This is a genomic window from Pedobacter sp. Leaf250 (genome assembly GCF_920984735.1).
GTDB lineage: Bacteria > Bacteroidota > Bacteroidia > Sphingobacteriales > Sphingobacteriaceae > Pedobacter.
The window spans coordinates 1-92374 of sequence record NZ_CAKLBU010000020.1 but is presented as its reverse complement, the minus strand read 5'-3'; the positions used below and the strand labels follow the sequence as shown (position 1 = coordinate 92374).

Below are 92374 nucleotides of genomic sequence, written 5' to 3'. Positions count from 1 at the left end.
TTACTAAAAGAGAATAGCGTACAGACACAAATTGCATAAGTACGCTATACAGGCTAGTTCTGGACTGCCTTAGAATAACAAAAGTATGAAAATTAATATTTCATTTGCAAATCAACACAGAATCTTATATGGTCTTTTTTTTGTACAAGCATTTAAATAAAAATTAAAACGATCGTTATTATTCAAATAAGAAGTTGGCAACAATCTTATAAATTTAAAAGTCGCTCCAAATGATGATAACCAATTCCGAAATACACTTTACTGGCTTTAATCTTATCCAAAACTATTTTTTGCTCCTCACTCATCGGACTTCCGACTAAAGACTTCGGACTTTTCTTAATTCCAACTACCAGCACATTTTTAGGCGTATGCGCATCTGAAATGAATTCAAAAACCTTTGTTTTATATCCAAAATATTCCAAAATTAAAGCACGGATCCCATCAGTAACCATTTCTGCCTGGCGCTCTAAAAAGATGCCGTACTTCGTTAAAAATGAAACATCATTCTTCACCTTATTTTGCTCAATTTCTCTGCGGATTTGTTTATGGCAGCAAGGCGCAACTACTATTAACTCGGCTCCTGCTTTTATTCCTTTGAAAATTGCATCATCTGTTGCGGTATCGCAAGCGTGAAGTGCAATAAGCAGATTTACATTGTCAGCATTATAATCTTCTATCGTTCCCTGAATAAAATTTAAGTTATCAAAAGCAGATTTATCGGCAACTGCATTACACAATTCAACCATATCCTGGCGATACTCCACCCCAACAACTTCAGAGTTTAACTTTAAAACAGAATGCAAATAATCATACATAGCAAAAGTTAAATAACCTTTCCCCGAGCCCATATCTGCAACTTTTTTAATCGTTCCTTCTGGCAATTCTTTAATTAAAGAACTTAAAATTTCAATGTAATGGTTAATCTGACGGAACTTATCCTGTGCATTTTTGAAAACTTTTCCTTCAGCATCGGTAATCTTCAATTCTGTTAAATACGATTTCGAGTCAGGTTTGATCAACCTCGATTTTTCCTTATCATGGCTACCTGCCGGAACTTCTTTTGAAGATGCTTTCGCCTCTCTCAAAACAACTTTACCATTATTCAACTCTTCAAAAATTAAATCTTTTTCTGTAGTAAATAATGTTCCAATTTTAAAACCAGTATTTAGATATTCTGAAATTAAGTTAATGCCCTCTCTTAAATCGAAGTTTTTAATTACATCACGCGTTTTGTACCGAAAAGTAAAAGCCAATTTATCATCACGCTTAATCACTACTTTGCGAACAAGAATTTGCTTTAAGGCTTCCTCCATTCCTTTGTAATTTCCCATAGAAATTTTAACAAAATTTTGAGTGTTTAAGCTTACTTCTATAGCTGTAATAAATTGTTCTATCTGTTCTGAAAATACCATCGATAAGTTTTAAATCACAAAGATAAACCAATTTATTTGGACAATACGACAGGATTAATAATGTAACAATTGAGCGACTTTTTCAGTTAATTTTTATTTCGCTACATTCCTTAAAAATGGATAAATCTAGGTCTATCATGGGCTAATAAAACATTGAGGTAATACGATTTAGAAATATCAGAAACATAATTTTAATCATAATCATTCCAAAATAATCTATTGCTTTTTTTTCAAAAAAATTAACTTTAGATTAGAGTATCATTTAGAACTTCTAACCAATACAAATGAGTGAATTTCAGATAAAAAAATCGCCTACAGTTTACGACGCAATTATTGTCGGTTCTGGAGCTGGTGGTGGTATGGCTGCATATGTTTTAGCTAATGCCGGACAAAAAGTTTTAATGCTTGAAGCGGGTCAATATTTCGATCCAAGAATTGATGCACACCAATTAAAATGGCCATGGGAATCTCCTCGAAGAGGCGCTAGTACGGTTCGTCCATTTGGGGATTTCGATGCATCTTATGGTGGTTGGGAATTAGAAGGCGAACCTTATACCACCAAAGATAAAACAGAATTTGAATGGTTTAGATCGCGTATGCTTGGTGGAAGAACCAATCACTGGGGAAGAATTTCTTTAAGAATGGGACCATTGGATTTCCAAGCTAAAGATGGATTAACCGATGACTGGCCAATAACTTATGATGATGTGAAACCTTTTTATGATAAGGTTGACCGAATGATCGGTATTTATGGAAGCAAAGAGGGTTTGCCAAACGAACCTGACGGAATCTTTATGAAACCGCCAAAACCGCGTTTAACAGAACTATTTATTAAAAAAGGTGCTGATAAAGCTGGTGTAAAGGTAATTGCTGGTCGTGGCTCTGTGCTAACTGAACCATTACCCAATAACAGCGATCGGGCACCATGTTTCTATTGTGGGCAATGCGGCAGAAGTTGCAAAGTTTATGGCGATTTTTCATCATCATCCTGCCTGGTTATTCCTGCAGTAAAGACCGGTAACTTAACAGTAATTACTGATGCCATGGTTCGTGAAGTGATTACCGACAAAGATGGATTGGCAAAAGGCGTTTCTTATGTAAACCGCAAAGATTTGCAAGAATATCAGGTTAACGGTAAAATGGTTATTCTTGGTGCAAGTGCTTGCGAATCTGCACGTATCTTATTAAATTCTAAGTCATCATCTCATCCAAACGGATTAGCCAATAGCAGCGGGATTGTAGGCAAATATCTTCATGATTCTACCGGTGTTAGCGTTTCAGGTTTTCTACCTCAATTAATGGATAGAAAACGCTATAATGAGGATGGTTTAGGAAGTGTACACATCTATTCACCCTGGTGGCTGGATAATAAAAAACTGAATTTTCCACGCGGTTATCACATTGAGTACTGGGGCGGAATGGGAATGCCTGCCTACGGTTTCGGCGGTGGCGTAACACAAATGAATGGTATGGTTCCGGGCAGAGATGGAAAAATGAAAGATGCAGGAGGTTACGGTAAATCATTAAAAGATGATTATCGCCGTTTTTATGGCACAACTGTAGGAATGGCGGGTCGCGGAACAGCAATTGCCAGAGAAGACAACTATTGTGAAATTGATCCTAATGCAGTTGATAAATTCGGGATTCCGGTGTTGAGGTTCCATTACAAATGGGCGAAAGAAGAAATTTTGCAAGCGAAACATATGCAGGATACATTCCTTCACATGATGAAAGAAATGGGTGGCGTTGTAACATCAGAAATTCAAGGCCCGGAGACCAATTATGGTTTACTTCCTCCAGGAAAAATCATCCATGAGGTGGGCACCATTCGTATGGGCGATGATCCAAAAAAATCTGCTCTGAACAAATATTGTCAGGCACACGATTGCAAAAATTTATTCGTCGTAGATGCTGGACCATTTGTTCAACAAGGCGATAAAAACGCAACATGGACCATCCTTGCACTTTCTATGCGAACTGCAGAATATATTTTAGCTCAAAAGAAAAAACAGAACATTTAAAGAATTACAACATGAATAGACGTGATTCCCTCAAAGCAATTGGCTTAACAGCAGTAAGTTCAGCGGTATTATTAGAAGCCTGCAAACAGCCAGAAAACAAAACGGAAGTTACCACAACTCCCGAGGAGACGGGTAAAGAAGCTGGAAGAGAACAGTGGGAAATAGACCGTGACAAAAAACTAAAATCGGAGACCTATTTCACTAAACATGAAATGGCCACTATTACTGTTTTGGCAGATATTATCATTCCAAAAGATGATGTTTCAGGAAGTGCATCAGATGCGAAGGTTCCAGATTTTATCGAATTCATTGTAAAGGATATTCCAGAACACAAAATCCCAATGCGTGGCGGATTAAAATGGCTAGACGTTTATTGCTTTAATAAATTCAACAAATCATTTATAGAGGCATCTGAAGATCAACAGCTTTCTATTGTTGATGAAATTGCTTATCCAAAAAAAGCAAAGCCAGAAGTTAGAGCCGGCGTTACCTTTTTTAACCGAATGCGAAGTTTAACAGCATCGGGATTTTACACCACAGAAATTGGAGTAAAAGATATCGGCTATGCAGGTAATGCACCAAACCAATGGACTGGTGTTCCAGATGATGTATTGAAACAATATGGAATGCAAAATGTGAAAGTGTAATATTACTCTTTGTAGAAGCCAAATTTCCAAGTTTGGCTTCTTAATTTAATACGCTAAATAACCGCAATCAAAAAATGAAAAAATTAACCCTATTATCGTTCCTTGTGTGCATAACCTACACCGTTTTTGCGCAGTATAACCCTAGCCAACACGCCAACTATTTTAATGGTTTTCAACGCACAAAATATACAAATCCTGATTCTGCGATCTACTTTCTCACAAATCTGGCAATGCTTGAATCAAATGCTACTGATGATTTGCTGCATAACACCTTTGCTCAAAGTTTTATGCTCGGCGCAAGAGAAGAGTTATTGACAGATCCTGAATTTCTTGCTCACCTTAAAAAATCCAATGTTACTGTTGATTCTGCCCGACGTAAATTTAATGAAGAGCAATCTAATGCCTATATCATTCTCGACAAAACGAAAAACAGTGTAAATAAGCAGATCAAAGAGAATATTTATCCAATATGGAAATGGGTCGAATCCATAAAGAACAAAGACAATACCATTGAATTACAAAAAATTGGCAACGAATATCTATCCTACCTAAATGAAGATTCTGACTTTTACATTCAAAGGAAAGCAAGATATGGATTGATGATTTCGGGTCTTATGAATAAGAATGATAAGCTTAAACCAACTGCCTATAAATTACAAGAGGTAATTTACAATAACCTTAACCAATATATTACAAATCACGATACGCAAAGTGAAATGTCGAGAGATGAGAAAATGGACCGGGCATGGTATAGATATATGTTCGCTGCCTTAAATTTTATTTCCGCAGGCAACACGACAAATAAAGCCGATCAAATTAAGTTTTTGAAATTGGCTTCTGAATATAGTCCTGATGCTATAGACAATACGGTAAAATCAGCCTATTTTTATGATATGTTTTTTCTTTTTAACAAAGAGAAATATTCTTTCGAAGATGATTATTTAGCTACGCTAGCAAGCGATGAAGACAAGCTTAAAATGGTCATGGCCATGTCTATGAAGGATCCGAAATATAAAGCGAGTGCTAAGGCTTTATACAAAGAACCTGGCAAATTCAGCGAATATTGGTTAACTGAATTTAATAAGAATGGAAAAGTCGCTCCATTGTTTTCTTTGAAAAAATTAGATGGAAGTTTATATCAGATGGTAAATAACAGTAATCAATGGACATTAGTAGATTTTTGGGGTACGTGGTGTTCTCCATGTAGGAAAGAGCATCCTGATTTGCAAAGCACTTACCAAAAAACTCAAGATGCCAAACTGCCCAAGCTAAATATTATTACTATTGCAAGTAATGACAAAGAATCGGCTGTAAGGGCTTATATGAAAGAGTTTAATTATACTTTTCCTGTTGCTATGTCAGATAATCAAATAGAAAGCGCTTACAAAGTCTCTTCGTGGCCATCGAAATTTTTAGTTAGTCCTCAAGGAAAATATGTGGTAATTCCTTTCGGTGTAGATTGGCAAAAATATATCACTGATTATATGAACTAATAAATTATCGTCTAATTTTCAATGGAGAAATAGACGATAATTTTTATCTTACCGCCTTGATTTCTTGTATTCAGCTACCATTTGGTAATAAACTTTAAATCTTTTCTGCAGATCTTTTCTGCCGTCTTTTTTATCTATCGGCAACATTAACAAGTTGAAATCAAAAGCCAATTCCTCACCCGCCTTAATTGTAACCGATCCAGTAGAAAACTCCATTAGCATTGAACTGCCTTTTACATTAATTTGAATCCTGCCATTATCATCATTACACCATCCATTTTTGATATGCAAATTTTCCGGATTTTTATGCTGATCAAGACTGAGATATAGTGCAATATTATCGTTCCCAATTAAAACCTCTGGATTAGACACATTAGCGGTTTTCCAAGCCCACCTTACTGTGTCTGGTCTTAAGTATCCTTTATTCTCCAAACCCACTAAGTATTTAGCGCTATTCTTTTCAAAAGGGATATGAAAATTAATATTTGAAAAGGAAATATCTTTTAATGCTTTAAGTTTAATGTCGTAACTAATAAGCCCATTTCCATCTATTTTTGCCTTAATATGTTGTGAAATACTAGATGAATAACTCGTAGCTTCCCAAGCAATCGAATCCTTACTTTCGGATAATAGGTTGAATGTATTAACAACTAACTTCTCCTGTGTTTTTGGAGTAATATAAAGATGAAAATGCATAGGTTCATAGAGCAAATTAGTAGGGTTAAAACCAAATTTATTAAATTCCCAATCATAAAAAGATTGAATTTGTTTTGGAAAACCATCAGCATTGATTTCTAATTTCTTTCCGGAAATAGAAATAATTTTGTCTGCAATTGAAAGGCCTTTCTCTTGTGCTGAACTTGAAAAGCAGAAAAAAAGCATAATTATAAAGAATGATTTGATCATTTCGGATAGTGAATAAAAATCCAATATAACAAAAAAAGTCCTGCTCTTTCGAACAGGACTTTTTAATCTTAAGGGAAATTAAATTATTCTCCTTTTGGTGCTTCAGTAGCAGGAGCTTCTTCAGTAGTAGCTTCTGGTGCAACTTCTTCAGTTGTTTCAGCTTTCGCTTCATTTTCTTTAGGAGCAGCAGCAGTTTTACTTCTACCACGACGAGTAGTTTTCTTCTCTTCTTTAGCTTCTACGTCTTTACCGTAAACTTCATTATAATCTACCAATTCAATTAAAGCCATTTCAGCGTTATCACCTAAACGGTTGTTTAATTTAATGATACGAGTGTAACCACCTGGACGGTTTGCAACTTTTTCAGCAATTTCGCGGAATAAAATTGTTACTACTTCTTTATCTTGTAAGTAAGCAAATACTGTACGGCGAGAGTGAGTTGTATCATTTTTTGATTTAGTGATAATTGGCTCAACATACGTACGTAAAGCTTTTGCTTTAGCTAAAGTTGTTGTAATTCTTTTGTGCAAAATAAGTGATGATGCCATATTAGCTAACATCGCTTTTCTGTGGCTTGCAGTTCTACCTAAGTGGTTTACTTTTTTACCGTGTCTCATTGTTTTTTAATAAAGTGTATACCGTCTCTGTCTCAGAGGGAATTATACACAGTGAATAATTAATATATTAAGTAACAAGTTGTAAGTTTTACGTACTACGTATCACTTATAATTTAAACTCTTATTCTTCGTCTAACTTAAATTTAGACAGGTTCATTCCGAAAGATAAACCTTTTGATTTTACTAATTCTTGAATCTCTGTTAAAGATTTTTTACCAAAGTTTCTGAATTTTAACATATCAGCAACATCGTAAGAAACCAGATCAGCTAAAGTACGGATATCAGCAGCTTTTAAGCAGTTTAATGCTCTAACTGAAAGATCCATATCTACCAATTCAGTTTTAAGGATTTTACGCATGTGTAAAATTTCCTCATCAACTTCTTTAGTTTCTTCTTTTGCCTGAGATTCTAATACCAAGTTCTCATCAGAGAACAACATAAAGTGTTGGATAAGTATCTTAGCCGCCTCTTTTAATGCTTCTTCAGGATGAATAGAACCATCAGTTGAAATATCTAATACCAATTTCTCATAATCCGTTTTTTGTTCAACACGGAAGTTTTCAATTGTGTATTTTACGTTTTTCATTGGAGTGTAGATCGAATCGATAGCGATAACACCTACAACAGCATCAGCAACTTTATTTTCTTCAGCAGGTACATAACCACGTCCTTTATTGATGGTTAATTCTACTTCTAAAGTTACAGATTTGTCCATATTGCAAATTACATGCTCAGGGTTTAAAACTGTAAAGTTGTTAGAGAATTTAGTGATATCACCAGCCTTGAATTGATCTTGACCGTTAACAATGATGAATACTTTTTCAGCATCACCAGAATCACCAGTTTTCTTAAAACGAACTTGTTTTAAGTTTAAGATGATATCAGTTAAATCTTCTACAACACCTTTCATGGTAGAAAACTCATGCGAAACGCCTGAAAAACGAATAGTAGTAATAGCATAACCTTCTAACGAAGAAAGTAATATTCTTCTTAAGGCATTACCAATTGTTACACCGAAACCGGGCTCTAAAGGACGAAATTCAAATGTGCCATCGAAATCTGTTGATTTCTGCATGATCACTTTATCAGGTTTCTGAAATGCTAAAATTGCCATTTATATTTTTTTAAATTCGTTATTGAATATATAGTAACATGAAAAAAGTTAATTACCCTTTGGAGGCAATTAACTATCTTATTTATTACTTTGAGTATAACTCGATGATTAAGTTTTCCTTAATGTTTTCAGGAATCTCATCACGTTGTGGGTAGGTTAAGAATTTACCAGTTAATTCACCAGCATTCCACTCCAACCATGAGAACTTATTAATTGTTCTACCAGCAACAGAGTTACTAATTGATTCTAATGATTTTGATTTCTCGCGAACCGCCACAACATCACCAGCTTTTAACTGATATGAAGGGATATTTACAACTTCACCATTCACGGTTACGTGTTTATGGCTAACTAACTGGCGTGCACCAGAACGGGTTGTTGCAATACCTAAACGGTAAACTGTATTATCTAAACGTGCCTCTAGTAATTGAAGTAAGTTATCACCAGTGATACCTGCACGTGAAGATGCTTTTTTAAACAAGTTACTGAACTGTTTTTCTAATACACCATAAGTATATTTTACTTTTTGTTTCTCCATTAACTGGATAGCATATTCAGATTGTTTTCCTCTTCTTTTTGAAACGCCATGTTGGCCAGGAGGATAATTTTTTCTGTCTAACACCTTATCAGGACCGAAGATTGGTTCTCTGAATTTACGGGCGATTTTTGATTTTGGGCCTGTATATCTTGCCATTTTTTTTCTGTTTTTAAAGTATCATTCAGTCTTAAACTGAAGATTCTTAGCTTTAAAATTAATTAAACTCTTCTCTTTTTAGGAGGACGACATCCGTTGTGAGGAAGTGGAGTAATATCTTTGATAGATGTTACTTCGATACCTGCTACTTGTAAAGTTCTGATTGCAGATTCACGACCTGAACCCGGACCTTTTACAAACACTTCAACTTTACGTAAACCTAAATCAAATGCAACTTTACCGCAATCTGATGCTGCTTGACCAGCTGCATACGGAGTGTTCTTTTTAGAACCTTTGAAGCCCATTTTACCAGCAGAAGACCATGAAATAGTCTGTCCGTTGTTGTTGGTTAACGTAACGATGATGTTGTTGAAAGTAGCATTGATATGTGCCTGACCAACAGACTCAATTACAACGATACGTTTTTTTGTTACTTTTTTACTCTTAGCCATTTTATCTTTTAGATTTTAGATATGAGACTTGAGATATGAGACTTTCTCTACCCCGATACTCAGTATCCTACTTTTTCTCTTTTATTCCAGATTTAGAGGGGATTTTAAAGATATGGTTCTCACATCTTAAATCTCACATCTCACATCTATCTATTACTTAGTAGCTTTTTTCTTGTTAGCAACTGTTTTTCTCTTACCCTTACGAGTACGTGAGTTGTTTTTAGTACGCTGACCACGAGAAGGTAAACCTTTTCTGTGACGTAAACCACGGTAACAACCAATATCCATTAAACGTTTAATGTTTAACTGAACTTCTGATCTTAAAGCACCTTCTACTTTAATTTCATCATTGATCATTGTACGGATTGCTGATAACTCATCATCAGACCAATCTTGTACTTTTTTGTTAAGATCGATACCTGCAGTAGTTAAAATACGTTGTGCAGTTGTTCTACCTATACCATAGATATAAGTTAAACCAATCTCTCCTCTTTTGTTTCTTGGTAAATCAATACCTGAAATCCTTGCCATATTTATTTATCTTTTGAAGTAATTCCGAACGGCGGGCCACCGTTGTGCGGTACATTACAATATTTTTTAATTACCCTTGACGTTGCTTGTATTTAGGATTTTTCTTGTTAATAACGTAAAGTTTTCCTTTACGGCGAATAATCTTGCAATCAGCGCTACGTTTTTTAATTGATGATCTAACTTTCATTTTATTTGTATCTATAGGTTATGCGCCCTTTTGTTAAATCATAAGGCGACATTTCCAGTTTTACTTTATCACCAGGAAGAATTTTGATGTAGTGCATCCTCATCTTTCCTGAAATATGAGCAATAATCTCATGTCCGTTCTCAAGTTCTACTCGGAACATCGCATTAGATAATGCTTCTCTTATTACTCCGTCTTGTTCAATTGAGGCTTGTTTAGCCATATTTTGTTGATTGTTACTTAATTAGCTGCTTCTAAACAGGGTTGCAAAATTAAATAAAAAATTTTAATTATTTATTTTTTTTGTTGTAAAACTTCTTCTATTAATGAAAACGTTGATAGAACGTCTGCTTTGCCCTTTTTAATTGCTACTGTATGTTCAAAATGTGCTGATGGTTTATTGTCTTTACTAGTAACCGTCCATCCATCATTATGAAATTTAACACCGGCAACTCCTACATTAATCATGGGCTCGATTGCGAGAACCATTCCTTCTTCAAGTTTTGGCCCACTCCCACGTTTCCCATAATTGGGAACTTCTGGTTTCTCGTGAAGCTTTACGCCAACACCATGACCAACCAGTTCCCTCACCACACCAAAACCGTTATCTTCGGCATACTGCTGAACAGCAAAACCGATATCGCCGGTTCGCATCCCAACTATAGCTTTTTCTATTCCAAGTTCCAGGCAACGCTTTGTAACATTAACCAACTTCTGTTTTTCTGCATCAATTTCTCCGATGGAAAATGTAAACGCCGAATCACCGAAATAGCTATTTTTTATTACGCCACAATCAACTGAAATTAAATCACCTTCTTGTATAATGTAATCGCTTGGAAAACCATGAACAACCTGCTCATTTGGTGAGATACATAATGAATATGGAAAACCATTGTAATTTAAAAATGCTGGAATCGCTCCATTGTCATTGATAAACTCGTAAGCCAATTTATCGAGGGAAGAAGTCGTTATGCCTGCCTTGATCACTTTGGCCACCTCGGCTAAAGTTTTCGATACTAGCAATGAACTTTCTCTTATTAACTCAATCTCTTCGAGAGACTTGTAATAAATTTTAGACATCCATTTTAGTTTTGAATGATTTGAATTTGAAATGAGTGAATAACATCAAGAAATTCACTCATTTTATCATTCAAAATTCTATAACTTATTATAAAGCGGCATTGCTACTTGCAGCAGGAACACCTGTTCTGCCTGTAACTCTACCTGTTTTCATTAACCCGTCATAATGACGCATTAACAAGTAACTTTCAATTTGTTGTAATGTATCTAAAACAACACCTACTAAGATTAGTAAAGATGTACCTCCAAAGAAGTGTGCAAATTCTTGTTTTATACCAAATTTAACAGCAATTGATGGCAAAATAGCAATGATCGCTAAAAATACCGCACCTGGAAAAGTGATTTTTGAAATTACATCATCAATAAATGTAGATGTTGCAAAACCTGGTTTAACACCTGGAATAAAACCACCATTTTTCTTCATATCATCACTCATTTGAGTTGGATTTACTGTTATTGCAGTATAGAAGAAAGTAAATGCGATAATTAAAAATGCGAACGTTAAGCTATAAGCCAATGATGTTGTATTGCTAAACTGAATTAACCACGAACCTTGTAATGATGGAACAAACTGGGTTAAAGCACCTGGAATAAACATTAATGCTTGAGCGAAAATGATTGGCATAACACCAGCAGCATTTACCTTTAAAGGAATGTACTGACGAACACCACCAAATTGGCGGTTACCAACAATTTTCTTTGCGTATTGCACAGGTACCTTACGTACACCTTGAACAATTAAAATGGTAAACATTACTACAGCAAATAAAGCAACAATCTCTAAAACTAATGCAACCGGGCCTCCACCTTCACTGGCAGAACCAACACGTGCACTAAACTCTTGAGAAATTGCAATAGGTAAACGGGCAATGATACCAACCATAATGATTAGTGATGTACCGTTACCAATACCTTTATCAGTAATTTTTTCACCTAACCACATTACAAATAATGTACCTGCTGTTAATACAAACGTAGATAGCACTAAAAATAATGTATTTGGCAATAAAATAGCTTCAGCCGGAACTTGCGTTTTAACGTAACCTACAGATTGAACGATTGTTATCGCTACCGTTAGGTAACGAGTAATCTGGTTCATTTTCTTTCTACCACTTTCGCCCTCTTTCTGCATTTTTTGGAAAGAAGGAACAGCAATACCCAATAGTTGCACCACAATCGATGCAGAGATATAAGGCATTACCCCTAATGCTAAAATAGACACACGCGAGAAAGAACCTCCGGCAAACATATCGAGTATGCCTAAAAGTCCTGATTTTTCGTTAGTGCCTAAAGCAGTTGGATCTACACCTGGTAAAACCACGTGAGATACGAAACGGTATACCAAAAGAATTAAGAGCGTAAACAATATACGCTCTTTTAATTCTTGAATTTTCCAGATATTACTTAAAGTAGTAAATAGCTTCTTCATTTAATAATTACAATTTTACAATTGAACCGCCAGCAGCTTCGATAGCTTTTTGAGCAGTTGCAGAGAATGCATGTGCAGTAATTTCTAATTTTGCTTTCACTTCACCACGACCTAAAATTTTAACTAAGTCGTTTTTTGAAGCTAAACCATGCGCTTGTAAAGCAGCGAAATCGATTGTAGTTAAGCTGTGTTTTTCAGCCAATGCCTGCAACACGTCTAAGTTTACACCAACATATTCTGTACGGTTAATTGGTTTGAAACCAACTTTAGGCACACGACGTTGTAAAGGCATTTGACCACCTTCGAAACCAATTTTGGTTTTATGACCTGAACGAGAACCCGCACCTTTGTGACCACGAGTTGAAGTACCGCCACGACCAGAACCTGTACCACGACCAATTCTTTTGTTGTTTTTTGTAGAACCTACTGCAGGTTTTAAATTACTTAAATTCATTTTTTTGAATTTGTGTTGCCCTTCGCTTTCACTAAACAGGTACAACGATAAATAAATAATGATTGAATTTTGAATGATTGAATGTATAGCATAATGCTTATTCATTCACTCAAAATTCATTCATTTGATAATTCTATTAAATTGCTTCGATAGCTATTAAGTGATTCACTTTACGAATCATACCGATAATTTGCGGTGTAGCTTCTACCTCAACACTTTGGTTCATTTTAGATAAACCTAAAGCCTGAACGGTTCTTTTTTGGCGCTCGCTTCTGTCGATAACGCTTTTTACTTGTGTTATTTTGATCTTAGCCATGATATTATCCGTTAAATACTTTATTTAAATCGATACCACGAGTTTGAGCTACTGTATAAGCATCACGCATTTTAGTTAATGCATCAACAGTTGCTTTTACCACGTTGTGTGGGTTTGATGATCCTTTAGATTTTGCCAATACGTTATGAACGCCAGCACTTTCTAATACAGCACGCATCGCACCACCAGCAATTACTCCGGTACCTACTGCAGCTGGTTTAATTAAAACAAAACCACCTGAAAATTTACCGATTTGCTCGTGAGGAACAGTACCGTGTAAAATTGGAACTTTTACCAAGTTCTTTTTTGCATCATCCACACCCTTAGCGATTGCTTCAGTTACCTCTTTCGCTTTACCTAAACCGAAACCAACAACACCGTTTTCATCTCCAACAACAACAATTGCTGAGAAGCTGAAAGTACGACCGCCTTTGGTTACTTTGGCAACACGTTGTATACTAACCAAACGATCCTTTAATTCGATATCGGTGGTTTTAACTCTTTTTATATTGATAGTTGACATCTTACTTTTTCTTCAGATTAAAATACTAAACCAGCTTCGCGGGCACCCTCTGCCAACGATTTGATACGTCCGTGATATAAATAACCGTTTCTGTCGAAAACAACTTCTTTAACTCCTGCTGCAATTGCTTTTTCGGCAACTAATTTACCTACTGCTATTGACTGCTCACTTTTATTTCCTTTTCCAGCGAAATCTTTTGATAAAGATGAAGCTGAAGCTACTGTTGTACCTGTAACATCGTTAATTACTTGCGCATAAATCCCTTTATTGCTTCTAAATACCGATAATCTTGGGCGTTCTTCCGAACCAGTAAGTCTTTTTCTGATCCCTTTTTTAATACGATCTCTTCTTGATAATTTTTTACCTGCCATGACTACTATTTTTTAGATGCTGATTTACCTGCTTTTCTTCTTAACACTTCACCTACAAACTTGATACCTTTACCTTTATATGGCTCTGGTGCACGTAACGAACGGATTTTCGCTGCTACCTGACCGATCAATTGTTTGTCAATACTTTCTAAAATAATTTTAGGAGTCTGACCTTTTTCTGAAGATGTAGTTACTTTAATCTCTTCTGGTAACTGGAATACATAATGGTGAGAATAACCTAAAACTAGATCTAGTGTATTACCTTGGTTTGTAGCACGGTAACCAACACCTACTAATTCTTGAGTTAATTTGTAACCATCTGTAACACCAACAACCATGTTGTTAAGCAAAGAGCGATATAAACCGTGTAATGCTTTGTGTTTCTTTTGTTCTGATGGACGAGAAACTGTTAAGATTCCGTCTTCTTGACTTACAGTGATATCTGAATCTACTGCTTGTGTTAATTCACCTTTAGGACCTTTTACACTTACAACGTTATCATTTGATACGTTAATTGTAACACCTGCGGGGATTGTAATTGGGGCTTTTCCTATTCTTGACATTGTGCTGTTCTCCTAATATTAATAAACGTGACACAATACCTCACCACCAATGTTTAATTTGGCTGCTTCTTTATCAGTCATTACACCTTTAGAAGTAGATAAGATTGCGATACCTAAACCGTTTAATACTCTTGGCATATTTTCAACACCAGCATAGTTTCTCAAACCTGGTTTACTTACTCGCACTAATGTACGAATAGCAGGAACTTTAGTAATTGGATTGTATTTCAAAGCAATTTTAATGGTGCCTTGAACTGTAGTATCTTCAAACTTGTAGTTCGCGATGTAACCTTTATCGAAAAGAACTTTAGTAATTTCTTTTTTAAGGTTTGATGCAGGAATTTCTACAACACGGTGGTTGGCCTTAATGGCATTCCTTACTCTTGTTAAATAATCTGCTATTGGATCTGTATTCATTATTTATTGTTTTTGATAGTGGTTTCCTTCTGCTACCCAGCTGTGGGACCTGCTATCGGTTAAAATTCTTTATTAGAGTATATAGACATAAGTATCAAGTATCAAGAAACCTATTGGTCTCGATACTTGATACTTAGTACTAGCTACTTTATATTACCAAGATGCTTTTTTAACACCTGGTATTTTACCGTCTAGTGCCATCTGGCGGAACGTTACCCTTGAAATACCAAAGGTACGCATATATCCACGTGGGCGACCAGTTAATTTACAACGGTTGTGCAAACGTACCGGAGATGAGTTTTTAGGTAATTTATCTAAACCTTCGAAATCTCCTGCAGCTTTTAATGCTGCACGTTTTTCAGCGTATCTAGCTACCAATTTTTGGCGCTTAACTTCGCGTGCTTTTACACCTTCTTTTGCCATTATTCTGCTGTTTTTTGATTTTTAAATGGTAATCCGAATTGTTTCAATAACTCAAGAGCCTCAACGTCAGATTTTGCCGAAGTTACGAAAGTTATATCCATCCCTAAAATTTTATTGATTTTATCTATATTAATCTCTGGGAAGATGATTTGCTCAGTTACACCTAAAGTGTAATTTCCCTTACCATCAAAACCTTTATCGTTAATACCTTTGAAATCACGAATACGTGGCAAAGCTACAGAAATCAAACGATCTAAGAACTCATACATATTGTTATCACGTAATGTTACGCGTACACCTACTGGCATACCTTTACGTAATTTAAAGTTAGAGATATCTTTCTTAGAGTTAGCCGGAACCGCTTGCTGACCAGTAATGGTAGTCAACTCAACGATTGTGGTATCCATAATCTTTTTATCAGTAACAGAAAAACGACCCACACCCTGATTGATACAGATTTTTTCCAATTTTGGAACCTGCATTACAGTTTTGTACTGAAATTTCTCTTTTAATGCATTTACAACTTCTTCTTTGTATTTGCTTTTTAATCTAGGTGTAGCCATTATTTAATTTCCTCCCCTGAAATTTTAGCAACTCTAACGATTTTACCATCAGCGTTTAGTTTACGACCAACGCGAGTGGTTTTACCAGATTTTGGATCAACCAACATCAAGTTAGAAATGTGAAGAGCAGCTTCTTTTTTAATAATACCACCGTTTGGATTTGCAGCATTTGGTTTAGTGTGTTTAGACACTAAGTTAACGCCTTCTACAATGGCTCTGTTTTTATCTATTTGTACTGAAAGTACTTTTCCTTGTTGACCTTTTGAATCGCCAGCAATTACTTTAACTAAATCTCCTGTGCGGATTTTAAGTTTTGATGGTGTATTTACTTTGTTTCCCATTTTATAATACCTCCGGTGCTAATGATACAATTTTCATGAATTGTTTTTCACGTAGTTCTCTCGCAACCGGGCCAAAGATACGTGTACCTCTTGGCTCATCCTGTGCGTTCAATAATACAGCTGCATTATCGTCAAAACGGATATAAGAACCATCTTTACGACGGATTTCTTTTTTAGTTCTTACAACAACTGCTTTAGAAACTGTACCTTTTTTAATATTACCTGACGGTAATGCGCTTTTTACGGTAACAACTACTTTATCACCAATTGAAGCATAACGTTTGCCGGTTCCACCTAGCACGCGAATTACCAATACTTCTTTTGCGCCGCTGTTATCAGCAACGTTTAATCTCGATTCCTGTTGTACCATCTTATTTAGCTCTTTCTAAAATTTGTACCAATCTCCAGTTCTTGTTTTTACTCAAAGGACGAGTTTCCATAATTAATACTGTATCACCGATACCGCATTCGTTTTTCTCGTCGTGAGCCATAAATTTGGTAGTTTTCTTAACGAACTTACCATAAATCGGGTGCTTTACTTTACGTTCCACGCTCACTACAACAGATTTATCCATCTTGTTGCTTACCACTAACCCCGTTCTTGTTTTTCTTAATTGTCTTTCCATGTCGACTCTCGAATTATTTAGTTTCAGTAGCTGACTCAGTGTTTTTCGCTTGAGTCAACGCAGTGTTTAAACGGGCTATGTCTTTCCTTACTTTCGCAATACGCGAAGGATTTTCGATAGCTGAAATAGTGTGTGCGAACTTTAATTTTGATAAGTTCTCTTTTTCTTCCGCAATCTTAGCTACTAATTCTTCTTTTGAAAGCCCTGTGATTTCTGAATTTTTCATTTTATTTTTCTTTTACGTTGAGTGTAGCGGTTATAATAAACAAGTATTTACAACATTCACCTCAACACTTTACTATGCTTCTACGTAATCTCTACGTACTACGAATTTGGTTTGGATAGGTAATTTTTGTGCTGCTAAACGCAATGCTTCTTTAGCTACTTCTAAAGGCACACCTTCAGCTTCGAAAATTACGCGTCCAGGTCTTACAACTGCTACCCAGTATTCAGGAGCACCTTTACCTTTACCCATACGTACCTCAGCAGGTTTTTTAGTTACTGGTTTGTCCGGGAAAATTCTGATCCATACTTGGCCTTCACGTTTCATGAAACGTGTTACCGCGATACGGGCAGCCTCTATCTGGCGACTTGTAATCCAAGTTGCTTCTAAAGATTTGATACCGAAAGATCCGAATGCTAATTCAGCTCCACGAGAAGCTAAACCCTTCATTCTGCCTTTTTGCATCTTCCTGAACTTCGTTCTTTTTGGCTGTAACATTTTATTTTGTTCTAATCGTTAAACGATGTTAATAAATCAATTATTTACGAGGACCTCTGTTAGCGCCTGCGCCACCACCTCTATTTGCACCTGGGCCACCTTGACCTGGGCCGCGACCACCACCTTGGTTTCCACCACGTCTGTCGTTACCACCACGTCTATCGTTTCCGCCACGGTTATCTCTTCCACCAAATGCTGGTTTATCTGATGCGCCTTTTGGACCGTTGTTTGTTGAACCAATGTTTGGAGACAAATCACGTTTTCCATAAACTTCACCTTTACAGATCCATACTTTAACGCCGATTTTTCCATAAGTGGTTAAAGCTTCAGCTAAAGCATAGTCGATATCAGCACGGAATGTATGCAAAGGCACTCTTCCTTCTTTGTACTGCTCAGTACGTGCCATCTCAGCACCACCCAAACGACCAGAAGTCATGATTTTGATACCCTCAGCACCCATACGCATAGTTGATGCGATAGAAGATTTCATTGCTCTACGGAATGAGATCCTTGCTTCTAATTGTTTTGCAACACCTTCTGCAACTAATTGTGCATCAAGTTCTGGGCGTTTAATTTCGAAGATGTTAATTTGAATTTCCTTTTTAGTCAATTTCTTTAACTCTTCTTTAATTTTATCAACCTCAGCACCTGCTTTACCGATTACGATACCTGGGCGAGCTGTGTGGATGGTTACCGTGATACGTTTTAACGTACGCTCGATAACTACTTTTGCAACACCACCTTTAGCAATACGAGCAGAAAGGTATTTTCTTATTTTCTCATCTTCAACTAATTTATCGGAGTAGTTGTTGCCACCGAACCAGTTAGAATCCCATCCTTTGATGATACCTAACCTGTTACCTATTGGATTTGCTTTTTGTCCCATTTCCTAAAATTAGTTTTGAGTTGTTTCTGTACTTTTACTATCTACAATCAGTGTAACGTGGTTTGAACGCTTGCGAATTCTATATCCACGACCTTGAGGTGCCGGACGTAAACGTTTAAGCTGACGGCCACCATCTACCATAATTGTTTTAACAAATAACTCGCTTCCATCAGAAGTTTTGCCATTTTTAGCTTCCCAGTTATTAATAGCAGATAATAATAATTTCTCAACTCTTATTGCTGCTTCTTTGTTGGTAAACTTTAAAACACTTAATGCTTTTTCTACACGTTCACCTCTGATAAGATCTACAACCAAACGCATCTTACGCGGTGAGGTTGGACAATTGTTTAATTTTGCTATTGCTTCCATTGTCTAATTATTTTTTCTTTTCAGCGTGTCCTCTGAATGTTCTGGTTGGAGCAAATTCTCCCAACTTGTGACCAACCATGTTTTCTGTAACGTACACAGGGATAAATTTATTTCCGTTGTGTACAGCAAATGTATGATTCACGAAATCTGGTGAAATCATTGATCTGCGAGACCAAGTTTTGATTACAGACTTTTTGCCTGAATCATTCATAGAGTTTACTTTTTTCTCTACGTTATGGTCAATATAAGGTCCTTTTTTTATCGAACGAGCCATTATTTCTTCCTTCTCTCTATGATGTAACGATTAGAATATTTTTTAAGTTCTCTGGTTTTGAAGCCTTTAGCTAAAACACCATTTCTTGAACGAGGGTGACCACCTGATGATCTACCTTCACCACCACCCATTGGGTGATCGACAGGGTTCATCGCTACCGGTCTAGTTCTCGGACGACGGCCCAACCAACGTTTACGACCAGCTTTACCTAAAACTTCGTTTGCATGATCTGAGTTAGATACAGCACCGATAGTAGCAAGACAAGTAGTCAAGATTAAACGGGTTTCGCCTGAAGGCATTTTCAAAGTAGCATATTTACCATCGCGGGCAGCTAATTGTGCGTAAGCACCTGCACTACGAGCTAATTGTGCTCCTTTTCCAGGGTGAATCTCCACGTTGTGGATGATAGAACCTAATGGAATGTTCGATAATTTTAAAGTGTTACCTACTTCTGGAGCTGCAGTATCGCCCGATAATAATACCGAACCTACTTGCAAACCTTCCGGAGCAATGATATAACGCTTCTCGCCATCTGCATAATGTAATAATGCAATGCGGGCAGTACGGTTTGGATCGTATTCAACAGTAGCTACTGTTGCAGGAATATCGAATTTATCGCGTTTGAAGTCGATTAAACGATATGATTTTTTATGACCACCACCCATGTAGCGCATAGTCATTTTACCTGTATTGTTACGTCCACCAGACTTTTTTGATGATACAACCAATGATTTTTCGGGCTTGGTTGCTGTAATCTCCGTAAAACTAGCACCTACTCTAAAGCGGGTACCTGGAGTAACTGGTTTAAATTTTCTTAAGCCCATAGTTATAATTAATTATTAAATTAAAGAGTTGCGTAATAATCTATTGTTTCGCCGTCTTTTAACGTTACGATTGCTTTTTTGAATTTCGGGCTACGGCCAGAAACAAAACCTGCTTTAGTGTAACGAGACTTCGCTTTTCCATCAACAACCATTGTGTTAACTGCAACGATGGTTACACCGTACAATTTTTCAATAGCAGCTTTGATTTGGATTTTGTTAGCCTTATGGTTAACAGCGAATGTGAAACGGTTAGATTTCTCAGTTAAAGCTGAAGCTTTTTCGGTTAATATTGGTTTTTTTAAAATGTCCATATTATTTGGCAAATGCCTCCTCCAAAGTTTTAACAGAATCTGCAGTTAACACAAGTACACCAGCGTTTAATACATCATAAGTATTTAAATCTGCTGCCGAGATTACTTTAGTTTTCTGAACGTTTCTGCTCGATAAATAGATATTATTATTTTGTGCAGGTAAAACCAATAAAGTTTTTTGAGTACCTACGTTTAACGCAGTTAATAAACTTGTATAGTTTTTTGTTTTAGCTGTATCGAAGTTGAAATCTTCTAAAACTACCACGCTGTTATCTTTTGCTTTATAAGCTAAAGCAGATTTACGTGCTAATGATTTTAATTTCTTGTTCAATTTAAAGCTATAGTCACGAGGTTGAGGACCGAAAACACGACCACCACCGTTAAATAACGGAGATTTAATGCTACCAGCTCTTGCACCACCTGTACCTTTTTGCTTGTATAGTTTACGAGTTGAACCAGCAATCTCATTACGTTGTTTAGATTTGTGAGTACCTTGGCGTTGGTTAGCCAAATACTGTTTTACATCTAAATAAATCGCGTGGTCGTTAGGCTCGATACCAAATACCGATTCAGGAAGTTGCACCTTGGCACCTGTTTCTTTACCTGAAATGTTTAATACTTTAACTTCCATCTGATTACTTGTCTAAGATTACGTAAGAACCTTTAGCTCCTGGAATGGAACCACTAACTACTAATAAGTTTTGCTCAGCATAAACTTTCAAAACCTGTAAGTTTTGAACTTTTACTCTGTCTCCACCTGTTCTTCCTGCCATGCGCATTCCTTTGAATACACGTGATGGGAATGATGATGCACCCAATGAACCTGGGGCACGTAAACGGTTATGCTGACCGTGAGTCTGCATACCAACACCGGCAAATCCGTGGCGTTTTACAACACCCTGAAAACCTTTACCTTTTGAGGTACCTACAACATCAACAAAATCGCCTTCTGCGAATGCATCAACGGTTACTACATCACCTAAGTTAAGTGAAGTTGTAAACGAATCGAATTCAACAAGTTTGCGTTTCGGAGTTGTGTTTGCTTTCGCGAAATGGCCTTTCAATGGTTGAGTTGTGTTTTTCTCTTTTTTCTCATCGTAACCCAACTGGATTGATGAATAACCATCTACTTCTTCGGTTTTTACCTGTGTAACTACACAAGGTCCAGCCTCGATTACCGTACAAGGAATGTTTTTTCCTTCGGCATCAAAGATACTGGTCATTCCTACTTTTTTTCCAATAATTCCTGACATTTTATCTTTTCTTTTTAACACCCATCGAAGCAGTAGGGCTTCGTTCAAGGTGGTTGTTCGTTCCCTTTTAAGGGAGGGCAAAAATAGGAAAGAATTCTTAATATTCAAATAGTTAGCGAAATATTTTTCAACTTATTTTGATTTTTTTTCAAAGGTGCTGAAGCGATCGCGATTTTATTACAGTAAATGTACGTTTATGGTAAAATCGTGATGGTTTTTAAATTATTTGCTAATATGATCAGATTTAGCATCAAGCAGACTAGTGTGCTAAACCACCATTTAAACTGATGGTGATGATGGCCAAAATGATGAAACCGATAAGAACATATAGATAATCCTTCTCTATAAAAAAACTAAAAATAGCAAAAACGATTCTGGCGATGGGTGTAAATATAAGCATGAGGATACCGAACTGAACAATTGCATCTCCATGAAAAGTAGTAACCCCCTTAAAAATGGCAGCGATTGATGAAAATTTAGAAAGTTCGGGTTTAAAAACTTTGTAATCGGTAATTACACCTTTATTATGTATCAAAAAAATAATACCACCAACAAGCACAATACTCATCGAGATGATTACACCAGCACGTAAAAGCGTACCCAAAATGACTTGAATATCCTTATCGTTGATATTTTCTCTTTTAACAGCACTCATATTATAAACCGCTTATCCCCTTATAAATCATTTGTAACGCCAAGAAGGTAACCACAACAGCAAATACAATTTTAAGTTTATCAGTTTTTGTTCTTAATAAAACTTTTGATCCGATTGATGCTCCAGTTAAAACCCCTATGCACACAGGCATCGCAATGCCTGGATCAATCTGTCCGCGATGTAAATAAACAATTGCACTTGCGGCAGCAGTAACCCCCATCATAAAATTGCTGGTTGTTGTAGAAACCTTGAAAGGCAAGCGCATGATGTTATCCATCGCAATTACTTTAAGTGCGCCACTTCCTATACCAAGCAAACCAGAAAGTGTACCAGCAAAAAGCATCATTGCAAAACCACCCGGAACATTTTTTACCGCATACGGATGATCGACTCCTTTATCGGGATAGGTACTATTAAGTTTAAAAAATTTCGCCCATTTATCAGTATCATCCAAAGTAGTGTGATCGACCTTTTTCTTTAACGTCATAATGGCCGAAAAGATTAAAATGCAGCCGAAAATGATGGCGATGTAGTTTGCATTTAAATAAACTGCTACAATGGCTCCACAAATGGCGCCAACTGTTGTGGCAATTTCCAAGAACATGCCTATCCGAATATTGGTGATACCTTCTTTAACATAGGCTGCAGCAGAACCAGATGAAGTGGCAATAACGGAAACAATGGATGCTCCTATTGCATAATGAATATCGACACCAAGTGCCAGAGTTAGCAGTGGAATGATAATCACACCACCTCCCAAACCGGTTAATGAGCCTAGTAAACCTGCTAAAAAAGCACCCAATAAAACAATAATGGTAAACAGCAATACCGACATGCGGGCAAATATAAGACAGACATTTTCGCTAAACGAAGGATTTTAGGAATAAAATAAAGTCTATATATTATATGGATGATGTAAGAAGGGACATGGAAAATGGACGATGAGCAATGTTCAATATCATTTCCCCTAATTTAAATTGCGATCATTTTACTTTATAATATAACTTACTTTCTTTAGAGATATCGATTTCATTAAAAGATGCCAATAATTCAAATGCAATTTGCCTGATTGTTGCAGCTATAGGATTTATCTTAGCTCCTTTCCCATCTTTGATGTTCCAACCAGAAGTGTCCAATTGATCCAATTCACCATCATCATTGGAAATTGATTTTATAATCTTCGCTCTTGAATACGAAACACCAAGCGAATCGATAATGACCTTTTTATTTTGCCACCAGTTCTCAGAAGATACTGACTTTAAATCTTCTGAATTTAGCTTTGGGTAATAATTCCATCCCAGTTCAGCTTTGCGTTTTAACCTTAAAAGGCCGAGATAATTGATTAAACTTTTTGGATTATAAAATTCAGCACTGCAGTAAATTGGTATGTGGCCAAGCTTAAGCTGATGTAGCAAGGATTTAGATGTTTCTGTATTTTGGAATATGAGACTAATAACTTTAGCCATATCCGCAACTGCCTCCTCATTTCCAGAATCAAATACAGCACAAAGCTGATCCAATTTTGATAATTTTTCCTTCAATAAAATTATAAGTTGCGGCTTTTGCAATTTAATCTTCATCTATTTCCCCAACCTTCTAATCATCTCCGCACTCAGATCTCTCCCATCGTTTAATCTATTGGCGAAGAAAGATTTTGCAGCTTCAAAATGTTCTTTATAACCTTTCAAATCTCCGTAGCCAATTATTGAGGCCCATTCGTGAACAGCAGTGTGGAATTCTAAATCATCACCGCGAATTGATTTGTCGTACAAAGCAGTATGTATCGATTCTTCCAACATCTCCTCATTTTTAAAAAGATATTCGGCAATGCCTAATCTCAATTTAAAGGGTGGTGTTTGGCAGATTAAATTATCGTAAGGATTAACACCCATTTTATACCAGGCGTAAACCATGCTTAATAAACTTAAATGAGAATTCGGCTTCTGTTTGTGTGCTGAATCAGAAAGGCTAAATTCTTTCATAATGTTATCATCTAGAAGCAAAAGCGTTCTACTTTCATGAAAAACAAAATCGCGGGCTGCATAGATCTTTTCTCTAAATTCAGTTTCATTCTCACAAATCATCAATTTATACAATTCTGATTCTGCTTGTGCATAATATTTTACCTGCTTTTGGGCATAAGGATTTAGAATGGCCAAACCCGCATAAATATGCGATTTGTAACTAAAAATCCTTAAGGTAGTTAAGATCTTTACATTATCAATTCCTCCTGCATAAGCCGGATTATCCCAAGGGAAAAAACCAGCATTTTTCCATGCCGAACCCATGCTTTCAAAACCCATGTGTGTTACGGCTTGTGTATCTGCTACAATTCTATCATGCTCACGATAATCATCCATTTCGATGATATTTGATTTAAGCGACTTATAAACTTGTAAAGCTTTTGCGTAAACTTCATCGGTAGCCCGGTGGCGAACAACCACCAATGTTTGCCCTTCTGGACTAAATGCTGGTCCGTGCAGGGAATGGCAGGTTACGATTTGGGTATCCTCTGGCAGGTGTTGCTCAAATGCTGCAATTTCTGGGTGTTTTACAGATGTTTGTCCCGATACAATTGCACCAAATTTTGTAGAACGGGCAAAAGTAGAAACCACTTCATCAATTTTTTCGGCCTCGACACAATAGATTATAAAGTCTGATTTACGGGCTACCTCATGACCATCAATTAATACCTCAATACCCTTTGGTTCAAGCTCATTTTTTAAATCTGAAAAACGCAAAGGCATATCTGCCCCGCATACTTTATAACCTGCGTTTAAAAACGATAGTGCGTATAATTTGCCCATATCGCCTAAACCGATAATTCCTATTTGCATGAAACAAATGTAATCTATAGGTGATTAAATTATAATAAAACTTAGATAAAATTGTTATTTAACATGTTATGAAGCTATACTTTTATCTAAATTGATTAATTACTTAGTTAAATTTTTTCACAAAGAAATAGATAAAAATGTAGTTTTACATTCAAACACCTATATTTAAACTATGCAGAAAATTAAACAAACCCTATTGTTTTTAGTCGCCATGCTATTTTTAAACACTGCGTTTGCGCAGGTTTTGCCCGACACCTCGAAAAATACTGATCCATCCTTAAATGGCCAGTACCAGTTTATGTTAAAAAAATCGAAAAGTTTGTACGGCGCCAGGCTGATTAATCCATCTCGATTAACAAGCTTATGGAAAAGTGTGAATGATACTTTAAGAAAAGAGCGCAAACAACTGCAAGAAGCCAAACAGGAAATTAAAGCACAATCGACCAATATTGCCAGTTTAAAAGGTGAAGTAACTGGAAAAGAAACTTCATTAGCAGATGCTACTGCTTCAGTAAATGAAATAAAATTTTTAGGAATATCGTTTAATAAAGGCACCTACAATAGCATAGTTTGGGCTATAATTATTATACTCGGCGCTGGTTTGGCTGTTGTAATTTTTCAATCGGGAAAATATAGGAAAGAAGCTACCTACCGAACACAACTTTACCAGGAAGTGGCTGATGAATTTCAGGCACACAAGGTAAAAGCAAAAGATAAAGAAATGAAGTTAGCAAGAGAATTGCAGGATGAAAGAAATAAATGGGATGATGCCCGGGGGAGATAACCCAACTAAAACGGCCATTTCTAGCGAATAGGAATGGCCGTTTTTTATTGATTTTTGAAACTATATTTTAATCCGATTTCGAATTCTCCATTACTATAATTTTTCATTTGCGAAGTGTTAGTGGTATACTGAAATAACAAAGAAAACTGATTTTTGTAATTCGCACCAAAGCCACCTGTGAAACTATTGGTACTATGATATATTCCGTTAAACATCAGTTTATTATCCAAAAACTGAAAGTTTACACCAGCATCCAAAATTCCCTCATAATTTTGAACACCCCGGTAAACCAATTTTGGCTCAATACTATTAACAATTTTATCTGTATTGAATTTATACCCGGCGGCAATAAAATAAATCGATCGATCGACTACATTTCTTAAAATATCACGCTTAAAAAAACGCTTTAAGTTTGGCAAAGTACCTTGAAGTGTTAAACGATTGGTGCGGTAAGCGATTCCGAAATCACCATCCAGATACAGTTGGCGCTCGTTAAAACTATTAAGTACCTCGTCGGTTAAATCACCTTTTACTTTACCAATATTAACATATTCGTTCATTATCCCAGCAGAAAGGCCAAAATCTAAATAATTACTTTCATTGTTAAGTGGTAAATGATAAGCATAACTAAAAGTAGCCCTCATTCTATTTATGGCTCCAGCGGTTTCACTGTAAAGTAAGGCACCAATACCAACTTTATTATTTTGCAAGCCATAATCGCCTGTTAAATATTGAATTTTTGGCGCACCCTCTACACCAACCCACTGCGTTTTGAAAGCACCATTTAAAGTCAGGCCGTTCTCAGTACCAGCCATAGCAGGATTGGCCAGAAATTGGTTTTGAAAGTAAATACTCCCCATGGGATTAAGCTGACCGAAAGCTGCCGTGAGCGAAAATAATAACAAGCCGCTCAAATAAAATTTCATCTTTCTCACGTTATTATTTTTTATAAATAATTGATATAAAACCCTTAGCAGTTCCAGCGGCACCCAAATCAAGTATATAATAATAGGTATCTTCCATTAGCGGGCGTCCGTTGAGATATCCATCCCAGTCATTTTGATAATTTATTACGGAGTAGATAGTTCTTCCTCCTCTATCAAAAATGGTGAGCTTATTTAATGGATATTTTTCTAATCCTTTGATAAAGAAAAAATCATTTTTACCATCCCCATTAGGAGTTAAGATATTATTAACAATGGTGATATCGACTGCATTTTGCGACACCAGAAACGGCTGTAAAAAACCTTGGGTTAAAGTAATAGTACTTGCCTGATAAGTTTGAACTAATACCATTTCACCAATAATAAAATCAAATAGTTGGTTATTAATTTTACCATACCCACTTGCAGAATTTACTATAGATGGCAAATTTTGAGCTTGAAGATTTTTCTGAAAAACTATCAAACAGAAAAGAAATAACATTGAGCATATTTTTTTCATATTCTTAGTTTAAAGAAATCCATGCCGAGCCATCACTTTGTATGGTAAAGGTTTTTGCGCCAGTCATTGTATTGGTTGTAGAATCATCATTCAGCGTTATGGCACTGTTAAACGTTACATTTCCTGTTGATGCTGCTTTAATCAATACATAGATTCTGCCCTTACAGGTTGAAGCATTGGGCAGGTTAACTGTAACTGCTGCACCAACGTTTTTTATTCTAATGGTGTAGTGACTTGCATCCAAATTAATTGCGCTGGCCGTGGTGTGTGTTAAAATACTAGCAGCCACTGAACCATTAATATTTAAAGTACTCGCACTATTTGGAGCATAGTTCGTAGATGTTGCCGCAGTGGTGTTATTAACCGTTAGTGAACCCCCATCGTTTGACAAAACACCTGATAGAAGTGGGTAAAGAGTAGCCGAGTTTGCAACAATAAAACTGTTACTGGCATTTGTTAAGGTACTGCCTGCACTGTTGCCTAAAAAGATATTTCCACTCCCATTATTTTTGTTCCCAGCCGAAAAACCAATTGCTGTATTGGTATTCCCATTATTTCCTTCCAATGCTAAACTACCAATAGCAGTATTGCCCACCCCAGTGCTGTTGGCTATTAATGTATGTGTGCCGATAGCCGTATTATTTGATCCAACTGTATTTGCTGATAATGCTTGCGAGCCAAAACTACTGTTATGAATACCACTAAAATTACGTTGAAGTGCCAAATGACCAAATGCACTATTTTCATACCCTGAAATATTAACAGAAAGTGCCTCTTTCCCAAAAGCATTGTTAAAAAAACCGGTTATATTTGTTGTTAATGTTCTATAGCCATAAGAAATGTTGGTTTCGGTAGACGTACCCAGTCGACCAGATTTCTGCCCATTAATTAAAAAATTAATTGCAACATCGTCAAGATTACCAAGAAAGTTATTTGTTTGATCGGTATTGCCTGTATTGCCTTTTAATGCCCAAGCATTTCCATTAGTAAGTGTTGTAAAGCTAATTAATTCTGGCTTACCTGTAACCGCATTTGTTGCGTATACTTTGTTTGCGTCAGCCACTCCAGCTGTAGTTAGCTTGCTTATTGTTACCGAGGCATCAGCTAATTTTGGTGTGGTTACCGATCCATCTACCAATTGTAATGTATTTATTGCTGCATCATCAATATTTATGTTTTTAACTTCTTTGTTGCCAATTTTGATAGAAGTTACAGCAGCGTTTCCAATCTTCGGTGTAGTTACAGAACCATCTGCCAATTTAGCGGTGGTTACAGCCCCGGCATTTATATCAATTACAACATCTTTTAACACAGCAGCTACGCCATTCGCACTTATGCTTAAATCGGTAGAGATGATTGCTTTTGCCCCAGCCAATTGATTCACATCTAGTGTAACGGGCTTCCATGCGGCTCCATCAAATAAAAGCACTTGATTATTTTGTGGTGCTGATGCAGATAGCAACTTTCCTTGCAAATTGGCAATAGTTGGGTTGGGATAATTGCCTGCTAAATCTCCGCTTGCAGCCCCAGTTGATGGGCCAGCTGGGCCTACATCGCCTTTATCGCCCTTATCACCTTTTACACCAGGAATACCCTGGCCACCTGCGGCTCCAGCCGGGCCAGCAGGACCTTGAGCACCTGCAGGTCCTGCTGGCCCGCTCGCCGCATATAGTGCGTATGGAACACTCAATAATTGTGCTGTTCCAGCCAGGCTAAAGTTCGATCCATTTTCAGGATCAACCTCTACTTTTACGAATTTCAACCCTGAGCTCCAGGTAACAGCAGAGATGGATCCAGTTGTTGAAATTGCACCTACACCCCCAATGCTCAACGCATATAATCCATTAGAATTTGTCGTTACACTTCTAACTTCGCTATACTGTATTGTTCCATTGCCAGATGCATCGAGAATGCTGATTCTTAAGGAAATATTTTTATTTGCAAGCGGGCTACCATTAGAATTTCTGGCAGCACCCTGATAATTGAATTGCTGTGGAGCCTGCGCTTTTACAGCAAAAGCTAAGCCTAAGCCTAGCAAAGCAGTTAATAAAATTTTTCTCATAAATAGGGACAAGATCTATTAATTAAGGTATACAGAAATTTTCTGGATGCCCCAACTCTCAAATCTAATAATTAGTATAACCCAACTTATTCGAATTACACAAACGCCCATCTAATACTACGGAATATTATTAATTAATCTGATTATCAATAAATTATAATTAACTTAAAATTTATTTTTTTACACCAACAAGCAAGTTCTAATCCAAATTTAATAAATACATGAGATCTATATTACCATCCACTGGATTTTTATAATATGATTCCTAGGTTTCAGAAGGAAAAGAAATACCCTTAATATTCCGATATAAATCCACGGCATATAAGTCAGTCATACCTGATACGAAATCCAATACACTTTGCGTTCTCGAATAAATATCGGTTAAATCGGTATGGTATTGTTTTGGAATGAGCTTAACCAGTTTCTTATAGTAATGGGTATTATTATGGATTAACGCAGGGACAAATTCTTCCAATAGGCCAGCCATGATTTTATATCCGGCAACTTCTTTCTGAATAACAGACGAGAAATTATATATCCGTTCTATTGATACCTTTTCTATTTGTTTCCAGGCGGCAGCATAAGGTTCTGGAATTAAATCGGTAAGGCTTTTGTTTAAGCTTCCTGCTAACAAGCTTTCCTGTTCACGATAAAAAATATCAGCACATAGATTGGTTAATGTATTAATTGCCTTTGCTCTTAACAGACCAATTTTCGCATCATCATCTTCGTAATCATTTTTTAGTCTATCTTCTATTGTTTTAGAGTTCGCAAATGGAAGTAAATAGTTTTTAACCTCCTCGTAAGAAAGAATTTTCAATCGATGTGCATCTTCAAGATCGATAATGCTGTAGCAAATGTCATCAGCAGCTTCTACCAAATAAACCAGGGGATGACGTTTATAAATCAAGTATTCTCCATCCTCTTTCTCGAGATGAAGTTCGCTTGCGATTTTTTTAAATGTTTCTTCTTCTGATTGAAAAAACCCATACTTTTTTCGGTGAAGTATTCCTTTTTGCTTGCCAGCAATAGAGGCACAAGGATATTTAGCGATAGATGCCAATGTAGAATACGTAAGTGCGTAGGCATCATTTCCTTTTCCCTTAAGCGGATGGGTAAGAATACGGATGGCATTGGCATTACCTTCAAAGTTTATCAAATCGTGCCATTGCGATTCATTCATTTCATTTTGATAAACCTTACCATCCCCATCAGTAAAATATCTTGAAATTGCAGCCTCGCCCGAATGACCAAAGGCAGGGTTTCCTAAATCGTGAGCCAATGAAGCAGCTGCAACAATATTTCCAACTTCATTTATTAAAGGAACATCTTTAATCAATTGAGGGCTTTTTTCCTCTAATTTATTTAAAAAAATATTTGCCATGGAGCGGGCAACACTTGCCACCTCTAAACTATGCGTTAAGCGATTATGAACAAAAACACTTCCAGGCAATGGAAATACCTGGGTTTTATTTTGTAACCGCCTAAAAGGTGATGAAAATATTAAACGATCATAATCTCTTTGAAAATCAGACCTTGCCTTATCCCGATCTCCTGTCCAACTTTCCTGACCAAAACGTTTATTTGAAAGTAAATATTTCCACTCCATTTAAAAATGATTAAAATTTGGCGCAAGTTAATCAAAAGCAGAAAATCAGCTCTATAATAATTCGGATAAATTAGGTTAAAACCATTTTAGTTTAATGCTGTTTTATAAAAAAATAAAATTATGAAAACTAGTATTTATAATAAGGAAGAGCTCACTGAAGGTTATGTGGGTACAGGTAAAGATAATGAGAAATCAAAAGTGCAGAAAGAATACGAAAAGGGTAATGAAGGTAATGAGGTAACGAGTTATGGTCAGGGAAGCGATGCCATAAAAGGAAACACAGCTGCTAAAGATGGTTACGATAATACTGGTACACAGGGAAAAGATTCTTTAAGTGATGATGCGTATAGCAGCAATGATGAAAACCCAACAATTGAAAGTGCCGATAGTGGAACAGGAAGTTCATCTGCCGATTTTGATTCAGCAAATCAAAAAGATATTAATAAAAGGGATGAAGATGATGTGTTAAATACTGGAATTTAAGTTATTTAAACAAGGGGACTTTAAAATATGCTTTGCTAGGTGCAGCAGTGGTTTGTCAAACCAGGGCGTATAAAAACGTAGTTAAAATGGACTACAGGAAAACTACAAAACTATATTGACACAAATAACTATATTATACTACAAATCTTGACTTTTATCAATCTCTTTGTGCTAAAATCATTTGTTATAAGTTTAATAAATAAGCAAATTTGCAACATATTAGCATTCGCGGCCAAATCTTAAATCATCCTAAGGCTAAACTAATTTATGGGGCTATAACCTGGCTACTTTAAAAAATACTTTGCTGTTGAATACTATATAAGTTTTCACCTACCGGAAACTCATAACAATATAATTAGGGATTAATAAGAAATCCCTAATTATAAATCTTTACCTCCAAGACCCTTTTCACCAGTCTTATTACGGTTCCCAATATCTTCACCCTGACTCAAATTTTCATTCTTCAAATCATCAATTGTATTGGCATCATTTTCAGTTTTGTTAATGTGATTTTTGTTAGGTGAATTTTTTCGCTTAAAATCAGATTCGCTTATGCTATGGCCATAAGTTGCCTCACCATTATCCCATTCTATATTAGGATCAGTTGTTTTTGCTTTCTGACTATTATCAATTTCGTTGCTCATCATTTCTAATTATTAAATAATATTATATGAATAACACTCAGTTCCTTAAGAAGGTTTAAACATTTTAACAAATTGCTTCAGTGATGGATCATTAAAGAAAAAATTATGCGGCATCATTATTGACAAGTAAGCAGTAAACAATACCTATTCTGTTAAATGCAGAATAAACAACTCCTACCCACCCCTTCGATGATTAGGCATCGCTCAAAATTCTAAAGTAAATTCATAAAAAGGGTATAAATACGCCTATTTCGAGTATTAACACATATTTTGTAGCATAATTTTATTTCGATATTTGATTTTGACGCCATAGTTTAATAATTGAAAATTTGAAAATCCCTATAAAGGTATTAATAGCTGATAACCATTCAATTGTACGAAATGGTGTTAAATCATTAATCGAAAAGCAAAATAATATTGAAGTTGTTGCAGAGGCAGCAAATGGTTTAGAAGTGCTTAGGCTTTTACAAAGTGGGATTGCGCCAAATATTGTTCTTACAGATATTGCTATGCCTGAAATGGATGGTATTGAGCTAACTAAGCTGATTAGATTAAATTATCCAGAAATTAAAGTTTTAATTCTTACTTCAGCAGATCAGGAAGGGTTAGTTATTTCTTGTTTCGAAGCCGGAGCACATGGATACTTATTAAAAGATGTATCAATAACCGAAGTGGTTTTTGCAATTGAAAAACTCTTTGCAGGCTTTAAGCACCTTAGCACAGCAATTGGATTGAAATTATTAGATCAGGTTCAGGGAAAATATGAACTTAAAACAAATGATGTCAAAACAAATATTCAGCTATCAAAAAGAGAACTTGAAATTCTTAGAATGATTGCTGAAGGTTCAACAAATGGAGAAATTGCAGAAAAGTTATTTACAAGTAAGCGAACAATCGAAGGAAACCGACAAAACTTACTTAATAAAACTGGTCAGAAAAATACAGCTGCATTAATTAATTTTGTAGTGAGAAACGGAATAATCGACTAGCTTTTACTTCACACCTTTACTTTGATCTGATTTTGTATCAGCATCGGTATCTTCTATACCAGATCCATTTTCATCTCTATGCTCTGGTGGATTATCCATTCTGCTTTCTTCCAGTTCAGAAAAATCTCCACCCTTTTGATTGGCAACTTCACCATGCGAAGAGGCTTTTTGCTTTAATTCTTCTTTGGGATTTGCGAAATCCTGGCCTTCAACAGGTAGATTATCATCCTTCTTAGTTGGTTTATTCATACCTATTAAACCAATAATGATGGATTTTGTTTATATGAATTTGCTACAAACCCATTTGATGGTAAACGCAACATTATTTAACCATAGCGCTTTAACTTTGCTAAAAGCAAATGTGTTTAAAGCTATTGTAGGTATTAATAAGGTTTTAATTAGCGATTATTGGAAGCTGCCGATTTAGGATTGAATCAGATTAAGAAAACCTGTAATTATTCTTGATTGTAAATCTCAAAAGCAATCATCTCAGTTTTAAGCTTTCCTCTACTATATAATCCCAATTCATGAATCACTTCAACAGCAAAAAAATTGGACAAAAAAATCCTGATTTGCATCAGGATTTTTAATCTTTTTAAAATCAATTAAACTTTGATTTCAACTTCAACACCACTAGGTAATTCAAGTTTCATTAAAGCATCAACTGTTTTAGAGTTAGAGCTATAAATATCTAATAAGCGTTTGTAAGCGCATAATTGAAATTGCTCTCTAGCTTTTTTGTTAACGTGTGGAGAACGTAAAACAGTAAAGATTTTTTTCTCTGTAGGAAGTGGAATTGGACCACTAACAACTGCACCCGTAGGTTTAACAGTTTTTACGATTTTCTCAGCAGATTTATCTACTAAATTGTAATCGTAAGATTTTAATTTAATTCTGATTCTTTGGCTCATCTTGTTTTTAATTATGATTCCCTGTTAGAGCTATTAACAACAGGAATCGGATTTATCTTCTTGATTAAGGGTGAGAGAACAAGGATTAAAGATTATAATGCCTAAACATTACGTCTTTTATCCTTGCTCCTTATTCCTTGATCTTACTTAGTCTTCAGATTTAATTCTACCTTTTGATTTAGCAATTACTTCATCCTGTACGTTTTTAGGCGCAGCTTCGTAGTGGTCAAATTCCATTGTAGAAGTTGCACGTCCTGAAGTAATTGTACGTAACTGAGTTACATATCCAAACATTTCAGAAAGAGGCACAGTTGCTTTAATTACCTGAGATCCGTTACGAGTATCCATACCTAATAACTGACCACGACGACGGTTCATATCACCGATCACATCACCCATGTTTTCTTCAGGAGTTAAGATTTCGATTTTCATGATTGGCTCCATCAACGTTGGTTTACATTTAGGTAAAGCTTCACGATATGCCATTTTAGCTGCAAGCTCAAATGATAAAGCATCTGAATCGACTGCGTGGAATGAACCATCCGTTAAACGAACTTTCATATCAGGAAGTGGATAACCAGCTAAAACACCATTAGCCATTGAAGCAGCAAAACCTTTTTCTACTGAAGGAATAAATTCACGTGGAATTGAACCACCTGTAATTTCGTTTACGAATTGTAAACCACCTTTTTCGAAATCAGCATCAATTGGAGAGATAACAACCGAAATATCGGCAAATTTACCACGACCACCTGATTGTTTTTTATATGTTTCACGGTGTGTTGTTGTACCAAAGATAGCTTCTTTGTAAGCTACTTGTGGTGCACCTTGGTTAACCTCTACTTTAAATTCGCGTTTTAAACGGTCAATTAAAATATCTAAGTGAAGCTCACCCATACCAGAGATTACAGTTTGACCAGTTTCCTGATCAGTTTGAACTCTGAAAGTAGGATCTTCTTCAGCTAATTTACCTAAACCAATACCTAATTTATCAACATCAGCCTGAGTTTTAGGCTCAATAGCTAAACCAATAACCGGCTCTGGGAAATCCATCGATTCAAGAACGATTGGGCTTTTCTCATCACATAATGTATCACCAGTTTTGATGTCTTTAAATCCAACTACTGCAGCAATATCACCAGCAGCCACATTAGGCACAGGGTTTTGCTTGTTAGCATGCATTTGGAAGATACGAGAAATACGCTCTTTATTCTCTGAACGAGAATTATAAACATAAGAACCCGCTTCTAAGTTACCCGAATAAACACGGATAAAACATAAACGACCTACGAATGGATCAGTAGCAATTTTAAATGCTAAAGCTGCAAATGGCTCATTAATGCTTGGTTTTAATAAAACTTCTTCATTAGTTTCTGGATTAGTACCCATAACACCTTCGCTATCCATAGGTGAAGGCAATAATTCCATCACATAATCAAGCATAGTTTGTACACCTTTGTTTTTGAAAGATGAACCACAAACCATAGGAACGATTTTAGCATCTAATACAGCAGCACGTAAAGCATCTAAAATTTCACGCTCAGTAATTGAGTTTGGATCTTCGAAGAATTTCTCCATCAAAGTCTCATCATAATCAGCTACTGATTCAAGTAATTTCTCTCTCCATTCTGCAACATCATCCAACATATCTTCTGGGATAGGCACTTCGGTAAAGGTCATACCTTTATCATGCTCATTCCAAACAATACCACGGTTGTTAATTAAATCAACCACACCTTTAAATGCATCTTCAGAACCGATAGGCAATTGCAATGGAACTGCATTACTACCTAACATTTCTTTAACTTGTTTAACAACTTTTAAGAAATCTGCTCCAGAACGGTCCATTTTATTAACGAAACCAATACGAGGAACTGCATAGTTGTTTGCTAAACGCCAGTTAGTTTCCGATTGAGGCTCAACACCATCAACAGCCGAAAACAAGAATACTAATCCATCTAATACACGTAATGAACGGTTTACCTCAACGGTAAAATCCACGTGACCTGGAGTATCAATAACGTTAACATGATATTTTTGCCCTCTGTAATTCCAATCAACCGTAGTTGCAGCAGAAGTAATCGTGATACCACGCTCTTGCTCTTGTGCCATCCAGTCCATTGTTGCAGCACCTTCGTGCACTTCACCAATTTTATGACTAACACCAGCATAATAAAGGATACGCTCAGTTGTTGTAGTTTTACCTGCATCAATGTGAGCTGCGATTCCGATATTTCTTGTAAATTTTAAATCTCTTGCCATTATATTTTTTTGTTGATTTATCTGATTTTAAATAATTACACCGATTATGTTAAGCAACAAATCGGTGTAATTTATCTAATCAGTATAATCTTCTAATTAAATCTGTGTAATCTTACTAATTTGTAAATAAACTACTAGAAACGGAAGTGAGAGAACGCTTTGTTAGCTTCAGCCATTTTATGCGTATCTTCTTTCTTCTTAACAGCAGCACCTTCACCTTTAGCAGCAGCAACGATTTCGCCAGCTAATTTCTCTTTCATGGTTTTTTCACCACGTTTACGAGCATATGAAATTAACCATTTCATACCTAGAGCTGTTTTACGTTCTGGTCTAACCTCAGTTGGAACCTGGAAGTTAGCACCACCAACACGGCGAGATTTAACCTCTACAGCTGGCATAATGTTAGTTAAAGCACGTTTGAATATCTCTAAACCGTTTTCACCTGCTTTTTTCTCAGCAATTTCAACAGCGTCGTAAAAAATAGCATAAGCGATAGATTTTTTTCCATCGTACATCATGTTATTTACAAAACGAGTTACTTGAACATCGTTAAATTTTGGATCAGGAAGAATAATTCTCTTCTTTGGTTTTGACTTTCTCATTTCTTATTTCCTCCCGATTATTTTTTCTTTCCTTTTGCAGGTGCAGCAGCAACTTGACCTGGTTTAGGACGTTTAGTACCATATTTCGAACGACGTTGGTTACGACCAGCAACACCTGATGTATCTAATGCACCACGGATAATGTGGTAACGTACACCTGGTAAATCTTTAACACGACCACCACGAATCAATACGATTGAGTGCTCCTGTAAGTTGTGACCTTCCCCAGGAATATATGCATTCACCTCTTTACCGTTCGTTAAACGAACACGGGCTACTTTACGCATTGCTGAGTTTGGTTTTTTAGGGGTAGTGGTGTACACACGTGTACATACACCTCTTCGCTGTGGACAGCTGTCCAACGCTGGAGACTTACTCTTGAACTCCAGTGCTACTCTACCTTTTCTAACTAATTGTTGAATGGTTGGCATTGTGCTTTTTTAATTTTTTATTTAATTATTTACCGCTCCCCCGGCATCCTTACAGATAGCCCATAAAACGGACTGCAAAAGTAGAACAATTCTTTTTATAAATCAAGGGGTTAGAAGAAAAAGTTTTATGTAGTAAGTAATAAGTTTTAAGTTGAGCATGAAGCAGTTGCGATTTTAAAGTAATAGACTCGTCATGCTGAATTTATTTCAGCATCTTAATTGATGTTTTGATCAATAAAAGGATGATTTTTTTTTTAAAAGCAAATGCAGTAATCCTTTTGTGGGGTTCTGCCCCGCTAATGCTTCAAGCGCCGAAGAAAAATCGGCGGCTTTACGCGTATATCGGGTTTAGGTTATACAAAATCTGCAATAAACATCAGTTGCATATACCAATACAAGATAATACTAAAACAAAGAGGCTAACCATAAATAATGATCAGCCTCCTCGAAATATTATCAGTAATTATAAATTTAAATTATTACTGGGTTGGGTTTTGGGTTAATTGTCCTGGGTATGAATTAATGGCACTTTGAGGAATATAATATATCACTCTAAAATCAGTTGGTGCAATACTTACATTTTGATTTTGAGGCCCTGGATACTGACGACTAAGCGCCTTTCCGTTACGGAAAACATCAAAGCTACGCTCAGCCTGATAAGCCAATTCTAATTGTCTTTCTTTATCTATTAAGTCTCCTGCATTTGCAGCATTTAGAATAGCATAGCCACCATTAACAATAGAACGTGTTCTTACTGTATTTAAATCGCTAAGTGCTTCGGTAAATTTCTGTAATTTAGCATATGCCTCGGCTCTATTCAAGTACACCTCGCCCAACCTGCTAATTACTGGAGAATGTAATTGCGAATCTTCACCCTCACGCGAATCTTTAACAATGTAAAATTGAGGATAAACACGATTTAGCGTTATAAAGTAGTCAATAAAACCAGTATAGGTTTTTCCATTTTTATAGTTAATGGTGTAAATTTCCTGCGCAGCGTTTACTGGTGTTAAAGTATACACATCAGTACCTTCAGTGCAAGTAATTGTACCACCATTTCGGGTTATAGTTGCTTGTACATAGTTTAACACATTACCAGCGTCATCTTTAATAAATCTAAATACTTCTGTGTAAGCTCCTGCAGCGTTTTTCGAATAAGTTGGTTCTATAAATGCAGCTCTGGCATCAACAATTTTATATTTATCCGGGCGCCAATCATTTCTACCTGTTTCGTTTAACAAGCCAATATATTTTGCACTCGCATACATTTCTCCCCAACCTTGGCCACCAATATTAGAGTACATACCACCAATGCCATAATAATGATCAGAACCAGAAAATTCTGATGTCACACGCTTAATTGCAAAAATGGTTTCTCTGTTGTTTTCAGGCGTGAAAGTATTGTATTTCATAAACTGATCCCTTGTTAACAGGCTATAAGTAGATGAACTGGCAATTACTTTATTTGCATAATCTACTGCAAGTTGAGCATTAGCCTGATTTGGGTTTTCATAAGTCCCACTCATATAAAGATAAATTCTGGAAAGCATGGCCTGAGCAGCACCCTTAGATGCAAAAATAGGTCCCTTGTTTACAGAGATTAATTCTTCTGCTTTTTTCAGGTCAGAAATTGCTTGTTCGTAGGTTGCCTTAACCGTAGATCTATCTGGTAAATTTAAATTAATAACATCTTTAGGTGTACCATTCACAATAGGCACGCCTAAATTGGTTTCTGGACTTTGGTAGTATGGGCGGCCAAAAGCACGAACCAAATAAAAATACATCATTCCCCTAACATAGTAGCACTCTCCTATCTTACTATCAAGTGTTGCATTTTTACCCTGCGGAATTAGGTTAATTACATTTGAAGCTTGTGCAACCGCTTTATAACCGCTATCCCAAAAGGTTGTTAACCTTGAATTATTTGGAGTTCTGGCAAAAGAGATAAATTCGTAAAATGGATCAGTTGAAGATCCTCTGATCATCATATTATCTCCTGCATATTCACCTAAGCGATGCATAGGATCTGACCAAGCTTTAAGTTGTGCGTAAACACCATTAAGCAACCCATCTATTGATTCTTCTGGATTTTGATTTATCTTTTCAGATTGCAATGACCCGAATGGCTCTCTATCAACTTTACAAGATGATATTGCAATTGTAGCGAAGATGATAACTAATATCTTTTTCATTTTTATTTATTTAGAATGAAGCATTAAGACCGAACATAAATTTTCTTGACATAGGATAAACTGATGGTCCTGTAGAAAATAAAACAGCTCCATCGTTAGCAGGTAATTCTGGATCTACACCCGAATATTTGGTGATAACAAACAAGTTCTCTCCTGATAAATACACTCTTAAATTTCTTACCTTATATTTTTTCAAATCGAAACTATACCCTAATGCCAATGAACGCATTCTGAAAAAGTCGCTGCTTTCCAAATAACGCGAAGACATGGAATTACCTTTATCTTGATTATTATATCGAGCTACAGGATGGGTTGCAATGTCGCCAGGTTTCTGCCATCTGTTCCAACCTTCCATTAAATTCATTTGGTTTCTATCTGTGTAAGCTCCGTCTGAATCGTATTCCTGACGCGAATAGTTGTAAATTTTGCCACCTATTGAATAACCAAAAACTGCATTTAAGTCAAATTTTTTCCAGGTTAGAGCAGTAGTAATTCCACCAAAGAAATCTGGTGATGCTTTTGATAATTTTTCTTGAGTAGCTTGTGCATAGGTAGATGTTGTTGTTCTGCTTGTTTCGTTTCCATTTGCATCTCTGGTAACTTTATACCATAGGGGCAAACCATTATCTGGATTAACTCCCGCCCATTCTGGCATATAATATGTATCAACAGGTAAGCCAACTTGTAAAATTCGGGTGGCAGAGCCTGCTATACCCAAACCATCATCAACAATGATTGGTTTGGCTGTGTAAGAGCCATCCAAGTTTCTAGTTTTATAAATATCGGTAAGCTTATTAACGTTGTGTCCTAAATTCATATCCAGGCTCCATGTTAAGTCTTTGGTACGAATTATATCTCCACCAAGTGCTATCTCTATTCCTTGGTTTCTCATTTCACCAACATTCTGATATAATCTGGTTACACCTGTTAAACCCGAAATAGGCACATTGTAAAGAATATTGTTCGTATTTTTAATATAAAAATCTAAGTTTAATCTAAGTCTGTTATCAAATGCAGCTGCATCCAAACCTAAACCGCTGGTATAAGTTTCTTCCCAGGTAAGGTTTTCGTTTCCGAGTTGACTAATCAAAAGACCCGGAACTCCATTATAACTTGCAGCTGGGTTTACAGCATATAAATCAAATTGTGGATATAGCGAACTTGGACGGTTACCTACGGTACCAACAGCAGCACGAAGCTTTAAATTATTTATGTATTTTGTATTAAACCAATTTTCGCGGTGTATATTCCAACCTGCCCCAACTGAAAAGAAGTTTCCGTATTTTTTACCAAAATTCGATGCACCGTCTCTACGAAATGATACTTGAGCCAGATATTTATCATCATAAGAGTAACTACTTTTAAAAAGTAAAGATTGTACTGCCCATTCGCTTATACCTCCTTTAGTCCTTTCGGGCTTAGAAACAACATCCAATACTTCAAATCCTGGAATTAATCCGGTTCCATAAACATCTAATGATTTACTTCTGTAATCATTAAATTCATAACCTGCAACAGAATTTAAGCTGTGCTTTCCCCAAGAATTATTGTAAGTTAAAAGTTGGTTGGTATAACGACGTGTATATTCATCTCTGTATTCAGTAATACGTCCATTTACACTTAAGCCTCCGTTCGAACGAGGATCGGTATAACTACTTGCAGAATAGGTATTAAACCTGTAATTATTAACAGAAGAGAAAGTTAACTTATTAGTTATCTTGATATCAAAATCAAAATTACCCATTAATTCATAGTTCGTATTAGAACCTTTATTCCACTGTAAATCATACAAATAGTTGGTAGATACGCTATTTACCCAGGTACTAGAACGATGAGGGACTAAATTTCCGTTTGCATCATACGGGCTGTCCCAAGGCAAATTTGAATATATTGATGTTACAGAATATTGTTTATCTGAAACCCCACGGCGAGCACCAACTAATGATGGTTTAATAGTAAGCCAGTTGTATGGCTTGTAAACAGTATTGAACCTAAAGTTATAGCGTTCGTAATCATATCCTTTGATAGCTCCGGATTCATCGTAAAAACCAATCGATAACATTGATTGTAACTTTTCGGTTCCTCCTTGAAAGGTGATATTATGATTTTGATTAAAGCCTTCTTTAGTTGCTAAATCCCACCAATCGAAATTGCTGTTGCGCAACTCTGGCTTCCACCTAGGGAAACTAATGGTATTTGCATTGGCAAAAGATGCAAAATAATCATATAATTCAGCACCGTCCATTACCTGAAGATTACCATTAGTAAGTTGTGTTACACCTACTCTGGAAGATATATCGATTGTCATTTGTCCAGATTTGGCTCTTTTAGTTGTCACAATGATTACACCATTGGCGCCTTGAGAACCATAAATTGCAGTTGATGCAGCATCTTTTAATACCGTAAGATTCTCGATATCTTCTGGATTTAAATCTCCAGGACTAGAGCCAATAATTACGCCATCAATAACCCAAAGCGGACTGGTTGTACCGCCCAAAGTAGCTTGTCCGCGAATAATAACAGCTCCTGCTGACCCTGGCCTTCCTGAACCTGGCGCAACAAATAAACCAGGAGCTTTACCAGCAAGCAGATTTTGTACATTTGGAGAAGTAACGTTTTTTAACGCACTACCTTTAATAGTACTTAGCGCTCCTGTTAAACTTTCTCTTTTTTGTACACCATAGCCAACAACAACAACTTCATTCAATGATTCGGTTGATTCTGCAAGCGTAATATCTCCAAGAGATTGACTTGTAATGGTAATTTCTTTAGAGGTAAAGCCTACATAGCTAATGATTAAGACTTCACCAATTTTTGCTTCTATGCTAAAAGAACCCGTAGCGTTGGCAGATGAAACACGGGTTGTGCCCTTAACTTTTACAGATACGCTCGGAATAGATCTGCCCTCTAGATCCTTAACCGTTCCGGTTATTGGTAAATTTTGTGCTCTGGCTAGAATAGCAGAAGCACTTAGAAAAAATAATAGTAATAACTTTTTCATTATGGAATTACAGTTTTAAATGGTTGGTTAGTTTGTTTTGGAATTGATACTAATAATTTGATGAGATTACAGCATAATACAGTTGATTAGTTGTTTGATATTTAATTAGAATTAAGCTTATCTGCTAGTTATAAGAACTTTTAAATCCTAATTAAATTCTAAATTATGTGATTGTAAACATTAAAAACCAACAAACTCCACGCAAACGTTTGATCAAACGAGAGTATTTAAGAGAATCCTAAAATCAGTTTTGATTAAATTATTTAGAATATGGTGTTTTTAGAAGAATGACTGTTTGTAAGCTTTCTTGAGGAGTATTTTTAATCGTTTTTCTTAATGTTAGGCATAATTAAGCCTTCTTTTTACAGCTTTTGAATAAAGAATAAATCGAATACGGATTTATAACAATCGTTTGCGTTAAAATTTGTTAAGGTCTTCCTTTTATCTGTTGGAGAATAATTTTGCAATAAAGCTTACTTATCTAAGGTTAAGAACATTTAATACGGAGATAGAGTTGTTTTGAATTGAGGGAATTCAAAAATTAATTTAGATAAACGATTAGCTGCTTAACAATCAGCTCTTTTTATACCATCCTGCACACAATAGAATAAGATTAGGGTTGCAAAATTTACACAAGCAATAAAAAATATGCTATTATTCAATTTGAAAAAATATATCCAAAAATTAAGGCCTATGAAATTTCATAAGCCTTAGCTAAACTGTTAATAAAACTTTCCTTAATTTACCGTACTTCTTGGATTACTTTTCTCGCTTTTTGAACCAACCTTGGTAATCTTGTAATTTAAGGAAACATAGAAATATCTGGTAACTGAATTAAAACGAATATCTTCAATCCTACTTCCATTTACCGTTCTGTCGATATTGATATTTTGTTTCAGAATATCAAATCCTTTTAGGGCCAAAGTAATTCTACGTTTCATGAAATATTGCTCTAAACCAGCATTTAATAAAAATACATTGTTATTAAATCCATCGGCCCTTCCTGCGGCACCATTGTGATTTAGTTCTGCATTGATTCTCGTGTTTTTAATAAACTCGTAGCTTAAGCTCGCACTATTAGAAAAATTAAAGAATTTATTATCCAATGCACTCGGCTGCGAATTATTCACTTTGCTGTATTGCACCCCGATGTAAATTCCGGCATTTAATTTATCATCAATATCGTAGCTGAAGTTAGCATTAGGTCCAAAATTGTACCGATTTGTGATGTTCTTTTCGCTGTTTATAAATGAAGTATTGTGCGATAAGGATAAATTAACACCATAACCCATTCTCAAACCTTTTAATTTGGTTGGCTGACCAAAAAATGTACCCGTATTAATGAAGTAATTACCATCAACGTTTACTGGCTGAACGTATTGCACACCATTTACATAATTAATACTATTTCCAACATCATCTAAAGTATAATTTACCAAGAAATACCCATTCCAGTATTTATTATTATCGGCACTGAAAGTATTAAAGTTAACCGACATGCGGTGGCTTTTTCTGGCTTCTAAGTCAGGGTTTCCTACTCGCTGATAAAGTGGGTTGCTGTTATTCTGAACCGGCTGCAAATCGTTCACTGATGGTAAATTCACATTCGCATTGTAATTTAGCTGAAGTGTATGCTTGTTTTTATTTCTAAAATTAATGTTTAAGCGAGGAAGAATATTATAATATTTCTTATCAATATTATTGGTATTTACACCAGCACTACTAAACGAGGAGGCATCCAAACCTGTCTCCTGAAATCCCAGACCAAAATTATAAGTCCATTCGGTGCGGTTGTAAATCAGGCCTAATCTTGCAGTTTGTGTCCACGTATGGTTTTCAAGCGTATTCGAAAAATCAGGAACTATAGCATCATAGGTATTATTTATAGGATTATAGCTTAAGGTTAGTTGTTCGGCCTCTACTTTACCTTCGTTGCGGATATAGGCAATATTGCTGTTTAGTTTTTTATCTATAATGGGGCGAATATAATTAACCGCAACACTATAATTTTTTGATTTGTTTTCCTGTTCAGCTTGTTGATTTAAATCTGTTACGTCGATTATCCCTCCGCTATAATTATTAATCAAAGATTTATTAAGCCAGTTTGAATTGAAGGTATTTTGCGTTCCGCTTAAACCAATAATAACAGATCCCTTTTTCAATCGCCTTGTAGCAGAAAGCTCTCCGAAATATGCTGGTGTAGAATTCCGTTGATCCAAAAACTGATTACCTTCATTTATTTTTCCTGTTACATCAAAAGCAGAATTGAACTCCCTGTTGTTAATATTGGTAGTGTAATTCAGAATTGCATTTGAGCGAAAAGTTAAATCCGTTAGTGAATCGGGATGGTATTCTACCTTAAAATTGAATCGATGTGCCTGATTGTCAGAGTTCCGATTGGATACTTCATTGGTTCTCAATACATCATCCTGATTAATATCCTGCACATTTGAAAATCTATTGCCCAAACCTTTGCTGAAATAAGTAAAATAGCTACTGCTCAACGTCAGTTTATCTTTTTCACCCCAACTGTTGCTGAAGTTTAGTCCGCCGCTATGAGTAGTTACCTCTCCCATTGCACTGTTATCAAAAACACCAGAACCACCAATTGTTGTGCGCCCGTTATTTACATTAATCGAAAAGCCACCACCACCCGGAGGTGCAAATAAATTTCCAATATTACCACTCGTAAAACTGTTCAAATCTTCGTATTGAAAGCTTGCATTACTTACATTATTACTCATTCCCAATACTGCGAACTGCATTTTTTTAGTGAAATGATTGGCGCTCAGATAACTACTATACCGATCTGTAGTTCCGCCTGATAAATTGGCGTTACCGAACCAGCCATTCTTTTTATCTTCTTTAATAGTCAGGTTTAGCACTTTTTCCCTTTGTCCGTCATCAATTCCTGTCGCTTTTGCTTCAAGGGTTTTACTATCAATCAGCTGAACCTTTGCAATGACGTCGGCTGGTAAATTTTTAGTTGCAGTTTTCGGATCGGTGCCAAAGAAGTCTTTTCCATCTACCGTTAAACGGGTTACCTTTTGCCCCTGAACCAAAATGCTTCCGTCTTTATCAATGGTTACACCTGGCAATTTTTTCAAGAGATCTTCAACCGCTGCGTTAGGTTGGGTTTTGTAAGCATCGGCGTTAAACTCAACAGTATCTTTTTTTACTGTAGCCGTGGCATACCGACCTGCAATTGAAACATCTTTCAGGGCGATGGCATCTTCCTTTAATTTTAACGTTCCTAAATCAATATTTTTTTCTGAAACGCTGATGTTTTTTAAAATCGCTACATAACCCATAGCAGATGCTTTAAGCTGATAATCCCCTCGCAATATATCTTTGAAAAAGAATTCTCCAGTTTTGCTCGTTACCACACCGATTTTTTTATTTGAGTCAGTTTTGCTTGTTAATATTAGTCCTACATACTCAAGGGGTAGATTTGTTTTGCTATCAATGGTTTTTCCTGTGATGTTTCCAACTTCTTGTGCGAAGACTTTCGTAGATAAAAGGCAAAGCAAAATCAATAAATAGGGTTTCATATCTGAAATTTGTTTTTTTAGCTTGTTTGGTATTGAGGAGTTAAACTCAATTTTCAGATATAAGACACAGCAAAAACCGAAATGTGACAGTTTTTAAAATATTTTTTTTGGGTGAAGAAGTGGTCTTGCAGATTTATCTTTCTATTTTGAACATATTATTTTTCGGGCAATCGTCATTTCAAGTTTAATTGAGAGTTTGATAACTGCTTTTATAGCGCATTAAAATTTCCACCTTCGCGGATATGACAAAAATAATAGAGAATTTTACTTTTGAAGCAGGCTTTTTTATGAATTTAGATATATTGCTATTTGGATAACAACTTGATGTTTTTTGCTTTAAATCTGCCATTAATAATTTTCCCAGAAACTTCGGCTTTACTTACGGCATTGCAAAAGCCATGTTCGCCATGCGCATCGCCAAAATCGTCTATGTTCTTGCCATCAACAAAATAAGATATACCATCAATTCTTATTGCCAAATCACAGCTTTTGCCTTTTATTTTAAACTGGCATTCGCCACAGGCGATATCTACAACCTGTTTCTTAACTTCTTGATTAGCCAATGATTTTTTAGATATAGTTTGCGCTTTGGCGGTAAAAGCAATGGCTGTGAAAAGTATTATGATGGCTAGGTTTTTCATGATATTATTTTTCCAAATGTAGGTTTTGGCTGGCAAAAGAACTTCAATCCTTTGTAAAATAAACCTGATGGGAACGAACACGGATTCCGATATTTCATCGGGAGGAGTAAAGTGGACAGCAGGGCTACAATTGCCGAAACGTTACTGAAATTACGTTTTCAAAATATTATTTTTTGCCACGGAAACACAGAAGGCACGGAAATTTAAATCTTTCGACAGGCTCAAGATGACAATCAAAATAAAAAGGGATATGCAAATTGCACATCCCTTTCGATATTCAGCTTCGGACTTCCGACTAGGACTTCCGCCTTTTTTTAGTAACGATATTCGTCTGATTTGAACGGACCTTCAACCGGAACGCCGATATAATCAGCCTGGTGTTGATCTAAAACATCCAATTCTACGCCAATTTTTTCCAAGTGTAAACGAGCAACTTTCTCATCTAAATACTTAGGCAAAACGTAAACTTTGTTTTCGTATTTATCAGTGTTAGTCCAAAGCTCTAATTGCGCTAAAGTTTGGTTGGTAAAGGAGTTACTCATTACAAAACTTGGGTGGCCAGTTGCGCAACCTAAGTTTACCAAACGACCTTCGGCCAATAAAATGATGTCTTTACCTTCGATGGTATATTTATCAACCTGTGGCTTAATTTCCACTTTAGTTGAACCGTATTTTTCGTTTAACCAGGCAACATCGATTTCATTATCGAAGTGACCAATGTTACAAACAATCGCTTTATCTTTCATGGTTAAGAAATGCTCGCCACGAACAATATCACGGTTACCAGTTGTAGTAACAATAATATCTGCTTCTTTAACAGCAGTAGCGAATTTTTTAACTTCATAACCTTCCATTGCAGCTTGTAAAGCACAAATTGGATCGATTTCGGTAACAATTACACGTACACCTTGTGAGCTTAAAGATTCTGCAGAACCTTTACCCACATCGCCATAACCGCAAACAACAGCTACTTTACCAGCCATCATTACGTCAGTTGCACGACGAATGGCATCAACTAATGACTCGCGACATCCGTATTTGTTATCGAATTTAGATTTAGTTACCGAATCGTTAACGTTAATTGCAGGTAAGTGCAATGTTCCGTTTTTCATTCTTTCGTATAAACGGTGTACACCAGTTGTGGTTTCTTCTGATAAACCTTTAATTGCAGCAATTAACTCAGGGTATTTATCGAAAACCATGTTTGTTAAATCGCCACCATCATCCAAAATCATGTTTAATGGTTGTTGCTCCGGGCCGAAGTGTAATGTTTGCTCAATACACCAATCAAATTCTTCTTCGTTTAAGCCTTTCCAAGCATAAACCTGAATACCAGCAGCAGCTATTGCAGCAGCAGCATGATCTTGTGTAGAAAAAATATTGCAAGATGACCAGGTAACTTCTGCACCTAAAGCCACTAATGTTTCGATTAATACAGCCGTTTGGATAGTCATGTGCAGACAACCTGCAATACGAGCACCTTTTAACGGTTGCGTTGGACCGAACTCTGTACGTAAACTCATTAAACCTGGCATTTCTGCTTCGGCTAATTCGATTTCTTTACGGCCCCATTCTGCCAGTGAAATGTCCTTAACTTTGTAAGGGATATAGGTTGTCTCTACTGATGACATATTTTATTTGTTTTAAATGTGGCACAAAGTTACGGCATAGCTTTGTGAAACCCAAATAATTAAAAGAGCAAGCTAGTTTACAGAATGTAAAATATTGAGTGTTTATATTAAGGTTTTGAAAAGCAATTGCAGCATTTCTTCGGTTGTTTCAGCCCCGCTGTCCCTACAAGCTCCAATAGAAAAAATTGGAGGCTTTTCGTACCATCGGGTTTAGGTGGGCTATAAATGTATCTATTTTGAGAAACCTGGCATCAACATTAAACAAAACTTTGATATTCAGGATATTATTTCATAAATTGATTTAACCAAATAAACCAATTATGAAAACCGTTAAACACTTACTCGACACTAAACAGTCGCTAATTATTGCTGTACCTGAAAATATTTCCGTTTTAGATGCTTTAAAAGTAATGACTGATAAAAACATCAGTGCCCTTTTAGTGATGGAAAATGAAAAACTCTCTGGCATTTTTACCGAACGCGATTACGCCAGGAAAATCATTCTTCATGGAAAATCTTCAAAAGATACCTTGATTAAGGAGGCTATGACACCAAACCCGATTACCATTACTTTAAGTGATTCTATTGATTATTGCATGGAATTAATGACGGATAAACACATTCGCCATTTGCCTATTGTAGTAAACAACGAGGTGAAAGGTATGATGTCAATCGGCGATGTGGTAAAATTTATTATCGCAGACCAAAAACAAACAATTTCTCAATTGGAAAGCTATATTAGCGGATAGAAGTTGAAGGTTAAAAGTTTAAAGTTAAAGGTTAGCATTTAGAATAAAAAACCGTCATTCCGGACAAACGAAGCAAAGAAGGTTGCTCCGATTAAATCGAAATGACGGTTAGTGAAAGAAATAAATGTAGTAGAATATTATTTCCACCTCCACTCGCCAGCAATGGTTAATGGTTCTTTTAAGTTTTGAGATTCTAAGAAAGCTTTTAATTCTTCTTCGCTTTGTACACCAACCGGAATTTTTGGCGTATTGGCCAAAGCATAGGTGAGCATGGCACTGTAACGAACAGTATTTTTTAAACCCTGCTCATCAACTAGCTTAAACGAGTCGCCATCCGAATGATAAAATGGTCCAGAGTTGTTTGGTAATTTACCACCAAAACCGCCTCCTGTTGGAATTCCCTCTAACATAAAAGGTTGATGATCGCTATGCAAACCTGCGCCAGCATTGAACAAGTTTTTAAAACCCGTATCGATTTTTACAATATCATCGCCCCATGCAGTAAACATATCTTTCATTTCAGCACGGGATGTTGAAAACCCTTTTGGATCGTTTGTCATGTCGTAATTCAACATAAACTTGACCTGATTCAAGGTCTTAGATTTTTTGGCTTGATCGATGTAAGCCTTAGAACCTAATAAGCCTTGCTCCTCGCCCATGAATAACACAAACTCAACAGTGCGTTTGGTTTTCAAATTCAGTTTTTTGAAAGTCCGGGCCATATCCATTACCGCGAATGAACCTATACCATTATCTATTGCACCGGTTGCCAAATCCCAACTGTCTAAGTGGCCGCCAACAACGATTTTATCTTTTGGCATTTCAGTTCCTTTGAATGTAGCCACTACGTTTCTGGCTTTAATCAAACCCGAAAAATTTGTCATAGCGATATGCGCTACTTGAACTTGGGTTTTTAGTTTTTCCTTTAATGCCATTCCATCTTCCAAACCGATACAAACTGCTGGAATTGGTATTAATTTTCCTGTTACTGAAGCCGTTCCTGTTAACAACACTCCATTTTTTACTGTATTGATAATAATTACACCAATTGCACCATATTTTGTAGCAATGGCTGTTTTTTCTGATCGGTGCAATGATTTTGTTCCAGCCGGTGAACCTGGCAAAACGCCCAGATAAATCAAAGCAATCTTTCCTTTAAATTTTGAGGGATCAGTTTGATAATCTATTTCCAATCCATTTCCAGCATCTGCAATATCGCCAGTTATATCTGCACTTACAGGAGAATGTGCTAACGTAACAGCCTTAATTTTGGCAAGGCTATTTTTGTCGGCGCCAATCGCTACATCGATTGTTTTTCTTGCCCAGCTTTCTACTTCAAAAGGTTGAAATTTTACTTCACAGCCATAAGATTTTAGCAAATCGAAAGCATATTGCTCTGCCTTTGCTCCATTTGCTGATCCGGTTAAGCGGTGCCCAATGGTTTCAGTTTCTTCTTTTAGCGTTTGATAAGCTCTTGAATGCTGCTGAACATCTGTATTGATTTTTGCGAATACATCGCCAAATTTGTCTTGTGCATTTGCAAATAAAGCACCGCAAATAAGTGCGGCTGAAAAAAGATATTTCATGATTATGGTTGCTGATTTATTCGCTGAAAATACAAAAATTACGCTTGGCTACTAAGCTGTAACGTTTATTTTGCTTTGCGATATATATTGTCCCGCATATTTAAAGTGATAATAACAGAATTAATAATTTAAATTCTGCGAAAATTTGCGAAATCCACTTGAGAAATTCAAAGCCGCCCAAATATGATCGCCCGAAGTTTATAAACCTGATTGAAGTGAAAATACTTTTTGGTTGCAGCAACTTTGATTGTCTGACAGCAATTTACAAAAAGATTGAAACGGAAAGCAGGGCGAACATTAAAATGGAATACTGTCTTGGCTTTCCAAATCTTTTTTAACAATCTTAGGAATTAAAGAAAATATAAATCTATAAGCTTAATTGAACCTTAAACGCCTTAAATGGTAAAAAAATTAACCATCTGAGGCGTTTAAGAAAAATAAGACCATGAGCTTAGGTAAACATTAAATGTTTTGAAACCCTTATTGATGTGCCACTTTTTTCGGGAAAACCAGTGAAGCCACAATACTAATTACTAAAATACTCAAGATCACAATCAGCGAATGCTCGGTAGTGAAACCAATTTTTTCAAGGTAGTTATGCCCCAACATTTTCACCCCAATAAAGGCTAACAACACAGCCAAACCCGTTTTTAAATAATGGAATTTATGGATAATATTTACCAGTAAAAAGAACATGGAACGTAAGCCCATAATGGCAAAAATATTGGAGAAGAATACGATATAAGGATCTTTCGTTACCGCGAAAATGGCGGGAATTGAATCGACAGCAAAAAGCAAATCGGTAAATTCTACTATTAATAAAACCAGAAACAAAGGCGTAACATACCTTTTATGATTAATTTTTACGAAAAAGTTTTTGCCTTCATATTTTGGATGGATCGAGAATATTTTTGAAGCCCATTTCACCACAGGATGATTTTCCGGATCGATTTTCTCTTCCTCCTTACTGAAAAACATTTTTATCCCGGTAAAAACCAGGAATGCGCCAAACACATACAATATCCACGCAAACTTTGCAATTAGTGCAGCACCCACAAAAATGAATATGAAACGCATAATGATGGCACCCAAAATACCCCAAAACAATACGCGATGATAATACTTTTCTTCTACTGCAAAAGCAGAGAAGATAAGTACGATGACAAAGATATTATCAACTGATAAGGCGTATTCTATTACATAACCCGTTAAAAACTCCAATCCTAAATTTTGCCTGTACATAGACAAACTGGCTTCGAAATCATTTGGGTTTAAGGTGATATGATGCTGGTGACTGGCAACAATTTCTTTTAGATGTGCAAAATCTCTTATTCCATGAAGCTGGTGCCCTTCGGTAAGTAACAGGAAATAAAAACCGAGTGCAAGTCCGATCATGATCACACTCATAATACCAGCTTGCTTTAGGCTGATAACATGGTCTTTTTTACTAAAAAGGCCTAAATCTAAGGCCAATACAAGTACAATAAATAATAGGAAACCTAAACTGAAGAGTAATTCGCTGCTCATTATTTTTTACGTTCGGTAGTGTAAAGTACTAATTGTTCAAGACCAATTCTGGCCTCTCCGGCTTCAAACTGATGTAAAATATCGAATGCTGCATTCTGGTATTCCAGCATTTTCTGGTTGGCATAATAAACGCCCTCCTGTGCATTCACAAAATCAATAATCTGCTGAATTTTAACCGGATCATCCTGGTGGTTTTTTACCAGGTTAATGACCTTTTTCCGCTCAGATTTCTCGGCTTTGTTTAAAGCATAAATCAATGGCAAGGTTACTTTCTTTTCCTTAATATCAATGCCTAAAGGTTTGCCAACATCATCTGTCCCAAAGTCGAAAGTATCATCTTTAATCTGAAAGGCAATACCCACTTTCTCTCCGAACAAACGCATTTTTTCTATCGTTTCATCATCTGCTCCTGCCGATGCTGCACCCGCAGCACAACATGAGGCAATCAAAGAGGCGGTTTTCTGGCGAATTACATCAAAATATAATTCCTCCGAAATATCCATTTTTCGCACCTTTTCTACCTGCAACAACTCTCCCTCACTCATCTGTTTCACTGCTTCAGACACTATCTGTAACAATTTATGTTCGTTATTGTTTACCGAAAGCAACAACCCTTTAGCCAATAAATAATCACCAACCAAAACAGCTATTTTATTCTTCCACAAAGCATTAATCGAGAAAAATCCCCGGCGTTCGTAAGCATTATCCACCACGTCATCATGCACTAATGTGGCAGTATGCAACAACTCTACCAAGGCTGCACCGCGATGGGTAGAATCGGTAATTCCACCGCACAATTTCGCTGCAAAAAACACGAACATTGGCCGCATTTGTTTACCTTTTTGCTTTACAATATAGTGGGTAATCCTATCTAACAACGGCGCATCGCTATGCATAGATTCTTTAAAGGTTTTTTCAAACGCTTTAATATCGGCTGCTATAGGTTTTTTTATCTGATCGATTCCCGGCATTAAGTCGAAAAATTTTGATTGCAAACTTAAGTTAATTTCCCATAAAAAGGTAATGGATAATGTCATTATTAGGGTTTTGAAAACGAATGGAAGTAATCATCTACATCTTCAGTCCTGCTCTACGCTTTATACCGCTGTTATTTCTTGCCTGTTGATAGATTGTGCCTCGGTATGCCCGCTTCGATCAGGTTTAGATAACAACAATTGCTGCAAACAAAACCCCTCACAATGTAAAAACCATAATAGAAAATTTTTTTTTGTTTCATCCAAAAGTTTACATTTAATCACGGTTAATTTAAAATGAAAAAGCGTTACAAAGTTTTAATAGGAATTTCGGTGTTACTTGTTGCGGGTTATTTATTGGGGCCAAAGCCTAAAAGACCGCTTTACAATACAGAACTTGCCAAACTGCCTGATTTACATGACCTTGATCATTACGTACAAACAATCGAGCAGCTTAACAAAATCAAACCCGGTAACGAAGCCGAAATTGTTTGGGCCAATACAATGCACCAGCAAACCGAGTATGCAGTAGTTTATCTACATGGTTTTTCTGCATCGAAGACAGAGGGAAATCCCATTCACATCAATTTAGCAAAAACTTTAAAGGCAAATTTATATTTGGCCCGCCTGGCCGATCATGGTGTGGATACCATTGCACCTATGCAACATTTTACAGCCGATAGATTATGGGAAAGCAGCAAACAGGCTTATGCCATCGGCAAAAAACTGGGTAAGAAGGTTATTCTAGTGGGCACCTCAACCGGCGGAACCGTAGCTTTGAAATTGGCTGCAACCTACCCAGAAATTTACAGCTTAATTCTGCTCTCGCCCAATGTAGCCATTAATGATAAAAATGCCTGGTTGCTTAATAATCCATGGGGATTACAAATCGCTAGAAAAGTAGTTGGTAGCGATGAACGCAGGGTTGACGGCAGAACAGAAGAATACAAAAAATATTGGTATACCAATTATAGAATAGAATCATTGGTAGAACTTCAGGAATTTATAGAAAGTACAATGTTAGAAAGTACTTTCAAAAAGGTGAAACAACCGGTTTTGATGCTATACTACTACAAAAATACGCTCGAGCAGGATCCTGTTGTTCGGGTAGATGCCATGTTGAAAATGTTTAATGAATTAGGAACACCGGAAAATTTAAAAAGAAAAATCGCTTTCCCAAATGCTGGAAACCATGTTTTGGGTTCTTACATTACTTCCAAGGATTTACCTAGCGTAGAAACAGCAATTAATAATTTTATCAGCAATGTTTTAAAGGTAAAGGTGATTGACAATAATTTTATACCCGCTACTCCAAAAATAATTGATAATTGATAAGGCTTTAAAAGACAATAAGTTATATCAAAAAGAATAAGAAGTTATTACATTTTTTCATTATTTTCGAAATAAAAAAATTATGGAAAAATTTGAATTTTCGAAAGAAACAGAGCTATTATTTGAAGAACTGTCGAAGGTAGGCCCAGAAAATCTTGAGGTATGCAAGGAAACATGCCGAGGAAATTATCGCGACTGTGTTAATGCAGGTAAGGATAGGGACGTTTGCGCTAGTACGCTACAAGGATGTTTGGACGAATGTTATAAAAACAATTTAGAAGCGTTAGCAATCATCAAAAAAATTGTTGCATCACTTACCTAACTTCACTTACTAAGAAGATTGTTATTGATCCCTATTATTAACGAAACTTTCATCCTTAGCACAGCACTAACAATCTTCCTTAAACCTCAACAATTGACACCTTTAAAATTTAGCTATATTCCTCACAATCATCTCCGCATGCACCCTTGAGTTTTCGATAAAAAGCTTATGCGTATCTAATCCACCGCAAACTACACCAGCCAGATACAAGCCTTTAACATTTGTTTCCATGGTTTCTTCATTATAAACCGGGCATAAACTTTCTGGCAAGTCAATTCCAAATTTTCGCAACATCGAAAAATCAGGCTGATAACCCGTCATCGCAATTACGAAATCATTTGGAACGGTTTTAATTCCCTCGGGCGTTTTAATATCAACTTCATTTTCCCGAATCTCAACTAATTCAGAATTAAAATGTGCGGCAATTGCACCTTCTTTAATCCGATTTTCAATATCAGGCCTCACCCAATATTTTACATGCGGACCAAGTTCGCCGCTTCGAATCACCATGGTTACATTGGCACTTTTGCGATATGTTTCCAAGGCAGCATCTACTCCAGAATTATTTGCCCCAACAACTAAAACATGTTGAAAGGCATATAAATGTGGGTCTTTGTAGTAATGTGTTACTTTAGGCAAATCTTCTCCCGGAATATTCATTAATAAAGGAACATCATAAAAACCAGTAGCTACTACAATATTGCTTGCTGTATAATTTGATTTTGAGGTTTCAACTTCAAAAATATCAGATCCATTTTTATTCACTTTTACAACGCTTTCAAATAGATTGATATTTAAATTGAATTTCTCAGCCACTCTACGATAATATTCTACCGCTTCATTTCTATTCGGTTTCGGATTAATTGTTACAAACGGCACACCTCCAATCTCCAACTTTTGCGAAGTGGAGAAAAATGTCATGAAAACCGGGTAATTAAACAAACTGTTAACCAATGCTCCCTTTTCTATAATGAGATATGTTAGATTAGCCTTTTGTGCCTCAATAGCGCAAGCCATACCAATAGGACCGGCGCCAATGATGATGATATCGTAGTGATGGGATTTTGTCAATTTTTTATCTTTAAATGATAATAGAGATTGGGGAATTGGAAATAGAATAAGTTTGTATTATATGGAAATTGCGGATTTGAGATTAGAAGATAGAAATTAAAGAATAGGTGATAGACCTGATGTTCTAATCAGCCGCATTAAATGAAATATATTCATTCCTATATGCGCTTTCTATTTTCTATTCCCCATTTTCTATTTCTATTTTAAACTAGACCTTCATCGCCTTACTTGGGCAAGCAAAGTCGGTTCTCTTTAAACCTGTATTTTTAATCGCACCATAACCACCAGCAATATCAATTACATTTTCTACGCCTCTTGATTTTAATATTGATGCAGCAATCATTGATCTATAACCACCCGCACAGTGAATATAATATGTCGATTTGGGGTCAATCTCTCCCATCCAATCATCAATAAAATCTAATGGTCTGCTGAGGGTAAATTCTAAATGTTCTGATTCATATTCGCCTGGTTTGCGAACATCCAATGCAGTTATTTCATTTTCCTGTGCGGCTTGTTCAAAAACATCAGCAGAAATGGATTCAATGGTATCAATCTCTTTTCCTGAATCCGTCCACCTTTCAAAACCTCCATCTAAATAACCTATAGTGCGGTCGTAGCCTACACGGGTTAATCTGGTAATGCTTTCCTGTTCTTTACCTTCATCAGTAATTAATAAAATTGGCTGTTGTAAATCGGTAATGAGCGCACCCACCCAAGGCGCAAACTGGCCATTCAAACCAATGTTGATGGAATTCGGAATAAAGCCTTTTGCAAAAAGCTGTGGGTCGCGTGTATCAAGCAATATTGCCCCTGTTTGGTTGGCTGTATTTTCAAACGCCTGTGGAGTTAAGGCATTTAATCCCTTTTCATAAACATCATCAATGCTATCTACACCACCTTTATTCATGGCGGCATTTTTAGCAAAATATTGCGGCGGAGGCATAATTCCATCAGTTACCTCGGCAATAAATTGTTCTTTAGATATAGCTTTTAAAGCATAATTAACCTCTTTCTGGTGACCTAAAGTATCAAAAGTTTCCTTACTCATACTTTTGCCGCAAGCCGAACCCGCACCATGAGCCGGGTAAACAATCACATCATCAGCCAAAGGTTTAATTTTTTCATTTAAGGAATCGTAAAGCATGCCTGCTAAATCATCCATTGTTAAATTTCCCTTTTGCGCTAAATCCGGGCGACCGACATCGCCTATAAAAAGGGTATCGCCACTGAAAATACAATAATCTTTTCCATTTTCATCAGTTAGTAAATATGTGGTAGATTCTAAAGTATGCCCGGGCGTGTGTAAAGCTGTGATGGTTAAATTACCAATTTTAAATTGTTCTCCATCTTTAGCGATATGTGATTCAAATTCAGTTTTTGCAGTGGGTCCGTAGATGATTTTTGCCCCAGATTTTTCTGCTAAATCAACATGACCGGAAACGAAATCGGCATGAAAATGTGTTTCAAAAATATATTTGATCGTTGCTCCAGCCTTTTCGGCTTTCTTTAAATAAGTTCCAACTTCTCTTAATGGATCAATTATCGCTGCTTCTCCATTACTTTCAATATAATAGGCAGCTTCCGCTAAACAACCGGTATAAATTTGTTCTATTTTCATTTTCTAAGTATCGTGTAGAAAGTATCAGGATTTGAGACTTAACTTATCCTCATCCCTAGCAAAAATAGGGCTAAATAACAAAACCCGAAATGATGAGGCTCATAATTGCAGAAGTTTTACTTTAAACCGGAATAATATTAACCTCAAAAAAAATAGCAATAATAATTTAAACCTGAAGCTTAGTCTTTTGTCAACTCACCGCGGAGCGGCTCATCCATCAACTTACGACTTTCTTCAATTGGCAAATCTAATCCTAAAACGTACATCAATTTAGTAACTGCAGCTTCGAAAGTAAGATCATAACCACTAATTATGCCCATTTTCAGTAATTCGCGACTTGTTTCATATCTGCCCAATTGTACAGAACCTTTTTTACATTGCGATATATCAATAATGATTTTACCATTTAATATGGCTTGGCGAAGACTATCTAAAAACCATTGGGCGGTAGTGGTATTGCCCGAACCAAAAGCCTCTAAAATGATGGCATCAACTTTTGAATCTGTTATAGCTGAAACGGCCTGTGGTGTAATGCCAGGATATAATTTTAAAACTCCGATGTTTGAATTGAAGTTAGTATGAAGTTTCAATTCTCCTGTTGGCGCTTTCATTATGTAATTGGTATGAAACTGCAAATGCACTCCGGCTTCGGCCAAAATCGGATAGTTTGGCGAACGGAAAGCTTCAAACTTTTCACTATTATATTTGATTGAACGATTTCCCCTAAATAATTGTGCATCGAAATAGATGCAAACTTCAGGGAATAAGGATTTACCATTTTCTTTAGTGGCTGCAATTTCCAGAGCGGTAATTAAATTCTCTTTTGCATCCGTTCTAATTTCGCCTATGGGTAATTGCGAACCCGTTAAAACAACTGCTTTACTTAAATTTTCCAGCATAAAACTTAATGCAGAGGCGGTAAAAGCCATGGTATCAGAGCCATGAAGAATAACGAAACCATCGTACTGATCATAATTATCGCGAATAAGCACCGCTAAGGTTTTCCATATTTCAGGATCCATGTTTGATGAATCTAAAACTGGATTAAAAGAATGCACATCCAACTGATAATCCAAACGACTTAATTCAGGAACATTTTGTTTTATTTGCTCGAAATCGAAAGGTATTAACATTCCGTTACTGGGGTCGTTAACCATACCGATGGTGCCACCAGTATAAATTATAAGGATCTTGGTCATTTGGTTGTTTGGGTTGCTCTACGCAAAGAAAGCAAAAAATTATAAATGATTAGAGGTAATTTTAATATTGATAAATATTTAACATAATTTGATTATTAAATTATCATGTTCACAATATTATGGAATATAAATGAAATAATAATTATAACTGTTAATGAAACGAATATAAATTAATCAGTATTTATCAGATAGATATTGATTCCAATGCATGATACAACAGGACAAGGTGAGTCATGCTTATAATCGCTGTAATAATTTACACGACTGAATCAGGCAGAAAAATCTGCGGAATCCGTGTAATCAGCGGGAAACCGAAAAGACACCTACACTCCGAGAACTTTCTTTGAATTTGCTGTAGTTACATCCGCAACTTCCTCAACCGATAGGCCATAGATATCAGCTAGCTTTTGAGCGATGTAGATTATGTAACTGCTTTCGTTAGGTTTGCCACGAAAAGGAACAGGCGCCAAATAAGGCGAGTCGGTTTCAAGAACAATCTTATCCAATGGAATTTCTGATAAAACTAAATCTAATCCGGCTTTTTTATAAGTTACCACGCCACCAATTCCTAAATAAAAATTGAGGTCGATTGCTTGTTTGGCTTGTGCCAAATTTCCGGTAAAGCAATGAAATATGCCTCTAAGTTTTTCATCACGCTCGCTTTCCAACACATCAAATACTTCATCGAAAGCCTCTCTACAATGAATCACGATCGGCAATCCTAAATCTTTTGCCCAAGCGATTTGTTTCCGAAAAGCATCTTGCTGAATAGCCAAAGTCGTTTTATCCCAATATAAATCTATTCCTATTTCGCCGATGGCGTAGATTTGCCTTCTGCCAATACTTTCATAAATTTCATCAAGCATCGAAATATAATCCTCCTTCACATCACATGGATGGAGTCCAGCCATAGCAAAACAATTCTTTGGATATTTAGCCACCAAATCATCAATCATAGCAATTGATTTTACATCAACATTGGGCAAAAACAACCTGTTCACATCGTTTTCAAAACAGCGTTCCATCAATTGTGCTTGCTTTTCGGCGTCTTGCTCGTAATATAAATGGGTATGTGTATCGGTAAAAATCATTTTTGATAATTTAAGACGTTTGATGTAAAATGAATATAACAAAATCGCCATTGCGAGGCACGAAGCAATCTATTTTACGATAAAGATTGCTTCGTGCCTCGCAATGGCAATTGTCTAACCTTTAGCTTTTTTACTTGGTTTAGTTTTCTTAACTTCAGACTCCTGACTCCCGACCGCGGATTCCAAAGCCATTTCTTTTTTCAAAAACTTTCCGGTTAAGCTAATGGGATTCTGAATCAACCCTTCCGGCGTTCCTTCGAAAAGTATTCTTCCGCCTCCAGCTCCACCTTCTTCGCCCAAATCGATAACCCAATCGGCAACTTTAACCACATCTAAATTATGTTCGATTACTAAAATAGTGTTTCCTTTATCAACCAATTCCTGTAATACGCCCAATAACACATTGATATCCTCAAAGTGCAATCCGGTAGTTGGTTCATCTAAAATATAGAATGTTTTACCAGTATCTTTTTTTGAAAGCTCGGTTGCCAGCTTAACACGTTGCGCCTCTCCACCAGATAAAGTAACTGAAGATTGACCTAAAGTGATATAGCCTAAACCAACATCTTTAAGCGTTTTGATTTTTCTGTAAATGATCGGGATATTTTCGAAGAAAACACAAGCATCCTCAATACTCATATCCAGCACATCGCTGATTGATTTTCCACGGAAACGAACTTCCAAAGTCTCACGATTATATCTTCTACCGCCACATTCCTCGCAAGGAACCTGAACATCTGGCAAGAAATTCATTTCGATTACTTTCAAACCAGCACCTTGACAGGTTTCGCACCTTCCTCCTTTTACATTGAAAGAAAAACGACCTGGTTTGTAGCCGCGAATCTTCGCCTCGGGCAATTGAACAAACAAGTTTCTGATATCAGAGAAAACACCAGTATAAGTTGATGGATTAGATCGTGGCGTTCTTCCGATTGGCGCCTGGTCAATTTCGATTACTTTATCTATCTCTTTTAATCCTGTTATTTTCTCGTAAGGAAGTGGTGTTTTCTTAGCCCTGAAAAAGTGGTGATTTAAAATCGGATATAAGGTCTCGGTAATCAAACTCGATTTACCAGAACCCGAAACGCCTGTTACTGCAATAAATTTACCCAATGGGAAATCAATAGATACTTCCTTTAAATTATGCCCTGTAGCTTTAGTGATTGATAATTTATGACCGTTTCCTTTTCTGCGGACTTTTGGTGTTTCAATTTTTTTATCGCCGTTTAAATAGGCAGCGGTTAAGGTTTTTGATTTCAGAATATCTTTTGCAGTTCCTTCAGCCACAACTGTTCCACCGTGAATACCAGCTCCAGGACCAACATCGATTACCCAGTCGGCCTCCATAATCATATCCTTATCGTGCTCTACAACTAAAACAGTATTGCCTAAATCACGCAGATTTTTTAAAGCATTAATCAAACGCTCGTTATCGCGTTGGTGCAAACCAATACTTGGCTCATCCAAAATGTACATCACATTCATCAACTGCGAACCAATTTGCGTTGCCAAACGAATACGTTGTGCCTCCCCGCCCGAAAGCGTACGGGCAGTACGATCTAACGTTAAATAAGTTAAACCCACATCTGTTAAGAAACCAATCCGGGCGTTTATTTCTTTCAAAATTTCTTTTGCAATGATGTTCTGGCGATCAGAAAGGCGATCATCTACATGCTCAAACCAGGCATGAAGATTATTGATATCCATTGAGGCAAGATCAAAAATGTTCTTCCCATCAACTTTAAAATTTAAACTTTCCTTTTTCAAACGAGCGCCGTGGCACTCTGGACAGGTTTTTAGCTTGCGGAAAGCATCCATATCATCAGATGCTGATTCGCTACGCTTTTCGTTCTGCTCTTCCAGCATTTTGATAATGCCATCGAAAGTGATGTTGTAGTTCTGAACGTTCCACTTGTTGTATTCTACCTCAACCTTGATTAAATCCGGTGATCCATTCAAAATAATATTAATCACTTCATCACTCAACTTTTCAATAGGCGTTGATAGAGAAAAAGCATATTTTTTCGCCAGAGATTTCAATACCTGAAACATCCAGGTATCACGATATTCGCCAAGCGGTGCTAAACCACCATTTAAAATACTCAATTTAGGGTTCGGCATCACCGATTCCTTATCCACCACGAAAATATAGCCCAAACCATCGCAACGTTCGCAAGCACCATAAGGCGAGTTGAAAGAAAAGCTGTTTGGCTGAGGCTCATCATAAGAAATTCCCGTGGTTGGGCACATTAAAAACTTACTGAAATGGGCAACGTTGTTATCTTTATCACTAATTTTGATCACACCCTTACCCATTTTCATAGCGGTCTGAACAGAATCCAACAGGCGTTTTTTATCTTTTCCATCAACAATCAAGCGATCAATAACCACTTCAATATCGTGGATTTTATAACGATCAACCTGCATTTTGGCGGTAATATCTTTTATCTCTCCATCTACACGAACCTTGACGTAACCTTGCTTACGGATTTGCTCAAAAAGCTCGCGGTAATGCCCTTTTCTACCCTTTACTACAGGCGCCAGAATATTCACGGCTAGTCCATCGAACTTATTGAAGATATTTTGCAAAATCTGGTCTTCACTCATGCGCTCCATCTTCTCACCAGTATTGTATGAGTAAGCATCGGCCACACGAGCATAAAGCAAGCGCATGAAATCGTAAATCTCGGTAATGGTTCCTACGGTAGAGCGTGGGTTTTTACTGGTGGTTTTTTGCTCAATGGCAATAACCGGACTCAAACCCGAAACCTTATCTACATCAGGGCGCTCCATACCACCCATAAACTGACGGCTATAAGCACTAAATGTTTCCATATAGCGACGCTGCCCTTCAGCATAAATGGTATCGAATGCCAATGAAGATTTCCCGCTACCACTTAAACCAGTAATTACAACCAGTTGGTTCCGGGGAAAACTTACATCAATATTTTTTAAATTATGTACCCTCGCACCGTATACTTCTACATCTTTTTGCTCGCCGAGGTCGATAGATTTATTGCTCATATTTTATTGAAAAGTTGGGTAGAAATTTGGGGTTAACGAAGACCAAATTTCAATCCGCAAAAATGCTAAAAATTTTATCAAAAAGAAAGTCTAAACCAATCTGTATTAAGGATTAATTGTCATAATGTCGGCTTCTATTTCTAAGGAAACCAGATGATAAACCAAAACGCAAATAGCCATAACGATCTTGAAAATATATGTTGTAATTATCTTCTCCGTAATAACCCACCGCAGCCATCAAAAACACGTTATTCATAAATGGAAAACTATAATTAAAATTAATTTCAGCGTTTAATCGCTTCTGGAGATTCATTAAATTTTTAGCTGGTATTTTATTTACCGCATAAGAAACCTCTGTATTTAAACGCCACGTTTCTTTCTCGGTTTTAACATTCGGTTTGTTTCTGGCTTTTTTTTCAATTTGATCGTATTTACGCCATGAAAAATTGTACAAAATCCTTGTAAAACCAAAACCCAAATCCAAGGCAGGTTCATATCTAAAAAATTTATGCCATTGTAAACCTAATCGATGATTAAAAGAATAATAACTTTCATCGATACTTGTTGCTGTTAAATTGCCGAAACGATATGATGCCGTTAAATAATTGGCGTTGAAATTTCCTGTTAGTGTATTAATAGTACCATCTAAATTAATTGCATCCTGATCCTGCCCATTGGAATGGTGTGTAAAGGCCAACTCTGCATATTGGTAGCGATCTGGATTTTTATTCAAGCGGGCATAGGCTGCAAAACCCAAACGATAACTTGGCGTACGAACTCCTGCAGAAACTTCATCTCGAACCCTAACAGTAAAATCGGGGATAATGGAAAATGCAATTGGCGATTTATAACTGCCCAACAACATATAAGTTGTAGTTAAGCGTCCATTGATAACATATTTAGATGGAGCACCGGTTTCTCCTATGGGAGAGGTATATGCAAAATCTGAATTTTCTTTGTAAAGATTTACGTACTGCTTATTGGCAAATTCCCTTTTGAGAACAAGGGAATCTTGTGCGAATAACTGAAAGCTAAATAAAATAAGAGAAAGCGAGAGTAACATCTTTACCATAGCAAATAAACGTTGCCAGATGGTAGTTGGTTTTGTAGATTAGCAAAATATACAAACGATCAAAATAACCCTTAATAAGGTGGCATTAATTCATTTCATATTCGAGATTTTTAAAATCTCTATCTTAGGTGCGATATATACAACATTGATATATTTAACAATAAGATGGATTTTTGAGAAGAACAACACCATAAATCAATTTTTTTCAAATACAAATAAAACCATGTTGTGGTTTACCACATGGGCTATTATTTGCCTTATATTATTTGTTTATATGTTTAGCTACTATGGAAATCATGGGCTTGGAGATAGCTCTAGAATTCCGATAGCGCATCATAATGTGTTGTATCAAATTGATTCAAGTGCATATATCGAAGGTGAAAGAGGCAATACTTTCAACATTGGCGACTTTGTTGTGACTGACGATTTTGTTTACGGCACTTTAGATAGATTACCGGAAGACAGGAAGACTGCCTACTTTGTTTTCGACTTAAAATTGAGCCGCATTGAAAATTTTGAGAATGAAACGGCATTTAATGCTTATCTCATTTCGAAAGGATTAAACAAGAATGTAAAATATCAAGATTTCTCCTATTACTACAACCAATACTGGAACGGTTGGAGATTTTTTCTACTACCATAAAAATCAAAAGACACCTACCACTCAATCGTCGTTCCGTTTTCTGTAGGCCGCCCCGTACAAACCAAAACCCTTCCCCGTTCAATTTCATCATCGGTAAGCACCTCATTGTAATCCATCCGAACATTGCCTTTTGTGCAATTGGCTACGCAGGTGCTGCAAACACCACCTCGACAACTATAAGGAAGTTTGATTTTATTTTCCAGCGCCACATCTAAAATCCGCTTGGGCCAAGGAATATCAAGGTTGTAAATATTGCCTTGAAAATTTAAAATTACAGAATAGGTATTTTTATCTACCACCTTTTCTGATCCGTCATCTTCATCCACCTCATCTTCTGGCAAAACAAATGTTTCTCGTTTTATTTGCTTAATATCGAATCCCATCCCAAGCAAAGTAATCCTACACAAATCCATATAAATAATCGGACCACAAGTGTAAAACAATGCCTTCGCTCTTTCGAAATGCAAATGCCCTTTGAGCAACTTTTCAATATAAAACTTGTTTAAACGGGCAGTCATTAAGTTTTTGCTATTACTGAAAACCCAAATAATCTTTAACCTATTGGGATATTTCTCTTGCCATTCTGTAAGTTCATCGTAAAACAAAGCGTCATCTTTTGATCGGTTACTATACACTAATGTGATTAATGAATTTTTCTCGCGAACCAATGCCGTTTTTAAAATTGAGAAAAGCGGTGTAATGCCAACGCCAGCAGCAAAAAGAAAAAGATCGCGTTCTAAATTTTCATCTGGAAGATAACTGAACAAACCTTGTGGCTCTTGCGCAAAAAGAATATCATTAAGGGAAGTTTTATGATGTAAAAACCTGGAAATTTCTCCATTTTCCACCCGCTTAACCGTAATGGCTAAAGGTTCATCAACATCAGGCGAACTATTAAAAGAATAGGATCTTCTCACTTCTCTATTCTTTCCCTCAAAAACCAATGAAATAAACTGCCCAGCTAAATAATTGGGATAGTTGCCATTAACATCCTCAAATTGAAAAGTGATGTTATCGCCAGGCTGATTGATTATTTTATTGATGCGAAGTTTGAACATAGTACAAAGAAAAAGAAAAAAGTTTGAAGACCGGAGTCGGGAGTTTGGTTTTTAAGTCGAGATTCGGAAGCTCAGAGCCAAAGGCATAAATAAAATAATGTAAAAGCTGAGGATACAGGCAAACCTTGTATCTATGAAATCACCTTCAAAAAAAAGCGTCCCGATTTCTCGGGACGCCTTACCAAATGCTTTGTTTTTACCTTAATTAAATTATTCGCCGTTATAAGCCAATAATACACGCTCTTTTTTATATCCGTAGCGTTTCGGATGTTCCATAATCTGCTTCATTGAAATTACTTTATAAACGTAGCCACCGGTTTCGCGGTTTAACTTCATTTTGTAGTAATTATCCTGATTTTGATTGTTGATTTGCTTACGCAAGCGACCATCGCCTACATTGTAAGCAGCGGCAACTAAAGTCCAGCTTTCCAAACCGCTATACATTTCTTTAATGTATTTGCAGGCTGCGATGGTTGATTTACGCAAATTATAACGTTCATCAACATTGCTGTTTACCTTTAAGCCATAAGTACGAGCTGTACCCGGCATAAATTGCCAAATTCCTGCTGCACCTTTTGGCGAAACACCCATTGCGGTTCCAGATTCGACCAATGCCAAATACTTGAAATCGTTAGGAATTCCATAAGCTGCCAGAATAGGTTCGATTACCGGAAACCACTTTGCTGCTTTTTGATGCAAAACATTTGTTTGCATGTTCTTGAAAGTGTGTGCGGCAAGAATTTTTTTCATTTTTCTCTCTACCTTTTTATCGCCTAATGGCAAGGTTTCATCCGCGAAATTTAACTGGGCTATTAAAGATTGAGGTTTAACTACCTCTTCTACTTTTACGCTATCAATTGTTGCTATTGTAGTGTTTAAATTTGCTTCTTTTAAAAGACTTTTTGGTACTAAGGGCATTTGGTAAGTGAACACTTTTGCCAAAAGAAATAGTGTTGCCACTACCGCAAATGGTACGCTGTGTTTCTTTAACATCTTCCTCCTTTTTTTGGTGAACTTATATAAAAACGTCGGCAAAGCTAAAAAATAATAAGCACATTATCAAATAGTTACGAATTTATCACTAAAAAACAGGCTCTAAAGTGCTTTAAACGTGGGTTTTAAATTTTGATTTTCGAAGCATTTTTCCTATTTTAGAGGCTATTTTTTGATATAAATTTTCGCCCTTCAACAATTGTAATGTTCATCAATTATTCCTAAATTTGCAGCCCGCATTTTAGGATGCGGTTAAAAGCGTATCATGATAAATAAAGACAACAGGAACAGTCGGGATGACAAGTCCAAATCGGGCAACCGGAGAACAGAAGGCAGAAGTAATGATGCCGGATCTGACAGAAGAAAATCAGACGACAGAGACAACAAATTCAAAAAATCATCCGATTCAAAAGATAACTTCAGACCCAGAAGTTCAGATAACAAAGATTTCAAATCAAAATCTTTCGGAGACAAAAGAGATTTCAAACCAAGATCAGGCGGAAGAGATTTTAAATCGAACGACGCAGAACCTCAAAGTTTCAAATTTGGCGATCGCGAATTCAAATCTAAAGATTCGGGTAATGAGCAGGGAGCAAGGAATAAAGATCAAAGACCAAGAAACACCAGAACCGGCGATAGAGATTTTAAACCAAGAGAAGGCGGATCAAGAGATTATAAACCAAGAACAGGAGATAGAGATTTTAAATCAAGAGATGGTGGATCAAGAGATTACAAACCGAGAACAGGAGATAGAGATTTCAAATCTAAGGATGGAGATTCGAGAGATTTTAAACCGAGAGAAGGTGGAGCAAGAGATTACAAGCCAAGAACAGGCGAACGTGATTTTAAATCAAAAGACGGCGCATCAAGAGATTTCAAACCAAGAGAAGGCGGCTACAAAGACTTTAAATCAAAAGGAAAATCTGATGGTTTCAGACCAAGTGCTGGAAGCTCAAGAGATGTAAAGCCGAGAGAAGCAAGAGAAGGCGATTCTCGTCCGTTTAGAAAACGCGAAGAATCACAGCCAAGAGATACCGAGTTCAATCGTCCGGAAAGAACAGTTATCGCTCCTGCTCGCAAAACAAATGAAGACAAAGGCTTAATTCGCCTAAACAGATATATTTCGAATGCTGGCATCTGCTCTCGCCGTAAGGCTGATGAGTTAATTGCGGCAGGTGTAGTTACCGTAAATGGCGAAGCTGTTACAGAACTAGGCCACAAAGTAGATCCGGCAAAGGATTTAGTGCGTTACAATGGCGAGTTACTGAAACGTGAGAAAAAAGTTTACGTATTATTAAACAAACCAAAAGATTACATTACTACAACTGACGATCCACAAGAGCGCCGTACTGTAATGCAATTGGTAGATAAGGCAAGTCGTGAACGCATTTATCCGGTAGGCCGTTTAGATCGCAATACAACAGGTTTATTGTTAATGACAAACGACGGCGATTTAGCTGATAAATTATCCCACCCTAAAAATGGTATCACCAAAATTTACAATGTAGAATTGGATAAAGCTTTATCACAAGGTGATTTAAATAAAATTGCTTTTGGTTTAGAGCTTGAAGATGGTTTGATTAAACCAGATAATATTTCTTACGTTGCTGGCGGAACGAAAAAGGAAATCGGTATTCAAATTCATAGCGGTAAAAACAGAATTGTTCGTCGTATTTTCGAACACCTAGGTTATAGCGTAGATAAATTGGATCGTGTGGTTTATGGCAACTTAACTAAAAAAGATTTACCTCGTGGAAGATGGAGATATCTTGAAGATCATGAGTTAATTCAGATCAAACATTTAATTAAATGATATTAAAGGCAATCGTGAGATTGCCTTTTTTGTTAGAATAGAAATATCTAACAGCTCAAAATTGTGCTCTAGCAAAACATTTTTTCTCATATTTGTTTAAACATGAACATCACAATGAAAAGAAACATCGCCATTCTATTAATGACAGCAATATCTACTATCGCCTTTGCGCAAAAAACAAATTATAACTTATTAATTGGAACTTATACAGCTCCCGGAAAAAGTGAAGGGATTTATACTTACAATTTTAATACTACGAGCGCAGAATCGAGCCTAAAGCAGATTGCCAAAGGAACGGCTAATCCGAGTTATCTGACCATATCTCCCGACAAAAAATTCGTTTATGCAGTAAATGAAACGGGAAACACCAGCTCAGTGAGTTCATTTAAGTACGATTCAAAAACTGGTGCATTAATCTTTTTAAACAAAGTAGATAGCCATGGCAACGATCCTTGTTACATTACCGCTGATGAAAAAAATGTAATTGTAGCGAACTATTCAGGTGGAAGTTTAGCCGTTTTTTCTCGTAATGCTGATGGATCGTTAAGTGAAGCTGTTCAGGTGATTAAACATACGGGAAAAAGCATTGATCCGAAAGGCAGGCAAGAAAGTGCTCATGTACACATGGTGAAATTTACACCAGATCATAAATATTTAATCGTTAATGATCTAGGAGAAGACCAGGTCTATATCTATAACTACAATCCTTCAGGAAAAGACAAAACTTTAACCACCAAAAAAGTTTTAAAAACCAATGCAGGAACCGGCCCAAGGCACATTACTTTTAGTCCGAATGGCAAGTTTGCCTACTTAGTGCATGAGTTTAATGGAAGCATTACTACATTCAGTTATTCTAATGGCAGCTTAACTAAAATTCAGGAAATTGGAACCACTGCCAAAGATTTTAGTGGAAAAATTGATGCTGCAGATATTCATGTTTCTGCTGATGGCAAATTCCTTTACGAAACCAACCGTGGCGATGCCAATAGCATTTCAACATTTTCAATTCTTCCGACAGGAAAACTAAAATTTATTGAAACCGTAAGTACTTTAGGCAAAGGGCCAAGAAACTTTACCATTGATCCAAGCGGGAAATATTTATTGGTGGGTCATCAATACACGAATGACATTGTAATCTTCAACAGAAACAAAACTTCGGGTAAACTTACAGATAGCAGAAAAAGAATTGATGTTGGCGCTCCGGTTTGTTTGGTATTCAATTAATAATGGTAAATTTCGATTGGTCTAGTTTCACTTTAAAGATAGCAATCAATGCTAAGTTGGAAGATATTTATAAGGCATGGACCAACGCAGAAGAAATTGAAAAGTGGTTTTTAAGCAATGCTGAATTTTATGATGAGAATAATGTTCTGTTGAGCAAAAGGCAGTCTGTACTTAAAGGCGACCAATACAAATGGATCTGGTATTTGTATGATGATATTGAACTCGGGAAAATTACAGAAGCAAATGGGAAGGATTTTTATCAATTTACTTTTGCAGGAAATTGTTTAGTCGAAATAAAGCTTACAGAAGAATTTGAATATGTCATCGTAGAATTAACACAGAAGAATATTCCGACCGACGATAACTCGAAGCGAAATATTCGATTAGGTTGCCATCAGGGATGGAGCTTTTATTTAGTTAATTTAAAATCTGTGCTTGAGGGCGGTTTGGATTTACGCAACAAGGATAACCGTTTTAAACCGATGTTGAATAATTAAGTTCTTGCTGAGCGCTGAAGATCATTCGTTATTGCAAGGCTCGAAGCATCAATTACGAATGAGATTTGCTTTGATCCTCTCAATAACGGTCAACTCTAAATTTGCTATGTACCAAAAAAGACCTGCCGTTGGCAAGTCTTTTCGATAATATTATTAATCTTATGCTGTTTCGGCTACTCTAGCCACATTGCGATAAGGATATTCACTAAAAATATGTCTGCGGGCAAAACGACCCGGAGAATCGGCGTTAACCAATTTCACATAAATTGCTTTAGGCACATCAAAATATTCATAAGCACTGCCATCATAAAACTGAATATTTAATACTTGTTGTTTGTATTCAAAATCCTGAATGTTGGATAAAGTGATTGTTTGTGTGTATGTTTCGATGTTTTGCTCACGTGTTTCTGGAGCAATGCTCACCAAAAAGTGGTAAGCTTCTATAATTTGTTTACTTCTTGCTTCTGCATCCAACTTCTCTTCCTCTTGCTGAAATTTATCTGGGTGACAATCTTTCATCAATGTACGATATACCGACTTAAGTTCTTTTAATTCAGCCTCTTTATCTACATTCAAAAGCTTTCTGTAATCAACTATTTTTTTCATTTGTGCTAACCTCTTTTTAGTTTTAATGAAATCGGTAATGTTTATAATTGATGGACGATTTCAAAGGCGCAAAGATACAATTTATAATCATTTGATTTTGAGAAAGTTTAATTTAATTATGCGATGATGATTTAGAAGGATTTAGTTTAGTTAAAACTTTGGAAGTCGGTTAACTTCCAAAGTCTCCAAGGCCTAAAGCGAGGGCACTGAAAAACTACCAGTTGAAAAAGTCGCTTGAGTTTTATTTTGCAATTAGACGATTCTAAGAGTCCTTATCTGCCGTTTTTTCTCGATATTTAATAAGACATTTTAGACAAGGACTTTTTCAGTGCCCTCCCTAAAGCGCAGCAAGACTTCGCCAGTTTCAAATAGTAAATTTTAAAAGACTGACGAAGTTTTCCCTTACCCCATTCCCATCAAAACTTTGTAAGTCGATTAACTTCCGAAGTCTCTAAGGCCTGGAGCGAAGCAAGACTTCGCCAGTTTCAAACCATATCTTTAACGAGACTGACGAAGTTTTCCCTTACCCCATTCCCATCAAAACTTCGTAAGTCGGTTAACTTGCTAATTATTAAAGGCTTAAATAAAAGAAGACTTTTATTTTGTCAACCCATTTTCAGTCTTCAGATCTTCCAGAATTGGTGTGGTTAAAGATTTTACTGATTTCTGCATCACATCGTTTTTCTGCTCAAAAATAACAATATCGTTTTTGCCAACCTTTAACCAGCAGCCAGGCACATATAAAGTCTGCTGAGGTCCAACGCTCCAATAGCGGCCGATATTTATGCCATTAATAAACACAATACCTTTACCGAAACTGCTCATATCTAAAAATGTATCTCCAGTTTTAGCAAGTGTAAAATCTCCTTGATATATTGCCGGTTTGCCAGCAGTTGCGGTATTTTTCGCCGTTGCAACATTTGGAACTACATCCATTGGCAACTTGTACATGTCCCAATTTCCGGTGATGGTTTGCCCATTGATAATCACAGGCGAGATGATTCCTTTTGTACTGTTGACAATTTTAGCGCCGTAATTTATACGTCCCATGTTCTCTACAACAATATCCAATGTAGCATTGAACGGAATATCTATTTCGCAATCATATTTTTTATAATAGCTATTTAATTCGGCCACTTTCGTTCCATTTACATAAACAATAGCATAATCGCGAAGCCCAGCCAATTCCAGTTTACCACTAATGGGTTGATTGAACTTTTTACTGTACCAAACGTAACCATGTCCTTGATTTAGCGCTTCAAAAGTTAAAGGTTTATCATCATTAACTGGTGTGATTTTACTTTTGATATCTTCTAAATCTACCGCTTTTGTAAATGCAATATCGGGTATGGCAATAACCGGATTTTTTGCTGGCACTACAGGAGTTGAAGCAGTTTTGAGCATTGAACGCAAAGTATCGTACTTTTTAGTGGCCCAACCTGCTTCGCTAATTGGTGCATCATAATCATAGCTGGTTAAATCTGGCTGAATATCGTGTTTGTTATCATAATTAGCACCTGATGTAAAACCGAAATTGGTACCTCCATGAACCATGTAATAATTAAAGGAAACACCGCCATCTAAATATTTCTGGGTTTGTTTAGCAATGCTTTTATACGAAACCTTTGGAAAAGGCTCTGCCCAATGATCCAACCAACCTGGATAAAACTCCGCAACCATATACGGACCTTTTCCTCCGTTAAATTGGTTCACAACTTCTTTTAGTTTAGTAACATCATCCTCCCCGTTTGCGGTGGGTAATGCACCTGGTAAAGCGCCACCTTCAAACAACCAGCTACCATCAGATGTAAAAAATGGAACATTAAACCCAACATCTTTTAATTGCTGAAATACCGCAGCACTATACTTTTTATGATCTTCTAAGCTGATATCTTTACGTTGAGCAACATAAGAACCGAATTCATTTTCACCCTGAACCATTATAATTGGGCCGCCGTTACTTACCAAAAGTGACTTAACCTGACTATATAAAGCTGTGAAATAAGCTTTTGTTGCCGCCAGGTATTGTGGATTATTACCTCTGATAACCATTCCGGGAACCTGAGTTAAAAACCAGGGATAACCGCCAAATTCCCATTCGGCACAAACGTATGGCCCCGGGCGAAGAATTACAAAAAGCCCTTCTTCTTCAGCAATTCTAATGTATTCGGAAATGTCTTTGTTTCCAGATTTAAAATCCCAAACCCCTGGGGCGGTCTCATGATAGTTCCAAAATACATATGTTGCTACCGCATTTAAGCCCATCGCTTTCATCATCTTTAAACGATGACGCCAATACGGTTTCGGAATTCTGGCATAATGCATTTCGCCACTATGAATTTGGATCGGTTTATCATCCAACAAGAAATTTCCATCAGCAATTGCGAAAGTGTGCTTTACAGTTGCCTTTTTTGATTGGGCATTAACTGAAGCAGTGATGCCAAGCAATATTGCCAGCATAAAAAATTTGGTTCTCATAAGTTATTTAAAGATTCGTTTTTTCAACAAGATCAATCCGAAAAATATGGGGCATATTTATTTGAAAAAAAATCGATCTACCATTTATTTTTTTAAAATACATCAAATTTCAGCTGCGTTTTAAAAAAATTTTGATGGATAAGTCAAACGTTTGATCACGTTCAACTTTGCAGAAACGATGATTTTTTTATCTCAATAATATGCCCAAACCACTAAATATAGGCGTTTAAGCGGTAGAAAACCAAATATTAGTATTTTACTTGCAAGGAATTCTCGATCACTTCTTTATAATAATCAATGTATGATGGCAGGATTTTTTTCAAATCAAAATCTTGGGCTCTTTTGAAAGCATTTTCTTTGAAATATTTCAGCGTTTCATCATTACTTAAAATGGTAATTGCTTTATTTGCCATATCTTCAACGTTCCCCACATCGCACAAGTAACCACAATAATCATCGATATTTAATTCTGGTAATCCGCCAGCATTTGATGTAATCGCCGGCACTTTACAAGCCATAGCCTCTAGAGCTGCCAACCCAAAACTTTCAGATTCAGAAGGCATTAAGAATAAATCAGAAACAGATAGAATTTCTTCTACGGCATCTTGCTTGCCCAAGAAACGCACATGATCGCCAATATTTAAACTCCGGCAAAGCTGTTCATCGTAAGAACGTTCAGGTCCATCACCAACCATTAAGAGTTTCGATGGAATAACTGCCTGTACTTTTTCGAAGATTCGAATTACATCAGCAGTACGCTTTACTTTTCTAAAGTTTGAGGTATGAATTAATATACGCTCATTATTTGGTGCAATTGCCTTTTTAAAGTGATCTTTTGCTTGCAAACTAAAGCGACTGAAATCGATAAAATTCGGAATTACCTTAATGTCTTTAGTAATTTCAAAATGATTGTATGTATCGTCTTTCAAATCTTGCGAAACAGTTGTTACACCGTCGCTTTGATTGATAGAGAAAGTAACCACAGGTTTGTAAGTAGGATCTTTACCCACCAAAGTAATATCGGTACCATGCAATGTAGTTACCACAGGAATATGAATACCATAGCTAGCCAAAATCTGCTTAGCCATAAATGCTGCCGATGCATGTGGAATAGCATAATGAACATGCAGCACATCCAATTGCTCAAAACGAACAACATCTACCAACTTGCTCGCCAATGCCGATTCGTAAGGCGCATAATCAAAAAGAGGATAATCCCTTACCGAAACCTCGTGATAAAAAAGGTTTGCTGAGAAAAAATCGAGCCTAGCAGGCTGACTATAAGTAATAAAGTGAACTTGGTGGCCCTCATTTGCTAGTGCTTTACCAAGCTCTGTTGCAACTACTCCACTACCACCAAAAGTGGGGTAGCAAACAATTCCTATCTTCATTTATAATTGTGTTGTTGTTAACACAAATGTACCCCATTTTTAACTGAAATGCATGTCGGGATATTGCAATAAAACACTGGATTTTAGATGATAACTTTCCTTTATTTGTTTTGATAAGCATTTGCAGCAACTAAGTAGACCTCACAGCATTAAACGAAACAAAAAGTTATTTAAAATTTAATATGATGAATATGCGAAAATAATGCCTGGATAGATTATTTCAAATTTCTCATTTCTTCCTTAATCACAAGAAAGAGTTCATTTGGTCGTTGCGTACCTATAAAATATTCTAAACCGTCACGATCGGTTAAAACTACTGCATCTTTACCTGATGAATAAAAACGAATGGTTCCTTTGGTGTGCAGATTATAAACTGGATTATTAAAAAAGTAGCGGCTATAAGTTGCTTTGCGCACCTCTACAATGCTATTTAAATCAATTTTTACACGTTTTGTAGTCCAAAGTCCATCTAAAATCATGCTGCCATTATCGACCACAATTTTATACTGAATTAAAAAAAGCAATAACATGGATACACCAATGATTCCAAAGCCAACCACAAGAAATAAATCCTGGGTATTATCGCGATCGCGTTCGTAAACATAGGCGGCAAAACAGAATGCAGCCATAATTAGCCTGATGAAAATGCGAACATAATCACGACCGATATATTGTTTTTCGATGTAGGCGTATCTGCTTTCCACTTATTTTTTTTTGAGTTCGAATATAGCAACTTTTTTTGTTGCAGTGGTTAATTTATATCTATTATCCTGGCGCATACCTGCAATCCAAATGATATCGCCATTACCATTAATTAAAATTGCAGTTGAGGCTTTTAGGTGTAGCGGAACTTTTTCATCAATAAAAAAATCACTTACCTTTTTAGGTTGCCGCATGCCTAATGGTATAAATTTATCACCATTTTGCCAATTTCTTAAAATCAACGGAAAAATTAATTTATCGGCATTTACAAAAGCTTTGTTTTGATTGGCTTCAAATTTGATTTCTGTAGAAAAAGATAGCGCAAATTCATCCTTACCAAAAAAAACACTCTTAGTTGATGGATGAATAAACTGGTTGGAAATTCCATCATTGTTTTTATCCACGATTACCAAATAATCTCTATTGATAATTGCCTGATGATTAGCACTAAAAAAATGTGTTCCACTTAATGATTTTAAATGGTTTATAATTTCCTGAATTACACTTTCAGTAAATCCATAAGGTTTAAGTAACTCAAACAATAGCAGCTTTTGCGGATTCAGCCTTGAAATTTCATCCAATGGGATATAAATACCATCTGCCTTTTTGTTTAGAATTTTTGCAGATAATTTTTGCACCTGAACATTTAAAAACGTTTCTACTTCAGCAAAACGGGCTGCGTTTTCGGTAAAAGTTTTTTCCAAATCTGGATTAATCTCTTTTAAATGAGGAATTACTTTTAACCTGATTTTATTCCGTGTGTAACTAGCGCTTTGGTTGGAACTATCTTCAATATAATCAAGATGATTATTTTCAATGAATTCATCAATTTCCTGGCGGTTTAAAAACAATAATGGCCTGATTAAATTTCCTCGATTAGATAAAATACCATGTATGCCGCTTATGCCTGTACCTCTAGTTAAATTTATAAGCATGGTTTCTACGGTATCATTTTGATGATGCGCCAATGCCACGTAATCAAATCCTTCTTTTACCCTAATCTCTTCAAACCAATTGTAACGTAAATCTCGGGCAGCCATTTGAGTAGAAATTTTATTTTCGGCTGCATATTTTTTCGTTTCGAAATGCGTTATGTAAAAAGGAAGATCAAGACTTGCGGCTAACATTTTAACGAAATTTTCGTCGCGTTGCGCTTCATCTCCTCTTAAGTTGAAATTACAATGCGCTACACCAATATTAACGCCTATTGCTTTAAACAAATGCAACATTAATACTGAATCTTTTCCTCCGCTAACGGCTAAAAGAATCTTATTACCCTTTAAAAACAGCTGGTGCTGATTAATAAAATCCTGAAATTGTTTTAAGGGTAACATCCATCAAAAATATTTAATTTTAACTGGTATTCCGAACGTTCGGAACAAAAAACTAACTTTGTAAAGTGCAAAAACTATTTGTCTTTTTATTTTTAATATTCTTTCCGGCATTTCTTTTTGGCCAACAAAAGGCAACGAAGATCAAAATTGTTTCGTTTGGCAAAATTAGTGGCGACACGAAAAATAAAATCAGCTATTTACGCTATCCTGTTTTTCAGCAAGATAATGCCACATTAACCTGCGACAGTGCTGTGTTTTACAGCGAGCGAAATTATTTCGAAGCTTTTAAAAATGTTCACATCAATCAGCTCACTACGGATATTTATTCCGATCAACTGGAATATGATGGAAATAAAAAGCAGGCGCATTTAACTGGGAATGTAAGAATGGTCGATCCCACATCGGTTTTAACTACAAATGTTTTAGATTATAACACCTTAAGTAAAATCGGAACTTATACAAGTGGCGGAAAAATTGTGAATCAAACTGTTACGCTTACGAGTAAAAACGGATATTATTTCAGTAATACCAATGATGCATATTTTAAATATGATGTTGTGGTAGTTACGCCACAAACCACAATAAAATCTGATACGATGAGTTACAACACTCAAAGTAAATGGGCATTTTTTTATGGCCCAACAAATATTAAAGGCAAAGACGATAATTTATATACAGAAAACGGTCAATATAATACAGCATCTGAAGATGCCTTCTTCGGCAAAAAAAACCTATACACACAAGGAACGAGATCGCTAAAAGGCGATAGCTTATATTATTACGGTAAACGGGGCGTAGGCAAAGCCGTTAAAAACATTGTCTTTTCTGACACGAAAGATAAAATGAAAATGTTTGGTGATTTAGGCTACTATTATAAAATTGATCAGCGGACATTAGTTACCAGAAATGCTTATTTAGGCATTGGAACTGAAGATTCGATTTTGGTAAAGGGGAAAAAACGTCCGGATAGTTTATGGATGGGCGCAGATACTTTGGAAACTCAAATGGTTTTGCAAAAAACACTAAAACTAATCCCTAAAATTTCTATTAAAGCTGATAATGAAGTTGGAGAAGATGATGAAGAAAATGGCGGAACTAAGGAAAAAAAAGAAAGTTCAGCCAAACCAACGGCAACAAAAGGTATTAATGTAGTTGCAGAAAAAGCTAAAACTGATAGGAAAAGTAAAAATAAATCTAAAAGCGAGACTGATCCAAATGATGAAAAAAGCTTATTCCCCAATAAATCCATCGATAGCCTAAAGATTGATTCCTTAATTAAAAGTCCTCAAAAAATAAAGTCTGATAGTACGCTAAAATTAATAAAAACCACAGCAGACTCAATCATTAAAAATTTACCAGCTTTAAAAACGGATAGTTTAACAAAGAAAATTACTACTAAAACTGGAAATCAAATAAAAAATATAGATCCATCCAAGGTCGATTCTTTATCGAAAAGTCTTCCCAAAACAGCAACTAAAGACGCATTGAATAAAACCCTGATCAATTTAAAACCAGGTTTAAAAAATGATACGGCAAAATTCAACCCTGCAGATACCGTTCAGGCTCGTATTATCAAGGCTTATCATGGTGTAAAGATTTTCAAAACAAATATTCAGGCTAAAACCGATAGTTTATTTTACACCAGTGCCGATTCTACTTTGCGCTGTTTTGTAAATCCTATCATTTGGTCTGAAGGTTCGCAACAAATTGCAGATACCATTTATGTTCAGTTTAAAAATAAAAAACTGAATAATCTCCAGGCCTTCAGAAATGCATTTTTAGTGAACACACCAAAAGACTCCCTGCGGTTTAACCAGATTAAAGGTAGGTTGATGACTGGTTTCTTTAAAAACGGCAAGCTGAAAACCATGTATGTAGATGGTAATGCAGAAAGCATTTATTACACTCAGGATGATAGCACAAAGCTTTATAAAGAAATGAACCAAACACTGAGCAGCAGGATAAAATTTATTTTTCAGGATAATGAGAACGATATTGAAGACATTGTTTACATTAAGGGTGTAGAAGGTGCATTAAATCCTGATGGTAAGGTTGCAAAAGACAATGTGTTAAAAGGATTTTCGTGGAAACCGAAAGAAAGACCGAAAGCTAAAAAAGATGCAATTGGTTCGGCTGGTAAGGTAAGGGCTAAACCTAAAACTGCCTTGCCAAAAACTAACTTGGCTAATAAAGGGTTAACGCCAGCTAAATCAACAGCCAGTAAAGTACCTGTTAAAAAAACAGTAGCGCCTAATTTCAATTTGAATAAGAATCTGCCTCTGGCCAATCCTTTAGATACGGTTAATTTTGGAATCAAACCAATTCTACCAAAAGCTGATTCATTGAAGAAGATGCTACAAAAGTTATAAATCCTGATATTTTAGATGGTCATTACAAAGCTGGTCGTCATTACGAAAATATCTCTGATTTTCATCTGAGATGTTTGTGGCCATCTTTTTAAATGGCGTAATCCAACAATAATCGTTGCTTTTTCTTTTGTAATGTTATTTACAATATGAAGATTGCCGCGTCCCGATGAAAAATCGGCACTCGCAATGACGATTTTGCTATTTCTTCAAAAACTCAATCATCTTTTTTACCGCAATTGCCCTGTGGCTAATCGTATTTTTTTCTGCCATATCCATTTCAGCAAAAGTAATATCATATCCTTCAGGTTGGAAAATCGGATCGTAGCCGAAGCCTTTCGATCCTGATAAACTTTCTCTGATCGTGCCGTCAATTTTACCTTCGAATATATGATTCTCCCCATTAAGCATTAAAGAAATTACCGTTCTAAACCTTGCCTTCCGATTGCTTTGACCTTCGAGTTTTTGCAAAACCAGCTGCATGTTTGCTAAACTGTCTCTGCTCCCACCATATCTTGCCGAATAAATTCCTGGTTCATTGTTTAAAGCTTCAACCTCCAAACCGCTGTCATCCGCAAAGCAATCCAAATTAAAATTTTCTATTACGTATTTGCTCTTCAAGGTTGCGTTACCTTCAAATGTTTCTGCTGTTTCTGGAATATCAACATCACAACCAATATCGTTCAGATTTAAAACTTCATATTCTCCAGCTAATGCTAATCGGATTTCTTCAGTTTTATGTTGATTATTGGTTGCAAAAACAAGCTTTTTCATGATAAATGATGTTGGATGGAAAATAAGTAAAACAATTGCAATACCTGAATTCTATTACTTAATTTTTTGAAGATTTCCCCAAAGTTGTTTTTTCGATATCAAATCACTGTCTAATTGATGCAGATTAGGAGCAAAAATAATTTTAGTATTTCCATGTTGAATGATTTCATTCTGCCAAGTAACGTTCAATTTTAAATCGGTAATTTCTACACCGAATGAAAGCATAATTGCCGGCTTAAAGAATTCCTGAAATTCATTAAATTCTGTTCCATCGTATTGTGCATAATTCACTATGGCAAAATCAGGTGTACTTAAATCAACTGCTTTTACAATTTTTCTCAATAAATCCCTTCCTTGCTCTGTGCTTACATCATGCTGAATATCATTCACCAGAATCAATACTGATTTTTTGTTTCCACCCAAAAATTTAAAGGTTTTTGGGGCTGTAGGTTCAGCAACAATATGAGGGATTTCGACTTTGGGCGTATAGGTATTAACAACTACATCTACTTTTTCAATGGAAATTAACTCATTTTTTGGTGCCAAACCTTTTTCCTCAGCTAAAACATTTTCATTTATAATTGAATGATAAACAGGCTTTTCATGATCAACAGCGGTGATTTCTACGGTTTCATCTTTTACCAAAAAAACATCTTCAGTAAAAAATAAGCGTAAAGCATTCGCATTGTTGGTAAGCTGGTTTTCCATTCGTATTTTTGCCGGATAATAATTTCTGTTAAAATTAGTTAAATATCTTATAATAGCGCCGCTAATTGTTACTTTTATCCATTAAAATTTATAGAGTGCTCTGCTTAAAAAAGGCTTGTTGCTTGTTTATTTTCAGTTGTATTTTCGGTTATTCGTTTGCGCAAAACGTAGCTGCAATTAACGGTAAATCAATAAGTGCTAAAGAATTTTTATGGGCATATAAAAAGAGCCACAATGGAACGATAAGTGCCGATTATGACAACCTGCAAAGCTACCTAAATCTTTATATCAACTTTAAATTGAAGGTTTTAGATGCCAGAGAAATGGGCTTAGACAAAAACCCCGTTTATCAGGAAGAAGTGAAAACTTATGAAACTGCATTAGCAAACCATAAAAAAGCCAATGCAACCCATAAAGACCACGATTTTTTGCTGACAGAATATAAAGAGGGCGTTTTAATGTTTAATGTATCTGAACAAAAAATTTGGAATAAAGCACAAGATGATGAACAAGCTATAACCAGTTTTTACGCCAAAAATCAGCAAAATTACAACAAACCTTTAAGCGAAATTAAAGGGCAGGTAGTAGCCGATTACCAGCAAATTTTGGAAGAAAATTGGATTAACGGACTTAGACAAAAGCATCAGATTAAAATCAATGAGAATGAGTTGAAAAAACTCGCAAAACAGTAAATCCATTTTGGTAAAAGATTAATATTAAATTTGCAAAATATAATAAATAGAATGAAGAAGTTTTTTTTAGTAGCAACAGCATTAATTTGCATATTTTTAAACAGTTATGCCCAGCCAGGGAAACATAACATCGATAAAGTTGCTGCTGTAGTAGGTAATAATATCATCCTACTTTCAGATTTGAACCAGGAATATACACAATACCTTTATCAGGGAAACCCACCTAACGAAAGTATTAAATGTAAAATTCTACAGAATACCTTAACGCAAAAATTACTTAAACAACAAGCTGAGATCGATTCGGTAATGGTTGAGGATGGCCAAGTGGACGATGAGGTAGATAAACGTATGCGTTCGATGATGCAACGTGCCGGTGGACAAGAGCGCTTGGAGCAATTTTTAAACAAATCTGTTTTGCAATATAAAGATGAGATGAGACCAACAATTAAAGATGGTTTAATCGCTCAAAAAATGCAGGGTAAAATCACCGAAAATATTAACGTAACTCCAATGGAAGTTGAAAAATATTTCAAATCTTTGGGTGATAGTATTCCAGAATTCAATACTGAAGTTGAAGTAGGCGAAGTTATTCTTGATCCAAAATTATCAAGGGCAGAAAAACAAAGGTTCCGCGATAAAATTGAGGCTTTACGCCTGAGAATTAAAGGTGGTGATGATTTTGGCGTATTGGCTAAAACTTATTCGGAAGATCCAGGATCATCTGCAGATGGTGGGGATTTAGGGTTTTTCGACAGAAGTATGATGGCCAAAGAATTTACAGCCTGGGCTTTTAAACTTAAAGCCGGAGAGATTTCGCCTGTATTTGAAACGGAATTTGGTTTCCATATTCTTCAGGTAATTGAGCGCCGTGGTGAGCAGGTTCACGCCCGTCACATTTTAATCAGACCGGCAACAACACCAGAAAGTTTAACCCGTTTAAAATTACATGCTGATAGTGTTTACAATAAAATCATGTCTAACAAACTATCATTCGCAGCTGCTGCAAACTTATATTCAGATAATAAAGAATCGAAATATAATGGCGGTATGATGTTAAATGCCGAGAATGTTCAGGCAAGAACTACGTTTATTCCTATTGATAAATTAGACCCATCTGTGTTTTTGGTAATTGATACCATGAAAATTGGAGGCATTTCTAAACCAGATTTATATACTGCTCCTGATGGTAAACAAGGTTATCGTTTACTTTATTTAAAATCTAAAATTCCGCCTCACAAAGCAAACATGGCTCAGGATTTCCCAAAAATCAGAGATGCGGCTCAAAGTGATAAAATAAATCGTACTTTAAGCGAATGGTTTGAGAAGCGCCGTGAAAGCACATATATTAAAATCGACGACGAATTTAATACCTGTGATGAATTAAAAATCTGGACTAAAACCGCCACAGCCGCAAAATAATACGAATGCAGTATAAAAACGAAGTAGAAGCCGTTGATGCACTTCATCATACCTTCAACAAAATTAAAACCGAAATTAGTAAGGTTGTTGTTGGACAAGATGATATCATCAAATCTGTTTTAATCGCCATTTTCAGCAACGGACATTGTTTGCTGGTTGGTGTACCCGGATTGGCTAAAACACTACTCGTTCAAACTGTTGCTTCGGTTTTGGATTTAGATTTCAACAGAATTCAATTCACACCTGATTTAATGCCAAGTGACATTATCGGTGCTGAAATATTAGGAGAAGACAGGAACTTTAAATTTATAAAAGGGCCTGTTTTTTCGAACATTATTTTGGCTGATGAGATTAACCGTACGCCGCCTAAAACACAAGCCGCTTTGCTTGAGGCCATGCAAGAGAAATCGGTTACCGCAGCTGGCCTAACCCATACTTTGCCTAAACCTTTTTTCGTTTTGGCTACACAAAACCCAATTGAGCAAGAAGGAACTTATCCCCTACCGGAAGCGCAGTTGGATCGATTCATGTTCAACATTCAATTAAACTATCCTAAGTTTGCTGATGAATTGAATATTGTAAAAAATACCACGAGCAACAGAACCATCCAGCTGGAAAAAATTATCCATGCAGATGATATTCAATTTTTTCAGAAACTGATTCGCGATATTCCGGTAACGGATAACGTTTTAGAATATGCCGTGAAATTGGCATCTAAAACCCGTCCGAATAGTGAATTTGCAACCGAAGCAGTAAATAAATACATTAACTGGGGCGCCGGACCAAGAGCTTCGCAATTTTTGGTTTTAGGCGCAAAATGCCATGCTGCCATTTCAGGCAAATATGCTCCCGATATTGAAGATGTTCAAGCAGTTGCAGAACCTATTCTTCGCCATCGTATTGTAAGAAATTATCGTGCTGAAGCTGAAGGATTATCCATTGAAAAGATCATTAAAGATTTATTATAAGACATTAACCCGATTAGATAACCCATCTCCAATTAAAACGGGGATGGGTTTTTTGTTTTAAACATATCATTACAAATTTTTAAGTATTTTAGAGATAAGGATTGTATGTTATGGCCAGCAACGAAATAGAAAAAATTTATCGAAAAAATAGAAAAGAATGGCGATCGTGGCTGGAAAAAAATCATCAATCCATCCCTTCCGTTTGGCTTGTTCAATATAAAAAGAGCGCTAATAAGCCAACAATTTCTTGGGTTGAAGCTGTTGAAGAAGCAATTTGCTTTGGCTGGATTGATAGTATCAGAAAATCTATTGATGAAGAAAGATTTATTCAATTTTTCACCAAAAGGAAACCCAAAAGTGCTTGGTCGAAAATTAATAAGGTGAAAGTTTTAGAATTAATAGAAGCTGGATTAATGACCGAAGCTGGCTATGAAAGCATTACCCGGGCAAAAGAAATGGCTCATGGATTATTTTGGATGAAGTAGAAGAATTATTGATTCCAAATGAATTAGACATCGAATTCAATAAAAAACCAGAGGCGAAAGAATTCTTTTTAGGCTTAAGCAAATCAGTTAGAAAAGCAATTTTACAGTGGATTGCTTTTGCAAAAAGACCTGAAACAAAAGCTAAAAGAATTGAAGAGGTGGTTGAGCTTGCCAGTCGAAAATTGAAACCAAAACAATTTTAAAATCTTATTTACAACAAAACCACCTTTTACCAATGGCTAACACTCAAAAACTTTCTGGTGCATTTGCTGCTTTAATGGATGAATACAAGAAAGCATTAGATGAACTGATAAAAGTTATCAAGCCTATAAACCCTAATTATCTAACTAAAACCATCGAGCCTGAAAGCTTAAATACAGATTGTATTTCGATTCAAACTATTTTAACGCATGTTAATTCATCTATTTTCAGTTATGCAATTTATATCGAAAATTCAATTGGTGTAAATATGGAACGACCAGTAAGAATGCAATTTGATGACGTAAATCAATATATTTCAAGATTGAAAGAAGCCATTGCCTACACCGAAAATGTATTCATTCAATATCCCAATATTCGACTGGAAGAGTTTGATGCTGCAAAGAAAATAAACGCCAGATGGGGGCAACAATACGATGTAGAACAGATGATGGAACATGCCATTGTTCATATTTTAAGGCATAGAAGACAAATTGAAAAAGCGATTGAACAATTTAATGGCTGATAAAAACCATTCATGTATTTTAGCATAAGTAAAGGAATCAATCTTTAAATTTTAAAATAGTTCTTATCTTTATGCCAATTACAAAGCAAAATTTTTCAAATCAAAAATATTTAACATGTCAGCTCACGATTCACACGCACCAGTTCAGCAAACAACAGGCATTTGGGCATTACCTTTAACAGCATGGATTATCGTTTTAATCCTTCTTGTGGCTTTCACCAGACCAATCTTTGTCCATGCACCTGAAGGTTCAGGCCATCATGAAACAGAAAAACCACATTCAAAAGCAGAAGAGGCAGAATCATCACATCACTAGTATTAAGTTGAAATTTTATATTGGCTAGTTCATATAGCCAGAAGAAAAAGCGTCATGAGGTTAAAATCAAGACGCTTTTTTTGTGGTTCAAATTTATTTCAACTGCCCCATCAGGTTAGGAAAATCGGTGATTACCCCGTCAACGCCTAAACTCATAAAATATTTAATCTCTTTCAAACTATTAACCGTCCACGGGATAATTTTAATGCCCATGGCGTGACAACGATCAACCAATCCTTTCCCAACCAAAACCGAGTACGGACTGTAAATAGTTGGTTTGAAACCTAATTTTTCAATGTAATCTTCAAAAGGTTCCTTTTCATCAATTAACAATGAGGTTTGTATTTTAGGATATTTCTCATGCAAATATTGCAAAGTCCGCATATCAAAAGATTCAATAATCACACGCTTTGCAATCTTCTTGGCATTTACAATCTCCATAATTAGATCTACAAATTCAGCTGGTTCCGGATGAAAATCATTATCCCCATTTTTAATCATTTTGGTTTCGATACTGTAAACAGGTTTAGCTAATTTCTTTTCTTTAACATAAGCCTCCACTGCATCAATAGTTTCACTAAGTAAGGGCTTGTAAGCTTTAAACTTTACCTGACCTGGAAAACGAGCGTGAACTTTGCTTCCTACATCAAACTTCTTCACCTCGGTGTAATCCATCTTGTAAATATTGTATTTCTTTTGGTCTTTCAAAGAGATTGGTTTACCGTTCGGCATTAACGAAATTTCGTTGTTGAAATAAGGTTCTTGCGATAAAACCACTTGTTTGTCTTTCGAAATAACGGCATCCATTTCAAGCGTGGTTACACCTAAATCTAATGCTTTGAGCATTCCTTCAACAGTATTTTCTGGCATAATGCCGCGGGCACCTGCCTTTCCCTGAATATCGAACTTTCTCTTTTGAGCAGAAACCTGTAGAAAAATAAATAGAAGAGCAATTAAAAGGTGTAATTTTTTATTCATGAAATTAAAACGTAAAATGATTGATTAATATATTTTTTGGTTGCGCAAAAACAATGCAGTTTTTAATGTCGGGTTTTGCTTTTTACTTATATCCGAAGGAAAGATGAACTAAAAAAAGAGCGTATATGACAATAAAACAAGTTGATGGCGCATAAAAAAAGGGCTTCTTTTTATAGAGAGCCCTTAATAATTCACACTATAATTCTATCTGTCAGCAGGTACAAATGCCTGAACGATTAAGTTCCAGCTTGCATCAGCAGCCTTTTCGTAAACAAAAACATAATTAAAGCTTTCGCGTAAATCAGCTTTATAATCAACGGTAGCCACACCATAAGTATAAGCTAAATCACTCCCTATTGCCTTATCTACACCGTTAGTTTTTAAATTAATTTTACTGATCATCCCATTATAAAATGAGATGATTTTGCCTTTGCCGTTAATGGCCTCATTACCTGGAAATAATAAACGGGCATCTTCTGTTAAAAAACCACCAAATGCAGCAATGCCATGCGTTTTCAATAAAGTATTTAAAGTTTTTTCAGTTGTAGAAATGATGTCTTTTCCAGCCTTCAATTGTTTTTCGTTCATGAATTTTGGCGCCACATGATCTTTAGGTTCGGTAAATTTTGCAGCAGTTTTATCCAATGGTTTATTGCTTGATGTTCCTAAATCAATTGCCAATTTCCATTTGCCATTCTCTGATTTCCAAATGGATAAATACTGACCATATTTTTTCTCCGAGCCCGTAACAGCATAATGCCCAGTGGTAAAACCTAAATCGCCACTGCGAGAAACCTTTGCTAAATTTGGCTCCCAGGTAACTGTATTTTCATCTGTTTTTTGCGCATTATAAAATGTTCTTACATTTACAGGATTCGGTCTGAAAACCAAAGCGCTTGCTAATGAATACTCTAAGTAAGATTCTTTATCTCCGCTTTTAGCGATAGATTTTGCAAAATCCTTTTCTGCATTTACCAACGATTTTGTTGTACCGTCATTCTTTTGTGCAAATGCACCAATTGCTAAAAGTGATAATATTGCAGTTGAAAGTAATTGTTTCATTATTTATTGTAGATATATGTTTGGCGAATATAAAATTTTTTGAAGGTTGTGCTTTTAAAAGTAATTAACAATTGCACATTTTATTTTTCTCTATAAATGGTTTCCAGCACAGTTTGTCCGGTTGCTTTTAAGGTGTTTTTATCAATATTGGCTAAGTTATCAAGCTGTGTGTGCCAATTGATATAGAAGCCAGTGTTGTCATTGTAATGAATAATATCGATTGATGGTACGCCTGCTTTGTTCATCCAAAAATGATCATCAACAATTTTGCCGCTCGGTATTCGAACAAAATACGACGAGTAACCAATTTCATTTCCAATATCCCAAACACGATTAACTACTTCGGGTGCCGACTGACGGGAAATTTCATCTTGCGTAAACTGTGCATTTCCACCACCTACCATATCGAGATTTATGCCAAAGGCGGCTTTATAGCCAGTTGCAATAGCATTTTTCGCCCAAAACTGTGATCCTAAACACCAGGTAATTTCATCAGGTGTTTCATCATTGGCTTTTCCGTAATCTTCCAGATCCCACAGCACAAAATCAATCCCTACATTTGGAGTTTTTTGCTGAATTTGGCGAGCCATTTCCAAGATTACCCCAACCCCACTGCCACCATCGTTTGCAGCATCGAATGGTTTATTCTGATTTGCCGGATTGGTATCTTGATCAGAAAATGGACGAGCATCCCAATGTGCCGAAATTAAAACACGGGTTTTATTTTCAGGATTAAAACTTGCTAGAATGTTTTTCAGCTGAAATGTTTTCCCATCGTAAGTTTGAGTTTTTTCTCCCTGAATTTTTACGATGGCACCAAAAGATTTTAATTTTGAAACCAAGTATTCAGCACATTTTTGATGTGCAACCGTACCCGGCACCCGAGGACCAAAGTCTACCTGTGCTTTTACGTAGGCATAAGCGCTGTCGGCATTAAAATCCGGAGAAACCAGCTTAATTGCCGTGTTGTCTTCAGATTGTGACGATTGATTTGGTTTATTTTTACAAGCCTGAAAACCCAATATGGCAATCAAGGGTAAGATTAAAAGTTTTTTATTCATTATTTAACTCAAATATGGAAAAAATTCCCATCCAGCCTTCAACTAACCTAAGCCTTGTTCCAGGTTGTGCCTTCCTTACTATCTTTCAATTGAATACCCAATTCCTGCAAACCAATTCTAATTTTATCGGATGTAGCATAATCTTTATTGGCTTTAGCTTCGGTGCGTAGATCGATCACCATTTCCAAAACGCCGTTCAAATCATTGCTTCCGGCATCTTCATCTTTCAATCCCAGAATATCAAAAACGAAATCATTTATAAGCGTTTTTAATTTTTCCAGTGATTCAGCAGAAATTTTAGCCTTACCATCGTAAACTGTATTAATAATCCTTACCGCCTCAAACAATTCAGCAATTAAAATCGGACTGTTAAAATCATCATTCATGGCAACCATGCACTTCTCTTTTAGTGCATCAATATCGAAATCATTTTGCTCCGAAACCACCAATTTATCCAACAGACTTACTGCAGCCATCAACCTGCGGAATCCTTTTTCCGAAGCATCGAGTGCATCATTAGAAAAATCCAAAGTGCTGCGGTAATGTGCCTGCAACATAAAAAACTTAACGGTCATCGGGCTATAACCTTTTTTCAAAAGCGGATGCGCACCTGTAAATAATTCTAATGGAAGAAATCCGTTGCCAGCCGATTTCGACATACGTGTTCCATTAACCGTAAGCATATTCGTATGCATCCAATAACGGGCAGGCTGTTTATGACTGCAGGCTTCTGATTGCGCAATTTCATTGGTATGGTGTGTTGCCGCTAAATCCATCCCACCACCGTGAATATCAAATTCATCGCCCAAATATTTTGCACTCATGGCCGAACATTCGATATGCCAACCGGGAAAACCCAAGCCCCAGGGCGATTGCCACTGCATCAAAGTTTCAGGTTTTGCTTTAATCCAAAGCGCAAAATCCAACCTTCCACGTTTTTCATCCTGTCCACCCAATTCGCGGGTGTTGTTCAACATGTCTTCTAAATTGCGGTTGGTTAAAATCGTATAATTGTATTCCTTACTATATTTTTCTACATCGAAATAAACGTTACCATTCACTTCATAACCATAACCATTGGCTATAATTACTTTAATCATTTCAATTTGCTCGATAATATGTCCGGTTGCAGTTGGCTCAATGCTTGGCGGCAAAGTGTTAAACATCCGCAGCACATCATGGAAACCTAAAGTGTACTTCTGCACAATTTCCATTGGTTCCAATTGCTCCAACTTTGCCCGTTTTGCAAATTTATCATCGCCCTCATCTCTATCGCCTTCCAAATGGCCGGCATCGGTAATATTGCGCACATAACGCACCTTATAACCTAAGTATTTGAGGTATCTAAAAATTAAATCGAAAGAAATAAAAGTACGACAGTTGCCCAAATGCACATCGCTATATACGGTAGGACCACAAACATACATGCCCACATGGGCTGCATTTAAGGGTTGAAAAAGTTCTTTTTTGCGTGAAAGCGTATTATAAAGCTGTAAGCCAGTATTCATATTGCAAATGTAATATTTACCAACGTAAAGTTTCAGAAATGCTTCATTGTTTAATTGCCACGGCGCTTAATTGACAATTCGTAAATTAAAAAAGGGATTTGGAAAGGTACTGAAGTGCAAATCGGAAAATGTAGCCCGTCTTTCCGCTAAATCCCCGATGAAGAAAAAATCGGGGGATATCGCTTCAATACGGTTTATTAAACAAGGGTTCGGCATTTACTAAGTCTCAAAATTAACAATAAAGAAATTAGCCATACCTATTATACACGAATGTCATCCTGAGCCTGTCAAAGGACTTTTAAACTAGGTTCTTAGTGCGTTTCGACAAGCTCAACATGACAAGATCTTATTGAATATAGTCAAAATCAGAAGGCTAATTCTTCAGCTTCGCTTTAAAAATCTTTTCAAGCTTCTGCATTTTAGGCAAAATAACCGCTCTGCAATAAGGCTCACTACCATTTTTTAAATAATAATTCTGATGGTAATTTTCAGCTACATAAAATGGCTTGGCAGCTTCTATAGCCGTTACAACAGGTTTTCCGAATGCATTGGTTTTATTTAATTCAGCTTTATATTTATCGGCTAAAGCTTTTTGTTCTGCATTATGATAAAAAACGACTGATCTATATTGCGTTCCAGAATCTGCACCCTGACGATTTAAAGTAGTTGGATCATGACTTTTCCAAAAAACTTCCAATAATTCATCGTAGGAAATAACCATCGGATTATAGGTAATTTCCAAAACTTCTGCATGGCCAGTTGCCCCTGTACAAACCTCTTCATAAGTTGGATTGGCCAAACGCCCACCTTCATAACCAGATTTTACTGCTGTAACGCCTTTCAATCTTTGAAAAATGGCTTCTGTGCACCAAAAACAGCCCATACCAAAAGTTGCCTTTTCTGTTTTTTTACCTTGGGCCTGAACTTGATTCAGTGCCAGGACTGATAATAAAATTAAAATTATTCGTTTCATGTTGTGTGTTGATTTTTTATAAACCAGATTTTCAATCCAGCTTGATATACTATATTACGAAATAAAATCATTCCTAGTTTCATTCAAAACAATAATGGATTTTGCATGACAAACCTAACCTTTTGTGAGTTTAACTGTTGATGTTAATAACTTAAAATACTGTAAATTAGTTTATTATAGCCACAAAATCTTGCACATCAACACTTATTAACAATTCTTTTTTAAATTCGTACAACATTAAATATAAAATTATGTCTACACCGTATATTCCTTGTTTAGATTTGGGTTCTTACATCAATGGAACTGAAGAAGAACGTAAAAAATTTTCTGATGAATTAGGCAGAGCCTTCAATGATTCGGGTTTTGTAACCATCACTAACCACGGTCTAAATCAGGAATTGATAGATAAGCTTTACGAAAATATTAAAGCGGCTTTTGCACTTCCTGTAGAAACCAAAAAGAAATACGAAAAACCAGAATTGGCTGGTCAGAGGGGTTATACCAGTGCAGGCAAGGAAACAGCAAAAGGTGCTAAAACACCAGATTTAAAAGAATTCTGGCAAATCGGTCAGGAAGTTACGGATGGCGACCCAGTGAAAGATGAATATCCTGACAATGAGGTTTTGGAAGAGTTACCAGATTTTAACAAAGTTACTGGCGATACCTATAAAAAACTGCAGGAAAACGGGACACACCTGCTACGTGCTATTGCTACTTATTTAGAGTTACCCGTTAATTATTTTGATCAACACGTACACAATGGAAATTCAATTTTGAGAGGAATTCATTATTTCCCGATTGAAAACCCAGAGTTGATTCCTGATGATGCAGTACGTGCAGGCGCCCATGAAGACATTAACCTGATTACGCTTTTGATTGGCGCAAGTGCTGATGGCTTAGAAGTATTAACCCGAAGCAATGAGTGGTTACCGATTAAAGCACACCATACTGATATTGTAGTAAATGTTGGCGATATGTTGCAACGCTTAACCAATAACAAATTAAAATCGACTACGCACAGAGTAGTAAATCCACCTCGAGAGTTGATGAAAACCTCTCGTTTTTCTGTGCCATTTTTCTTGCACCCACGCAGCGACATGGATTTAACAAGTTTACCATCAACCATTGATGCCGAACATCCAAAAGCATATAGCGATATGACTGCAGGTGAATATCTGGATGAAAGATTAAGAGAAATTGGATTGAAAAAATAAAGCCCTTTGTAAGAGGTCTCTCATAAACCAATCTACCTTTGGCTCTTGTCACGTTGAGCTTGTCGAAACGCTTTTAATTCAGTTTTTACAATTCCTTCGACAAGCTCAGGATGACATTTTTTAACAAGAAAAGCATCGATTAATTCGATGCCTTTTATTTTTACTGAGAATTTTAAAAAGGTCATTATATTGTTGTTATGCAAAATATATTGACTGTTCGTGTGAGGCCATTCGAGGCTAGGTAAACTTTGAGTTATACCGTAAAAAAGGTTTAGC

General features: G+C 36.3%; 96 protein-coding genes. 22 read left to right on the top strand and 74 right to left on the bottom strand.

Translation table 11 applies throughout. The features are described 5' to 3' along the window. Window positions 1-206: 206 nt before the first annotated feature. On the bottom strand, window positions 207-1412 hold the full coding sequence (locus LUA91_RS16930) for an SAM-dependent methyltransferase (protein WP_231427287.1): 1206 nt from the start codon (window positions 1410-1412) through the stop codon (window positions 207-209). A gap of 284 nt (window positions 1413-1696) precedes the next feature. On the opposite strand from LUA91_RS16930, the gene LUA91_RS16925 reads away from it, so the two are divergent. The 3 genes from LUA91_RS16925 (at window position 1697) to LUA91_RS16915 (ending at window position 5573) form a co-directional block, all read left to right on the top strand. Beyond that, entirely contained in the window at window positions 1697-3433 is a 1737-nt protein-coding gene (locus LUA91_RS16925; protein WP_231427286.1) for a GMC oxidoreductase, read from the top strand. Window positions 3434-3444: 11 nt separating this feature from the next. After that, window positions 3445-4080: a gluconate 2-dehydrogenase subunit 3 family protein gene (locus LUA91_RS16920; protein ID WP_231427285.1), complete on the top strand. Its 636-nt coding sequence runs from the start codon at window positions 3445-3447 to the stop codon at window positions 4078-4080. A gap of 74 nt (window positions 4081-4154) precedes the next feature. After that, on the top strand, window positions 4155-5573 hold the full coding sequence (locus LUA91_RS16915) for a TlpA disulfide reductase family protein (protein WP_231427284.1): 1419 nt from the start codon (window positions 4155-4157) through the stop codon (window positions 5571-5573). 48 nt (window positions 5574-5621) lie between these two features. Here the strand turns inward: LUA91_RS16915 and LUA91_RS16910 are convergent, their stop codons facing one another. The 34 genes from LUA91_RS16910 to LUA91_RS16745 form a co-directional block, all read right to left on the bottom strand. Continuing rightward, on the bottom strand, window positions 5622-6479 hold the full coding sequence (locus tag LUA91_RS16910) for a glycoside hydrolase domain-containing protein (protein ID WP_231427283.1): 858 nt from the start codon (window positions 6477-6479) through the stop codon (window positions 5622-5624). A gap of 83 nt (window positions 6480-6562) precedes the next feature. Further along, window positions 6563-7096, bottom strand: a complete 534-nt coding sequence (gene rplQ / locus LUA91_RS16905; RefSeq protein ID WP_231427282.1) for a 50S ribosomal protein L17 — start codon at window positions 7094-7096, stop codon at window positions 6563-6565. Window positions 7097-7217: 121 nt separating this feature from the next. Next, window positions 7218-8210, bottom strand: coding sequence for a DNA-directed RNA polymerase subunit alpha (locus LUA91_RS16900; protein WP_056848536.1), 993 nt, complete (start codon window positions 8208-8210; stop codon window positions 7218-7220). 85 nt (window positions 8211-8295) lie between these two features. Next, the gene (gene rpsD / locus LUA91_RS16895; protein ID WP_056848535.1) at window positions 8296-8904 is read right to left on the bottom strand and encodes a 30S ribosomal protein S4; all 609 of its coding nucleotides are present in this window, start codon (window positions 8902-8904) and stop codon (window positions 8296-8298) included. 62 nt (window positions 8905-8966) lie between these two features. Beyond that, window positions 8967-9356, bottom strand: a complete 390-nt coding sequence (rpsK, locus tag LUA91_RS16890) for a 30S ribosomal protein S11 (RefSeq protein ID WP_025145207.1) — start codon at window positions 9354-9356, stop codon at window positions 8967-8969. A gap of 153 nt (window positions 9357-9509) precedes the next feature. Continuing rightward, a complete protein-coding gene (rpsM, locus tag LUA91_RS16885) occupies window positions 9510-9887 on the bottom strand; it encodes a 30S ribosomal protein S13 (RefSeq protein ID WP_010599886.1) in 378 nt (125 codons plus the stop codon). 70 nt (window positions 9888-9957) lie between these two features. Beyond that, complete coding sequence (gene rpmJ / locus LUA91_RS16880; protein ID WP_010599887.1) at window positions 9958-10074, bottom strand: 50S ribosomal protein L36; 117 nt, start codon at window positions 10072-10074, stop codon at window positions 9958-9960. Between the two features lies 1 nt (window position 10075). After that, the gene (infA, locus tag LUA91_RS16875) at window positions 10076-10294 is read right to left on the bottom strand and encodes a translation initiation factor IF-1 (protein ID WP_010599888.1); all 219 of its coding nucleotides are present in this window, start codon (window positions 10292-10294) and stop codon (window positions 10076-10078) included. A gap of 71 nt (window positions 10295-10365) precedes the next feature. Continuing rightward, window positions 10366-11151, bottom strand: a complete 786-nt coding sequence (map, locus tag LUA91_RS16870; RefSeq protein WP_231427281.1) for a type I methionyl aminopeptidase — start codon at window positions 11149-11151, stop codon at window positions 10366-10368. 88 nt (window positions 11152-11239) lie between these two features. Beyond that, complete coding sequence (gene secY, locus LUA91_RS16865) at window positions 11240-12580, bottom strand: preprotein translocase subunit SecY (RefSeq protein WP_010599890.1); 1341 nt, start codon at window positions 12578-12580, stop codon at window positions 11240-11242. A 7-nt stretch (window positions 12581-12587) separates the two neighbouring features. After that, entirely contained in the window at window positions 12588-13034 is a 447-nt protein-coding gene (gene rplO, locus LUA91_RS16860) for a 50S ribosomal protein L15 (RefSeq protein WP_231427280.1), read from the bottom strand. A gap of 136 nt (window positions 13035-13170) precedes the next feature. Further along, the gene (gene rpmD, locus LUA91_RS16855; protein WP_231427279.1) at window positions 13171-13350 is read right to left on the bottom strand and encodes a 50S ribosomal protein L30; all 180 of its coding nucleotides are present in this window, start codon (window positions 13348-13350) and stop codon (window positions 13171-13173) included. A gap of 4 nt (window positions 13351-13354) precedes the next feature. Continuing rightward, window positions 13355-13873: a 30S ribosomal protein S5 gene (gene rpsE / locus LUA91_RS16850; protein WP_056848532.1), complete on the bottom strand. Its 519-nt coding sequence runs from the start codon at window positions 13871-13873 to the stop codon at window positions 13355-13357. 17 nt (window positions 13874-13890) lie between these two features. Continuing rightward, window positions 13891-14244 carry a 50S ribosomal protein L18 gene (gene rplR / locus LUA91_RS16845; RefSeq protein WP_231427278.1) on the bottom strand — a complete coding sequence of 118 codons (354 nt, stop codon included), beginning with the start codon at window positions 14242-14244 and terminating at the stop codon, window positions 13891-13893. Window positions 14245-14249: 5 nt separating this feature from the next. Beyond that, window positions 14250-14807 carry a 50S ribosomal protein L6 gene (rplF, locus tag LUA91_RS16840; RefSeq protein WP_231427277.1) on the bottom strand — a complete coding sequence of 186 codons (558 nt, stop codon included), beginning with the start codon at window positions 14805-14807 and terminating at the stop codon, window positions 14250-14252. Window positions 14808-14825: 18 nt separating this feature from the next. Beyond that, complete coding sequence (gene rpsH / locus LUA91_RS16835; protein ID WP_231427289.1) at window positions 14826-15227, bottom strand: 30S ribosomal protein S8; 402 nt, start codon at window positions 15225-15227, stop codon at window positions 14826-14828. A 150-nt stretch (window positions 15228-15377) separates the two neighbouring features. Next, window positions 15378-15647 (bottom strand): 30S ribosomal protein S14, encoded by a 270-nt coding sequence (rpsN, locus tag LUA91_RS16830; RefSeq protein ID WP_010599897.1) that lies wholly within the window; start codon window positions 15645-15647, stop codon window positions 15378-15380. Further along, on the bottom strand, window positions 15647-16213 hold the full coding sequence (rplE, locus tag LUA91_RS16825; RefSeq protein ID WP_086547740.1) for a 50S ribosomal protein L5: 567 nt from the start codon (window positions 16211-16213) through the stop codon (window positions 15647-15649). Before rplE ends, rpsN begins: the two co-directional genes overlap by 1 nt. Then, on the bottom strand, window positions 16210-16551 hold the full coding sequence (gene rplX / locus LUA91_RS16820; RefSeq protein ID WP_116169305.1) for a 50S ribosomal protein L24: 342 nt from the start codon (window positions 16549-16551) through the stop codon (window positions 16210-16212). The genes rplE and rplX overlap by 4 nt, the downstream gene beginning before the upstream one ends. A 1-nt stretch (window position 16552) precedes the next feature. Then, window positions 16553-16921 (bottom strand): 50S ribosomal protein L14, encoded by a 369-nt coding sequence (rplN, locus tag LUA91_RS16815; RefSeq protein ID WP_010599900.1) that lies wholly within the window; start codon window positions 16919-16921, stop codon window positions 16553-16555. A gap of 1 nt (window position 16922) precedes the next feature. After that, window positions 16923-17177 (bottom strand): 30S ribosomal protein S17, encoded by a 255-nt coding sequence (gene rpsQ / locus LUA91_RS16810; RefSeq protein ID WP_010599901.1) that lies wholly within the window; start codon window positions 17175-17177, stop codon window positions 16923-16925. A gap of 13 nt (window positions 17178-17190) precedes the next feature. After that, entirely contained in the window at window positions 17191-17403 is a 213-nt protein-coding gene (rpmC, locus tag LUA91_RS16805) for a 50S ribosomal protein L29 (RefSeq protein WP_231427276.1), read from the bottom strand. Window positions 17404-17475: 72 nt separating this feature from the next. Further along, window positions 17476-17898 (bottom strand): 50S ribosomal protein L16, encoded by a 423-nt coding sequence (gene rplP, locus LUA91_RS16800; RefSeq protein WP_010599903.1) that lies wholly within the window; start codon window positions 17896-17898, stop codon window positions 17476-17478. Between the two features lie 40 nt (window positions 17899-17938). Then, window positions 17939-18784 carry a 30S ribosomal protein S3 gene (gene rpsC / locus LUA91_RS16795; RefSeq protein ID WP_010599904.1) on the bottom strand — a complete coding sequence of 282 codons (846 nt, stop codon included), beginning with the start codon at window positions 18782-18784 and terminating at the stop codon, window positions 17939-17941. Between the two features lie 9 nt (window positions 18785-18793). Continuing rightward, the gene (gene rplV, locus LUA91_RS16790; RefSeq protein WP_056848529.1) at window positions 18794-19153 is read right to left on the bottom strand and encodes a 50S ribosomal protein L22; all 360 of its coding nucleotides are present in this window, start codon (window positions 19151-19153) and stop codon (window positions 18794-18796) included. Window positions 19154-19160: 7 nt separating this feature from the next. Beyond that, entirely contained in the window at window positions 19161-19427 is a 267-nt protein-coding gene (rpsS, locus tag LUA91_RS16785) for a 30S ribosomal protein S19 (protein WP_010599906.1), read from the bottom strand. Beyond that, on the bottom strand, window positions 19427-20251 hold the full coding sequence (gene rplB / locus LUA91_RS16780) for a 50S ribosomal protein L2 (protein ID WP_231427275.1): 825 nt from the start codon (window positions 20249-20251) through the stop codon (window positions 19427-19429). The genes rpsS and rplB overlap by 1 nt, the downstream gene beginning before the upstream one ends. A 20-nt stretch (window positions 20252-20271) precedes the next feature. Continuing rightward, the gene (gene rplW, locus LUA91_RS16775; RefSeq protein ID WP_231427274.1) at window positions 20272-20562 is read right to left on the bottom strand and encodes a 50S ribosomal protein L23; all 291 of its coding nucleotides are present in this window, start codon (window positions 20560-20562) and stop codon (window positions 20272-20274) included. Window position 20563: 1 nt separating this feature from the next. Further along, the gene (gene rplD / locus LUA91_RS16770) at window positions 20564-21193 is read right to left on the bottom strand and encodes a 50S ribosomal protein L4 (protein ID WP_231427273.1); all 630 of its coding nucleotides are present in this window, start codon (window positions 21191-21193) and stop codon (window positions 20564-20566) included. A 4-nt stretch (window positions 21194-21197) separates the two neighbouring features. After that, entirely contained in the window at window positions 21198-21815 is a 618-nt protein-coding gene (rplC, locus tag LUA91_RS16765; protein WP_231427272.1) for a 50S ribosomal protein L3, read from the bottom strand. A gap of 259 nt (window positions 21816-22074) precedes the next feature. Beyond that, complete coding sequence (locus tag LUA91_RS16760) at window positions 22075-22470, bottom strand: DUF1634 domain-containing protein (protein ID WP_231427271.1); 396 nt, start codon at window positions 22468-22470, stop codon at window positions 22075-22077. Window position 22471: 1 nt separating this feature from the next. Further along, window positions 22472-23305, bottom strand: coding sequence for a sulfite exporter TauE/SafE family protein (locus LUA91_RS16755; RefSeq protein ID WP_231427270.1), 834 nt, complete (start codon window positions 23303-23305; stop codon window positions 22472-22474). Window positions 23306-23453: 148 nt separating this feature from the next. Continuing rightward, window positions 23454-24050, bottom strand: coding sequence for a hypothetical protein (locus LUA91_RS16750; RefSeq protein ID WP_231427269.1), 597 nt, complete (start codon window positions 24048-24050; stop codon window positions 23454-23456). Beyond that, a complete protein-coding gene (locus tag LUA91_RS16745) occupies window positions 24051-25307 on the bottom strand; it encodes a prephenate dehydrogenase (RefSeq protein ID WP_231427268.1) in 1257 nt (418 codons plus the stop codon). It abuts the gene before it with no gap. Between the two features lie 172 nt (window positions 25308-25479). Here LUA91_RS16745 and LUA91_RS16740 point away from each other — a divergent pair, with 172 nt between their 5' ends. Then, a complete protein-coding gene (locus LUA91_RS16740) occupies window positions 25480-26091 on the top strand; it encodes a hypothetical protein (protein WP_231427267.1) in 612 nt (203 codons plus the stop codon). Between the two features lie 44 nt (window positions 26092-26135). Here the strand turns inward: LUA91_RS16740 and LUA91_RS16735 are convergent, their stop codons facing one another. From LUA91_RS16735 to LUA91_RS16720, 4 genes are all read right to left on the bottom strand, one after another. Beyond that, entirely contained in the window at window positions 26136-27017 is an 882-nt protein-coding gene (locus LUA91_RS16735; protein WP_231427266.1) for a type IX secretion system membrane protein PorP/SprF, read from the bottom strand. Between the two features lie 13 nt (window positions 27018-27030). After that, window positions 27031-27534 (bottom strand): gliding motility-associated C-terminal domain-containing protein, encoded by a 504-nt coding sequence (locus LUA91_RS16730; RefSeq protein WP_231427265.1) that lies wholly within the window; start codon window positions 27532-27534, stop codon window positions 27031-27033. Between the two features lie 4 nt (window positions 27535-27538). Next, on the bottom strand, window positions 27539-29596 hold the full coding sequence (locus tag LUA91_RS16725) for a hypothetical protein (protein ID WP_231427264.1): 2058 nt from the start codon (window positions 29594-29596) through the stop codon (window positions 27539-27541). A gap of 265 nt (window positions 29597-29861) precedes the next feature. Beyond that, window positions 29862-31205: a deoxyguanosinetriphosphate triphosphohydrolase gene (locus tag LUA91_RS16720; protein ID WP_231427263.1), complete on the bottom strand. Its 1344-nt coding sequence runs from the start codon at window positions 31203-31205 to the stop codon at window positions 29862-29864. Between the two features lie 120 nt (window positions 31206-31325). Between LUA91_RS16720 and LUA91_RS16715 the strand changes: the two genes are divergently transcribed. Continuing rightward, on the top strand, window positions 31326-31688 hold the full coding sequence (locus LUA91_RS16715) for a hypothetical protein (RefSeq protein WP_231427262.1): 363 nt from the start codon (window positions 31326-31328) through the stop codon (window positions 31686-31688). Between the two features lie 380 nt (window positions 31689-32068). Here the strand turns inward: LUA91_RS16715 and LUA91_RS16710 are convergent, their stop codons facing one another. Continuing rightward, window positions 32069-32335: a hypothetical protein gene (locus tag LUA91_RS16710; protein ID WP_231427261.1), complete on the bottom strand. Its 267-nt coding sequence runs from the start codon at window positions 32333-32335 to the stop codon at window positions 32069-32071. A gap of 326 nt (window positions 32336-32661) precedes the next feature. Here LUA91_RS16710 and LUA91_RS16705 point away from each other — a divergent pair, with 326 nt between their 5' ends. After that, the gene (locus LUA91_RS16705) at window positions 32662-33321 is read left to right on the top strand and encodes a response regulator transcription factor (protein ID WP_231427260.1); all 660 of its coding nucleotides are present in this window, start codon (window positions 32662-32664) and stop codon (window positions 33319-33321) included. Between the two features lie 3 nt (window positions 33322-33324). Here LUA91_RS16705 and LUA91_RS16700 read toward each other — a convergent pair whose 3' ends face one another. The 10 genes from LUA91_RS16700 to ahcY all read right to left on the bottom strand — a co-directional run bounded on the left by LUA91_RS16700 (window position 33325) and on the right by ahcY (window position 48543). After that, window positions 33325-33570: a hypothetical protein gene (locus tag LUA91_RS16700; protein ID WP_231427259.1), complete on the bottom strand. Its 246-nt coding sequence runs from the start codon at window positions 33568-33570 to the stop codon at window positions 33325-33327. 356 nt (window positions 33571-33926) lie between these two features. Next, window positions 33927-34232 (bottom strand): 30S ribosomal protein S10, encoded by a 306-nt coding sequence (gene rpsJ / locus LUA91_RS16695; RefSeq protein ID WP_008244591.1) that lies wholly within the window; start codon window positions 34230-34232, stop codon window positions 33927-33929. A gap of 147 nt (window positions 34233-34379) precedes the next feature. Then, window positions 34380-36494, bottom strand: coding sequence for an elongation factor G (gene fusA / locus LUA91_RS16690; RefSeq protein WP_231427258.1), 2115 nt, complete (start codon window positions 36492-36494; stop codon window positions 34380-34382). Between the two features lie 134 nt (window positions 36495-36628). After that, on the bottom strand, window positions 36629-37096 hold the full coding sequence (rpsG, locus tag LUA91_RS16685) for a 30S ribosomal protein S7 (RefSeq protein ID WP_231427257.1): 468 nt from the start codon (window positions 37094-37096) through the stop codon (window positions 36629-36631). Window positions 37097-37113: 17 nt separating this feature from the next. After that, complete coding sequence (gene rpsL, locus LUA91_RS16680; protein ID WP_012780770.1) at window positions 37114-37527, bottom strand: 30S ribosomal protein S12; 414 nt, start codon at window positions 37525-37527, stop codon at window positions 37114-37116. A gap of 479 nt (window positions 37528-38006) precedes the next feature. After that, entirely contained in the window at window positions 38007-39719 is a 1713-nt protein-coding gene (locus LUA91_RS16675; RefSeq protein WP_231427256.1) for a RagB/SusD family nutrient uptake outer membrane protein, read from the bottom strand. Window positions 39720-39729: 10 nt separating this feature from the next. Further along, window positions 39730-42720 (bottom strand): TonB-dependent receptor, encoded by a 2991-nt coding sequence (locus LUA91_RS16670; RefSeq protein WP_231427255.1) that lies wholly within the window; start codon window positions 42718-42720, stop codon window positions 39730-39732. A gap of 737 nt (window positions 42721-43457) precedes the next feature. Continuing rightward, a complete protein-coding gene (locus LUA91_RS16665) occupies window positions 43458-46271 on the bottom strand; it encodes an outer membrane beta-barrel protein (RefSeq protein WP_231427254.1) in 2814 nt (937 codons plus the stop codon). Between the two features lie 305 nt (window positions 46272-46576). Further along, window positions 46577-46912, bottom strand: coding sequence for a DUF6370 family protein (locus LUA91_RS16660; RefSeq protein ID WP_231427253.1), 336 nt, complete (start codon window positions 46910-46912; stop codon window positions 46577-46579). Between the two features lie 314 nt (window positions 46913-47226). Further along, complete coding sequence (gene ahcY, locus LUA91_RS16655; RefSeq protein ID WP_231427252.1) at window positions 47227-48543, bottom strand: adenosylhomocysteinase; 1317 nt, start codon at window positions 48541-48543, stop codon at window positions 47227-47229. A 320-nt stretch (window positions 48544-48863) separates the two neighbouring features. Here ahcY and LUA91_RS16650 point away from each other — a divergent pair, with 320 nt between their 5' ends. Then, window positions 48864-49292: a CBS domain-containing protein gene (locus LUA91_RS16650; protein ID WP_231427251.1), complete on the top strand. Its 429-nt coding sequence runs from the start codon at window positions 48864-48866 to the stop codon at window positions 49290-49292. A 137-nt stretch (window positions 49293-49429) separates the two neighbouring features. Here the strand turns inward: LUA91_RS16650 and LUA91_RS16645 are convergent, their stop codons facing one another. From LUA91_RS16645 to LUA91_RS16635, 3 genes are all read right to left on the bottom strand, one after another. After that, window positions 49430-50878 (bottom strand): M28 family peptidase, encoded by a 1449-nt coding sequence (locus LUA91_RS16645; protein WP_231427250.1) that lies wholly within the window; start codon window positions 50876-50878, stop codon window positions 49430-49432. Window positions 50879-51358: 480 nt separating this feature from the next. Continuing rightward, a complete protein-coding gene (locus tag LUA91_RS16640) occupies window positions 51359-52405 on the bottom strand; it encodes a TerC family protein (RefSeq protein ID WP_231427249.1) in 1047 nt (348 codons plus the stop codon). Beyond that, window positions 52405-53376, bottom strand: coding sequence for a polyprenyl synthetase family protein (locus LUA91_RS16635; RefSeq protein WP_231427288.1), 972 nt, complete (start codon window positions 53374-53376; stop codon window positions 52405-52407). Before LUA91_RS16635 ends, LUA91_RS16640 begins: the two co-directional genes overlap by 1 nt. Before the next feature lie 300 nt (window positions 53377-53676). Here LUA91_RS16635 and LUA91_RS16630 point away from each other — a divergent pair, with 300 nt between their 5' ends. Further along, window positions 53677-54711 carry a carboxylesterase gene (locus LUA91_RS16630; RefSeq protein WP_231427248.1) on the top strand — a complete coding sequence of 345 codons (1035 nt, stop codon included), beginning with the start codon at window positions 53677-53679 and terminating at the stop codon, window positions 54709-54711. Window positions 54712-54793: 82 nt separating this feature from the next. Beyond that, entirely contained in the window at window positions 54794-55033 is a 240-nt protein-coding gene (locus tag LUA91_RS16625; protein ID WP_231427247.1) for a hypothetical protein, read from the top strand. Window positions 55034-55135: 102 nt separating this feature from the next. Here the strand turns inward: LUA91_RS16625 and LUA91_RS16620 are convergent, their stop codons facing one another. From LUA91_RS16620 to LUA91_RS16595, 6 genes are all read right to left on the bottom strand, one after another. Then, window positions 55136-56104, bottom strand: a complete 969-nt coding sequence (locus LUA91_RS16620) for a YpdA family putative bacillithiol disulfide reductase (protein ID WP_231427246.1) — start codon at window positions 56102-56104, stop codon at window positions 55136-55138. 208 nt (window positions 56105-56312) lie between these two features. Then, on the bottom strand, window positions 56313-57725 hold the full coding sequence (locus tag LUA91_RS16615; RefSeq protein ID WP_231427245.1) for a rhodanese-like domain-containing protein: 1413 nt from the start codon (window positions 57723-57725) through the stop codon (window positions 56313-56315). A gap of 179 nt (window positions 57726-57904) precedes the next feature. Continuing rightward, window positions 57905-58924, bottom strand: coding sequence for an asparaginase (locus LUA91_RS16610; protein ID WP_231427244.1), 1020 nt, complete (start codon window positions 58922-58924; stop codon window positions 57905-57907). Between the two features lie 323 nt (window positions 58925-59247). After that, window positions 59248-60015 carry a TatD family hydrolase gene (locus LUA91_RS16605; RefSeq protein ID WP_231427243.1) on the bottom strand — a complete coding sequence of 256 codons (768 nt, stop codon included), beginning with the start codon at window positions 60013-60015 and terminating at the stop codon, window positions 59248-59250. 114 nt (window positions 60016-60129) lie between these two features. After that, the gene (gene uvrA, locus LUA91_RS16600; RefSeq protein ID WP_231427242.1) at window positions 60130-63039 is read right to left on the bottom strand and encodes an excinuclease ABC subunit UvrA; all 2910 of its coding nucleotides are present in this window, start codon (window positions 63037-63039) and stop codon (window positions 60130-60132) included. A 112-nt stretch (window positions 63040-63151) separates the two neighbouring features. Further along, on the bottom strand, window positions 63152-64102 hold the full coding sequence (locus LUA91_RS16595; RefSeq protein WP_231427241.1) for a hypothetical protein: 951 nt from the start codon (window positions 64100-64102) through the stop codon (window positions 63152-63154). 283 nt (window positions 64103-64385) lie between these two features. Between LUA91_RS16595 and LUA91_RS16590 the strand changes: the two genes are divergently transcribed. Then, complete coding sequence (locus LUA91_RS16590; protein ID WP_231427240.1) at window positions 64386-64754, top strand: hypothetical protein; 369 nt, start codon at window positions 64386-64388, stop codon at window positions 64752-64754. 14 nt (window positions 64755-64768) lie between these two features. Here the strand turns inward: LUA91_RS16590 and LUA91_RS16585 are convergent, their stop codons facing one another. Next, window positions 64769-65812 carry a ferredoxin--NADP reductase gene (locus tag LUA91_RS16585; protein WP_231427239.1) on the bottom strand — a complete coding sequence of 348 codons (1044 nt, stop codon included), beginning with the start codon at window positions 65810-65812 and terminating at the stop codon, window positions 64769-64771. A gap of 210 nt (window positions 65813-66022) precedes the next feature. Next, window positions 66023-66805 carry a lytic transglycosylase domain-containing protein gene (locus LUA91_RS16580; RefSeq protein WP_231427238.1) on the bottom strand — a complete coding sequence of 261 codons (783 nt, stop codon included), beginning with the start codon at window positions 66803-66805 and terminating at the stop codon, window positions 66023-66025. Between the two features lie 265 nt (window positions 66806-67070). Here LUA91_RS16580 and LUA91_RS16575 point away from each other — a divergent pair, with 265 nt between their 5' ends. The 3 genes from LUA91_RS16575 (at window position 67071) to LUA91_RS16565 (ending at window position 70339) form a co-directional block, all read left to right on the top strand. Then, entirely contained in the window at window positions 67071-68618 is a 1548-nt protein-coding gene (locus tag LUA91_RS16575) for a pseudouridine synthase (RefSeq protein WP_231427237.1), read from the top strand. A 114-nt stretch (window positions 68619-68732) separates the two neighbouring features. Continuing rightward, window positions 68733-69842 (top strand): lactonase family protein, encoded by a 1110-nt coding sequence (locus LUA91_RS16570; protein WP_231427236.1) that lies wholly within the window; start codon window positions 68733-68735, stop codon window positions 69840-69842. 2 nt (window positions 69843-69844) lie between these two features. Beyond that, on the top strand, window positions 69845-70339 hold the full coding sequence (locus tag LUA91_RS16565) for an SRPBCC domain-containing protein (RefSeq protein WP_231427235.1): 495 nt from the start codon (window positions 69845-69847) through the stop codon (window positions 70337-70339). A gap of 159 nt (window positions 70340-70498) precedes the next feature. Here LUA91_RS16565 and LUA91_RS16560 read toward each other — a convergent pair whose 3' ends face one another. From LUA91_RS16560 to tilS, 5 genes are all read right to left on the bottom strand, one after another. Beyond that, on the bottom strand, window positions 70499-70945 hold the full coding sequence (locus LUA91_RS16560) for a KTSC domain-containing protein (protein ID WP_231427234.1): 447 nt from the start codon (window positions 70943-70945) through the stop codon (window positions 70499-70501). A 597-nt stretch (window positions 70946-71542) separates the two neighbouring features. Beyond that, window positions 71543-73423 carry a beta-galactosidase family protein gene (locus LUA91_RS16555; RefSeq protein WP_231427233.1) on the bottom strand — a complete coding sequence of 627 codons (1881 nt, stop codon included), beginning with the start codon at window positions 73421-73423 and terminating at the stop codon, window positions 71543-71545. A gap of 248 nt (window positions 73424-73671) precedes the next feature. Beyond that, on the bottom strand, window positions 73672-74814 hold the full coding sequence (bshA, locus tag LUA91_RS16550; RefSeq protein WP_231427232.1) for an N-acetyl-alpha-D-glucosaminyl L-malate synthase BshA: 1143 nt from the start codon (window positions 74812-74814) through the stop codon (window positions 73672-73674). A 215-nt stretch (window positions 74815-75029) separates the two neighbouring features. After that, the gene (locus LUA91_RS16545) at window positions 75030-75518 is read right to left on the bottom strand and encodes a hypothetical protein (protein ID WP_231427231.1); all 489 of its coding nucleotides are present in this window, start codon (window positions 75516-75518) and stop codon (window positions 75030-75032) included. Continuing rightward, window positions 75519-76850, bottom strand: a complete 1332-nt coding sequence (gene tilS / locus LUA91_RS16540) for a tRNA lysidine(34) synthetase TilS (protein WP_231427230.1) — start codon at window positions 76848-76850, stop codon at window positions 75519-75521. A gap of 65 nt (window positions 76851-76915) precedes the next feature. On the opposite strand from tilS, the gene LUA91_RS16535 reads away from it, so the two are divergent. After that, a complete protein-coding gene (locus tag LUA91_RS16535) occupies window positions 76916-79219 on the top strand; it encodes an OstA-like protein (protein ID WP_231427229.1) in 2304 nt (767 codons plus the stop codon). A gap of 198 nt (window positions 79220-79417) precedes the next feature. Here LUA91_RS16535 and LUA91_RS16530 read toward each other — a convergent pair whose 3' ends face one another. Both LUA91_RS16530 and LUA91_RS16525 read right to left on the bottom strand, forming a co-directional pair. Next, the gene (locus LUA91_RS16530) at window positions 79418-79990 is read right to left on the bottom strand and encodes a non-canonical purine NTP diphosphatase (RefSeq protein WP_231427228.1); all 573 of its coding nucleotides are present in this window, start codon (window positions 79988-79990) and stop codon (window positions 79418-79420) included. Window positions 79991-80044: 54 nt separating this feature from the next. Continuing rightward, complete coding sequence (locus tag LUA91_RS16525; protein ID WP_231427227.1) at window positions 80045-80698, bottom strand: hypothetical protein; 654 nt, start codon at window positions 80696-80698, stop codon at window positions 80045-80047. A gap of 122 nt (window positions 80699-80820) precedes the next feature. Between LUA91_RS16525 and LUA91_RS16520 the strand changes: the two genes are divergently transcribed. From LUA91_RS16520 to LUA91_RS16490, 7 genes are all read left to right on the top strand, one after another. After that, window positions 80821-81390 carry a hypothetical protein gene (locus LUA91_RS16520; protein ID WP_231427226.1) on the top strand — a complete coding sequence of 190 codons (570 nt, stop codon included), beginning with the start codon at window positions 80821-80823 and terminating at the stop codon, window positions 81388-81390. 51 nt (window positions 81391-81441) lie between these two features. Next, window positions 81442-82809 (top strand): peptidylprolyl isomerase, encoded by a 1368-nt coding sequence (locus LUA91_RS16515; protein ID WP_231427225.1) that lies wholly within the window; start codon window positions 81442-81444, stop codon window positions 82807-82809. A 5-nt stretch (window positions 82810-82814) separates the two neighbouring features. Next, entirely contained in the window at window positions 82815-83777 is a 963-nt protein-coding gene (locus LUA91_RS16510) for a MoxR family ATPase (protein ID WP_231427224.1), read from the top strand. 110 nt (window positions 83778-83887) lie between these two features. Then, window positions 83888-84262, top strand: a complete 375-nt coding sequence (locus LUA91_RS16505; protein ID WP_231427223.1) for a YdeI family protein — start codon at window positions 83888-83890, stop codon at window positions 84260-84262. Beyond that, window positions 84250-84465 (top strand): YdeI family protein, encoded by a 216-nt coding sequence (locus LUA91_RS16500; RefSeq protein WP_231427222.1) that lies wholly within the window; start codon window positions 84250-84252, stop codon window positions 84463-84465. Before LUA91_RS16505 ends, LUA91_RS16500 begins: the two co-directional genes overlap by 13 nt. Window positions 84466-84497: 32 nt before the next feature. After that, entirely contained in the window at window positions 84498-84986 is a 489-nt protein-coding gene (locus LUA91_RS16495) for a DinB family protein (RefSeq protein WP_231427221.1), read from the top strand. Between the two features lie 115 nt (window positions 84987-85101). Then, window positions 85102-85302 (top strand): hypothetical protein, encoded by a 201-nt coding sequence (locus LUA91_RS16490; protein ID WP_231427220.1) that lies wholly within the window; start codon window positions 85102-85104, stop codon window positions 85300-85302. 93 nt (window positions 85303-85395) lie between these two features. On the opposite strand, the gene LUA91_RS16485 is transcribed toward LUA91_RS16490, so the two are convergent. The 5 genes from LUA91_RS16485 to msrA form a co-directional block, all read right to left on the bottom strand. Continuing rightward, window positions 85396-86280, bottom strand: coding sequence for a glycerophosphodiester phosphodiesterase family protein (locus LUA91_RS16485; RefSeq protein WP_231427219.1), 885 nt, complete (start codon window positions 86278-86280; stop codon window positions 85396-85398). A gap of 204 nt (window positions 86281-86484) precedes the next feature. Further along, window positions 86485-87342: a nuclear transport factor 2 family protein gene (locus tag LUA91_RS16480; RefSeq protein WP_231427218.1), complete on the bottom strand. Its 858-nt coding sequence runs from the start codon at window positions 87340-87342 to the stop codon at window positions 86485-86487. Between the two features lie 80 nt (window positions 87343-87422). Then, window positions 87423-88403 carry a M28 family peptidase gene (locus LUA91_RS16475; protein ID WP_231427217.1) on the bottom strand — a complete coding sequence of 327 codons (981 nt, stop codon included), beginning with the start codon at window positions 88401-88403 and terminating at the stop codon, window positions 87423-87425. Between the two features lie 47 nt (window positions 88404-88450). Further along, window positions 88451-89911: a cysteine--tRNA ligase gene (gene cysS / locus LUA91_RS16470; protein WP_231427216.1), complete on the bottom strand. Its 1461-nt coding sequence runs from the start codon at window positions 89909-89911 to the stop codon at window positions 88451-88453. Between the two features lie 373 nt (window positions 89912-90284). Beyond that, on the bottom strand, window positions 90285-90884 hold the full coding sequence (gene msrA / locus LUA91_RS16465; protein WP_231427215.1) for a peptide-methionine (S)-S-oxide reductase MsrA: 600 nt from the start codon (window positions 90882-90884) through the stop codon (window positions 90285-90287). Between the two features lie 251 nt (window positions 90885-91135). Here msrA and LUA91_RS16460 point away from each other — a divergent pair, with 251 nt between their 5' ends. Then, window positions 91136-92098 carry an isopenicillin N synthase family oxygenase gene (locus tag LUA91_RS16460; RefSeq protein ID WP_231427214.1) on the top strand — a complete coding sequence of 321 codons (963 nt, stop codon included), beginning with the start codon at window positions 91136-91138 and terminating at the stop codon, window positions 92096-92098. Between the two features lie 32 nt (window positions 92099-92130). Here the strand turns inward: LUA91_RS16460 and LUA91_RS16455 are convergent. Then, the coding region (locus LUA91_RS16455; RefSeq protein ID WP_231427213.1) for a hypothetical protein at window positions 92131-92374 on the bottom strand (244 nt) is incomplete at its 5' end.

What these genes read in the sequence shown, in the direction of transcription:
- cysS (WP_231427216.1), bottom strand. Translation starts at nt 89,911, where the DNA reads ATGAATACTGGCTTACAGCTTTATAATACGCTTTCACGCAAAAAAGAA.
- map (WP_231427281.1), bottom strand. Translation starts at nt 11,151, where the DNA reads ATGTCTAAAATTTATTACAAGTCTCTCGAAGAGATTGAGTTAATAAGA.
- rplP (WP_010599903.1), bottom strand. Translation starts at nt 17,898, where the DNA reads ATGTTACAGCCAAAAAGAACGAAGTTCAGGAAGATGCAAAAAGGCAGA.
- LUA91_RS16735 (WP_231427266.1), bottom strand. Translation starts at nt 27,017, where the DNA reads ATGAAATTTTATTTGAGCGGCTTGTTATTATTTTCGCTCACGGCAGCT.
- rplV (WP_056848529.1), bottom strand. Translation starts at nt 19,153, where the DNA reads ATGGAAGCAATAGCAAAATTAAACAATTGTCCAACCTCACCGCGTAAG.
- LUA91_RS16560 (WP_231427234.1), bottom strand. Translation starts at nt 70,945, where the DNA reads ATGAAAAAAATAGTTGATTACAGAAAGCTTTTGAATGTAGATAAAGAG.
- LUA91_RS16610 (WP_231427244.1), bottom strand. Translation starts at nt 58,924, where the DNA reads ATGACCAAGATCCTTATAATTTATACTGGTGGCACCATCGGTATGGTT.
- LUA91_RS16645 (WP_231427250.1), bottom strand. Translation starts at nt 50,878, where the DNA reads ATGAAATATCTTTTTTCAGCCGCACTTATTTGCGGTGCTTTATTTGCA.
- ahcY (WP_231427252.1), bottom strand. Translation starts at nt 48,543, where the DNA reads ATGTCATCAGTAGAGACAACCTATATCCCTTACAAAGTTAAGGACATT.
- rplX (WP_116169305.1), bottom strand. Translation starts at nt 16,551, where the DNA reads ATGGGAAACAAAGTAAATACACCATCAAAACTTAAAATCCGCACAGGA.
- LUA91_RS16525 (WP_231427227.1), bottom strand. Translation starts at nt 80,698, where the DNA reads ATGGAAAACCAGCTTACCAACAATGCGAATGCTTTACGCTTATTTTTT.
- LUA91_RS16740 (WP_231427267.1), top strand. Translation starts at nt 25,480, where the DNA reads ATGCAGAAAATTAAACAAACCCTATTGTTTTTAGTCGCCATGCTATTT.
- LUA91_RS16700 (WP_231427259.1), bottom strand. Translation starts at nt 33,570, where the DNA reads ATGAATAAACCAACTAAGAAGGATGATAATCTACCTGTTGAAGGCCAG.
- LUA91_RS16510 (WP_231427224.1), top strand. Translation starts at nt 82,815, where the DNA reads ATGCAGTATAAAAACGAAGTAGAAGCCGTTGATGCACTTCATCATACC.
- LUA91_RS16760 (WP_231427271.1), bottom strand. Translation starts at nt 22,470, where the DNA reads ATGAGTGCTGTTAAAAGAGAAAATATCAACGATAAGGATATTCAAGTC.
- rpsN (WP_010599897.1), bottom strand. Translation starts at nt 15,647, where the DNA reads ATGGCAAAAGAAGGTGTAAAAGCACGCGAAGTTAAGCGCCAAAAATTG.
- rpmD (WP_231427279.1), bottom strand. Translation starts at nt 13,350, where the DNA reads ATGGCTAAGATCAAAATAACACAAGTAAAAAGCGTTATCGACAGAAGC.
- LUA91_RS16675 (WP_231427256.1), bottom strand. Translation starts at nt 39,719, where the DNA reads ATGAAAAAGATATTAGTTATCATCTTCGCTACAATTGCAATATCATCT.
- LUA91_RS16460 (WP_231427214.1), top strand. Translation starts at nt 91,136, where the DNA reads ATGTCTACACCGTATATTCCTTGTTTAGATTTGGGTTCTTACATCAAT.
- LUA91_RS16480 (WP_231427218.1), bottom strand. Translation starts at nt 87,342, where the DNA reads ATGAAACAATTACTTTCAACTGCAATATTATCACTTTTAGCAATTGGT.
- secY (WP_010599890.1), bottom strand. Translation starts at nt 12,580, where the DNA reads ATGAAGAAGCTATTTACTACTTTAAGTAATATCTGGAAAATTCAAGAA.
- rplB (WP_231427275.1), bottom strand. Translation starts at nt 20,251, where the DNA reads ATGGGCTTAAGAAAATTTAAACCAGTTACTCCAGGTACCCGCTTTAGA.
- LUA91_RS16585 (WP_231427239.1), bottom strand. Translation starts at nt 65,812, where the DNA reads ATGTTCAAACTTCGCATCAATAAAATAATCAATCAGCCTGGCGATAAC.
- LUA91_RS16640 (WP_231427249.1), bottom strand. Translation starts at nt 52,405, where the DNA reads ATGAGCAGCGAATTACTCTTCAGTTTAGGTTTCCTATTATTTATTGTA.
- LUA91_RS16505 (WP_231427223.1), top strand. Translation starts at nt 83,888, where the DNA reads ATGGCCAGCAACGAAATAGAAAAAATTTATCGAAAAAATAGAAAAGAA.
- rplF (WP_231427277.1), bottom strand. Translation starts at nt 14,807, where the DNA reads ATGTCAAGAATAGGAAAAGCCCCAATTACAATCCCCGCAGGTGTTACA.
- LUA91_RS16590 (WP_231427240.1), top strand. Translation starts at nt 64,386, where the DNA reads ATGTTTAGCTACTATGGAAATCATGGGCTTGGAGATAGCTCTAGAATT.
- rplD (WP_231427273.1), bottom strand. Translation starts at nt 21,193, where the DNA reads ATGGAAGTTAAAGTATTAAACATTTCAGGTAAAGAAACAGGTGCCAAG.
- rplN (WP_010599900.1), bottom strand. Translation starts at nt 16,921, where the DNA reads ATGGTACAACAGGAATCGAGATTAAACGTTGCTGATAACAGCGGCGCA.
- LUA91_RS16495 (WP_231427221.1), top strand. Translation starts at nt 84,498, where the DNA reads ATGGCTAACACTCAAAAACTTTCTGGTGCATTTGCTGCTTTAATGGAT.
- rpmC (WP_231427276.1), bottom strand. Translation starts at nt 17,403, where the DNA reads ATGAAAAATTCAGAAATCACAGGGCTTTCAAAAGAAGAATTAGTAGCT.
- LUA91_RS16515 (WP_231427225.1), top strand. Translation starts at nt 81,442, where the DNA reads ATGAAGAAGTTTTTTTTAGTAGCAACAGCATTAATTTGCATATTTTTA.
- msrA (WP_231427215.1), bottom strand. Translation starts at nt 90,884, where the DNA reads ATGAAACGAATAATTTTAATTTTATTATCAGTCCTGGCACTGAATCAA.
- LUA91_RS16725 (WP_231427264.1), bottom strand. Translation starts at nt 29,596, where the DNA reads ATGAGAAAAATTTTATTAACTGCTTTGCTAGGCTTAGGCTTAGCTTTT.
- LUA91_RS16910 (WP_231427283.1), bottom strand. Translation starts at nt 6,479, where the DNA reads ATGATCAAATCATTCTTTATAATTATGCTTTTTTTCTGCTTTTCAAGT.
- rpsQ (WP_010599901.1), bottom strand. Translation starts at nt 17,177, where the DNA reads ATGGAAAGACAATTAAGAAAAACAAGAACGGGGTTAGTGGTAAGCAAC.
- LUA91_RS16715 (WP_231427262.1), top strand. Translation starts at nt 31,326, where the DNA reads ATGAAAACTAGTATTTATAATAAGGAAGAGCTCACTGAAGGTTATGTG.
- rplW (WP_231427274.1), bottom strand. Translation starts at nt 20,562, where the DNA reads ATGGACATTTTAAAAAAACCAATATTAACCGAAAAAGCTTCAGCTTTA.
- rplO (WP_231427280.1), bottom strand. Translation starts at nt 13,034, where the DNA reads ATGAATTTAAGTAATTTAAAACCTGCAGTAGGTTCTACAAAAAACAAC.
- rpsM (WP_010599886.1), bottom strand. Translation starts at nt 9,887, where the DNA reads ATGGCAAGGATTTCAGGTATTGATTTACCAAGAAACAAAAGAGGAGAG.
- LUA91_RS16570 (WP_231427236.1), top strand. Translation starts at nt 68,733, where the DNA reads ATGAAAAGAAACATCGCCATTCTATTAATGACAGCAATATCTACTATC.
- LUA91_RS16900 (WP_056848536.1), bottom strand. Translation starts at nt 8,210, where the DNA reads ATGGCAATTTTAGCATTTCAGAAACCTGATAAAGTGATCATGCAGAAA.
- LUA91_RS16750 (WP_231427269.1), bottom strand. Translation starts at nt 24,050, where the DNA reads ATGAAGATTAAATTGCAAAAGCCGCAACTTATAATTTTATTGAAGGAA.
- LUA91_RS16650 (WP_231427251.1), top strand. Translation starts at nt 48,864, where the DNA reads ATGAAAACCGTTAAACACTTACTCGACACTAAACAGTCGCTAATTATT.
- LUA91_RS16605 (WP_231427243.1), bottom strand. Translation starts at nt 60,015, where the DNA reads ATGATTTTTACCGATACACATACCCATTTATATTACGAGCAAGACGCC.
- LUA91_RS16755 (WP_231427270.1), bottom strand. Translation starts at nt 23,305, where the DNA reads ATGTCGGTATTGCTGTTTACCATTATTGTTTTATTGGGTGCTTTTTTA.
- LUA91_RS16930 (WP_231427287.1), bottom strand. Translation starts at nt 1,412, where the DNA reads ATGGTATTTTCAGAACAGATAGAACAATTTATTACAGCTATAGAAGTA.
- rplR (WP_231427278.1), bottom strand. Translation starts at nt 14,244, where the DNA reads ATGGCAGGTAAAAAATTATCAAGAAGAGATCGTATTAAAAAAGGGATC.
- rpsE (WP_056848532.1), bottom strand. Translation starts at nt 13,873, where the DNA reads ATGTCAACTATCAATATAAAAAGAGTTAAAACCACCGATATCGAATTA.
- tilS (WP_231427230.1), bottom strand. Translation starts at nt 76,850, where the DNA reads ATGTTACCCTTAAAACAATTTCAGGATTTTATTAATCAGCACCAGCTG.
- LUA91_RS16665 (WP_231427254.1), bottom strand. Translation starts at nt 46,271, where the DNA reads ATGAAACCCTATTTATTGATTTTGCTTTGCCTTTTATCTACGAAAGTC.
- LUA91_RS16720 (WP_231427263.1), bottom strand. Translation starts at nt 31,205, where the DNA reads ATGGAGTGGAAATATTTACTTTCAAATAAACGTTTTGGTCAGGAAAGT.
- LUA91_RS16625 (WP_231427247.1), top strand. Translation starts at nt 54,794, where the DNA reads ATGGAAAAATTTGAATTTTCGAAAGAAACAGAGCTATTATTTGAAGAA.
- LUA91_RS16730 (WP_231427265.1), bottom strand. Translation starts at nt 27,534, where the DNA reads ATGAAAAAAATATGCTCAATGTTATTTCTTTTCTGTTTGATAGTTTTT.
- LUA91_RS16745 (WP_231427268.1), bottom strand. Translation starts at nt 25,307, where the DNA reads ATGCAAATAGGAATTATCGGTTTAGGCGATATGGGCAAATTATACGCA.
- LUA91_RS16475 (WP_231427217.1), bottom strand. Translation starts at nt 88,403, where the DNA reads ATGAATAAAAAACTTTTAATCTTACCCTTGATTGCCATATTGGGTTTT.
- LUA91_RS16490 (WP_231427220.1), top strand. Translation starts at nt 85,102, where the DNA reads ATGTCAGCTCACGATTCACACGCACCAGTTCAGCAAACAACAGGCATT.
- LUA91_RS16485 (WP_231427219.1), bottom strand. Translation starts at nt 86,280, where the DNA reads ATGAATAAAAAATTACACCTTTTAATTGCTCTTCTATTTATTTTTCTA.
- LUA91_RS16555 (WP_231427233.1), bottom strand. Translation starts at nt 73,423, where the DNA reads ATGAGAACCAAATTTTTTATGCTGGCAATATTGCTTGGCATCACTGCT.
- rpsJ (WP_008244591.1), bottom strand. Translation starts at nt 34,232, where the DNA reads ATGAGCCAAAGAATCAGAATTAAATTAAAATCTTACGATTACAATTTA.
- LUA91_RS16580 (WP_231427238.1), bottom strand. Translation starts at nt 66,805, where the DNA reads ATGTTAAAGAAACACAGCGTACCATTTGCGGTAGTGGCAACACTATTT.
- LUA91_RS16660 (WP_231427253.1), bottom strand. Translation starts at nt 46,912, where the DNA reads ATGAAAAACCTAGCCATCATAATACTTTTCACAGCCATTGCTTTTACC.
- LUA91_RS16565 (WP_231427235.1), top strand. Translation starts at nt 69,845, where the DNA reads ATGGTAAATTTCGATTGGTCTAGTTTCACTTTAAAGATAGCAATCAAT.
- LUA91_RS16530 (WP_231427228.1), bottom strand. Translation starts at nt 79,990, where the DNA reads ATGAAAAAGCTTGTTTTTGCAACCAATAATCAACATAAAACTGAAGAA.
- rpsD (WP_056848535.1), bottom strand. Translation starts at nt 8,904, where the DNA reads ATGGCAAGATATACAGGCCCAAAATCAAAAATCGCCCGTAAATTCAGA.
- bshA (WP_231427232.1), bottom strand. Translation starts at nt 74,814, where the DNA reads ATGAAGATAGGAATTGTTTGCTACCCCACTTTTGGTGGTAGTGGAGTA.
- rplQ (WP_231427282.1), bottom strand. Translation starts at nt 7,096, where the DNA reads ATGAGACACGGTAAAAAAGTAAACCACTTAGGTAGAACTGCAAGCCAC.
- rpsG (WP_231427257.1), bottom strand. Translation starts at nt 37,096, where the DNA reads ATGAGAAAGTCAAAACCAAAGAAGAGAATTATTCTTCCTGATCCAAAA.
- uvrA (WP_231427242.1), bottom strand. Translation starts at nt 63,039, where the DNA reads ATGAGCAATAAATCTATCGACCTCGGCGAGCAAAAAGATGTAGAAGTA.
- rpsC (WP_010599904.1), bottom strand. Translation starts at nt 18,784, where the DNA reads ATGGGACAAAAAGCAAATCCAATAGGTAACAGGTTAGGTATCATCAAA.
- rpmJ (WP_010599887.1), bottom strand. Translation starts at nt 10,074, where the DNA reads ATGAAAGTTAGATCATCAATTAAAAAACGTAGCGCTGATTGCAAGATT.
- rplC (WP_231427272.1), bottom strand. Translation starts at nt 21,815, where the DNA reads ATGTCAGGAATTATTGGAAAAAAAGTAGGAATGACCAGTATCTTTGAT.
- LUA91_RS16925 (WP_231427286.1), top strand. Translation starts at nt 1,697, where the DNA reads ATGAGTGAATTTCAGATAAAAAAATCGCCTACAGTTTACGACGCAATT.
- rpsS (WP_010599906.1), bottom strand. Translation starts at nt 19,427, where the DNA reads ATGGCTCGTTCGATAAAAAAAGGACCTTATATTGACCATAACGTAGAG.
- infA (WP_010599888.1), bottom strand. Translation starts at nt 10,294, where the DNA reads ATGGCTAAACAAGCCTCAATTGAACAAGACGGAGTAATAAGAGAAGCA.
- fusA (WP_231427258.1), bottom strand. Translation starts at nt 36,494, where the DNA reads ATGGCAAGAGATTTAAAATTTACAAGAAATATCGGAATCGCAGCTCAC.
- LUA91_RS16635 (WP_231427288.1), bottom strand. Translation starts at nt 53,376, where the DNA reads ATGCCGGGAATCGATCAGATAAAAAAACCTATAGCAGCCGATATTAAA.
- LUA91_RS16575 (WP_231427237.1), top strand. Translation starts at nt 67,071, where the DNA reads ATGATAAATAAAGACAACAGGAACAGTCGGGATGACAAGTCCAAATCG.
- LUA91_RS16630 (WP_231427248.1), top strand. Translation starts at nt 53,677, where the DNA reads ATGAAAAAGCGTTACAAAGTTTTAATAGGAATTTCGGTGTTACTTGTT.
- rpsL (WP_012780770.1), bottom strand. Translation starts at nt 37,527, where the DNA reads ATGCCAACCATTCAACAATTAGTTAGAAAAGGTAGAGTAGCACTGGAG.
- LUA91_RS16920 (WP_231427285.1), top strand. Translation starts at nt 3,445, where the DNA reads ATGAATAGACGTGATTCCCTCAAAGCAATTGGCTTAACAGCAGTAAGT.
- LUA91_RS16915 (WP_231427284.1), top strand. Translation starts at nt 4,155, where the DNA reads ATGAAAAAATTAACCCTATTATCGTTCCTTGTGTGCATAACCTACACC.
- LUA91_RS16710 (WP_231427261.1), bottom strand. Translation starts at nt 32,335, where the DNA reads ATGATGAGCAACGAAATTGATAATAGTCAGAAAGCAAAAACAACTGAT.
- LUA91_RS16595 (WP_231427241.1), bottom strand. Translation starts at nt 64,102, where the DNA reads ATGTTACTCTCGCTTTCTCTTATTTTATTTAGCTTTCAGTTATTCGCA.
- LUA91_RS16615 (WP_231427245.1), bottom strand. Translation starts at nt 57,725, where the DNA reads ATGAAAATAGAACAAATTTATACCGGTTGTTTAGCGGAAGCTGCCTAT.
- rpsK (WP_025145207.1), bottom strand. Translation starts at nt 9,356, where the DNA reads ATGGCTAAGAGTAAAAAAGTAACAAAAAAACGTATCGTTGTAATTGAG.
- LUA91_RS16670 (WP_231427255.1), bottom strand. Translation starts at nt 42,720, where the DNA reads ATGAAAAAGTTATTACTATTATTTTTTCTAAGTGCTTCTGCTATTCTA.